This window comes from Pontibacter roseus DSM 17521 (assembly GCF_000373265.1).
Taxonomy (GTDB): domain Bacteria; phylum Bacteroidota; class Bacteroidia; order Cytophagales; family Hymenobacteraceae; genus Pontibacter; species Pontibacter roseus.
The window spans coordinates 1,316,373-1,400,409 of the sequence record NZ_KB890761.1 but is presented as its reverse complement, the minus strand read 5'-3'; the positions used below and the strand labels follow the sequence as shown (position 1 = coordinate 1,400,409).

At 51.7% G+C, this 84,037-nt stretch carries 60 protein-coding genes and 1 tRNA gene (1 of these 61 running past the window's edge); 22 read left to right on the top strand and 39 right to left on the bottom strand.

What is annotated here, in order from left to right; genetic code table 11:
* Nucleotides 1-475 (top strand): hypothetical protein (locus tag B051_RS22690; protein ID WP_211214309.1); only part of this gene is annotated, 475 nt, incomplete at its 5' end.
* 444 nt (nucleotides 476-919) lie between these two features.
* Here the strand turns inward: B051_RS22690 and B051_RS0106420 are convergent.
* Genes B051_RS0106420 through B051_RS0106405 form a run of 4 tightly spaced genes read right to left on the bottom strand, consistent with a single transcriptional unit; the run spans nucleotide 920 to nucleotide 5,265 of the window.
* Nucleotides 920-2,206, bottom strand: a complete 1,287-nt coding sequence (locus tag B051_RS0106420; protein ID WP_018477360.1) for an adenylosuccinate synthase — start codon at nucleotides 2,204-2,206, stop codon at nucleotides 920-922.
* Between the two features lie 7 nt (nucleotides 2,207-2,213).
* Nucleotides 2,214-2,564, bottom strand: coding sequence for an STAS domain-containing protein (locus B051_RS0106415; RefSeq protein WP_018477359.1), 351 nt, complete (start codon nucleotides 2,562-2,564; stop codon nucleotides 2,214-2,216).
* Nucleotides 2,536-3,036, bottom strand: a complete 501-nt coding sequence (locus B051_RS0106410; protein ID WP_018477358.1) for a Fur family transcriptional regulator — start codon at nucleotides 3,034-3,036, stop codon at nucleotides 2,536-2,538. The genes B051_RS0106415 and B051_RS0106410 overlap by 29 nt, the downstream gene beginning before the upstream one ends.
* Before the next feature lie 39 nt (nucleotides 3,037-3,075).
* On the bottom strand, nucleotides 3,076-5,265 hold the full coding sequence (locus B051_RS0106405; RefSeq protein WP_018477357.1) for a RelA/SpoT family protein: 2,190 nt from the start codon (nucleotides 5,263-5,265) through the stop codon (nucleotides 3,076-3,078).
* A gap of 303 nt (nucleotides 5,266-5,568) precedes the next feature.
* On the opposite strand from B051_RS0106405, the gene B051_RS0106400 reads away from it, so the two are divergent.
* The 5 genes from B051_RS0106400 (at nucleotide 5,569) to B051_RS22685 (ending at nucleotide 9,932) form a co-directional block, all read left to right on the top strand.
* A tRNA-Leu gene (locus B051_RS0106400) sits at nucleotides 5,569-5,650 on the top strand.
* A gap of 76 nt (nucleotides 5,651-5,726) precedes the next feature.
* Nucleotides 5,727-7,049, top strand: a complete 1,323-nt coding sequence (gene tig / locus B051_RS0106395; protein ID WP_018477356.1) for a trigger factor — start codon at nucleotides 5,727-5,729, stop codon at nucleotides 7,047-7,049.
* Nucleotides 7,050-7,136: 87 nt separating this feature from the next.
* Nucleotides 7,137-7,835: a ClpP family protease gene (locus B051_RS0106390; RefSeq protein WP_026236224.1), complete on the top strand. Its 699-nt coding sequence runs from the start codon at nucleotides 7,137-7,139 to the stop codon at nucleotides 7,833-7,835.
* A 370-nt stretch (nucleotides 7,836-8,205) separates the two neighbouring features.
* Nucleotides 8,206-9,429: an ATP-dependent Clp protease ATP-binding subunit ClpX gene (clpX, locus tag B051_RS0106380; RefSeq protein ID WP_018477353.1), complete on the top strand. Its 1,224-nt coding sequence runs from the start codon at nucleotides 8,206-8,208 to the stop codon at nucleotides 9,427-9,429.
* A gap of 323 nt (nucleotides 9,430-9,752) precedes the next feature.
* The gene (locus B051_RS22685; protein WP_157578546.1) at nucleotides 9,753-9,932 is read left to right on the top strand and encodes a hypothetical protein; all 180 of its coding nucleotides are present in this window, start codon (nucleotides 9,753-9,755) and stop codon (nucleotides 9,930-9,932) included.
* A 251-nt stretch (nucleotides 9,933-10,183) separates the two neighbouring features.
* Here the strand turns inward: B051_RS22685 and lpxB are convergent, their stop codons facing one another.
* From lpxB to B051_RS0106355, 4 genes are all read right to left on the bottom strand, one after another.
* Nucleotides 10,184-11,299, bottom strand: a complete 1,116-nt coding sequence (lpxB, locus tag B051_RS0106370; protein ID WP_018477352.1) for a lipid-A-disaccharide synthase — start codon at nucleotides 11,297-11,299, stop codon at nucleotides 10,184-10,186.
* Nucleotides 11,300-11,383: 84 nt separating this feature from the next.
* Nucleotides 11,384-11,800, bottom strand: a complete 417-nt coding sequence (locus B051_RS0106365; protein ID WP_018477351.1) for a 6-pyruvoyl trahydropterin synthase family protein — start codon at nucleotides 11,798-11,800, stop codon at nucleotides 11,384-11,386.
* Between the two features lies 1 nt (nucleotide 11,801).
* Nucleotides 11,802-12,809: a FecCD family ABC transporter permease gene (locus tag B051_RS0106360; RefSeq protein ID WP_018477350.1), complete on the bottom strand. Its 1,008-nt coding sequence runs from the start codon at nucleotides 12,807-12,809 to the stop codon at nucleotides 11,802-11,804.
* Nucleotides 12,806-13,702, bottom strand: coding sequence for an ABC transporter substrate-binding protein (locus B051_RS0106355; RefSeq protein ID WP_018477349.1), 897 nt, complete (start codon nucleotides 13,700-13,702; stop codon nucleotides 12,806-12,808). Before B051_RS0106355 ends, B051_RS0106360 begins: the two co-directional genes overlap by 4 nt.
* A gap of 110 nt (nucleotides 13,703-13,812) precedes the next feature.
* Here B051_RS0106355 and rfaD point away from each other — a divergent pair, with 110 nt between their 5' ends.
* Nucleotides 13,813-14,778, top strand: a complete 966-nt coding sequence (gene rfaD / locus B051_RS0106350) for an ADP-glyceromanno-heptose 6-epimerase (protein WP_018477348.1) — start codon at nucleotides 13,813-13,815, stop codon at nucleotides 14,776-14,778.
* A gap of 187 nt (nucleotides 14,779-14,965) precedes the next feature.
* Here rfaD and B051_RS0106345 read toward each other — a convergent pair whose 3' ends face one another.
* The 21 genes from B051_RS0106345 to B051_RS0106245 form a co-directional block, all read right to left on the bottom strand.
* Nucleotides 14,966-15,436 (bottom strand): YehS family protein, encoded by a 471-nt coding sequence (locus B051_RS0106345; protein WP_018477347.1) that lies wholly within the window; start codon nucleotides 15,434-15,436, stop codon nucleotides 14,966-14,968.
* 105 nt (nucleotides 15,437-15,541) lie between these two features.
* Nucleotides 15,542-16,024: a hypothetical protein gene (locus tag B051_RS0106340; RefSeq protein WP_157578544.1), complete on the bottom strand. Its 483-nt coding sequence runs from the start codon at nucleotides 16,022-16,024 to the stop codon at nucleotides 15,542-15,544.
* 179 nt (nucleotides 16,025-16,203) lie between these two features.
* Nucleotides 16,204-19,686 (bottom strand): hypothetical protein, encoded by a 3,483-nt coding sequence (locus B051_RS20990; protein ID WP_018477345.1) that lies wholly within the window; start codon nucleotides 19,684-19,686, stop codon nucleotides 16,204-16,206.
* The gene (locus B051_RS0106330) at nucleotides 19,683-23,318 is read right to left on the bottom strand and encodes an ATP-binding protein (protein ID WP_018477344.1); all 3,636 of its coding nucleotides are present in this window, start codon (nucleotides 23,316-23,318) and stop codon (nucleotides 19,683-19,685) included. Before B051_RS0106330 ends, B051_RS20990 begins: the two co-directional genes overlap by 4 nt.
* A 135-nt stretch (nucleotides 23,319-23,453) precedes the next feature.
* The gene (locus B051_RS20985; RefSeq protein WP_026236223.1) at nucleotides 23,454-23,840 is read right to left on the bottom strand and encodes a DUF983 domain-containing protein; all 387 of its coding nucleotides are present in this window, start codon (nucleotides 23,838-23,840) and stop codon (nucleotides 23,454-23,456) included.
* A complete protein-coding gene (locus B051_RS0106320) occupies nucleotides 23,824-24,093 on the bottom strand; it encodes a hypothetical protein (RefSeq protein ID WP_157578542.1) in 270 nt (89 codons plus the stop codon). The genes B051_RS20985 and B051_RS0106320 overlap by 17 nt, the downstream gene beginning before the upstream one ends.
* 33 nt (nucleotides 24,094-24,126) lie before the next feature.
* Nucleotides 24,127-24,681, bottom strand: a complete 555-nt coding sequence (locus tag B051_RS0106315; protein ID WP_018477341.1) for a DUF420 domain-containing protein — start codon at nucleotides 24,679-24,681, stop codon at nucleotides 24,127-24,129.
* Nucleotides 24,659-25,327, bottom strand: coding sequence for an SCO family protein (locus B051_RS0106310; RefSeq protein ID WP_026236222.1), 669 nt, complete (start codon nucleotides 25,325-25,327; stop codon nucleotides 24,659-24,661). Before B051_RS0106310 ends, B051_RS0106315 begins: the two co-directional genes overlap by 23 nt.
* A gap of 12 nt (nucleotides 25,328-25,339) precedes the next feature.
* Nucleotides 25,340-25,687 carry a cytochrome C oxidase subunit IV family protein gene (locus tag B051_RS0106305; RefSeq protein WP_018477339.1) on the bottom strand — a complete coding sequence of 116 codons (348 nt, stop codon included), beginning with the start codon at nucleotides 25,685-25,687 and terminating at the stop codon, nucleotides 25,340-25,342.
* 80 nt (nucleotides 25,688-25,767) lie between these two features.
* Entirely contained in the window at nucleotides 25,768-26,514 is a 747-nt protein-coding gene (locus B051_RS0106300; RefSeq protein WP_026236221.1) for a cytochrome c oxidase subunit 3, read from the bottom strand.
* 26 nt (nucleotides 26,515-26,540) lie between these two features.
* On the bottom strand, nucleotides 26,541-27,131 hold the full coding sequence (locus B051_RS0106295) for a cytochrome c oxidase subunit 3 (protein WP_018477337.1): 591 nt from the start codon (nucleotides 27,129-27,131) through the stop codon (nucleotides 26,541-26,543).
* Between the two features lie 3 nt (nucleotides 27,132-27,134).
* Nucleotides 27,135-28,031, bottom strand: a complete 897-nt coding sequence (cyoE, locus tag B051_RS0106290; protein ID WP_018477336.1) for a heme o synthase — start codon at nucleotides 28,029-28,031, stop codon at nucleotides 27,135-27,137.
* Nucleotides 28,031-29,107, bottom strand: coding sequence for a COX15/CtaA family protein (locus B051_RS0106285; RefSeq protein WP_018477335.1), 1,077 nt, complete (start codon nucleotides 29,105-29,107; stop codon nucleotides 28,031-28,033). Before B051_RS0106285 ends, cyoE begins: the two co-directional genes overlap by 1 nt.
* A 5-nt stretch (nucleotides 29,108-29,112) precedes the next feature.
* Complete coding sequence (locus tag B051_RS0106280) at nucleotides 29,113-30,939, bottom strand: cytochrome c oxidase subunit I (protein ID WP_018477334.1); 1,827 nt, start codon at nucleotides 30,937-30,939, stop codon at nucleotides 29,113-29,115.
* A gap of 18 nt (nucleotides 30,940-30,957) precedes the next feature.
* A complete protein-coding gene (locus tag B051_RS20980) occupies nucleotides 30,958-31,863 on the bottom strand; it encodes a cytochrome c oxidase subunit II (protein ID WP_018477333.1) in 906 nt (301 codons plus the stop codon).
* A 177-nt stretch (nucleotides 31,864-32,040) separates the two neighbouring features.
* Nucleotides 32,041-33,309 carry a hypothetical protein gene (locus B051_RS0106270; RefSeq protein WP_018477332.1) on the bottom strand — a complete coding sequence of 423 codons (1,269 nt, stop codon included), beginning with the start codon at nucleotides 33,307-33,309 and terminating at the stop codon, nucleotides 32,041-32,043.
* A 26-nt stretch (nucleotides 33,310-33,335) separates the two neighbouring features.
* Nucleotides 33,336-33,992, bottom strand: coding sequence for a c-type cytochrome (locus B051_RS0106265; RefSeq protein WP_026236220.1), 657 nt, complete (start codon nucleotides 33,990-33,992; stop codon nucleotides 33,336-33,338).
* Nucleotides 33,992-34,516, bottom strand: a complete 525-nt coding sequence (locus tag B051_RS0106260; protein ID WP_018477330.1) for a DUF3341 domain-containing protein — start codon at nucleotides 34,514-34,516, stop codon at nucleotides 33,992-33,994. The genes B051_RS0106265 and B051_RS0106260 overlap by 1 nt, the downstream gene beginning before the upstream one ends.
* Nucleotides 34,509-35,936, bottom strand: a complete 1,428-nt coding sequence (gene nrfD / locus B051_RS0106255; RefSeq protein WP_018477329.1) for an NrfD/PsrC family molybdoenzyme membrane anchor subunit — start codon at nucleotides 35,934-35,936, stop codon at nucleotides 34,509-34,511. Before nrfD ends, B051_RS0106260 begins: the two co-directional genes overlap by 8 nt.
* 20 nt (nucleotides 35,937-35,956) lie before the next feature.
* Nucleotides 35,957-38,959: a TAT-variant-translocated molybdopterin oxidoreductase gene (locus tag B051_RS0106250; protein WP_018477328.1), complete on the bottom strand. Its 3,003-nt coding sequence runs from the start codon at nucleotides 38,957-38,959 to the stop codon at nucleotides 35,957-35,959.
* A gap of 36 nt (nucleotides 38,960-38,995) precedes the next feature.
* Nucleotides 38,996-40,267 (bottom strand): c-type cytochrome, encoded by a 1,272-nt coding sequence (locus B051_RS0106245; protein WP_051080634.1) that lies wholly within the window; start codon nucleotides 40,265-40,267, stop codon nucleotides 38,996-38,998.
* A 527-nt stretch (nucleotides 40,268-40,794) separates the two neighbouring features.
* On the opposite strand from B051_RS0106245, the gene rpsF reads away from it, so the two are divergent.
* From rpsF to priA, 6 genes are all read left to right on the top strand, one after another.
* Nucleotides 40,795-41,163: a 30S ribosomal protein S6 gene (rpsF, locus tag B051_RS0106240; protein WP_018477326.1), complete on the top strand. Its 369-nt coding sequence runs from the start codon at nucleotides 40,795-40,797 to the stop codon at nucleotides 41,161-41,163.
* On the top strand, nucleotides 41,163-41,414 hold the full coding sequence (gene rpsR / locus B051_RS0106235; RefSeq protein WP_018477325.1) for a 30S ribosomal protein S18: 252 nt from the start codon (nucleotides 41,163-41,165) through the stop codon (nucleotides 41,412-41,414). The genes rpsF and rpsR overlap by 1 nt, the downstream gene beginning before the upstream one ends.
* A 13-nt stretch (nucleotides 41,415-41,427) precedes the next feature.
* A complete protein-coding gene (rplI, locus tag B051_RS0106230) occupies nucleotides 41,428-41,871 on the top strand; it encodes a 50S ribosomal protein L9 (protein WP_018477324.1) in 444 nt (147 codons plus the stop codon).
* 112 nt (nucleotides 41,872-41,983) lie between these two features.
* A complete protein-coding gene (locus B051_RS0106225; protein ID WP_018477323.1) occupies nucleotides 41,984-42,964 on the top strand; it encodes a GSCFA domain-containing protein in 981 nt (326 codons plus the stop codon).
* A gap of 104 nt (nucleotides 42,965-43,068) precedes the next feature.
* Nucleotides 43,069-45,132 carry a thioredoxin domain-containing protein gene (locus tag B051_RS0106220; protein ID WP_018477322.1) on the top strand — a complete coding sequence of 688 codons (2,064 nt, stop codon included), beginning with the start codon at nucleotides 43,069-43,071 and terminating at the stop codon, nucleotides 45,130-45,132.
* Between the two features lie 83 nt (nucleotides 45,133-45,215).
* Complete coding sequence (priA, locus tag B051_RS0106215) at nucleotides 45,216-47,747, top strand: replication restart helicase PriA (RefSeq protein ID WP_018477321.1); 2,532 nt, start codon at nucleotides 45,216-45,218, stop codon at nucleotides 47,745-47,747.
* A 175-nt stretch (nucleotides 47,748-47,922) separates the two neighbouring features.
* Here priA and B051_RS22395 read toward each other — a convergent pair whose 3' ends face one another.
* From B051_RS22395 to B051_RS0106195, 4 genes are all read right to left on the bottom strand, one after another.
* Nucleotides 47,923-48,105: a hypothetical protein gene (locus tag B051_RS22395; protein ID WP_157578540.1), complete on the bottom strand. Its 183-nt coding sequence runs from the start codon at nucleotides 48,103-48,105 to the stop codon at nucleotides 47,923-47,925.
* Nucleotides 48,106-48,179: 74 nt separating this feature from the next.
* Nucleotides 48,180-49,619, bottom strand: coding sequence for an SLC13 family permease (locus B051_RS0106205; RefSeq protein WP_018477319.1), 1,440 nt, complete (start codon nucleotides 49,617-49,619; stop codon nucleotides 48,180-48,182).
* A gap of 75 nt (nucleotides 49,620-49,694) precedes the next feature.
* Nucleotides 49,695-50,219, bottom strand: coding sequence for a DinB family protein (locus tag B051_RS0106200; protein ID WP_018477318.1), 525 nt, complete (start codon nucleotides 50,217-50,219; stop codon nucleotides 49,695-49,697).
* Between the two features lie 157 nt (nucleotides 50,220-50,376).
* Nucleotides 50,377-52,941 carry a M14 metallopeptidase family protein gene (locus tag B051_RS0106195; RefSeq protein WP_018477317.1) on the bottom strand — a complete coding sequence of 855 codons (2,565 nt, stop codon included), beginning with the start codon at nucleotides 52,939-52,941 and terminating at the stop codon, nucleotides 50,377-50,379.
* Between the two features lie 245 nt (nucleotides 52,942-53,186).
* Here B051_RS0106195 and B051_RS20975 point away from each other — a divergent pair, with 245 nt between their 5' ends.
* On the top strand, nucleotides 53,187-53,870 hold the full coding sequence (locus tag B051_RS20975) for a TIGR02117 family protein (protein ID WP_169336196.1): 684 nt from the start codon (nucleotides 53,187-53,189) through the stop codon (nucleotides 53,868-53,870).
* A gap of 294 nt (nucleotides 53,871-54,164) precedes the next feature.
* Here the strand turns inward: B051_RS20975 and B051_RS22285 are convergent, their stop codons facing one another.
* On the bottom strand, nucleotides 54,165-62,033 hold the full coding sequence (locus B051_RS22285; protein ID WP_083919423.1) for a PKD-like domain-containing protein: 7,869 nt from the start codon (nucleotides 62,031-62,033) through the stop codon (nucleotides 54,165-54,167).
* An 848-nt stretch (nucleotides 62,034-62,881) separates the two neighbouring features.
* Between B051_RS22285 and B051_RS0106165 the strand changes: the two genes are divergently transcribed.
* Nucleotides 62,882-63,679: a PepSY domain-containing protein gene (locus tag B051_RS0106165; protein WP_033316747.1), complete on the top strand. Its 798-nt coding sequence runs from the start codon at nucleotides 62,882-62,884 to the stop codon at nucleotides 63,677-63,679.
* Nucleotides 63,680-63,854: 175 nt separating this feature from the next.
* A complete protein-coding gene (locus tag B051_RS0106160; RefSeq protein WP_018477311.1) occupies nucleotides 63,855-66,449 on the top strand; it encodes a M14 family metallopeptidase in 2,595 nt (864 codons plus the stop codon).
* Between the two features lie 74 nt (nucleotides 66,450-66,523).
* Here the strand turns inward: B051_RS0106160 and B051_RS0106155 are convergent, their stop codons facing one another.
* Both B051_RS0106155 and B051_RS0106150 read right to left on the bottom strand, forming a co-directional pair.
* Entirely contained in the window at nucleotides 66,524-67,477 is a 954-nt protein-coding gene (locus B051_RS0106155) for a PorP/SprF family type IX secretion system membrane protein (protein ID WP_018477310.1), read from the bottom strand.
* A 25-nt stretch (nucleotides 67,478-67,502) separates the two neighbouring features.
* Complete coding sequence (locus tag B051_RS0106150) at nucleotides 67,503-75,032, bottom strand: T9SS type B sorting domain-containing protein (protein WP_083919422.1); 7,530 nt, start codon at nucleotides 75,030-75,032, stop codon at nucleotides 67,503-67,505.
* Between the two features lie 594 nt (nucleotides 75,033-75,626).
* Here B051_RS0106150 and B051_RS0106145 point away from each other — a divergent pair.
* From B051_RS0106145 to B051_RS0106135, 3 genes are all read left to right on the top strand, one after another.
* Nucleotides 75,627-76,166, top strand: a complete 540-nt coding sequence (locus tag B051_RS0106145; RefSeq protein WP_033316653.1) for a hypothetical protein — start codon at nucleotides 75,627-75,629, stop codon at nucleotides 76,164-76,166.
* A gap of 29 nt (nucleotides 76,167-76,195) precedes the next feature.
* A complete protein-coding gene (locus B051_RS0106140; protein ID WP_018477307.1) occupies nucleotides 76,196-76,597 on the top strand; it encodes a DUF2721 domain-containing protein in 402 nt (133 codons plus the stop codon).
* Nucleotides 76,598-76,689: 92 nt separating this feature from the next.
* On the top strand, nucleotides 76,690-77,904 hold the full coding sequence (locus B051_RS0106135) for an S-adenosylmethionine:tRNA ribosyltransferase-isomerase (RefSeq protein WP_018477306.1): 1,215 nt from the start codon (nucleotides 76,690-76,692) through the stop codon (nucleotides 77,902-77,904).
* Nucleotides 77,905-78,040: 136 nt separating this feature from the next.
* Here the strand turns inward: B051_RS0106135 and B051_RS0106130 are convergent, their stop codons facing one another.
* From B051_RS0106130 to B051_RS0106120, 3 genes are all read right to left on the bottom strand, one after another.
* The gene (locus tag B051_RS0106130) at nucleotides 78,041-79,465 is read right to left on the bottom strand and encodes a M20/M25/M40 family metallo-hydrolase (RefSeq protein ID WP_018477305.1); all 1,425 of its coding nucleotides are present in this window, start codon (nucleotides 79,463-79,465) and stop codon (nucleotides 78,041-78,043) included.
* Nucleotides 79,466-79,568: 103 nt separating this feature from the next.
* The gene (locus tag B051_RS0106125; RefSeq protein WP_018477304.1) at nucleotides 79,569-80,564 is read right to left on the bottom strand and encodes a DUF1028 domain-containing protein; all 996 of its coding nucleotides are present in this window, start codon (nucleotides 80,562-80,564) and stop codon (nucleotides 79,569-79,571) included.
* Between the two features lie 46 nt (nucleotides 80,565-80,610).
* Nucleotides 80,611-81,633: a hypothetical protein gene (locus tag B051_RS0106120; protein WP_157578531.1), complete on the bottom strand. Its 1,023-nt coding sequence runs from the start codon at nucleotides 81,631-81,633 to the stop codon at nucleotides 80,611-80,613.
* A 281-nt stretch (nucleotides 81,634-81,914) separates the two neighbouring features.
* Here B051_RS0106120 and B051_RS0106115 point away from each other — a divergent pair, with 281 nt between their 5' ends.
* The 3 genes from B051_RS0106115 to B051_RS0106105 form a co-directional block, all read left to right on the top strand.
* Complete coding sequence (locus B051_RS0106115) at nucleotides 81,915-82,715, top strand: NYN domain-containing protein (protein WP_018477302.1); 801 nt, start codon at nucleotides 81,915-81,917, stop codon at nucleotides 82,713-82,715.
* Between the two features lie 139 nt (nucleotides 82,716-82,854).
* Complete coding sequence (locus B051_RS0106110) at nucleotides 82,855-83,718, top strand: dienelactone hydrolase family protein (RefSeq protein ID WP_018477301.1); 864 nt, start codon at nucleotides 82,855-82,857, stop codon at nucleotides 83,716-83,718.
* 125 nt (nucleotides 83,719-83,843) lie between these two features.
* On the top strand, nucleotides 83,844-84,037 hold the beginning of the coding sequence (locus tag B051_RS0106105) for a GNAT family N-acetyltransferase (protein WP_033316745.1). 373 nt of this gene lie beyond the right edge of the window; 194 of the gene's 567 nt are visible here — the first part of the coding sequence; its start codon is at nucleotides 83,844-83,846; the stop codon falls past the right edge of the window.

Below are 84,037 nucleotides of genomic sequence, written 5' to 3'. Positions count from 1 at the left end.
CTTTCTATCTTCTATCTCACAGTCTCTCAAAGAACTTTCCGGAAGACTACCTCTCCCAGTTGCGCCCTGCTCTTCTGCAGGGCCGGCCCGCAGGCCACTCACTCGTGTTGTCGTTGTCTCCGAACCGGGCTGCCCTCGTTTGCGGAGTGCAAAGGTAGGAAACATTTTCCTCTTTGCAACAAAAACACTGACTTTTTTTTCTCTTTCTCCCCGGCCCGTCTGGCTGGGAGGCCCCTTCGAAACCTTCGTTTCAGAGCGGGTTGCAAAGGTAAGCAACCTTTTTGAACCTGCAAACAGCCAGGCGAAACTTTTTCTCTCTTTTTTCTCCGGCCGCCCCTGTCAGGAAGAGGCCTCCGAACGCCTCCTGCTGAAGCGGGCTGCAAAGGTAGGCAGAAGTTTCGTTTCCGCAAGCACCCGGCCAAAGTTTTTTTTCAGTAATCGTTCAGATGCCTTCGGTCTCGCTTTCATCCTCTGACGGCCGCCCTGCCGGCCGCCGCTTCGCTCCCTTCCCCCCGCCCCGTTGGACCGGGTTGGGAGTGCAAAGGTAGGAAACGTTTCCTCAACCGCAAGCGCCTGGGACGAACTCTCACCTCCGCCTGGGGGCGGTTCCCCCTAAGCCCCTCAGCCGCTGCGGGATTCTTTCAAAAGAAAGTTCGGGGTTTCTTTCTTCTCCGCCTGATGTTTACCTTTGTTTCGACGGCTTTGGTATAACAGCTACCAAGATGCTGTTAGTTCCAGGGTTATTAAGAATTATTTCTTATCCCTATACCTGAGCAGCTCCCCCTTGGGCGCTAGATGTTAACCTAAAATTAGCTACCTGAAGTTCCGTCTGAAATGAAAATTTTTCTCTTCTAATTATTGATAAATAAAAGGGCTCCGTCTTCAGCAGACGGAGCCCTTCCAATAAGTAAAAGTTAGCTTAAACTACCTTCACATTCTCTCTTCTAAGGGTACTCTTCCTATCTGGCCCTACAGATGCAATGGTTATCGGTACTTGCAGCTGTTCCTCTAAGAAACTCATATATTTATTGAATGCTTCAGGAAGCGCCTCCACAGCCTCTATCTGATTCAAGTCCACTCTCCAGCCTGGGAGTTCTTGGTATATTGGTTCTATACCTTCTTCCTCCAGTGAGTGCGGCAACTGGTCTGTTATTTCACCTGATGGCAACCTGTAATGTGTACATACCTTGATTACATCAAAGTCTGTAAGCACATCGGCTTTCATCATATTTAGCTGGGTTACGCCATTCAGCATAATGGAGTATTTCAGACTAGGTAAATCTACCCATCCGCAACGCCGTGGTCGGCCTGTAGTTGAGCCGAACTCTCTTCCGGCTTGTCTTATTTGTTCTCCTACCTCATCCAATAATTCAGTTGGGAAGGGACCACTGCCCACACGCGTACAATATGCTTTGAATATACCGTATACCTCACCTATGTGACGAGGCGCCACACCAAGACCAGTGCAAGCTCCGGCTACCAGAGTTGTAGAAGATGTTACATAAGGATATGTTCCAAAGTCTACATCCAATAAGGAGCCTTGCGCTCCCTCTGCCAATATCCGCTTGCCATTCTTGAGTGCATTGTTAATCATGTACTCGCTATCTACTAGCTTTAGGGTACGCAGATAGTCAACAGCGTCAAAGAAAGCCTGCTCCTGCTCTCCTAACTCTAAGGTATGACCATAGAATTCTACCGTCTTGCGGTGGCGGTCCAGCAACTTTTCGTACCGTTCTTTGAAGTCATCGGCTAGTATATCACCTACCCGTAAGCCTACTCTACCGATTTTATCCTGATAAGTAGGCCCTATACCTTTCAAAGTTGAGCCTATTTTCCCTTTGCCAAGGGCCTCTTCGGAGACTTTGTCTAATAGCTTGTGGGAGGGAAGTATAAGGGCCGCTTTCTTGGAGATGAACAGATTTTGTGTTGCGTCTACACCGCGGTCCTGCAGTTTCTGCATCTCGATGCGGAACACGATTGGGTCCAGCACAACGCCGTTGCCAATAATGTTCTGGATGCTGGGGTGGAAAATACCAGAGGGAATCTGGTGCAGTACGTGCTTGGTTCCTTCAAACTCTAGTGTGTGGCCCGCATTGGGGCCGCCCTGAAAACGGGCAACAATGTCATAGGTAGGTGCCAGTACGTCGACGATTTTGCCTTTGCCCTCGTCGCCCCACTGCAGACCTATTAATATGTCAACTGCCATTTATACTTTAGTAAATTGATTCCTTTAAGAATTGCGCTGCAAAGCTATCATTTTCTGCGATGGTAAAAATGGCGTTCAGCTTCGTAACAATCAAAAGTTTGCGGATGTGGTCAGATGGCTTGATGAGCACCAACTCGCCTCCCCTGTTGCGGAACTTTGTCAGCAACGATACCAACACGCCCATACCACTGCTGTCCATGAACCGGACATTGGAAAGGTCCACGGCGCAAAGCAACACCTTCTCCTCCACCTGCTCCTCTGCGGCGGCAATCATACGTTGCGTATCAGGCCCCGCTATAAGGTCTCCCTCCAGCCTGATGAAGAGCACCTCATCCTTCAGTTCTGTCTGATACTTCATGCTGTTTCTCTGTTGCTTTCTGGGCGCGGCAATCGCCGCAAACGCCGTATAGGTTTAGGGAATGGTGCAAGATATGAAAATTTAGAAGGTCGCCCACCATTGTCTGTATATTATGAATGCGCGGGTCGCAAAACTCCACCACCTTGTGGCACTCGGTACAGATGACGTGGTCGTGCTGCCGGTAACCGTACGATTTCTCGTACTGCGCCAGGTTGCGGCCAAACTGATGCTTGCTCACCAGGTCGTTCTCCACCAGCAGGTCCAGCGTGTTGTATACCGTGGCGCGGCTCACGCGGTAGTTCTTGTTTTTCATGCTGATGTAGAGCGACTCCACATCAAAGTGCCCGGAACGGGAATATATCTCCTCCAAGATGGCATAGCGCTCAGGCGTCTTCCTGAGACCCTTGCTTTCCAAGTAGGCCGTGAATATCTTCTTGACTTGTTCTATTCTATTTATCTGGTCTGGTAGCATGTCTTCTTTTCCTATTATATATAGTGTGTGAGCGGCAGACTAGTCGAAACGCTCTACCGTCAGCACGCCGTTTACCTTGCCCATCCGCTGAATCAGTTTGTCTAGGTGGCCGGTGTCATTTACAAAAACCATGATGTTGCCCTCAAAGATTCCATCATGCGAATCTATGGTGATGGAGCGCATGTTCACGCGCAAGCTGTTTGAGATGATGCGCGTCAGGTCATTAACAAGACCGACACGGTCCGTTCCCTTGATACGTATACCTGCCAGGAAAGCGAGCTCCTTCTGGTCGGTCCACTTGGCCTTGATGATGCGGTTGCCATAGTTGGACATCAGTTCTATACCTCGCTTGCAGTTGGTGCGGTGTATTTCGATACCATCTTCCTCCGTTTCAAAGCCAAACACCTCATCGCCAGGTATAGGATTGCAACAGGAAGCCACTTTATAGGCCATGTTGGAGGTATTCTCCCCTATGACCAACATGTCAGATGTTACGCCTCTTATTTTCTGCACCTCCCTATCAAAGGACTTCGGCTCCAGCATAGAAGAGCCCCGCTCGGCCTGCGCCGTGAAAATAACCTCCTTGATATTCTTGATGTCGATATGTCCGGTGGCGATGCGGTAATGCAGGTCCTGAACCGTTGGCACGTTGAAGAAGGCCATCAGTTTGTTCAGGTTCGCCTGGCTCTCAGGCACGTTCAATTGGGCAAGCCGCTTCTCCAGCATCGCCATACCTTGTTCTGACTTGTTCTTGCGCTCCTCCCGCAGGTATTCCTTTATGCGGGAACGGGCCTTAGACGTCACTACATAGTCCAGCCATTCCTCGTTCGGCTTCTGCTTCTGCGAAGTGAGTATCTCTACCTGGTCTCCGTTTCGTAGCCGGAAACTCAACGGCACCAGTTTCTGGTTCACCTTGGCGCCCAGGCACTGCAACCCAATCTGTGAGTGAATCTCAAAGGCGAAGTCCAGAGCAGTGGCTTTGTCTGGCAAAATGAGCAGTTCGCCTTTCGGTGTGAACACGAAGACCTCCTCCACGAACAGGTTCTTGCGGAACTCGTCCATGAACTCGAGGGCGTTGGCTGTGTTGTTCTCCAGCATATCGCGCACCTTGTTTATCCACATCTCCAAGCCAGACTCCCCGCCACTTCCATCACTCTTATACTTCCAGTGGGCGGCATATCCGCGCTCGGCAATCTCGTCCATGCGCTCGGTGCGGATTTGCACCTCCACCCACTGCCCGGATTTACTCATCACGGTGGTATGGAGCGACTCGTAGCCGTTAGCCTTGGGAGTGTTCACCCAGTCGCGCAGGCGGTCCGGGTTAGGCTGGTAGAAGTCCGTGATGATAGAGTATACCTGCCAGCAGGCGGCCTTCTCATACTCCAGTGGCACATCCAGGGTAATGCGTATAGCGAAGAGGTCGTAAATCTCCTCAAAGGTGATGTTCTGCTTCTTTATCTTCTTTAATATAGAGTAGATGGATTTTGGCCGGCCCTTGATATTGAACTTGAAACCGTGGCGCCTCAACTCCTCCTCAATAGGCGAGATGAAGTCTTTGATAAACTTGCTCCTGGCGGTGCGGGTCTGGCGGATTTTGGTGGAGATTTCCTTGTACGTCTCAGTATCGGTGTACTTCAGGTATAGGTCCTCCAACTCCGACTTGATGGCGTACAGCCCCAGGCGGTGGGCCAGCGGCGCGTACAGGTACATGGTCTCAGAAGCGATTTTGAGCTGCTTGTGGCGCGGCATGCTGTCCAGGGTACGCATGTTGTGCAGGCGGTCGGCCAGTTTGATGAGTATCACCCGTACGTCGTCGGAGAGGGTGAGCAGCATCTTGCGGAAGTTCTCGGCCTGCTGCGAGGTACCGTAATCAAATACGCCTGATATCTTGGTGAGCCCTTCGATGATGCGGGCCACGCTGGGGCCGAACTCACGCTCAATCTCGTCCACCTCCATGTCCGTGTCCTCCACCACGTCGTGCAGCAGTGCCGCCACAATGGAGGTCGTGCCTAAGCCTATCTCCTCTACTGCTATCTGGGCTACGGCGAGCGGGTGCAGGATGTAGGGCTCCCCTGACTTGCGGCGCATGTCCTTGTGCGCCTCTACAGAGGTATTGAAAGCTTTTTTGATAATCTTGGCATCGTTGTCCTTCAGGAAGGGCTTGGCATACCTTAATAATCGGCGGTAGTGTCTTAAGATCTCTTTGCGTTCTGCTTCCGGATCAATCATATTAGTGCTCAGGTAGAAAAGTATAGTGCGCTCCGGCTCTCCAAACCAGTAACTATGCTTATGCTGGTATCTATAAGTATAAATTAGGCAGCGGCATTTTAAGTTTCAAATATAAGTGAATATAAGCTTCCATACACACCGGGCCTGTGCAATCGTGCTATAAATTGATACTGAGGCGCTAAGGTCACGTAGCGGGCTTCTGCTACCCGCACATTAAAAAATATTAGCGTTTTTTTGGACAGGCCACTTGCATTTAAAAATAGCGTGTGTAAATTTGCACCATCATTACAAACAAGCACACATGCGGATGTGGCGAAATTGGTAGACGCACTAGACTTAGGATCTAGCGCTGCGAGGCATGGGGGTTCGAGTCCCTCCATCCGCACACAAACTGAACCCTCAACAGCCCATGTTGGGGGTTTGTTTTTACTAGATGTATCATCACTAAATTATTGTAAGCCTTGAATATTACATTAAATCAAACCGACGGCACTAACGCTCAACTGAAGGTAGTCCTGGAAGAGGCGGATTACGCTCCTAAGGTTGACCAGCAAGTAAAAGAATACAGCAAGAAAGCCCAGATTAAGGGTTTCAGACCTGGTAAAGTGCCTGCCGGCCTTATCAAGAAGATGTATGGCAAGAGCATACTGGTAGAGTCTATCAACAAGATTCTGCAGGAGGAAATCTCCAACTACATCAAGACAAACGATGTGAAGCTGCTGGGCGAGCCCCTTCCAGACCCTAACCAGGAGTCTATTGACTGGGATAACCAGAAGCAGTTTGAATTCAACTATGCAGTTGGACTGCTTCCTGAAATCAACCTCCCGTTGGATAAAAGCGTAGAGGGATACACCATTGAAGTAGACCAGGCTACGATTGACGAGGCTTACGAGAACCTGAAGCGCCAGTTCGGCAAAACTACCAACCCAGAGGCATCAGAGGAAGGCGACTTCATCTACGGTGACCTGAAGCAGGTGGAAGGCGATTTTGAATCCAAGACGCTTATACCTACCAACCGTGTGGTGGCAGGAAAAGAGCAGTTTGTAGGCGTAAAGGCCGGTGACACTATTCGTTTTGACATCCGTCAGGCATTTGGTGATGACAACAGCGCGCTGGCACACGTTACTGGTCTGAGCAAAGACGTGGTAGCTGACCTGAACGGCGAGTTTGAATTCACTGTGGAGAAAATCAACCGCACGGAGCCGGCCGAACTGAACCAAGAACTTTTTGACAAGCTTTTCGGTAAAGATGTCGTAACTACAGAAGATGAGTTCGACTCCAAAATCCGTGAGACCATCAAGGAGAACTATGACCGTGAGGCTGACAACCTACTGAGCCGCAACATCATCGATACACTGGTAGACAACGTGGACGTGGAACTCCCTACCGAGTTCTTCAAGCGCTGGTTGCAGGTGACTAACGAAGGCCGACTGACCACAGAGCAGATTGAGGAGAACTTTGACAAGTATCTTCGCGAGCTGAAGTGGTCTATGATTAAGAACAAGGTGGTTGAGGAGAACGAGCTGAAAGTGACCAACGAAGAGGTTGTGGATGCCACTAAGGAGAAGATGCTGGCGCAGTTCAACATGCCGGAAATACCAGAAGAACTGGTGGAGAGCATGAATAACTACGCAAACCAGTACCTAAGCCAGGACAATGGCCGTAACTACATCAATGAGTACGAGCAGCTGCTGGCCGAGAAGGTGCTCGCTAAACTGAAAGAGAAAATGACTGTTGTAGAGAAGACAATCTCTGCAGAGGACTTCAAGAACCTTTCCTTCTAGGGAAGTAGATTATATTTTACTTAAAAAGTCCTTTATTTTTTAAAGGACTTTTTTATTTTTGACCAAACCGTAAATCTAAACAAGATGATGTTTAACAAAGACGAGTTCCGGAAATTTGCCGTAAAGGGCCAAGGCATGAGTGGCCTGGGCGTAGACCAATATATTAGCCATGTAGAAGGCCGAGCCATGCATACCATCGAAAGCATGACACGCTCTGTGATTGAGGAACGTCCCACGAACTTCCGTGAGATTGACGTGTTCTCCCGCCTTATCATGGACCGCATTATTTTCCTGGGCACACAGGTAGATGATTTCATAGCCAACATCATCACGGCACAGCTGCTGTTCCTGGAGTCAGCCGACGCCAAGAAGGACATCCTGCTGTACATCAACAGCCCGGGTGGCTCGGTATACGCTGGCCTTGGCATTTATGACACCATGCAGTACGTGAACCCGGACGTGGCCACTATCTGTACAGGTTTGGCTGCCTCGATGGGTGCGGTACTACTGGCCGGAGGCGCCAAGAACAAACGCTCGGCCCTGCCGCACGCACGGGTGATGATTCACCAGCCAATGGGCGGCACACAAGGCCAGGCTTCTGATATCGAAATCACGGCACGTGAGATTCTGAAGCTGAAGAAGGAGCTGTATGAAATTCTGGCGGAGCATTCCGGCAAGTCGTATCAGGATATCTACGACAACTCTGACCGCGACTATTGGATGAAGGCAGAGGAAGCGAAAGAGTACGGCCTGATAGACGAAGTGCTACACCGCAAGAAAGAGTAGTGTCTGATTAACAGCACTTTAAATTGACCAAATCCAAGGTATGCGACACCCGCCCCAAGCAACTGAGGCGGGTGTCGTTGTTTTCTATGACAAGATAAAATTGCACCTATCCTGTGGCATCTGGCAAGTGGCGGAATTCGTACAAGAATTTATCAACAGGCAGATGTGGATTCCTTTTGTTTGTAATAAGCTGATTAACAACATTATAAATCAAGATATACGAATAGTTATTTTTGAATTTATGGGTACTTTTTATAATCATATCAACATTCCTGCACAATAATTTGTGCTCCAATAATATTTCAATTTTGTACCTTTGCCTTCGTGCAAGACCTGATGAAGGTCTAAAAATCTTCTGAACAAACTTTTTATGGCTGAAATAACTTGCTCCTTCTGCGGCAAAAACAAGAAAGACGTATCGGTGATGATATCCGGTATCAACGCTCACATCTGTGACCGTTGCATCGGCCAGGCCCAGCAAATCCTCAACGAAGAGAACAAGATACGCGCTAATAGCCGCACGCCTAAGTTCAACCTGATGAAGCCGAAGCAGATGAAGGAGTACCTGGACCAGTTTGTGGTAGGCCAGGACGAGGCGAAGAAGGTGATGTCAGTGGCGGTGTACAACCACTACAAGCGCCTGATGCAACGCACCAACGAGGACGATGTGGTGATTGAAAAGTCAAACATCATCATGGTAGGTGAGACAGGCACAGGCAAAACGTACTTAGCCCGCATGATGGCCGGTATCCTACAGGTTCCTTTCTGCATCGCTGACGCCACCGTACTGACAGAAGCAGGTTACGTAGGCGAAGACGTAGAAAGCATCCTGACGCGCCTGCTACAGGCCGCTGACTACAATGTAGAGTCTGCAGAGCGGGGCATCGTTTATATTGACGAGATTGACAAAATCGCCCGCAAGAGCGATAACCCTTCTATCACCCGCGACGTGAGCGGTGAAGGTGTGCAGCAGGCACTATTGAAACTGCTGGAAGGCACTGTGGTAAATGTACCACCGCAAGGCGGACGCAAGCACCCGGAGCAGAAGATGATTACCGTGAACACAGAGAACATCCTCTTCATTTGCGGCGGCGCTTTCGTAGGTATAGACAGGCTCATCAAGAACCGCCTGAACACGCGTCCTATCGGTTTCTCTAAGTCGAAGCAGGATGATGCAGAGGAGAAAGAGAACTTCCTGAAGTACCTGACAGCTCAGGATTTGAAAAACTTCGGTCTTATACCTGAGTTGATTGGCCGACTGCCTGTACTGACGCACCTCGACCCACTCGACAAAGAGACGCTGCGCCTAATTCTGCTGGAGCCGAAGAACTCTATCGTGAAGCAGTACAAACGCCTGTTCGAGATGGAAAACATCACGCTCTCATTTGACAGCGACGCGCTGGACTATATTGTAGAGAAAGCGGCTGAGTACAAATTGGGTGCCCGTGGCCTGCGCTCCATCTGTGAAGGCATCATGACGGATGCGATGTTTGAACTGCCGTCTGAAGAGGGAACAAAAGAACTAGTGATTACCGGTGACTACGCCCGCGAGAAATTTGACAAGTCTACGCTAAAGCAGCTTCGGGTTGCTTAAGTGTTGTGACACACACTAAAATAAAAGCCTCAGCTGCTAGCAGCTGAGGCTTTTTGCTTTTGATAGCGGTCAGTTTTTTTATGCTACTTCCCTGAGCTCACTCTCGCCCCTTCGAAGGGGATTCGGGAAAGAGTGTCTTCCCCCTACCCCTTTGAAGGGGAACAATCCTGCACGAGTCCCGCAGATACAAAATACTAATTTGTCATTTCGACGAAAGGAGAAATCTTATGCCTTTCTTGCCGCAAATCCAGCGCCAGTGTGGATGCGGCTTTTCTGAGGAAAGTGAGGAAGGATACCGAGGACAGCGCCAGGTATAAACGTACTTGCATGTCTCACCGCCCGTTCCCGCTGCGCTAGCACCGGCGGCGGGCAGCGTAACAGATTCCTCCTTTCGTCGGAATGACAGAAACGAGAGGGGGAATAACTTTAGCGTGAGCAGGTATGGCAGGCAAGGACCAGGTATAGGTATAGCCGCCAGGTATAGCAAGACATTCCTGCACTGATGCTACGAAGGTATAGACTGAGCCAAGTGCACCCAATGGCGCTCCGCTATTCGAGCGGTCAGCGAGTGGGGGTAGGGGCCCTCGAGAAGGGAGCGTCTTGATTTTTTTGCTTATTTTTTTCATCAAGGAGAAAAGTAAGCGCCCGCCGCACAGGCGAAGCTATACAAAAAGTCAGCGAGCAAATGGCTAAAACAGCAGCAACGAAGCAGAATTAGGTATAGGTATAGCTCGACTTCACTAGCTATACCTGTTTACCCCTGCCTCAAGTACCCTACCATTAACTCCGCGGCGCGCTCGGCGGTGCGGTGCTCGCCTATTTTCTGCTTCACCAGTGCATAGCCTTCTTTCTGCTTCTTAATGGCGTAATTGTCGAACAGGATGTTCTTGAGCTCCGCTACAATCTTCTTTGGCGTGAAATCGTCTTGAATGAGCTCTGTTACAATGGGTTTGTCAGCTATCAAGTTCACCAGCGAGATGTAGGGCACTTTGATGACCCGCTTGCCTATAGCGTAGGAGATGGAGCTCGTCTTGTAGCAGACCACCTGCGGCACGTCAAACAGCGCCGTCTCCAGCGTGGCCGTGCCGGAGGTAACCAGGGCGGCCTTCGCGTGGGCGAGTAGGTCGTATGTCTGGTCGTAGATGATTTTGATGTTGGAGTCCTTGTTGTACTGCTCGTAATATTCCTTGGAGAAGTTGGACACACCTGCCACTACGAACTGGTAGTCGCGGAAAGAGGGCAGCACGCTTAGCATCACATGCAACATGCTCTCAATTTCCTGCTTGCGGCTGCCGGGAAGTATGGCAATGATGGGTTTATTGTTGAGAAGCCTGTTGCGGTTCCGGAAGTCGGGCGTGACGACGTGGTCGTTCACGGAATCGGACACCGGGTTGCCGATGTAATCCACTTTGTAGTCGAATCGGGCGTAGAAATCCTCCTCAAACGGCATGATGACGAACATGCGGTCCACCAGTTTTTTGATTTTGTGCACGCGTCCCTGGTTCCAGGCCCACAGCTTCGGGGAAATGTAGTAGAACACCTTCAGGCCGCGCTCTTTGGCATAGCTGGCGACGCGCATGTTGAAACCAGCATAGTCCACCAGTATCACCACATCGGGTTTGAAGGCGGCGATGTCTGATTTGCACTCGCGCAGGAAGCCCAGAATCTTGAAGAAGTTGGCGGCAGCCTCCGCAAAGCCCATGAAGGCCATTTCCTGGTAATGCTTCACCAGGTGCATACCAGCCTCCTGCATCATATCGCCTCCCCACCCTCTAATCTCAGCCTCCGGGTCTTGCTTCCGAAGCTGTTTGATGAGGTTGGAAGCGTGCAGGTCTCCTGAGCGCTCACCGGCTATAATGTAATATCTCATGTAATGCGTATTCGTTTGGGGCTACCTGAAGAGGCAGGCAATGTGGAAAGCAACCAGAAGGTATAGCTTAATAGCTATAGTTGCTTATTCGCCAAAGTACTCCACGTAGTTACGCGGCGTCTCATATAATTTCAGGCTATGCAGCTTGGCGCTGGAAATTTCAGCGATTTTGGGCTCCAGGATTTTCCAGAACTCCACCACCAGGTTCTCGGTGCTGGCCAGTTTGTCTTCCATGAAAGCCACGTCGAGGTTGAGGTTTTTGTGGTCTACCTTCTCGATGATGTTCTTGCGGATGAGGGTACTCAGTTTCTTGAGGTCAATCACAAAGCCCGTGTCCGGGTCTGGATTGCCTTTTACGGTCACGATTAGCTCATAATTGTGCCCATGCCAGTTGGTATTCGCACATGGCCCGAACACCTCCTTATTCTTCGCCAACGACCAGTTCGGGTTGTGCAGCTTGTGGGCTGCATTGAAATGCTCTAACCTGCTTACGTAAATCATTCTAACTGCTAAACTTATAGTTCTTTCGAGACAGCAAATATACGAAGAAAGGAACACCAAAGAACGAAGTAATGATTCCAATTGGCAGCCCCGCCGGCGGATACAGCAAGCGGGAAAGCAAATCACAGAGCAGCATGAAAAAGCCGCCCACAAAGGCGCAGAAGAGCAGGTTGCTCCTACCCGTGGTGCCCAGCAGCCCGCGCGTGACGTGCGGTATAATCAGGCCTACAAAACCGATTGGGCCGGAGGTAGCCACGGCAAAGCCTGTGACGATGGAGACCGTGGCCAGAATGGCCCAGCGCGTCTGTACCACCTGCACGCCCAGCGCCTGCGCCCGATCGGCACCCAGCAATAGAATATTGAGCTGCTTCTGCAGGAAGGCGAACAGGAAAAGCGCGATAAGCAAAGCCGTAGTAGGGTATGGCAGCAGCGACCAGCTGGCCCGCTCAAAGCTCCCCATCGACCAGAAGATGACCGACTTGAGCTTTCCCTCCGAATCAGACAGAAAGGTGAGCAGCCCTACGATGGCTGTCACCAGCGAGCTGATGGCTATACCTGCCAGCAGCAGTTGCGCAGGTATAAGCTGCCGCTTGCGGTATCCGAGCATGACCACGACCAGCGTCACGACGAAAGCGCCCATGAGTGCGAACACCGGCGGCATATAGATGCCGGCCACCGTCATCTCCACAAAACCAAAGAAAACCACCACTGCCCCCAAAGAGGCACCCGAAGCCGTGCCCAACAGGTAGGGATCGGCCAGCCCGTTGTTGACCATGGCCTGCATGAGGTAACCGCAGAAGGCCAGCGACGCCCCTACCACCAGTGCCAGCAAGAGCCGGGGAAGCCGCAGGTGCACGATAGCATAATGTGTGGTGTTATCTGGGTCGTAATTCAGGAAGGCATTCGCGACCGTAGCCAAGTCAGCCTCAAAGGAGCCTACCTGCAGGCCCAGCACCAGCGTCGCCAGGATGAGCAGCAAGGCCACTACAAAATATAGTGCCCTACTCATGGGTATAGGAAGCCTTCGAGTTCAACGATTGACTCCACCACCCGGGGGCCGGGGCGCTCTATCAGGTTGCCGGTGGGCGCATAAATCCGCTTATTATGGTAGGCGGCAATCTTGCGCAGCTCCGGATACAGGCTGAAGAATTCCTTCTCCAGGCGTTCCGGGCTTCCGCCCAGGAGCACATCCGGGTTGAGTTTCAGCACATACTCGCGGGTGAGCGCCGGGTAAGGCTGGTCGAAGACTTCCTGCACGGCGTTCTCGGCGCCGAGTATGCGCAGCTGGTCGGTGAGGATGGTGTTCTGCCCGTAGACGTAGATGGGGTCGCTCCAGGTGATGGTCAGCACCCGCTGCTTCTGCGCCTGCTGGTTATACCTTTGTTCAATGGCCTTTACTTGCTTCCGGAGTGAATCAGCCAGGTGGTTGGCCTGCTGCTCCCGCCCCATGATGCGGCCGATGTCCTCAATGCCTTTGAAGATGTCTTCCACGCTGCGGTATTTCTGGTAGTAGACCGGTATGCCCAATTCCTCCAGCCGCGCCGCCACATCCAGCGGCGTTATACCTTCCACGGTGAAGACCAGGTCCGGCTTCAGGGCCAGTACCTGCTCGTAGTCCACGGGGTAGTTGTTCACGATGGGTTTGCTATACACGCCCGCCGGATAATCACATTGCGGAGTGCGACCCACGATGTTGGCCGTATCGCAGACGGCAAAGAGCATCTCCGTCATGGAGGAGGCGAAGGCCATCACGCGCCTGGGTTGCTGCGGCAGGCGCACCTCACGGCCTAGCCCATCCTGCCATACGCGCTCCTCCCCTGTCGGCTGCCGCTTGTCGGGGCTGCAGGCCAGGGCGATGAGCAGGAAAAAAGCAACAGAAAGCCGGTTCAGGAATGGGTGCAAGGTATAGCTTCGTTTCAGATTGGGGGAGCGGCGCGTCCGACGACGCAGCCTGCTCCATTAATTTTCGTAAATTTAACGCAATATTACATGACAGCCTATAAATCTGAATTATGATCGTCGTAACTGGTGCTGCCGGCTTTATTGCGAGCTGCCTCGTGAACAGCCTCAATGCAGCTAATTTCAATGATATCGTGGTGGTGGACAACTTCTCCGTCGCCAAAAAAGAAGACAATCTCAAAGGGAAGAAGATAAAGGAGTACGTAGACCGTACCGGTTTCATGGAGTGGCTGGAGGACAACTACGAGGAAGTGGAGTTCATCTTCCACCTGGGCGCGCGCACCGATACCACCGAGTTCAACAAGGATGTGTTCGACCTGCTCAACCTGAACTACTCTAAGCAGGTATGGAACGCCTGCTGCGAATACCAGATTCCGCTGGTATACGCCTCCTCGGCGGCTACCTACGGCTCCGGTATGCTTGGCTACGATGACAACGAAGCGACTATACCTTTGCTGAAGCCGCTCAACCCTTATGGCGACTCCAAGAACGACTTCGACAAGTGGGCGCTAGAGCAGACGGCGAAGCCCTTTTTCTGGGCCGGCCTCAAGTTCTTCAACGTGTATGGCCCCAACGAGTACCACAAAGGCCGTATGGCCTCGGTGATATTCCATGCCTACAACCAGATAAAGGAGAAAGGCAGCCTGACGCTGTTCCGCTCCCACAACCCGGATTATGCCGACGGCGAGCAGATGCGCGACTTCGTGTATGTGAAGGACGTGGTGGAGGTATGCATGTTCCTGATGCAGCACCGCAAGAATTCCGGCATCTACAACCTCGGCTCCGGCAAAGCCCGCACCTTCATGGCGCTGGCCCTGAACACGTTTGAGGCCATGGGCATTACTCCTGAAATTGATTTTGTGGACACTCCCGAAAGCATCCGTGACACCTACCAGTACTTCACCGAAGCCAACATGGACAAACTCCGCTCCATCGGCTACAACCGCGAATTCTATACCCTGGAGGAAGGCGTGCAGGATTATGTGCAGAATTACCTGATGGAGGGGAAGTATTACTAGGAAGGAATTACTTTGCTGAAGATTCAGCAAGTATAGCAACGCCCTGTCTATTTAAGTAGGCAGGGCGTTGCTGCTTTAGTGTTCTAAGGGTGTGGTGTAGCCAAAGCCTGAAGCGTAGCAAGGGTTACGGTTGAACAGGGTTAAGCTTCTACCAAGCTACGTGCAGTTTGCGGGTTTTAAAACAACCCTATTTTCCTGATTCGGGTTTATGCTTTAGTTGCAAGCCGTGCAGGAAGTTGCGCAGAATCTGGTCTTGAAGGGGGCGGTAATGCTGGTGGTCGGGTTTGCGAAAAAAGGCGCTGAGTTCGTGCTTGCTTAGCCGGAAATTTACCAGCTCCAGAATATCCAGGATGTCCTCGTCTATCAGGTTTAGGGCAATTTTGAGCTTACGAAGTATCATGTTGTTATTCAGTTTATTTTCGGGCTTCGGTTGCTGCCCTTCCTTCTTGCCGCGTTTTTCGTTAATAAAACCATTGAGAAAAGCAGCTAGGTGCAGGTCGCTCATTTCCTTAAACCCGGGCTCATCTTCCTTTTTCATCCACTCTATGATTCCTGCACGGGTTACCTGCTCCCCCCCAGACTTAAAAAGCTCCATCAGCTTAGAGTCGTTGAAATCGAAGGTATAGCGGAGCCGGCGTAAAATATCGTTGTTGTTCATGTTTATACTTTGAATAATTTCTTTATAAATACTGCCTTAACGGTACTCGTGTAAGCTTCGGAGAGGCCACTGTCCGAACTGGCGCTTACATCATGTTATCTGAAGTTATTTTTGCTGAATTAGGTATTCACGTTCTACAGCAAACACAGCATCCTTTTCTCCAGGGCGTGGTATGATTATCAAACCATGCCATTTCTTTTTAGTGACCTCTCCTTTTTTAAGATTCTCGTCATTTGCGACAAACTTAATGAATGCTGTGTCTTGGATTCCAGCGACAACTTTGTCACTATCATAAAGTCTTGACGAGGAGATAGAACCTCCTTCGTGGAATTTAAAAATCGGCTTTACACTATCTGAATTGTATAGCGCCTTATGATTTTCGATAAATAACTTCAATCTATAAATTCCCCCATTTTGCACAGTATTGTTCTCTACTACAGAATTTCCCATACTACCTAGCTCGGGGAAAGCTTTATAGTTTTCATCCTTAAAATTAAATTCTTTCGAAATACTGTTATTTTCTACAGAATCTGCGGAATTACAGGAAGTAAAAGCGACCATTAAAAATAGAGGGTAAACTATTCTCATATTTTTTAATATCAGGTAACTAATGATTATAAGGAGTTGATGCGGTTACTGGCATTACACGTGGAATCAAAATAGTACACTATTTGATGGTCTTTGCTACTCTTTTACAATTTACCAAAAAGCATACACTCATTGCTATATATACTCTTTAAGAATCTACTATGTAGTACAGCACCTCTCTAAAACAACACTGAAACCTGCGTCCTGCCGGTATGAACCGCTCCTACGCTATTCGCCTTACGGCCGTCGTAGTTGAGGGAGATGTTGAGGCCGTTGCTCAGGCGCTGCTGCACGTTGAAAGACCAGGTGAGGTTGTTGCCGGGGCGCAGGGCATTCAGGATTTCGTACCCGACGTACGAAGTTTCATCCCCCTTGAACTCGATGTTCACGTAGCGTATGATGCCGGACACGGTGCGCTTGCTCACCTGGCTTAGCTTCGTCTCTAGCCCCAGCTCATGGAAGGTGGCCTGCTGCTCCGCATCGGCGGGTGAGAGCTTGTCCTCACGCAGTGCCAATTGGTAGGTGCCCGTGAAGCGAAGCTTGGTGTTAGGCTGGTAGGCCAGCTCCGGCGTCAGCTCCTGCGACACGATGCTGAAATTTTTGGAGCTCAAGAAATTGGAGCGGTTGTCGCGGATGTTTTGGGCAATGCTCATTCGTGAACTCAGCACCTCGTTCAGGTTGAGCCGACCTATCAGCTGGTGACTGCCCACGCTGCGGGTCTCGGTGCCGTTGGCCAACAACGATTTCTGTTGGTTCTGTTGCACTGTGTACTCCAAGCCATACTTCGGGTTGCTCCGGTTAAAGTACACCGTATTGCGCAGCGACTTTATCAGCGATATCAGAAACTCATCCTCAAAATCCTCACTGAACGGGTTGAAGCGGCTCATGATATCATCTTCGGTGGTTTTTTTGTCGATGCTCACAAACGAGAGCGCTGAGAATTTAGCGGCAAAGCCTTTCCAGCCTTTGGCGCTGCGCCAGCTGCGGGGTGCGTTGCTGGTAAGCCGGTAGGTGAAGCGGTTGGTATAGGCGTTGATGTACTCGTCCGTCGGCAGGAACACCTTGATATACCTGCGCTGGTCCACAGTCTGCGCCTCCAGGTAGTCATTCAGGTCGTTGGGATTACCCTCGTCGCGGAGGTAGTGCGTGCCCTGCCCCGGCAGCGTCTCCCGGAACACGAAAATGCGCTTCAGCTCCCGGCCCGTGCCTACCGAGTAACTCATCTCAGAGCGGAAGCTGCCTTCCAGGAACGAGGTATTCCAGTCGATGCGCGACTGCACTGTCTCCTCGTCCAGCCCCTGTGCCAACTTCAGTTTGCGGTATGTCGCCTGCACGTTCAAGTCGCTATCGCGGCCATACCTTCGCTGCAGCATGGCGTTGTAGGTCTGCCCCACTTCCGGCGCGCCCAGTTCGCCGGCTACCGTCGGGCGCAAATCGGTGCGGTGGCTGTAGTCTACCCGGAAGCGGGTACTGGCGGTATCGCGGCTCTCCACAAATACCAGGTGCTCGTCAAAATACATGGCCGAGCCCGTCACGGAATCTGAACCCATGGCGGTGATTTTGTTCTTGTCGAAGCGGTACACATAGCCCGGCTCCAGCTTGCCCAGCTTGTACTTGGCCCCCACATCGCCCCTATACCACTCCGATTCCCGGTCTTCCTGGTCACTGTGGAGCATGAAGAAGTTGTTGCGCAGCTCCAGCTTGCCCACCTGCTTGAGCACATCCAGGTAATGCTGCACGCCATTCACCTGCTGCTCGCGGGAGCGGCGGCTGATGCGGTAGTTCACCAGGTTCTGCGCGTCCTGCATGGCCCCTACTGAGAAATTGAAGATGTGGTCTTCGGCTTTCTGCTCCGGGTTGTTCAGACTCCAGTCACGGTCAAATTCAATAGGGCGGTAGCGGTCTATCGGCTCAAAATTGACATCGGTATACTCGTAGTTGAGCGTGCTGTTAAGCTTATACTTGCCCAGGAAAGGCAGCTCCCGGTCCTGCACCACATAACCCACCCGCATGGCCGCGCCGTTATCATCCTGCGCGTCTAGTCTGGAGAATCGGTTGAGGTCGTTCTGTGAGGCGGCTCCTTCCACGAAGAAACTCACGCCCTTCTGCAGTTCATAGTTGCCACCCAGTGTTATCAGCTGCTTCTTGCGAGGAGTGGGCAGGATGCGCACAGGTGCATAATTGCCCTGTGGCACGCCATTGAGGGGCGCCACCCACTGGTATACCCGCCCATTCACAGCGTTATTAGAGACAATGTAGTTGCCCCGGTTCTGCCCTACTTCCGAGAAACGCACATTGTACACCACCGAATCCGGCTCACTGGCATAGACATAAATCCGCTCCGGCTGCTCGTTCACCAGCGTATCGCGTTGGTTATAGAGCACCTGCGTTGGGTCGAAGGTCACCTGTTCCGCGCCGGATGTCAGGGCCATGTTCAGGCTGTCGCCTATACCTGCCAACAGTTGCTTTTCCTCCTCCCGCAGGTCGAGGTGTAGCAGGTTGCTCGGGTTGTCGGACTCGTTGTAGTAATTGGCGTATACCTGCACCTTGCCCAGTTGCTGGTAATGGCTGGCGTGGTAAATGCTGCGGCTGTAGTTCAGGTCCGAGTACTCAAAATCGACCTTGATGCGGGAGTTCTTGGTGATGACATGGCGCGTTGTGAAGGTGATTTCCGCCTGGTTATAATCTATCACATAATCAAAGTCATAGCCACGGGTTAGTAGTCGTCCATCCAGAAACACTCTTTCCGAGTTGGCCAGCACGATGATGAAACGCTCGTTGTTGGGTCCGCGCAGGCGGTAAGGTCCTTGCACCCCTTCCAATGCCTCCACGTTCTGGGAGGCGAACTTGCCCTTCGATACGGAGGCAGCCACAGTGGTGGAACCCAGTCGTTCCGGCGACTTGCCAAAGGTGGTTTCAAAAGCTCCGCCCTGCACATTCTTGTAAAACTGCATGAAGTACGAGGGCTTGTTCCGCAGCACCACATCCCCCGCCGAGAGCTGCCATTGCCGGTGCTTGAGCGTGATGTACACCCGGTCGAACTCGTTCAGCTGCTGCGTGTTCCCTTCCGGCTGAAACGGGATGTTCTGGTCGGTGATGGCGGCGGTGATGCTGATGTCCTCGGTCAGCTTGCCGTCCAGCTGCAGGTTCAGGGCCGAGTTCACGAACACGTTCTGCGTGTTGCCAAATGAGATACCGCGCGAGATGCTGCCTGTCTTGTTCAGGCCGGGTGTTCTGAAAATCTCCTCCTTGGCAGCGAAATCCTCTTTGTAGACATCCTTCTGGAAAGACTTCATCTCCAGTTGGCCGATGTCCCGCCGGAAGGCAGGCTTGGTCAAATTGAGCGGCAGCACCCGGTAGCATACTTGTACCGAGTCCGGCAAGGGCACCAGCGTACCCAGCGTATCGACAATCTGGTAGAGCGGCTCGGGGAACTCCGTCAGCCGGAATTCGGACGTGGTGTAGTTGTAGTCAAACTTGAATTGGTCTTTGCGGGGGCCAACGAAGGTGATAGAGCCCACATCAAGGGACAGCGTATCGAGTTGCATAGGCTGGGCGGTCACCGGTATCCAACGGCAATGCCGGTTGCTGACAGGCGCCTGGGCAAGCAACGGCAGGCTCAGCAGCCACAACAGCATACCGATAAGCAGCGCCTTTGTCATGTCGTGGCCAGCGGTAAGGCAATATAAAACGTCGTCCCCTCTCCCTCCGCTGTCACAAACCAAATGCGACCACCTGCGTTTTCTATTCCTTTTTTGGCCACAGCCAGTCCTATACCGGACCCCGTGTACTTTGTACTGAAATTTGGGATGAACACTTTGTGTCGTATCTCGGCAGGTATGCCGCTGCCGTTGTCCGTGATGGAAACCAGCGCAGTGCCATCCTGCTCCACCTTCAGCTTCACTTTCAGTTCCGGTTTGCGGCTGGCCGGCACAGCCTGAATCGCGTTCAGCAGCAGGTTGTTGAAGGTGCGCACCATCAGGGCCTCGTCTGCCATCACCATCACCGGCTCCTCCGGTATCCGCACCAAGCTGCCTGTGGTGGCGGGGTTGTTGTGCAGGTCAGTGGCTTTGCGCAGCGCGGCTCCCAAATCCATCAGTTCCGCCTTCGGCTCCGGCATGGACGTGAAGTTGGAGAAGGAAGTGGCGATGTCGCTGAGGATGTTGATTTGGGTGATGAGCGTATGCGATATCTTGCTGATTAGCTGCTCGGTGTTCGGGTTCTTCTCGGCAATGGCCTTCTCCAGATACTGCAGCGAGAGCTTCATCGGCGTAAGCGGGTTCTTGATTTCGTGGGCCACCTGGCGTGCCATCTCACGCCAGGCCGCCTCTTTCTCACGCATGGCCAATTCCACCTTGTTCTGCTCCAGCGTCAGCAGCATGCGGTTGTACTCGTTCACCAGCATCCCTATCTCATCGGCCCCTTCGTAGGCCAGCATCTCGTTCTTGCCCGTGAGGGAGGTATGCTTCAGCTTCTCAGCCAACAGGCGCAGCGGCACGGTGAGGGCGCGGGACGCGAAGAATGTGAGGATGATAAACATGATGAACATCACCGTGAAGATGTTCATGGTGGTGGTAATCAGCTCAATCAGCTTGAGGTCCAGTTGCCGCTCTGAGTCAAAGAAAGGTATACCGATGAAACCCAACAGTTGGTCCGGGTCATTGTCCTGGCGAAGGGGCAGGTATAGCGCGTTGAAGTTGAGATTGCCGGCCTGCTCATCGAGCAGCACCCGCAGCGCCTGCCGCTCCGAAATGGCCGCAAAGGCATTTGGGTTCACCAGTTTGGAGAGCAGGCCCGCCTCAAAAATCAGCGGCTGACTTGTCACCAGCAGCCGTCCGTTCCGGTCATACAGACTCACATCCGCCTCTGAAAGGGCGGCAATGGACGTCACCCGACGCAGCAGCCGGTTCTTGTCATTCAACAGGTCCAGCGTACTCTGCCTGGTCAGGTTCTCCTGTATGGCCTCCCCTTTCTTCTCGTAGGAAGACAGCAAATCTTTTTTGTAGGAGGCCGTCACCAGGCCAGCCGTGGCAATGCTCACCAGCAGCAACGGCAGCAGGATGCCGAAGTTGAGGAACAGCTGAATCTTGGTGCTGAAATTGGGCTTGAACTCCCGCAGGCGCTGCCGCTGCACCAGAATGAACAGCAAGGCCATCAGAATCAATCCGCACGTGAATACCAGGAACAGAAAGGAGAAGTTAGACAGAACTTCGCGCCCGCCATACTTCATGGTCGTGATAATGACCGTCTGCCCTGTTTCTGTTTTCAGACCCAGGTGGTGGTAACCTGCTTTGGTGATACCATACCGGAACAGTTCGGCCCGCTGCATCTGGTCCGGCCTGAAGTTGGTGGCATAGTCGTACTCGCCCTCGCTGTAGCTGAGCTTTTGCTTGTCATAGATGGCAAAACTCAGAATGTCGGCCCGGAAAGGCTGGTGCTGCTGATCCGCCAGCAGCTCGGGTACTACACTGTTGGGCAGCAGCTCCTTTAGGCTCAGTTGCAGCACAATGGTGCCGTGCAGCCTACTACCAAGTGGCACGTCTATCAGTTTGAGGTAAAACCGGGCATGTGGCCGCAGCGGGTCGCTCACCAGGAACAGGTTCTCGTATTCTGTCCTGGTCTGGGGGGTATCGTATTTCAGGCGGAGTTCCTGCAAGGTGGCCGCCGTGGTATCGGCGCTCTCCAAGGTCCTGCCTTCCCCGTCGAAGAGCAGGATGTTGGTCTCATATTTGTCAAAGTAGTCGCCCAGAAACTGCCGGGATATTTTCCGTTTGATGAAGGCGGCATCCACATACGGTCCTTTCATCTTCGACTGAATCAGAATATCCTCCGAAATCCGCACCGCCACGTCCTCCTCCAGCAGATACTCCGCCAGCACATCCGTCTCCTGCATCAAATCGAAGGCGAACTTCTGTTTGTACTCCAGTAACTCGCTTTGGTAATGGGTATAAAGGGCCACGGCACCGGTGATGGCGCTAACCGCGATTATCAGAAAAACGAAGAGGTAGGTGCGATAAGGAAAACTGATGGCCTGCCTGTGCTGCGCCGTCACGATGATGATGAGCCAAAAGAGCGTGCCAATCAACACCACGCCTACGTACTGCAGACCAGCCACCAGTGACAGCACCAGCAACAACGCGGCTATACCTGCCAAGAACTTGTAAGGCCACAGCGTATGCTCCTGCTTCAGCAGTACCGTCACCACCGATGACAGAATATAACTAAACACCCCTAGCGCTGCCGTGTGCACGAACATGAGTCCATACATAACCAGCTTGTAGCGGCTTAACTCCAGCGACTGGCTGATGTCAAGGGCCAAGGGTGAGTTATGGTAAATGCCGTAGTAAAACCGGAAAAGGACGCCCAGTAGCACGAAGAACACCAGCATGGCTACAAGCTGCAGCAGCTGTGACCGTTGTTGCGGCAGGGACTTGAGTCTTGCCAGCACATGGTGCTTGTGGAACAGGTATAGTGCAGCCCAAGCAAGCGTGAGCAGCATGAGCATATTCAGCGCCAAATCCCCCACGGAAGGAGACCAGAAGGAGGCGGCGTACAGCCTCGGGTCAAACAGCTCCGTTTCGGCCAGGGTGAACGGGAGGTTGAGTAGCAGCAACATTAGTCTGAAACTCAAAAGAAGCGTGAGCAAAAGGATGATGCCCTGGCTATACCTGCCTTTGTTCAATAGGCGCCTGCTCAGCGAGATACTGAACCAAATGAAAAACACGGCACCCAGTATCAGCAACAGCAACTGCAGGTCATCTGACTCAGAATCAACACGGTCGCGGCTGAAGTCGAGTGCAAAAAGGAATCCATTGTCCACGGTTTTCACCTGCGGCAACCTACCTGGCCTTTCCAGCACCAGCTTGACAGAGGCCGTCCCGAAAATGTTTTTCTGAAGGCCAGAGGAGAGGTAGGTGTTGTTTATCCCGTAATCAATCTGCAGTGGGATATAGGTATAGATGTGGTAATCCCCTGCCTGATGCGGCAGCACGATGAAGGTGCCGTAGTTATTGCGGATAGCCGTAATGGCGGTGGCGGTTGGCGGCAGGTCCAGGTCAGGTATAACCGTATGGTCTGACCAGAAAGCCAGTCTTCCCCTGTTATAGACAAACGTGGGGTAGTGTGCTTGCTGCAGCAGCGCCGAGAAACTCACCTCGTCTTTCTGCAACTGCTCCCCTATGTGTTCCGCTGCCTGCCGTGCATCCACTATGGTTTCCTGTACATTCTCAGCTATCTGGCGCTGAGTGCGTCCATAGTCGGCGGTATACCAGCCAGAGGTCAGCCCATAATGCAAAAAAGCTGTCGCTAAAAAGCACAGCACAGCAGCAGCTAATAATAGTATTGGCGTAACCTTCCGATTCAATGCAGCATGGATTATCCACGAATTTAAACAAAACGTGGAACAAGCACTATAGATTCAGGGACTGATTTAGTCCCGCGAATAAGAAGGGTCAAATTTCACACCAGAAAATAAATGCAGCATCAGGACGCGGGCGTATCGGAAGAGCAGCGGTGTAGTCACAAGCACGACAGCGGTAACAGCGGCCAGGTATACCCAAATAGGCGGGTCGTTGGCAAGATAATAAAGCAGCACACCCACCAGCACCACGATTCCTACCGAGAAGCCATAGCTGATGTACATCGCTCCCCAAAAGAAGCCGACTTCCACTTCATAGTACAGGCCACATACCGGGCACTGCGCAGGCATGTGGTCAAACTTACTCAAGTTATAGGCGCTGTGCGAGAACACGTCTCCTTTGCGGCACCTCGGGCACTTGGAGGCAACAATAGCCTCCAGGCTAGACGTTCTTGGCATTCTTCATGCGGCTGCTCTTGTACCACAAGAAACCAACCGTCCCTACTAGCACATAAGGTATCAGCATCAGGTATAGAATACCTGTATTGAGCCCTGAGCCCACTTTAGACTCTGGTTCTTTGCTGCCTGTACCCACGTTGGACTCTACAGTGGCACGGCACATGGCACACTGGCTGTAAGCGCTGGTGGAGGCAAAGCTCAGTACCAGCACCATCAGGCCTGTGAATACTATCTTGAATAATCGCTGCTTCATCTCTTTCATAACAGGTTCCTCCCTCTCAAGGTTCTAGGTATAGTAAGGCGATATCATTATATAAACAAGCACGCCCGTCACGGCTACGTACAGCCAAATCGGAAACGTCCATCTGGATATACGGCGATGCTTGGTAAACTGCTCGCTAATGGCAAAGTACACGGACAACAACACCAGCGGCACAATCACGACTGCCAGCACGATATGGGTCAACAGGATAAAGTAATAAAACAGCTTCAGCATGCCGTCCCCACCATAAATGGTGCGCTCCCCCAGGAAATGGTAAGTCACATAGGAAACCAGGAAGATAGCTGACAGACCGAAGGCCGTTGCCATAGAAATGCGGTGTACCGCGATGTTGCCCCGTTTGATGTTGTAGTACCCTATTACAAGCACAACGGCCGTCATGGAATTAAGGATGGCATGCAGAGTAGGTAGAAACGAAACGTCAACTGAGCTGCTTCCCTCCTTCGGCATGAAAAATAGCATGGCCACTACTACCGGTATCACCACCGACAGAATAGCAATCAGCACCAGGTACTTCTTGTCTTTGCCCAGAACCGGGCTATTTTGATTTGCTGTACTCATCTAAAAGAACTCTAATCTCTAAAATCAGTCGGTCCACATCGGCTGCATCCGTCCCATCATATATACCGCGTACGCGTCTGTTCTTATCCACGAGCATGAATTTCTCACTGTGGATGAACTCCTGTTGCCCCGGCACCTGTTGCACCGGCAGGTAGAACCCGTTGCGAGCCAGGCTGTAGATTTGCTCCCTGTCCCCCGTCAACAGGTACCACTTGGATGGGTCTGCGCCATAACGCTCTCCATATTCGCGCAGCACCTCCACCGTATCGTACTCGGGATTCACAGTGAACGAGGCGATTTTCACCTGAGGTTCATCCTGGAAAGTCTCCTGCACCCGTACCAACTGCGACGACATTTCTTTACAGATGTCAGGGCAGGTGGCAAAGAAGAAATCCGCTACATAAATGTGATTGTCCAGCTGCTCCTGAGTGATGGTCTCGCCTTTCTGCGAAGTCAGTTTGAATGCCGGAATTCGATTAAAGAGCGTATCGCCTTTCGCGTCGAACAGCACCTCCCCAGTGTCATCCACCTTCGGGAAGTAGGTGCGAAGCGTGAAGTGGTGTTCACCGAAATTGCCGATGAATATAAAAACGAGAAGAGGCACTAATAGTAGGATTCCTAATATTAGTGCCTTTACATTACTCATATGCTAAATACTTTAATTGAAGTAATTCGTGATCGAATCGTAGTAATAACTTCCTTCCGATATAAGGGCCACCATCAGCCAGATTAACAGGGCTAGAGGAATTAGAATAGACCAGATAAGTGCTTTGGACTCGTGCTTCAAGTGCATGAACTCAGCCACGATGTAGAAAGCTTTGAATATCGTCAGGATGATAAAAATGGAATTACGCAAAGTGCCTGCATCCATGGTAAAGGCGAAAAGGAACTCGATTGCCGTGAGGGCTACCAGAATGAAAAACGTTTTCCAGATTACCTTGGTCTGCGCCTTTGGAATATCACCTGTCTGGTGGAAATCGCTTGAATGGTCCGAATGAGCTGCCATAGTATGTTTTATGTGTTAGAGGCAGCTTCCGGCCAGCAAAAGACCGGTCGCTGCAGCTGTATTTTATTTATCGTTTTGGTTTAGATGAGGTAGAAGAAGGTAAATACGAATACCCACACCAAGTCTACAAAGTGCCAGTAAAGGCCTATCTTCTCTACCATTTCATAATGGCCCCGCTTGTGGTATACGCCGTTTACGGTGCTGATGAAAGCAATCACCAAAAGCGTCCAGCCTATAAATACGTGCGTACCATGGAAACCTGTGATAAAGAAGAACAGGTCTGCAAACAACGGCGGGCCATATTGGTTTACCGTCAGGTTTGCCCCAAAGATACGCGTACCGTCTGCCAGCACCATGCCTTCCTCAGTACCTGCTATGAAGTGAGACCACTCCCACGCCTGGCATCCCAAGAAAGTCGCACCAAACAGGATAGTCCACAGCAACCACTTCTGCACATCGTTTTTGTCCATTCTATGTCCTGCTTCCACGGCGAGTACCATGGTCACAGAGCTCAGGATAAGAATCATGGTCATTAAAGCCACGAAGGCCAGTGGAAGGTCCATTCCATGTAGACCAGGGAAAGCGTTGAACACTTTCTCAGGTATAGGCCACCATTCGGTTGAGAAAGTGAAGGCCTCAGGCTCTCCTGTATAAGGCAGGTGACTGTGACGTGACAGACCATAAACAATCAGGAATGCACCGAAAGTAAATGCATCAGATAGCAGGAAAAACCACATCATGAGTTTTCCATAGCTCGCTTTCAATGGTTCGTTACCACCGTCCCATGTACCTGTATTAGGTGCTTCCAGCGTAGTTGATGTAGACATAGTTTATGTATTGAAAAGAAACGTGTTTAGTGATTTATTCTTAAAAATATATACAGGTATATCCAAAGACCACCCAAAAAGTGCCAGTAGATGGTGCATAGCTGTATGCGCAGCATCTTCTTGGAATGGACCTTGTATTTTAAACTAGCCACTATCACCGCAGCAAGGTATATCAGGCCCGTAATCAGGTGAAACCCGTGTACGCCAGTTAATACATACATAAATGAACCGGCAGGGTTACTTGTTTCCCCTCCAAAGAAGATGTTATTGTCTACCATCTCCCCCCACGCACTCCACTGTCCTACTAAAAAAGCCAGTCCCAAGCTAAAAGTCAGGAACAGCATCATGCGCAGCATGGAAAGGTTGTTCTTTGCCGCCGCATTATGAGCTAGTTGCATTGTCACGCTACTGAGCGCGATAAGGACGGTGTTTATCAGCAGGATGTTCGGCAAATCGTACTCCAGCCAGTTGCCTTCCGCACGCCGCACTATATAGGCGCTCGTGAAGGCTGCAAACATCATAATAATACTAATAATAATCAACCACAGCGAAAACTTTAATGGGTGTATTCCTACTGTGTTTTCATCCTCTCCAAATGATTTCGCAACCATATCCATTCCTTAAATTTTATCTAAAACGAAAGCTATCTGAACGATAGGCAGATACAAAAATGAACCAAACATGATGTTCATGGCAGCCTTTTTAGTGCAGGTGCGCATGAGGTGAAAAGTCTGTGCCAAGAACAGCACTCCGCATACCACGGCTATCAACGCCGATGTAGTGCCTGTCATGCCAAACTGCAGGGGAAGCAAGCTGAGCGGTATGAGCATCAGCGTATAAATCATAATCTGCACCGCCGTCTTCAGATTCTTGCCTCCTTCAAAGGGAAGCATCTTGAATCCAGCTCGCTTGTAATCATCATCCAGTACCCAAGCGATTGCCCAAAAATGTGGGAACTGCCAGATGAACTGTATGCCGAATAGTATCCACGCCTCCACACTCAAAACGCCAGTCGCAGCTACCCATCCAATCAATGGAGGCAAAGCGCCAGGTATAGCGCCGACGAACACATTGATAGGGCTTATCCTTTTGAGAGGCGTATAGATGAAACCATACAAAATGAGCGATACCAAAGAAATAGCCGCTGTCAGTACATTGAAGTAGGTACCTAACAGGAGCAAGCCTCCTATACCTAGTACAGCACAGTATATCGCCGCTTCCAGAGGACTCACCTGCCCTGTTGGCAGAGGTCGTCCGGCTGTTCGCTTCATCAGCTTATCCAGGTCTTTTTCCAGCAACTGGTTGATGATGTTTGCAGAGCCTGTCACCATTAATCCTCCCAACATCACTAATGCAATACCAATCCAACTCCCTCCCGGCTGCCCCAGTATATAGCCTATAGCACTAGAAAAAGCGACAGTGAAACTCAATCTGAACTTAAGAAGCTTGAAGTAAGCTGAAGCTTTTTGTGCCATAATTCCTATGGACAGCACCGATTCTAATCTATCTGTAATCATTAGTTTAGAACCACTACCGGTTTTTCAGTCGCCTTTTTAGAGGCGTAATAGTAAACAATCAACATCAGGAACTGCACTCCAAAGAGCAGCGTAGCAATGGTCAGGTGAAGCGGCTGCAGGAATGCAGGTATGGCAAAGTAGGCCATGACAATACCAAACACCACTTCGATAGCTAGCATGAACAGCATCCAACTCGTCAGTACTTTCAATTGGCGGTCTTTAAGCTTATACACCAGATAAGCCAGGTAAAGGTTTATCGCCAATAACAGGATGGAAAAAGAACGGTGGATGTAGAAGCTTAGGCCCAGCCTGTCAATCCATAAATCTCTGTTGCCTCCATTCATCTCCGAGGCTACAATGTCCACCTCTTCTCTTACCTGGGTGCCAATCAGGATTTGCACAAAAGTAGCGATGATGACTATTCCCATCATCGTAAACAGCCAATTCGAGCGGTCAAAACGTGTCTGAATCATTCCTGACTGTGAACGCATTACCGCATATTGTAACAAGGCCACTATCACCAGTGCCAGCGCCATATGTACTGTTATGGTAACAGGCAAGAGGTTGGTTGACACTACAATGGAACCTAGCCAACCTTGAAACCCTACTAACAGAAAACTGATGAACGTAAGCCAAAAGATGGCTTTATCAGTTTTAAGAAACGGAACAGCATACAAGACAGTTAAGAAAATCAGGATTCCTATCGCTACCCCTACCAGCCTGTTCAGATACTCTATCCAGGTTTTGGTGACGTTGAACTCCGTCTCAATGTACTGGTTTGGATGAGAGAAGATAGAGGCTGATACTTTTTCGAACCCCAATTTATCCAGGTATCCGGCAAGCTTTCGATTCTTATCTACCCTTTGCTGCTTATATACCTCCAAGTAATCATCTGGTAACTGGCTAACATCAGTTGGAGGAACCCAACTGCCAAAACACTTGGGCCAGTCAGGACAACCCATCCCTGACCCGGTGCTCCGCACGATTCCTCCAACCAATATTAGAAAGTATACAGCTACTACTGTAAGTACCCCAATATATCTAAACCTTTTGTATGGAAAAGATTTAACTGTCATTCAAGCTATTCTAAGTCTCTCTCATGCGGCAGGTTTGAAGACTGCGTCTGAGAGAATGGTACGTTCTGAGGGATATAATCCTCCACTGCACCTGGTTTGCTATAATCATATGGCCATCTGTATACCGTAGGTATCTCTCCTGGCCAGTTGCCGTGACCTGGGTTAACCGGTGTAGTCCACTCCAATGTGTTGGAATGCCATGGGTTAGCGGTAGCACGACGTCCTTTAAAAATACTGAAGATAAAGTTGAACAGGAAGATAAACTGTGCCGTGAAGCCAAGTATAGCGGCTATACTGATGAAGCTGTTCATGTCCGCGAACATATTGAAAGCTTCAAAGCCTGTCCAGGAGTAATATCTTCTAGGGAATCCTGCTATACCTAGGTAGTGCATTGGCATGAACACCAGGTAAACTGCCAAGAACGTTAACCAGAAGTGCACGAATCCGAGCTTCTCGTCCATCATTCTGCCAAACATCTTCGGGAACCAATGATAGATACCGCAGAACATGCCGAAGAAGGCCGCTGCACCCATCACGAGGTGGAAGTGGGCAATTACGAAATAGGTATCGTGCAGCTGGATATCAAGTGAAGAGTTACCCAGGATGATACCTGTCAGACCACCTGAAATGAACAGGGACACGAAAGCAATGGCGAACATCATGGCAGCTGTGAAGCGGATGTTGCCTCTCCAAAGCGTAGCTATCCAGTTGAATACTTTCACCGCAGATGGAACTGCAATGATGAGCGTCAGGAACATGAAGACGGAACCCAGGAACGGGTTCATACCTGTCACGAACATGTGGTGCGCCCATACCACGAAAGAAAGTATGGCTATACCTAGCATAGAGCCAATCATCGCTCTGTAACCAAAAATCGGCTTGCGCGAATTGGTTGCAATTACTTCAGAAACGATACCGAAAGTCGGCAGAATCACGATGTATACCTCTGGGTGACCCAGGAACCAGAACAAGTGCTGGAACAGGATAGCACTACCACCTGTGTTGGCAAGTGCCTCTCCGGCGATGTAGATGTCGGAAAGGAAGAAGCTCGTGCCGAAGCTACGGTCGAAAATCAACAGCAGTGCTGCGGATAACAATACTGGGAAAGAAAGCAGACCCAATATAGCAGTCAGGAAGAATGCCCAGATAGTCAGCGGAAGCTTCGTCATGGACATACCTCTTGTTCTCAGGTTTATTACAGTCGTGATATAGTTCACACCTCCCAGCAGCTGGGAAACAATGAACAATGCCATACTAATCAGCCATAGTGTCATACCTAGACCTGAGCCAAGTATCGCTTGTGGCAATGCACTCAATGGAGGATACACTGTCCAGCCACCGCCCGCAGGTCCTGTCTCTATAAACAGGGACATGAACATGATGATACTGGATAGGAAGAAAACCCAGAATGAAAGCATGTTCATAAAGCCAGAGGCCATATCCCGTGCACCAATCTGCAGTGGAATCAGGAAGTTACTGAAGGTACCGCTCAAGCCGGCTGTCAACACGAAGAACACCATGATGGTACCGTGCATGGTCACCAGAGCCAGGTAAAACTCTGAGTCCAGTTTACCGTTCACTATCCACTCACCCAGAATAGGCTCCAGAAAGGTGAATGTGGCCTCAGGCCAGCCCAACTGCAGACGGAAGATGACGGAGAGGAAACCACCCACAAAGCCCCAGAAGATACCTGCAAAAAGAAACTGCTTTGCGATTACCTTGTGGTCCTGGCTGAAGATGTACTTCTCGAAAAAGTTTTGGTCATGATGATGGTCATGCTCTTCGTGAGCATGATGCACATCCTTATTGATAGAGATATCTGTACTAGACATTGTTGATTGATTTTAATGCTACAACTCTGTTTTTACTTCTTCAGCACTCTTTTCAAGCACCATCTGATTATCAGACTCGCCAGTGAACTTTGACAGAAGCTGTGGGTTCTGCTCGATGAAAGGCTTCTGCGAAGCTACCCATTCCTCATAATCCTCTGGTTCATCAACAACAAGTATGAATCTCATGGCAAAGTGGCCTTTTCCACAAATCTCAGTACATGCAAGTTCGTAGGTGAAGTTCGGGTTACCTGTTTCGTTCTGCATTTCAGCAGTCGTCTTGGTTGGCACGAACCAGAACTTGGTTGGCATACCTGGCACTGCGTCCATCTTCAAGCGGAAGTGGGGCAGGAAAACACTGTGAATCACATCTCGTGACCTGATTTTCAGCAGTACCGGCTTTCCTTTAGGCACGTGGATTTCACGTGGCATGAAGTCGTCCATGGAGTTAGGATCGCTGAAATCCACTCCCATTTCGTTTACGGCATCAATGTACTGTACATTGGCTGTTCCCAGTTTGCCGTCACCTCCAGGGTAGCGCGCCATCCAGTTGAACTGCTTGCCCATCACCTCAATCACCACTGCGTCCTCAGGGGCTGCGCTTGTGATGTTTGTCCATGTCTTCCAACCTGCGAATACCAAAAGGGCCATCACAACAGCAGGAATCATTGTCCAGACAATCTCCAGTTTGTTATTGTGCGGGTAATAGTAAGCTCGCTTGTCATCTTGGTGCTGGTACTTGTAAGAATACCAGAACAACAGAATCTGTGTGATGACGAACACGATACCAATCACTACCATGGTAGTCCAGAACAGGCTGTCCGTCCATCCACCGTGAACAGAGGCCAGCGGCTGGTTCATCTCATCCCAGGAATCTGAGAAAGACCACGCGAAGGCTGCCCCTCCTACTATGAGGAAAAGCAGCATTAATATACCGTTTACTTTGTTACTGGTCCTGGTAGTTCCAACGGCACGCTGTGTTGAACCTCTGAAGATAGAGGCCAGTGTACCAATCCTGAACAACAGGAAAAGTATAACTAATAACAGTATTAAGGATAAACCTATGGCGAACGTAATCATTATATAACGCTTTTAGTATGATCTCTAAACATGATGGTGAACACTCTCCTCCACGAACGGGTGGTTTACTGGCACCAATGAGGCTTTGGCAAGTCCCTTTGTGAACGTCAGCAAGAATACACCTAAGAATACCAGTGTTGTACCTATCTCAATAAATCCTATACCAGCACCTGTGCGCAGGGTTCCTGGCATCATCATGAGGTAGAAGTCGAGCCAGTGTCCAGCCAGTATGGCGATGGTCACTATTTTCAGCATAATCATCTGACGTTTCGCATCTCTTGTCATCAACACCAGGAAAGGGAATGCAAAATTTACAATCAGATTCGTGAAGAAAATCCACTTATAGTGACCGTCATTGCCGCCAAGTCGCTCAATGTAGTAGATGGACTCTTCCGGAATGTTAGCATACCAAATCAGCATGAACTGGGAGAACCAAATGTAGGTCCAGAAGATGGAGAAGGCGAAAACGAACTTGCCCAAGTCGTGCAGGTGGTTCGCGTTAACCATTTTCAAGTATCCATTTTGCTTCAGGATGATGACGGTTAGCGTAATAGCTGCCAAACCGGATACCCACCAGCTAGCAAAAACGTACCAGCCAAACATGGTGGAGAACCAGTGTGTGTCAATAGACAATACCCAGTCCCAAGCCGAGAGTGAAGAAGTAACACCAAATACAACAAGGAACATGGCAGAAATGCGAATGCTCTTGTGGTAGTAGGAGGTGCCTCCGTGGAGGTCTTCGTTGATGGAGTTTCTTCTCAGCCAGTTGAAGAACAGAATCCACAGCACAAAGTAGGCTATCATTCTGATGAGGAAGAACCAGAAGTTCAGGAAAGGTGCCTTACCAGCAATGATAGGGTCATATCGCTCATCGTTCACATCGTACAGGTACTCGTGTGTCCAGTGGAATATGTCGTGGCCACCAAGCAGGAATACAATCAACATTACGGCGCCACCAATTGGCAGGTAGTAGCCTAATGCTTCAGGAATACGCTTAATCAATACGGACCATCCTGCGTAAGCCACATATTGTACGGCTACGAAGAACACGCCTACTAATGCTATACCTGTGAAGTACACGTTGTTCAACCACAGGTTCACGTACAGGCGCTTTGTCCATGATACCGCTTCATGTCCTGCCGCAGCAGCTTCGCCATGCCCTTCTGCATGCTCGGCTCCTCCGCCAAGGGCTGCTATTATTATACCAGCTATAAGCAGAACAACACCTATAGCAATCATTAAGAAAAACTTGTTATTCGTCTTTCTGGAAATGATGAGTCTTTCTTCTGTCATTACCCTTTTGATATTATTGCTTAGACTTAGTTATTAGGTGTAGTACCTGTTGCTGGGTTCTCCGTTCCGGGTTCAGCTGCTTCCTGCGCCTCTTCTGTTCCAGCGCCTGCCCCAGCCTCTCCTTTTTGCAATTGCTGCACATACATCACAATTTTCCAACGTTCCGTCGGGTTCACCTGTGAACCATGTGGCATCATCCTGCCTCTTCCGTTGGTGATGACATGGTAGATATGTCCTGCAGGCAATGTAGCTACTCTACCAGCACTGTAGGATGGAACACCTTTGAATTTCTGTCCAACCAGTCCTTGTCCGTCTCCCTCTGCACCATGGCATGAGGCACAGAAGCGCGAGTACAATACTTGTCCCTCAGCCAGGTTCTGCTCGTTGTACTCGAGAGGGTTTTTCATCTCCACTCCTGCTACTTCGGCTTCGTCCTTTGACAGGTACATGTTATACCCCATTTTTCCACGGGCCACAGAGCCAGGCGCAGGTTCGCGCATGTTCAGTCCGCCTGGGTTGTACAGGTTCTCTTTTACCTGAGAATATGGATCCAGCGCCACAGAATGGTACATATCAGGAGCATACTCCAATCCTGGGTCCTGATTGTTGCTACAGGCTACCAACATGGCGCCTGTGAATAATACGGCGGAGGCTTTTACGCCTAAATTTAGTAGACCTTTCATTATTTGCTTACCTCCTTCTCATTTACCTCAATGGCACCATTGGTACGGAGCAGGTTGTTAAGTGCTGACATGTCTGTTACACCTTCCTTCACTTCAATTGCCATCACAAACTTGTCATCTGTAGAGCGCTTATCAAAAACATTCACCTTGAAAGAAGGTTTCAGTTTAGTCACAATGAAGAAGGTAATCACCATACCGAAGGCTGCACACAGTACAGTCAATTCAAATGTTACCGGGATAAAGGCTGGTAGCGAAATGTGTGGCTTACCACCGATTATCATAGGCCAGTCAAATCCTAGCATCCAGATTTGCATCCACAAAGCGAAAGAAGTACCGAAAAGGCCACAGAAAAATGCCACGATGGGTAATCTGGATCGCTTTATACCTAATACATCATCTATGCCGTGTACCGGATATGGTGAGAATACTTCATATATGTTTGTACCGGCAGCCCGGACGTTCTCGATGGCCTGCAGCAGGACATCCTCATCATCGTAGATACCTAGAACGAATTTTTTAGTCATTGCTATGATGTGTATTAGTGTTCGAATCCTTATCAGTACCGTGCATAGTCTTTACTGGGTGATGCGTTACCTCTGAAGAAGACTTCAGTATGGCTTTCACCTCTGCCATGTTCACTACAGGGAAAAACTTGGCAAACAACAGGAAGAGCGTAAAGAAGAGTCCTATTGTTCCAACGTAAACGCCCACGTCTATGATAGTCGGAGAGAACATTGCCCAAGAAGATGGCAGGAAGTCTCTGTGCAGTGATGTTACGATGATTACGAATCGCTCGAACCACATACCGATGTTCACGAAGATAGAGATGATGAAGGTAGCTGTCAGGCTTCTTCTGATGCTTCTGAACCAGAAAAGCTGTGGGGTAATCACGTTACAAGTCATCATTGACCAGTAAGCCCACCAGTAAGGGCCAGTCGCACGGTTGATGAAGGCGTACTGCTCATACTCCACACCTGAGTACCAGGCAATGAAGAATTCAGTGATGTAAGCCACACCGACGATAGAACCAGTCAGGATGATTACCTTGTTCATAGACTCCACGTGCTCCAGTGTGATATAGTCTTCCAGTTTGAAGACCTTACGCGTGATAATCATCAGCGTCAGTACCATGGCGAAACCTGAGAAAATCGCACCTGCCACGAAATATGGAGGGAAGATTGTCGTGTGCCAGCCAGGTATAACAGACGTTGCAAAGTCCATGGATACAATGGTGTGTACAGAAAGTACCAGTGGTGTTGCAAGACCTGCCAAAATCAGCGACACTGTTTCATAGCGTGACCATGCCTTGGCAGAACCAGTCCAGCCGAAAGAAAGGAAGGCATAGGCTCTTCTGGCGATAGGGCCAGTCGCTCTGTCACNGATGGTAGCAAAGTCAGGTATAAGACCGATGTACCAGAATACCAGGGAAACAGAGAAGTAAGTTGAAATCGCGAATACGTCCCAAAGAAGAGGTGAGTTGAAGTTCACCCATAGCGAGCCAAAGGTGTTTGGCAGGGGAAGTACCCAGTAAGCCAGCCAAGGACGGCCCATGTGGAGTACCGGGAACATGGCGGCGCAGATTACGGCGAAAATCGTCATCGCTTCCGCTGCACGGTTAATGGACGTTCTCCACTTCTGACGGAATAGCAGGAGGATAGCTGATATAAGCGTACCGGCGTGACCGATACCTACCCACCAAACAAAGTTTGTGATGTCCCATGCCCAACCTACTGTTTTGTTTAGACCCCACTCACCAATACCAAACCAAAGGGTGCGGTATACGGACCAAAGAAAAATAGCCAGTCCCACAAGTGCCACAGCCAGGGCAGCGGCCCAACGTGCGTTGGGCTTCGCCTCCACCTGTCTGCAGACATCTTCGGTGATATCGTGGTATGTTTTACCCCCCGTTACCAGAGGCTCTCTTATCGGAGATACGTGCTGCATAGCGCTATCTAAGTTTTAAATTAAGCTAAGTTTCTAATTTTTGTCAGGTATGTCACGTTTGGCTGTACGTTCAGTTCCTCCAGTACGTGGAAAGCGCGCTCGCCATTCTCACGCACTAGAATCTGAGATATGCGGCTGTTCGGGTCCAGCATGTCGCCGAAGATAATGGCATCGGTAGGGCATGACTGCGCACAGGCACTCACTATCTCACCATCCACTGGTCTTCTGTTTTCACGCTTTGCCTCTAGCTTGCCAAGTTGAATACGCTGCACGCAGAAGGAGCATTTCTCCATCACACCTCTTGAACGAACAGTCACATCCGGGTTCAACACCATCTTGCCCAGGTCGTTGTTCATGTTGAAGTCGAACTTGTCGTTGTTGGCGTAAGCGAACCAGTTGAAACGGCGCACTTTATAAGGGCAGTTGTTAGCGCAATAGCGGGTACCTACGCAGCGGTTGTATACCATTTGGTTAACACCCTCTGAGCTGTGCATGGTGGCAGCAACTGGGCAAACCGTCTCACATGGAGCGTGGTTACAGTGCTGGCACATCATTGGCTGGAAGATTACGCTTGGATTCTCAGCAGGATCCTCCATGGTTTTGTAATCCTTCTCCTCGTGTTCCACAGAGCTGTAGTATCTATCGATACGCATCCAGTGCATCTCTCTGCGATTTAATACCTCTTGCTTGCCTACCACAGGAATGTTGTTCTCTGCCTGGCAGCTAATAGTACACGCACCGCAACCTATACAGGAGTTGAGGTCAATCACCATACCCCAGTGGTGGTTCTTGTACTCGTAATCCTCCCAAAGAGAGATAGCGGCTGGCTTCGCAGGCCCCTCGTGTGTAGCAAGGCGGATGTATTCGGTAACCTCTTTCGGGTTCTCCTGGTATTTTGCCAGTGTGTTCTCCTGCACTATCAGGCGGTCCATGATAGTGTGGTGCGTCTGCATCTGGGCAATCTCAATAGTAGAGTTTGTCTTCTCCAGTTGAACGGCACCTGTATATAGGATGGCGTCGTCTACCACAGTGGCAATAGGGAAAGCATTGGCGCCACGTCCTTTTGCCGTCGGCATGGAATCCAGCTGACGTCCATAGCCCATGGCTATACCTACTGTGCCCTGTGCCTGTCCTGGCTGAACGAGCACTGGCAGCTCTATGGATTTGCCGTTGCCAAACGACACCTTCATCACATTGCCCTGTACCACTCCCATTTCTTCTGCCATTCTGCGTGGCATCGTAATGTAGTTGTCCCAAGTAGCTTTGGTGATTGGATCCGCCATCTCCTGCAACCATGGGTTGTTGGCTTCTGAGCCAGTGCCTATCGCCACTTTCTCATACACAACAGCCTCAATCCCTTTTCCAGCGGCTTTTGCAGCTCTTCCGGCAGCCTCTGAAGCAGTCATGGTGCTGGCAGCTCCTGTATTCACAGCCAGCATGCTTGTTCCATTCTGCAACACACCATCGTGCACAGCTTTTTCCCAGAAGGCGTTGAAGTCTCCTGTCGCTGCTTTTCTCCAGTTGTTGCGGATATAATCGTAGTATGTGGTCTTGTTGCCGCTCCAGGCCAGCAGGCTGTCCTGCATCTGGCGCGTCATGAAAATCGGGCTGATTACCGGCTGAGCCAAAGAGATAAAGCCTCTTTTCGGCTCGTAGTCATTCCACGATTCCAGGTAGTGGTGGTCTGGCGTTACGTAATCTGCAAGAGAAGCTGTCTCTTCCACACGGTCAGCGAAAGACACCTTCAGTGGCACACGCTTCAAGCCGCTCACCACACGTTCCGCAAGCGGATGGTCGTATACCGGGTTTGCATTGTAGAAGAACACGGCAGCAACGCTACCATTGTTCATTTCTTCAATCAGGCGCAGCATCTGCGCATCACTGCCTTGCTTGGTATAGAAAGGAGCAGCCGTGTCAATGGTAGCACCTTCTGAACCTATTGTCTTATTGATGGCTGTCACCAGCGTCTGTACAGCAGGGTCGTTAGAACCAGACACTACCAAGGCGCGACCATTGTTGGCTCTCAAATCCTTGATAGCTGCATCAATAGCTTTCTTATCCACATTGGCAGGAGCGCTCGCGCCTTGCCCTGAGAGGCCATTGTAAATAGCTGTCACTACAGCCAGCTCTTCTGATGGCTTAATTGGAACTCGAACGTCAGCATTCGCACCAGTCAGCGACATAATGGCCTCAAACTGGTAGTGACGCGACATATTTCGCTTATCAGAAGATACCTTTCTGTTTTGGATGTACTGGTTAGCGAATGGAATTGGAGCAATCCAGGTGCCCAGGAAATCAGCGTTGATGCTTACGATAATGTTCGCTTTGCTGAAGTCATATCCTGGCACCGTGCCTCCGTTCGCACCGATTAGGGCAGATGCAGAGTTGGCATCATAGGTAACGTGCTCGAAATTGCCTAGCCCGGCACCGAACTCGTTAATCAGTTGTTTGGTTGATGGGCTGATAACGGTAGATGATACAAGAGCGACTTTGCCATTTGCTCCGGCGAGTGCTGCTCTTATTTCTTTGTCTACTTGGTCCCACTGCGCCTCTTTTCCTTTGATAAGCGGTGTGCGCAGTCTGTTGTTGTCATACAGGCTAAGCACAGAAGCCTGTGCCTTTGGGCTTGTACCTCTTGGTGTGAGTGAAGAGCCAGGGTTTGGCTCAATCTTTATAGGACGACCTTCGCGTGCCTTCACCAGGATGCTGTTGAAATCACCATCGTTGTAATAAGTAGAGGCATACCAGTTAGCTACACCTGGCTCTACATCTACCGGCTTGTTCAGGTAAGGTATGGCTTTTCTTACCGGGGCCTCACATGAAGCTAGCGTGGCTGCCGCCAAACCAAAGCCTAACAGTTTCAGGAAGTCTCTTCTAGGAGCAGTAACACCTGAAGACTCTCCTGCTCCATTAGTTTCGTTTATCGGCAGGAATTCTGGAAACTCATTATGAGCATGTTTTGCGAACTCAGGAGTATTTTCAAGCTCCTCTATTCCCTTCCAGTATTTTATTCTGTCTTGCATATTATATCTAGAAAACTCGAATCCTTTATTAATTGATTAATAGTGGCATTTGGAACATTCTGTACCACCATTAGAAGCCACTGTGAAGGCACCTTTAGAGCTCTGCTCATGCAGTTTCACCAGGTTGTCATAATATGCATTTCCTTCTGTGTTAAGCGGAGTTTCGCGGTGGCAATCAATACACCAGCCCATGGTGAGAGGGGAGTACTGGTAAACAACCTCCATCTCCTGGATTGGGCCGTGGCACGTCTGGCACTCCACACCGGCCACCTGCGTATGCTGTGCGTGGTTGAAGTAAGCCAGGTCAGGCAGGTTGTGGATACGAACCCACTCAATTGGCTTATTGCGCTCTATGGCCTTGTATATCTTCTGGATTTCAGGAGACTCTGCCTTGATTTGGCTGTGGCAGTTCATACAGATGTTTGCCGACGGTATGCTGGCGCTCTTGCCTTTGTACACGGTAGTGTGGCAGTAGTTACAGTCAATCTGGTGCTCACCTGCGTGCAGTTTATGCGAGAAAGCGATTGGCTGCTTAGGAGCGTATCCCTCCTGTATACCTATGCCCATCACCTTGTTAAGTCCCAAATCCAACAACACCACCACGAATATCAGCACAACCAGCGTGCGAACCGCTTTTGACTTGTACACCTTGGAGAAGTCGAAACGCTGGTTAACCACCTCTGCGTCATACTCATCCAGCTGCTTGTTCTTGTTCAAGTAGTTCTTCAGCAGGGAGGTAATCAGCAACAGGGTCACTACCAACACTATCAGCACCACAATCAGCACCACCAGAACAATGTCCAGATAGCCTCCAACTGCACCTACGGCATCTGTACCCACATTCTGACCTGGAGCAGTTTCCGCTCCGCTAGCCGGGCCAGCAGTCTCGGCAGCTACTGATTCAGCTGATTTAATGTAGGTAAGGATAGACACCACCTCTTCGTCAGAGAAGGCGAAAGAAGGCATCGCCTGCTTGTTGAACTGGTTGTAAACGGCTACTGCATCTTTGTCGCCGGACTGAATCAACGCCTGTGAGTTCTTAATCCAGCTAATCAGCCAAGGCTGCGCTCTACGCTCATTTATACCTTTTAAGCCAGGACCAACCACCACATCATCTCCAACAGAGTGACAGACAACGCAGTTGTTCTTGTACAAGGCCTCACCTGCGCTCACGATGGCAGGATCTTCTGGTTTCAGACCTACACCGCCCTGTGCCGCCCCTGGAGTCGACAACCCGAAAGTAGTCGCCAGAGAAAACAAAAAGGCAATCAGTAATTTGGTTTTTGCTCTTCGTATACAGCTAATCATAGCCAGGATCACTTGTGTGTTTAGTATGATGGTGAAATTACTTTACGGGCACAAACTTACTACCTGAAACCCATTAATCAAACATTATATGTTTATTTTTGGCCCTATACACAATATCACTGAAGGCACCACACCTTGTAGCGTATTTCCTTTGTTCTTTTCGTTTAAAGGGCATTTTATTTAAACTGATTCTAAATAAGCAGAGTGCTCACAGGCTTTTACTATCCTGTTTTGATACAATAATTTCCCTGCTACAGGCCATTCTGGACAACATCCTTGTTGAACTTAATTATTTCTGTTTTTGTTGTCAAAACCTTTTCATTTTCAGCTATTTAAGTAAATACCGCAGTAATTTTGGAATTTCCTCCTACTCCTTATTAATATATATCTTTTAAGAGGTATAGCAGCACCTGCTGTGTACGTGTCCTATCCGGTTGTACCCATACCTTAAAATTTGGCGCAAGTTTTTGTATTACAGAATCATTGATGTATATTTGCACCCTAAAACAAAAAATTCTCATAACCAAATGGAATTAAAAAATTACGAAACGGTCTTCATCCTGACTCCGTTGCTTAACGAGACTCAGATGCAGGAAACGGTCGAGAAGTTCAGACAGGTGCTTAAGGAAAATAGCGCCGACATTATCCACGAAGAGAACTGGGGTCTACGTAAGCTTGCTTACCCAATCCAGAAGAAATCCACTGGTTTCTATCACCTCATCGAGTTTAAGGCTCCATCTACTGTAATTGATGTGCTTGAGCTGGCTTATCGCCGCGACGAAAAAGTTGTTCGCTTCCTGACCACTGCCCTAGACAAGCACGCTGTGACTTACAATGAGCGCAGAAGAAAAGGTGAGTTCAAATCACAGGCTAAAAAAGAGGAGGTTAAAGCATAATGAGCTTAGTAAACGAAAGAGTACACAAACAAGATAACCGTCAGAAATACTGCCGCTTCAAGAAGAGCGGTATCAAGTACATTGACTACAAAGACGGCAACTTCCTGCTTAAGTTCGTGAACGAGCAGGGCAAAATCCTTCCAAGAAGGTTGACAGGCACTAGCCTTAAGTTCCAGCGCAAGGTGTCACAGGCTGTTGCCCGTGCACGCCACTTGGCTATTCTGCCTTACGTAACAGATTCTTTAAAATAAGGAGGGATTGATAATGGAAGTAATACTTAGAGATGACGTTAAGAACCTGGGCTACAAGAACGATATCGTTACTGTAAAGCCAGGATATGGCCGTAACTACCTTATCCCGCAAGGGCTGGCGGTTATCGCTGACAAGACGAACAAGAAAATCGTAGCTGAAAACGTACGTCAGGCCTCCCACAAACTGGAGAAAATCCAGAACGACGCGCAGGAACTGGCAAACAGCATCGGTGATATCACGCTGGAGATTCCAGCTAAAGTAGGTGAGACCGGAAAGATTTTCGGTTCAGTAACTACTAACCAGATTGCTGAGGCGCTTAAGGCTAAAGGTCACGATGTGGATCGCAAGCGTATTTCTTTTGACCAGGACGTGAAAACAGCCGGCGAATATACTGCCACGCTGAACCTGCACAAAGAAGTGAAGCACCAGGTACGTTTCAACGTAGTTGCTGAATAGCACTAAGCTGAAAATAATCTATACCAAAAGCGCCCTGCCCACAGCAGGGCGCTTTTTTTGTTACCTGCTCCGGCTTATCTTGTAACAGCAAGGCATACCTATACCTATACCTATGTTTCGGACAGAAGTAAACATCCCCTCCAGCGGACTCGACCTGACACTGCAGGATGGCATCGTGACCATGGGCTCCTGCTTTGCCGATGTGATAGGCAATAGGCTGCGGCAGAACAAGGCAAAGGTGCTTGTCAGCCCATTCGGCACTATCTTCAATCCTTTGTCTGTCTGCAAATTACTGGATGCGGCCACGGGTGAACAGCCTGATTGGGAACAGCACCTCGTGCAGCACCAAGGCATTTGGTACGCATATGACTTGCATTCCTCCCTCTCCTCCCCCGACAAAACCGAGCTGCTGCAGCTCATCTCGCATCGGCTTCAAACCACGCAACAGGCACTACAAGAGGCCAAGCTGCTCATCATCACCTTGGGCACAGCCGTTGGGTACCGTCTGCACAGCACCGGCCAAGTGGTTGCTAACTGCCATAGACTGCCCGCCCGCAACTTCACGCGCCAACTCCTCTCCACCGATGAGATGATGAATGCCTTTGGCTATACCTTGTACCAACTGCGCAGGCTGAACCCAGGCTTGAAGGTGCTGCTCACCGTCAGTCCCGTGCGGCACATTAAAGAAACCTTAGAGACCAACAGCGTCAGCAAGGCGTTGCTGCGCGTCATCTGCCACCTGTTGGTGGAGCGGCATGAGGAGGTGTCTTACTTTCCGGCCTACGAAATCATGCTGGACGATTTGCGCGATTACCGCTTCTACGGCCGCGACATGCTACACCCCACTGAAACCGCAGAGGATTATATCTGGGAGAAGTTCACAGCCGCTTACCTTCACCCGGATTTCATCGCCTTTCATAAAGAATGGGGAAAAATGCGGCGGGCGCTGGCACACCGGCCTTTCCATCCAAATACGGAGGCTCACCAGTCATTTCTCAGAAACACGCTCCAGCAGCTCCAGCAGCTCCAGCTAAGGTATGGCATTGCTATAGAACCAGAGGAGCAGCTGCTCCGCGAGCAACTGATTCCCTGATACAGCTTTGGGCTGAACTGTCTACCGCCACCGCCTTAGCATACTTTTGCCTGACTTGCCCGTAGGTATAGAGTGCCGCAGACTAGCACTAACCCTTGATGACTATGGCCGCAGACAGAAAATCCAACAGACTGATACACGAGAGCAGCCCTTATCTGCTGCAGCACGCCTATAACCCCGTAGATTGGCACCCATGGGGCGAGGAGGCGCTGCAGAAGGCAAAACAGGAGGACAAACCCATCCTGGTGAGCATCGGTTATGCTGCCTGCCATTGGTGCCACGTGATGGAGCATCAGTCGTTTGAGCATGAAAAGATTGCCCAGATCATGAACGAGCACTTCGTCTGCATCAAAGTGGACCGGGAGGAACGACCGGATGTGGACGCCATCTACATGGAAACGCTGCACGCCATGGGCGTTAATGGTGGCTGGCCACTAAATGTGTTCCTTACCCCAGAGAGCAAGCCCTTCTACGGCGGCACTTATTTCACGCCGCAGCAGTGGGTGAACCTGCTGCTGAGTATTGCGGATACCTATAAGAACAAGCGGGAAGAGCTGCATGACACAGCAGAGCAATTCATGCAACACCTCAACCAGAGCGAGTTGGAGAAGTTCGGGCTGCAGAAAGCGGATGCACAGACAAGCGAAGAGGAGTTCCAGCTCATGTTCACTAACCTCAGCCAGCGTTTCGACAAGAAACACGGGGGGCTAGGCGAAGCGCCCAAGTTCCCGATGCCAACCAATTATCTCTTCCTGCTCCGCTACTTCTACCACACCCAAGACGAGGCGGCACTGAAACACCTGAACCTGACCCTGCACGAGATGGCCTATGGCGGTATCTACGACCAGGTTGGCGGTGGCTTCGCCCGCTACTCTGTGGATGCGGAGTGGCTCGTGCCGCATTTCGAGAAGATGCTCTTTGACAACGGCCAACTCGTCAGCCTATACTCCGAGGCCTACCAGCTGACCAAAGACCCGCTCTACAAAGATGTGGTGTATGAAACAATCACTTTCATAGAACGCGAGCTGATGAGTGAGGAAGGCGGCTTCTACTCTTCCCTCGACGCGGACAGCGAGGGCGTGGAGGGCAAGTTCTATGTTTTCACCAAAGACGAGCTGCAAGACATCATCGGAGAAGAGGAACCCGTCTTCTCTAAATACTACCACGCCACGGCCACCGGCAACTTCGAGCACGGCCAGAACATCCTGCACCGCCGCATCAGCGATGCGCACTTTGCCAAGGAAAACGAGCTGGAGCTGGAGGTGCTGGAGGAGATGGTGAAGTCCTGGAAGGAGAAGCTGCTGGAGGCACGGGCCAAACGGGTAAGGCCTGGCTTGGATGACAAGATTCTCTGCTCCTGGAACGCGCTCATGCTCAAAGGGCTGGCCGACGCCTACTATACCTTTGGCAACAAGCATTTCCTGGAACTGGCCATCCAGAACGCCAACTTTCTGCTGCAGCACCTGAAGCAAGGCGACAGGCTGTACCATAATTATAAGGAAGGCAAAGCCACCATCACCGGTTTTCTGGAGGACTATGCCCTGCTTATCCGGGCGCTCATCCGGGTATACGAGATTACGTTCGACGAAAAGTGGCTGCAGGAGGCAAAACAGCTGACAGAGTACACCCTCTCCCACTTTTTCGACGAGGCCGAAGGTATGTTCTTCTTTACCGACGACAACGCCGAAAAGCTCATAGCCCGCAGAAAGGAGATTTTCGACAACGTCATACCTTCTTCCAACTCTGTGATGGCGACAAACCTGCATTTTCTGAGTCTCTACTTTGACGAGGAGCGCTACCGGCAGCTTTCTGATGCCATGCTGGCGCGGGTAAGGCCACTGGTGGTGAAGGAGCCATCGCACCTGAGCAATTGGGCTATGCTCTACTACCACAAACTCAAACCAACCGCCGAAGTCGCCATTGTGGGGCCTGAGACCCCGGAGATGCGCTCTGAAATCAGCTCTTTCTACATTCCGAACATGCTACTGGCGGGCACCGAGCAGACAAGCGAATTGCCACTCCTGCAGGACCGCGAAGCCATACAAGGCAAGACCACTCTATACGTCTGCTATAACCGGACCTGCCAATTGCCGGTGCACTCGCCGGCAGAGGCGCTGAAGCAGCTGCAGGGCGCGGGGCAGCAAAACACCAAGTTCCCGACACTGTAGCACACAGCCACAGCGCCCGAAATGCTTCGGGAATTACCGGCTTTTTTGCGACATTTGCAGAAGCACCTTCTATACCTGCGCTTTTGTCCGAACTGCTCAATTTCAATTATCCGCCGGAGCCGGCCGTGGACCGCGTCACGCTTTTCGCTGACGTGATACTGCCCCTGCCCCTGCCGAAGCTCTATACCTACCGCATCCCGTTCGAGATGAACGATGATGTGCTGGTGGGCGCGCGGGTGATTGTGCAGTTCGGTGCCAAGAAGGTGCTCAGCTGCATCGTGGCCGACATACATGAGAACGCGCCGGCCGATTACCAGGCCAAGTACATCCTGGACGTGCTGGATGACAAACCCATTGTCACGGTGCCGCAGCTCAAGCTATTCAAGTGGATTGCCGACTACTACATGTGTACGCTCGGTGAGGTCATTAACGCGGCACTCCCTTCTGCCCTGAAGCTGAGCAGCGAATCCCGTATACAGCTGCACCCGCACTTCAACCCCGAGGAGGACGATATCCCGCTGGCGGCGCAGGAGGCCAAAATCATCTATGCGCTGGAGCAGAACCAGGCGCTGACCTTTTCGGAGGTAGGCAACCTGCTGCAAATCAAGAGCTACCACAAGTTCATCAAGTCGCTGATACAGAAAGAGGCGATTATCATATTTGAGCAGGTCAGCGACAAGTTCTCGCCCAAGGTGGTGAAGAAAATCCGCCTGACGGAGCACTTTGTGCACGAGGAAGGCATGCTGGAAGAACTCTTCACACAGCTCACGCCCAAACCGAAGCAACTCGACGTGCTGCTCAACTATCTCCAGAAAGTGCCCGTGCACCAGGATGTGCATCTGAATTTTGCAGGTATAGAAAAAAGCGCCCTCACAAACAACACGCACCTTTCCAAGTCCTCCATTGATTCGCTCATCAAAAAGGGCGTGCTGGAACAGTTTGACCAGATTATCTCCCGTTTTCCGGTAGACAACTCGGTTCCGTTGAAGCCCATGAAGCTGTCAGAACACCAGGAGCAGGCCAAGGACGAGATACTGGGGCTGTTCAAGGAAAAAGACACCGTGCTGCTGCATGGCGTGACCGGCAGCGGCAAAACCGAGGTATACATCGACCTGATAAAGCACGCGCTCGAAGGCGGTGGCCAGGTGCTATACCTGCTACCCGAGATTGCACTCACCGCCCAGATTGTGACGCGCCTTATGAAGGTGTTCGGCGATAAGCTGGGCATCTACCATTCTAAGTTCTCTGACAACGAGCGGGCCGAGGTATGGCAAGGTGTGTTGTCCGGTCGCTTTCAGATAGTAGTAGGCGTGCGCTCAGCCGTCTTCCTGCCTTTCCATGCGTTGTCGCTCATCATCGTGGATGAGGAGCACGAGCCAAGTTACAAGCAGTACGACCCAGCCCCTAGGTATAACGCCCGCGAAACCGCCTTGATGATGGCGCATCTGCAGGGTGCCAAGACGCTGCTGGGCTCGGCCACGCCAGCCATTGAGACCTATTACAACTGCAGGACCGGCCGCTGGGGATTGGTGACCATGAGCAAGCGCTATGGCGAGGCCCAGCTCCCGGACATCGAGCTCATTAACATACGGGAGGAGCAGCACCGCAAGAACATGCACAGCCACTTCTCGGGCAAACTCATCACGGCCATCGAAGAACGTCTGGCACGGCACGAGCAGGTCATCCTGTTCCAGAACCGCCGGGGCTACGCGCCCTTCATCTCCTGCGACGAATGCTCCTGGATACCCAAGTGCCGCCATTGTGCCGTGAGCCTCTCCTACCACAAGTACAACAGCGAGCTCCGCTGCCACTACTGCGGCTACCACGAGCGCATGCCCAACGACTGCCCCGCCTGCGGCGCCACCACGCTCAAGAGCATGGGATTCGGCACCGAGAAGGTGGAGGACGACCTGAAGCTGATATTGCCCAACGCCGAGGTGCAGCGCATGGACCTGGACACGACCAAGAAGAAGAACAGCTATCAGCAGATTATCGCGGATTTTGAGAATGGCAAGACCAACGTCCTGATTGGCACTCAAATGGTGACCAAAGGCCTGGATTTTGAGAATGTGAGCCTGGTGGGTATACTCAACGCCGACAGCATCATCCACTTCCCCGATTTCCGGGCACATGAGCGGGCCTACCAGCTGTTTGTGCAGGTGAGCGGGCGCGCCGGGCGCAAAGGCAAGCCAGGCACCGTGCTGATACAGACCAGGGACCCGCTGCAGCCTATCTTCCGGAAGGTGCACAGCAACGACTATACCTCGCTTTACGAACATGAGATTGAGGAGCGCATGCGCTTCGGCTATCCGCCTTTTGCCCGCATGATACGCATCACGGTGAAGCATGCCGAGGAAAAGGTATCGGAGAACGCCGCCATCGTGCTGGCACAGGACCTGACGGACCGGCTGGGCAAACAACTGGTGCTAGGGCCCGAAGTACCGTACATCTTCAAAATCCGGAACCTGTTTTTGAACGAGATTCACATCAAGCTGCCGCGCGAGAACGTGAACCTGCGCGCTGCCAAGCAGGAGGTCGCCGCAGCCATCCGGCAGCTCCACCTCCTCCCCGACTTCAAAGGCATGCGGGTGGTAGCGGATGTGGACCCGGCGTAGACAGCCATGAACGAATTCATTTCAAAAATATTTCATTTTTGCCTAACCACCTGTAACCCTGGCCAAAACCAGGGCGTATAAAGAGTACCTTTGGCTAAAAGTTGAAAGCCTGAAAGTTGGGAATGTCTACCAAGATATTTGTTAACTTTCAGGTTTTTCTCTTTTATACCCTCTCCTACTGTCGGTCTTTGTTCTTGCTCAGCACCACCACGTACATGATACCAAACGCTAAGAAGGCCACTAAAATAAAGACATCCATCCATTCATACTCCCCCTGCATAATCTGGTATCCCTTGAACCCTGCCAGCACAAAGCAGGCGATGGCAAGCACAATTCTGAACATTCGTTGATTGGGCATACTTCCTTGTTTATCTTATTATTGGTGAATTGCCGTGCATGGCAACCATGACGGACAATGTGTATTGACTGTTTCTATAACGACATGTAAAAAATAACCCATGCCGTGATGACCACCGAGCCGACTAGGTTCAGCAGCAATCCTGCTCTGGCCATAGTGCTGATGGGCACAAGCCTGCTTCCGTAGACAATGGCATTGGGAGGTGTGGCCACAGGCAGCATGAAGGCCATGCTACAGGCGACCACCACACCCAGCACTGGGTACAGCTCCGGCAGTTGCAGTTGGTTCAGGACGCCAATCACGATGGGTACAAACGTGATGGCGATGGCGGTATTGGAACTCACCTCCGTCAGAAACAGGACGCCCGTCACCAGCACGAACACCAGCAGCAGCGGATGGTCTGGGCTTATCACCGAGGTAACACTGGCCCCTATGCTATCTGCCAGCCCTGAACTGACCACCAACTGCCCCAGCGCCATACCTCCTCCGAACAGCAGAATCGTATCCCAGTCGATGCGGATTAAGTCCACAGCCGTAAGTGTGCCTTCGCCTTCGTTCTCCTGCCCCGGCGGAATCAGGAACAGCAGCAGGGCAGCCAGCACCGCCACCGTACTCTCAGCAAAGTAAGTGCTCATAAAGGTATAGGCAGCTTCCATACCCAGCAGGTTGAACACACCCGGGCTCAGCCACAGCACAACCGCCAGCATAAACACGCCCATCGTCACCTGCTCCCCCTTCGAGATGGGTGGCTGCGTTTGGGTATGCTCCGCCACGTAGGCCTTTATACCTACTGAACTGAACTGGAACTTCTTGAGAAAGAAACGCATGTAGAGCAGCATGAAGCCGTACATCATCAGCGACATGGGCATAGCCAGCAGCATCCACTGCAGAAAATCAATCGTTATACCCTCCTTGGCCAGGTAATTTACGCCAATCAGGTTGGGAGGCGAACCAATAATCGTGCTCACACCGCCAATGGAGGCGCTGTAGGCTATACCCAACAAAAAGTAGGGCGCAGGGCCTTTGCGGGCCTCCGGCTCCTGCAACAGTTGCAGTACCCCCATCGTCAGGGGCAATAGCATAGCCACCGTCACCGAGTTGCTCACCCACATCGACAGCACATAAGACACCAGCGAAAAGCCCAGAAACATGCTGAACAGGCTCTTCTGGAAGACAGGCCTGGAAAGGATGAACAAGGCCATGCGTTTGTCGAGGCCGTGACGCGTCATGGAGCGAGCCAGCAGGAAACTACCAATGAAGAGTAGGATGATGGGGTGCCCTAGGTTTTGGAAAGCCGTATTGATGTCGGCTATACCTGTCATCACGGCCATGAGCACACCCAGAAAGGCCGTCATGGAAAGCGGAATCACCTCCGTCATCCAGAATACAAGGCAGAAGACCATGATGGTCGCCACCTTGCGGGCCTCGGGTTCCAGTCCGGCTGTGAGCCACCACATGGCCAGCGCCAGCAGCGGCGCCAACACCAAACCTATGTTCCTTCTCGACAGTGTCATTGATTTAAATATAGAAATAAATCAACAGACTAGAGAAGCCAGGCTATAAAAGATGGAATGGAGCGGCAGCTATACCTACACCAGGTACCGCTGCCTGAGGATGTTGAGGTGGTGGATTTCGTGCCCCAGTATGGCGAAGCCCATTGCCCGAACCGATACTTTGCGGCCACTCGCCGTGCCTACCTCAGCCAGCATCTCCTCATCAAAGTTTTTGAATAGCTCAATGGTAGCCTGGCGCACAGCGGCATATTCTGCCAGAATGGACGTGATAGCGCGCGTATCTCCCTTGCTCACATCGGCATAGGCATTCTCATCAAAGCCAGGGAACTCCGTTTTGTCTTTGCGGGCGAAGCACAGGGCTCGGTAAGCAAAGATGCGCTCCGTGTCCACCATGTGCACCAGCATCTCTTTGATAGACCATTTGCCTGGCTGGTAGCGGTGCTGCAGCTGCTGCTCTTTGAGCGAAAGCATCAGGTTCACAATGTATTCCTCACTTGCCGCCAGTGCCGTCAGCAAGTCATCCGTGTTGGCATTGCCGATGTAGCTGTTGAAAAACTCATCGTATTCTGTCGGAGATGGTGGGGTTATGATTTTATCCATAGTTCAAGTAGTAGGTATAGCGGGTTGATTTGTTCTAAAGTATAACGTGAAGGTACAAAATATAGGTGTATACCTGCTAGCGAAGGTATAAAAACAAGAAGCCCCGCCAGGTATGGCAGGGCCTATCGTCAGTTGTTAAGGGAATATCCTGTTGCTCCTACTGCCCCACCAGGAACACGGCGTTGCCGAAGAGCAGTTTGCCATTGTGCCAAAAGCCACGGAACAATGGGTTATCGGCCAGGTATACCACCTGCCCTCGGCCGAGCGGCTGCGTGCCGAGTATGAGTGCGTCCTGCAGCTTCTCCTTCGCCTTGGTGCCCACAAATCCGGTGGCGTAGTTATTCTTCTTCAGTACACCCACGTTCCAGCCATCTTTCATGAATTCGAAGGTATCGGCGGTGCGTACCAGGGCGTAGTAGGTGTCGCCGTAGCCGAAGGCCAGCGGGTGCGTCTTGTCCAGGTTCACGCGGAACACGCTGCCCTGCACATCCTCTGACAGCGCCTCGCGTCCCCGGTCACCGTAGGCTTTCAGGTTCACGTATGGATTTTCTTTCGCGGCCTTTTCTTTTTCCTTGGCTTCAGCGGCTTCGTCAGCTCCTTTCTGCTTCAGGTTGAAGTCTTTTTTGTCGGCCAGGAAGCCTGCTGCGGTTTCCAGTGCAATCAGCTTGCCGCCGCCCCGCACCCAGTTCTTCACCTGCTCCAGCGTCTGGTCATTGAGCACGCGGCCATAGGAGCCGGCTGGCAGGATGAGCACGTCAAACTCATGCAGCGGCACACTGCCGAAATAGTTGGTTCCCAGCACCGTCACCGGGTAGCCAATCTGCTGCTCAAAGTAGTGCCATATCTCGCCAAAGGCGTAAGGCGATACCCCCTCACCCGACATCACCGCCACGCGAGGCATCTTAAGGTAACGGACACTGCCGGAGCCAAAGTCGGAACCACTGCTCACAAAACCGGTGGCGGTGGCGCGCAGGTCCACGCCGTGCTTCTGGGCGAGCGCCCGTACGGTGGTATCCAGCTTGTCGGCTATACCTTCGTTGCCGGTGCGGGTGATGATGAGGGTGCCCGCATCATACTTTTGTCCTTCCGTCTCGAATGGCTTTTCGGACATACGCACCTTCACTTTCTGGCTCATCAACTCCGTCAGGAACTTCACGTCTTGCAGGCTGTTCCAGCGCGCCAGGTAAGCGTAAGGGCGTTCTAAGGCGATGGCGTTCGCTTCTTTCGCAGCAGGTTTCTGGTTAGATGGCTCCAGGCGGTTCTTCAAAGCATAGGCCTGCAGACCGAAGGCGTATGGCATGGCCCAGGAAGTGATGTCGTAGGTCAGTGAGTCCTCCAGGTTAGAGGTGGGTTCGAACAGCACTTTCACCAGCGTAGACTTGGGCTGATACATGCTCACCACCAGGTCGTTCTGCCCTACTCGCACGCTCTCCTCTTTGCCGGTTGCGTAATTGAAGCCTCTGGCCGAGCTGTTCTTGCCAGCATAGCCATACTGTATCTGCTGGCGGTCCAGGTAGTCGGTGAGGGCCTTGAGGTTGCCGGCGCTGCGGCTGTCCGCTTTAACCACAAAGGCTTTGTAGTCTCCGGCTGGCTTCTGGAGGTTGTTCTGGTAGTATTTCCGAAACTCCTGCGTCAGTTGGTCCGCTTTTTCCGAGGAGGCCTGTATAGTAGCCAAACTGGCGGCATGGTGGTGTGCGATGCGGTCCTTCAGCGTCAGCGTGTCACCGTCCTGCTTCTTGTAGGCCAGTCCGGCGCGTCCAGAACCGCCCTGTTCATAGGTCATCCCGATGGCCCCGTTGAAGGTAGGCCAGGTATCGCCGTAACTGGGGTAGAACAGGTCAAAATTCTCGCGTGTGAAATAGAGCCAGTTATTTTTGTCGAAGTACTGCCGGTTATAGTCGCCGATGGTGTACTGGAACTGCCGCTGCCAGGGTGTGATGCTCTCGTGCAACGGCTTGGCAGCCGGCGAGAAGTAGTAAGGAGATTCCGCTCCCATCTCATGGAAGTCGGCGTGCACCTGCGGCAGCCAGTTGTTATAGTGCGCCAACCGCTGCTTTGATTCAATCTGCGTTTGCCAGGCCCAGTCGCGATTCAGGTCAAAGTAGTAGTGGTTGGGCCTTCCGCCTGGCCATGGCTCGTGGTGCTCCCATGCGTAGGGCGAGGCGTTGCCGCCCTGGTTCTGCGTCTGTTTGTACCACTGCACATAGCGCTCGCGGCCATCGGGGTTCACGCAGGGGTCCAACAGCAGCACTGTGTTCTGCAGCCATTGCTTCGTCTGCTGGTTGTTTGGGTCCACCAGGTCATAGAGCACCTGCATCACCGACTCGGTACTCACCGACTCGTTGCCGTGTATATTGTAGCTCATCCAGACGATGGTGGGCTGCTTACCCTGTACCGTTCCGCTCATCACGCCTGCCTGTCGCAAGTTGTTCTCCCGGATTTGCTCCAGGCGTGGCAGGTTCTCGTCGTTGGCCACATAGGCGAGCAGCAGCGGCCTGCCTTCATACGTTTTGCCATACTCCTGCACCTTGATTCGGTTGGGGGCCTGCTGTGCTAAATAGTTTACATAGTCCACCACGCGGGCGTGCGTCGTGAACTGCTCTCCCAAGGTATAGCCCAGGAACTGCTCCGGCGTCTGCAGGGGCTGCTGTTGTGCCACAGCGGCCTGCACGCTCAGACAGACCAGGCAGAAAGCGAACAGTCGCTTCAGTGTGTTTTGCATCTTCAGTTGCTTAAAATATGTCGGGTTGTTGAAAGGGGAAATAATGGCACAATCTGCGCAAAAAAGCTGAAATTGGCAATTCTGAAACAAAGTAGTAACCGCTTGTACCGCTGAGGACTTAAACGTCGCCTGCACATTATGAGTCATGCCGGTGAGGGGGAATTTATGGAGCGCATTGGCCGTTTCTTTTCTATACCTTGCCCATAGATACTATGCCTGTTATGTGCGTACCTATAGCCATGTACTTGTATTGGAGAAAAGCCGGAAAAGGAGTGGCCGCTTTCCTGTTGGGGCTGGCCCTGATGACGGCGCTATACCTGGCAGCCGGCTTGGTGTTGGGCAGCATACCTGTCAACAGCAGTTATGCACAGGCTACACAAGGCGTAGAAATATGGGTGACGGACAACGGCGTGCACACCGACCTAGTGCTCCCCGTGAAGACTGCCTATATGGACTGGCGTGACAAACTGCACCTGCAGGACTACGCCGGCGCCGACAGCACGTTCACGCACGTGGGCTTTGGCTGGGGGGACCGGCAGTTCTACATGGAAACGCCCGAGTGGACGGACCTGACGTTCACTACCGCCATCACCTCGCTCTTCTTGCCCACCCGCACGGCTATGCACGTGGAGTACATCGCCCGGCCTCTCCGGCAGAACAAGTACCAGCAGCCGGTCATCATATCAGAGCAACAATATGAGGAGTTGGTGCAGTACATATTGAAGACGTTTCAGCAGCAGCCAAACGGTGAGTTCCTACTCATAGCAGGCAGTGGCTACCACAGCCGCGATAACTTTTATGAAGCGAACGGGAAGTTCCACCTCTTCAAGACCTGCAACAGCTGGGTGAACGGCGGACTCAAAGCCATGGGACACAAAGCGGCTTTCTGGGCACCGTTTTCATTTCTGGTGATGCGGCAGGTGCGTTGAAAGTCCCCTCTCTGGTATAGAAAGTGTAGTAAGGTGTCCATTTTAGGTAAAGCCCTCCTATTTATACTTCGTTAATGCCTTAACCTACGTTTTAAATCAGGTATTGTCTTATTCGAACATTCAGATTGCGAACATCTGACATTCCTCCTCCTTCCGTGCCAACTTTTTGAACTTCAATTTCCCGACAAGCAATTCACGCGCAGGTATAGCTGGCCATCTATTGAAGTCACAGCGGTATAAAAGCAAAAGGGCCGGGTAATGTACCCGGCCCTTTCAGCTTTAAACCCTAATAGTTTATTGTTTGAGTAATTTGAAATGATTGTTGAATTCGCCTATCTGCGTGGAGATGATGTAGATACCGCGCGGCAGGTTCGGGTCTAAGGTCAGCTTCTCGATGTTCGCTCCCTTCTCCACCTGAATCGTGCGCTGTAACAGTTGCTGGCCCGTGGCGTTGGTCACTGTCACCAGCACCTTACCGTCTACCTCCGCGTCAATGCTCAACTCAATTTCTGAGTGGAACGGATTCGGATAGGCTTTCACTTTGTTGGCCAGCACCGCTCCGAACTGTACCGCCTTGGTCGCAGAGTATTCGAAGCTGCCATCGAAGTCTTCTTGCTTCAGGCGGTAGTAGCGGGTGCCATACTTACCGTTCTCCTTATCCACAAAGGTATACAACTGCTTCATGCTGGTGGTACCCACGCTAGACGCTACAAAGCCCAGGCTTCTGAAGTTCTTTCCATCTGTAGAAAACTGCACATCGAAGCCTTTGTTATCCTGCTCCGAAGCTGTTGCCCAATCCAGAGCCACCTCGTTGCCACGCTTCATAGCGTTGAAGTAGATTAGTTCTACTGGGAGTGGAACAGGAATACCAGGCACGAACTGTATCTGTTGACACATACCATCTGTCAAAGCAACTCTAGCTACAATTTCAGTATCAGGCGGAAGATTCTCCACAACGATTGTTTCAGTAGCATTGCCGAGGTATAGCACGAAGTCATCATCAATCCCTGGCTTCTTCACATACCAGTTGTATTTCGTGCCTGCTGGAATCGCAACAAAAGGTTTAACAGTTTCAGGCACAGCTGTCAGTCTCCATTTGTTAGCTCCTGCCCACTCATGCGTCATATCACCTGCAGGGTCAGTTGTACTTCTCGTATCAGTTACCTTGACTAATCCTACTTCAGGGTTAATACAGCCAGCGTTGTTGCTGTTGTTGATACCTACAACTGTATAGTTTCCTGCGGGTCTGGTACCGAGGCTAAGCGTACCGCCAGTTCCAGTGAATGTACCAAGGGATTGGCTGCCACTTCGCAACTCATAAGTAACCCCGCTTTCAGGATTGCTCAGTAAGATTTCAGCCCCTTGGGGAGATGCTAGTGAACAGTAACTTGGTTCATTCAATGTCCTTGCTAATGGTAACGGATTCGCAGTCAACGTAATTGCATAGCTCGCTGCATTACACCCTGCTGCAGGATTCAATGCGTTTAAGGTCATGGTGGCTGTTCCTGTTCCGGTTGCTCTTACTATAGCTGTAGCCACACCATTAGCTACACTTTGACTTTCTATTACGAAAGGACTTCCGCTAGGGAGGACCCAATTAGCAACAGTACCTACGTAGATGCCTTTGACGGTGTAAGTAGTTGGGTTATCCGTATTGCTACACTGGGTAGCATTACCTTCTACAGATGCGGTTGCCGCAGGCTGAGGGAATACGGTAAGGCTTACTTCTCTAGTGGCAGGAGTACAACCTGTTGCTGACGGGTTTGCTGAGGTCAGTTGAACTCGCACAGTACCAGTGCCTGTTACCGTAACCACACCGGTAGAGTTAACCTCTCCAGGTCCAGATAGAACCCTCCAAGTTGGAGGATAATTTGTGGTTCCAGACAGACTGAAAGTAGTGGTAGCCCCCTCAGCACATTTGCTCGTAACTGGTGCAACAAGTTCAGCTGTAGGTTGCTGTTGTACTACCAGCGTCGCCTGATTGGATGTGACTGGTGGCGTACTGCAAGCAGAGGTAGTCGGATTACTTACCACTACATAATAATTTCCGGCATCAGCCATTGCTAAGTTAGCAATAGTGAGTGCATTGGTAGTAGCGCCGCTTATCTTACCAGTACTGTTCGTCAATGGTGTTGCGCGACCTGCTTTGTACCAAGCATACTGCACGTTAGTACCCGTTGCAGCTACCGTAAGGGTTACATTATTACCCACACACCTTGCCGTTGGGCTAGCCAGTTCTGCTGTAATGGCTGCAGGCTGTTGGACAGTGATGGTTATAGGGTTAGAAATCGGCGCATTGATACAATTGTTGGCTGGAAGCCAACTAATGATATCAGTTCTAAAATTGATGCTTACCCGATCGCCATTCTGGAACCCTCCTGCTGCTGCTGCATCAGTTGTAAAGGTCACCGTATTGGAACCAGCATATCCTGTTGAGTATAACACACGGTTGCCTCTTTCTAACACGAAGTCCATCTGCAACTTAGATGCGCTCCAAGGGAAGTTTGGCCCAAGAGTAGCCGTGAATGTAACTGTACCTCCCTGGCATATAGTGGTTGGAGTAGCCGAAAGTGTGATGGCATACCCATCCAAAGTCGCACTATATATCCTGTTAGACTGCAAATCAGTCACTGATGGGCAAACTCCGGTATTTTTAGAAGAGACTTTAACGGTATAGTAATCTTGTGATGATAAACTGGCATCGCTTACTGTGTAAGAATTCTCCTTGTTATCAACTTTGTCATTCTTATTCCATTGATAATCGAAAGAGGTAACCGGTACCAGTCTATCACTATTTTTAAGTGAAGCACTTACAATAGGCTGGAAGAACCTAAACGCCATTGCTTTGATAGACTCCGGAGTATTCGCAGGGAAAGGATATTCATCATTCGGAATAGGGTAGTTACCAGCCCCTACTGGAATTGGTTTACCACTTCTGTCCACAGGCTCCCCGCTTGCATTGGTCAGGTATGGATAAATAATCTCACCTGGTTGAACATCCCGATAGACAGCTGTTGTATAGGTTGTGCCACCGCCACCTCTGCAGAATGGGAAAGGGTCGGTTGTTATGATTGTGCGATAAGTGGATTGAGTTACTGTGACTGTTTTCTCAATCACACTTGTACAGGTTCCTGTAGTGCGGGTGTATCGGATAATATGTGTACCTACTCCTGCAGCACACGGATTGAAATAATACACACCGCCGCTAGCTGTTATGGCTCCACTAGTAGCCGAACTGAAAGCTCCCCCCGTTGGTGAACCTGACAATGCAACAGGCCCTTGCCCAGATAAGAACTCACTGCTGCTAGCAATTGTACCTGTAAAACTTATTGGTAGATTAGGATTCACCCGTACCACTACATTTTGAGGTGCGCCAGAACAACCATTTGCAGCTGTTGTGAATACATAAGTCACATCAATTGCATTAGCAGTTGTATTCACTAACGTCTCGCTCACGCCACCCGCTACAGGAATAGTCACTGCATCATTGCTGATACCAGGTACCGCAGCTCTGGTCCAAGAGAAAGTAGCACCGGCAGTAGCGCTTGTAGGGTTGTAGTTAAAAGGGGATTCACTACACACACTCGCAGAAGAAGGTATATTGCTAAGTCTTGGTGATGGATTCACTACCACTTTCACATCTTGTACACTTCCTGGGCATGAGCTGCCATTTGAAGCATAGGTAGTGGTATATTTATATGTGACAGTAACCGGAGCAGTGCCAGTGTTTATCAGCGTCTCGTTGATACCACCCGCAACTGGCTCAGTCACCGCGGCATTACTGATACCTGTCACGGCCGCCCTGGTCCAGGTAAAGGTAGCACCTGCTGTAGCGCTCTGTGGGGTGTAGGTGAAGGCGGTGCCGCTGCAGACTGCATCAGGCGTGAGCGTGCTGCTCAGTTGTGGCCGTGGGTTCACCGTCACCACTACGTCCTGAGGAGGTCCGGCGCAACCATTCGTCGTCAGAGTAAAAGTATATTTGACGTTAATTGGATTAGCCGTGTTGTTCGTCAACGTATGGGTAATATTGGCACCGGTCGAACTGGTGGTAGTTCCGCTGACCGCAGCTGTTGTAGTTATACCTGTTACGGCCTCTCGCACCCAATCATACCGTGTGCTACCAGCAACAGTGCTGGTTGCAGTATAGGCAAGAGGGCTGCCACTACATACAGTTGTAGTCATGGGGCTACTCAAAGCTGGCAGTGGATTGATCGTGACTACTAAATTCTGAGGTTCTCCCTCACAATCATTTGCACTTGCAGTAATTTCGTAGGTTACCGTGATAGGCAAATTGGTTGTATTGGTAAGCACTTCGCTTATTGCACCGTCCCCATTAGCTGCTGCATTGCCAGCAGAAGCGACCCTCCTCCAGGAGAAGGACGCGTCAGCCGTAGCACTGGTTGGGCTATAGTTGAAAGTGGCTCCACTGCAAACGCTGGCAGTAAGCGCAGAGTTAAGCACTGGGCTTGGGTTCACGGTCACCTGTACGCTCTCTGCTGTGTTAAAGCAGCTGTTCGCGGTTGAAGTAATGCGGTATGTCACAACTTTAGGAGTGGCAGTGGTGTTAATTAGCGTCTCATTGATACTGCCTTCCACAGCCGTGGGCGTGGTCACGGCTGTGTTGCTGATACCTGTCACGGCCGCCCTGGTCCAGGTAAAGGTGGCACCTGCTGTAGCGCTCTGTGGGGTGTAAGTGAAGGCGGTGCCGCTGCAGACTGCATCAGGCGTGAGCGTGCTGCTCAGTTGTGGCCGTGGGTTCACCGTCACCACTACGTCCTGAGGAGGTCCGGCACAACCATTCGTCGTCAGAGTAAAAGTATATTTGACGTTAATTGGATTAGCCGTCGTGTTGGTTAGGATATGGCTGATGCTGGCACCTGTGCTACTAGTTGCAGTACCGCTGGCTGGCGCCGTCGTGGTGATTCCTTCGGCCTCTGCACGGACCCAGTCATATTTTGTACTGCCAGCTACTGTGTTTCTTGCTGTGTAGGCAAATGTACCGCCGCTACAGATGGCATCCGGCGTGAGCATACTACTGAGTTGAGGTGTTGGGTTCACACGCACCACCAAATTCTGCGACTCACCTGTACAATTCACATTGCCACTTGTGGTATAGATGTAGGTTACATCAATTGGAGCGTTAGTAGTGTTTACTAAGGTTTCATTTATACCGCCTCCACCATTCGTTACTGGCGCATTGCTTATTCCTTCTACAGCAGCTCTAGCCCAAGTGAACGTAGCACCGTCTACACTTCCAACCGGGTCAAACTGGAACAGCGTGTTGGTACATACCGGAATAGGTGAGGTTGGAATGTTTGTCACTTTCAGTTCAGGCTTGACTGCAATGTGTATGGTATCGCTTATCACTGTGCAGCTACCTACAGTTGCTAGTCTTCTGTACCACCTGTCAGCTGTGTGGGCTGTAAGTTCCAAGTCTATACCTGTTTCATCTGTTATAGATGAGAAGCTGCCTGTTGCTGTTGTTCTTCGCTGCCACTGGTAGGTTACTGTTCCTAAAGTAGAAGTCGCGTTGCTGCCTTTAAGCGTCAAGGGAACTTCATTGTAACAAACCGTCTGATCCTGGCTATTGATGATGTTATTTCCTACAACAGTTTCCTGTACCAGAATGTTGGCCGAAGTAGACAAGCAGTTGTTAGAAGTTACCTCTACAAAGTATTCACCAGCCTCTTTTACAGACACAGTTCTAGCGTTACCGTTTTCTACCGGCAGCTTCTCGCCTGCCTCACCCACTTTAAACCACTCGTAGGTAGCGCCTGAAACGCTGGTAGCGGTCAAGGTTGCAGTGCCGGGAGGACAGAAGTATGTATTAGTGCCTTGTGTGATAGTGGCTACAGGACGTGCTGTAATTCTGACACTCACAGTATTACTTGTCTTGTCCAGACAGCTGCCAGATGATACTTTGCGTCTGTAATAGGTGGTTTTGGAAGTCGTTACTGTTTCAGTGGTAGGAGAATAGCTTGCTTCGTTATTGGGTCTACCTCCTTCAGAATCAGCGGGCACCCAAGGACCGCTGGTAGAAGCACTCTGCTCCCACAGGTAAGTAACGTCATTTAAATCACCGCCTGACAGCGTTCCAACCAACGGTTCAATGGCAACTCCGGAACAAACAACTGGCGTTGGTGCAGTGATTTCGTTATTGATAGTAGGTGTCACCTTTACCGCGATAGGAGCTGTTGGTGCGCTTTCGCAGCCACCAGCATACACTGTTCGCCTGTAGTACATGGTACCTGCTTCGGCTGTAGATGGCGTATAAGTGGCTGAGGTATTTGTGCCAATTGCGTCTACCCAAGGACCACTTGCTGAAGCGCTCTGTTCCCACTTGTATGTTTTGGTGCGTATAGTGGTGCCATTATCATCTATTCCACCTCCTACAGTTGCAGTCAGCGCATCTGCCGACGCGACAGTAGCAAGTTGGCAATAGGCAGTACCACCTGTTATTGCTCCCTGCGTTAGCGGCGAAGTGGTGGATACGGTTACAGGAGTAGAAGTGTTAGGGCAACCATTTTTCGCAGTAACAATAACTGAGTAGCTACCCGGCACTTCAGCTCTGTAAGTGGACGCCATTGCAACTTCACCTTCGATAGGCACACCTGCCAATCGCCACTGATACGTATAAGGAGTTTCACCTGCAGCTGCCTCTGGTGCTTTGAGTATTACCGAACCACCTTCGCAGAAGATAAGTGGTGTATCATTAGTAATTTGGTCGGGAGGGGTTTGCCTTATTTCAATTTCAAAACTACGAGTAAGCCTAACACCACATGGGTTTGTTGCTGCCACTTTAAAGGAAACTTTGCCTGAGGCAGGCGCCTCTATATCGAAGCTTACGTTTAGAATATTAGAATTTATATTTTCAGAAGGCACAGTAGCTCCTGTACCCACTGTCCATACATAGTCAGTAAAATCTGACGGAGCTGTAAAACTTCGTGTTGTCCCGCTGCATACTGAAACAGGTGCATCACCACTAAGACTCGGGGCGCCAGTGATTGAAGCAGTCTGGATAGTATGATGTACAACAACTATATGACTTGCAGAAACTGCAGTCGGATTAAGGTTTAGAACATTGATAGCCTTATTACCCGCAACCGCCATATCTGAAGCCAATAATATCATTCTTAGCTCATTGGGACTTACATATATGGTAGGTCTGTTACTGTTGCCAACGCGGCCTACAGAGTTTCGTGCAAAGTTAGAGCCCCGCAAGGTAATTGTCTGTTCAGGTGCCCCTATTGTGTAGCAGCCAGTAGTAACTACCTCATCCAGTACTGGTGTTGTACTGGTGATGCTGAAAGCAGAACTTGTAGCTGGAGTTAGTGTACCGCTAGAGGCTACTAAAGTGTAGTTACTTCCAAATGCGTCAATGCTTAAATTAGAGAAGGTGGCCAAGCCGTTGTTGCCTGCCACCGTCCTGCTACCTGCTAATACACCTCCTCCTGGATTGGCGCCGATGGCAAGTGTAATATCAGAAGAGGCGGAAGCACCACCTGTGACAGTGTGCCCAAAAAAGTCCTGCACCAGAACAGTTACTGCAGGGGAAATCGTGTTATACACCCCTGTAGTAGAAGGTTGCTGGCCAAATGCTAACTTACGAGCACTACCATGTACCTGGCTTAACCTTGCAACCGGAGCGGGCAGTCCTATACCACTTAAACTAGAACTGAGAATCACCTCTGAGTTACTAGACAACACATTTCCATTAAGCGCCTGTACCTCTACTCCCCTAATGGTAATTTGGTCAAACCCACCTTGATTAGGGTTGACGATAGTGAAGTTTACCACTATTGATGTAGCATTCCTGGTAATAGTCCCGATAGTGACATTCGAGTTATTGGGGATGGCAGTTATAGTACCGGCTGGATTGAACTGCCACCCTGACGGAGCAGTTAATGTAAAAGAACCACTTCTGAAGTCCTTAGCATCACCTTCCGTTATAACAATATCGTTAAGTGCTGTGAAGCCCCTATCAGTAGCAGGTCCATTCGCAGCCATATCAGCTGAAATGATGATAGGCTGTACTGTAATTGGCTGAACAGCTGCCCATATAACGGCAGTTGTGGCCAATATTAATAACAAGCTTGATAGGACATACATCCTCTTTTTTGCCAAGCTTATATTACTAATCAATCGTGTAAAGTTCTTTTGCATAAACTATGGGTTTGGGGTTGGGGGCGCACGCTATTCGGGTCTGTGTGCTTGTTCTCCGGTTCAAAAAGGCAAAAACAGTCATGCGAAGTCTCAATATGAGCTTCGGGGCGCGTGATAGTCCCATGTTATAGGGACCTTTTAAGAAGAGCAGCTAGTAAATCCCAGCAGGCACTAGCTGCCAGGTTGAATCAGTCTGGGGGAAAGAAAGGGGAACCATGGTAACAGCGTGTGACCGAAGGCCTTGTACCTGTAATCATATTCCTATTTTTATTTAGTGAGAAGACGGCTAAAAGTTTATTTAATGCTTTTCTATATATGACTATATATTTCAAGCTATATCTACCTTATTTTAGTATAAAGGTTTCAAATCAGGAGATAATTTATGGATAATTTATAAATTAATATAAAGGTCATACAAAAGTTTTCTAAGCAACAATCGCAATAATTGTATCTTTTTTACAATATTATTTTACTATGTCATTCCCAGCTACCCTCTATATTAGATTCTAAAGCAATACAAAATGGCCTTTCGGAAAATAATACCCTTTATTAATTGCACTATTTATTTTTAAAATATAGCTATATAAAAATGAAAATTATTTCTACAGTCAGCTAGTACAGGTACTCTAACCCTCTGAGCTTTGCTGCCTGCTCAGCATGGCACCAAAGTGAGAAACAATTGAAGTTTTAACTGGAATGTATAAGCTTCCCCTCTATCCGACACACCTGCTGTTAGCAAAAGCGAGAAGAGAATCCTCATGGCAAAGTATTCGCTGCTCATACAAAAAAAATCCTTTGTTGCAGCAGCGCCCTCCCTTCCCTATATTGAATACTTTATTCCCTGCCTTATGAACAGAAAAACGCACCTCCGGGTCCGAAGGACGCACCGCTACCTGGGCCTGCTGACAGGTATACAGTTTGTCCTATGGACGATTGGTGGCCTCTACTTCAGTTGGAGCGACCTGGATGAGATACACGGCGACCACCAGCGCAAGCATCCCTCTACCTTCAGCGCTCAGATGGAGCTGGTATCGCCGGCGCAGGTGCTGGCACAGTTGCCAGAGGCACAGGAAGTCGCTTCGGTAAAGCTGGTTGACATACTGGGCGAGCCGCACTACCAGGTGGTGTACCAGTCTGCCTCAGGCCAGCAAGGCCAGGAGCATGCTGTTAGCCACACCCAACTTGCCAAAGCCTCCACTGGTGAATTACGACCTGCCCTTACGGAAGGGGAAGCGGTGCAGATGGCGCTCAACAGCTTTGTGGATTCGGTGCAGGTGGCTCGGGTGGAATACCTGACGCAGGAGAACATCAACGGGCATCATGAGTACCGGGAGAGTCCGCTGCCTGCCTGGGCTATTACCATGGAGCACCCTACCCACACGACCGTGTATGTGGCCGCTGAGCAGGGCGTGGTGACAAAGTTCCGCAACGACAAGTGGCGCATCTTTGATTTCCTCTGGATGCTGCACACCATGGACTACCAGGGCCGCGACAACTTCGGAAACCTGCTGCTCCGCATCTTCTCCATCGCCGGCATGGTGACTATCGCATCTGGCTTCGCGCTGTATTTCGTTAGCAAAGGGCAATCCGGTAAGAGCAACTCCAGGCGCAACTCCGCCAAGAAACCGTTAGTACCTACCAACTAGCCTATACCTGATTTTCCCTATACCTGAGCACTGCCGTATTAGTGGGACTTTCTGCTATGACTTCTCTTCAAAAGAACCTGCCAGTAACACAAATCTATATTTGGAAAAAGCGGCGCAAAGCGTCAAATTGCAAGACTAACCTTATTTTCTTATCACCCTTAAAACCAAAGCACTAATGAGAAACATTTATGCACTCGCTGTAGCGGCACTGGTACTCATCAGCCAATGGGCCACAGCGCAGGCAGACCTCTCCTACTACCTCCCCAAGGACGCAACTTACAACAAAGAAATCCCCACCCCGAAGGACATATTGGGCTACAACGTGGGTGAATGGCACATCAGCCATGACCAGCTGGTGATGTATGTTCGCCAGATGGCAGAGGTGTCAGACCGCATCTCCATTGAAGAGTATGGTCGCACCCACGAGAACCGTCCGCTATACCTGCTCACGGTCACCTCTCCGGCTAACCACCAGAACATCCAGAGCATCAAGGAGCAGCACAGAAAACTGACGGACCCGAAGGCCTCTAGCAACCTCGACATCAAGAAAATGCCAGGAGTGGTCTGGATGGGTTTCAGTGTGCACGGCAACGAGCCGAGCGGGACCAACGCCTCTTTGCTGACGCTCTACCACCTGGCAGCCGCCCAGGGCCCGGAGATAGACAAGCTGCTCAATGAGACCATCATCCTGATAGACCCTTCCATCAACCCTGACGGACTCAACCGCTTTGCCAGCTGGGTGAACACGCACCGCAGCAAGAACCTGGTGACGGACCCCAACAGCGAGGAGTTTGCAGAGGCATGGCCACGTGGCCGCACCAACCACTACTGGTTCGACCTGAACCGCGACTGGCTGCCACTGCAGCATCCGGAGTCTCGGGGACGGCTGGCGAAGTTCCATGAGTGGAAGCCAAACGTGCTGACCGACCACCATGAGATGGGCACCAACTCTACCTTCTTCTTCCAGCCAGGTATACCGAGCCGCAACCACCCGCTCACCCCAGCCAAGAACTACGAATTGACCAAGAAAATTGCCGGTTTCCATGCCAAGGCGTTGGATAAAATCGGATCGTTCTACTATACCGAAGAGAGCTTCGACGACTTCTATTATGGCAAGGGATCCACTTACCCAGATGTTAATGGTGCCATTGGTATTCTGTTTGAGCAGGCCAGTTCCAGAGGTCATGCGCAGGAGAGCGTGAATGGGGTGCTTTCTTTCCCCTTCACCATCCGCAACCAGTTCACCACTACACTATCTACGCTGGAGGCAGTGCAGAACATGCGGGAAGAGCTATTGTCTCACCAGCGCGATTTCTACCAAGGTGCAGCCAAGGAAGCGGCCAAGGCCAAAGTGAGCGCCTATGTGTTCGGCTCGGAAAAAGACAAGGTACGGGCTTACCACTTGGCTGAAATCATCGAACAGCACCAGATTGATATTTACCGCCCGAAGGAGAAGTTCACGGTAAACAACATCACCTATACCCCAGAGAACAGCTACATTGTGCCAACCAACCAGCCGCAGTACAAGCTGATTGAAGGGATGTTTGAGCGCCGCACCTCTTTCCAGGACAGCCTCTTCTACGACGTGTCCGCCTGGACGCTGCCGCTGGCCTTCAACCTGGAGCACGCTGACTTGGCGGGCAGAAGTTTCAAGAACAACATGCTGGGCCAGAAACTTGACTCCGTGGACTTCCCGCAGGGGCAGTTGGTAGGCGGCAACAGCGCCTACGCCTATGCCTTTGAGTGGCACGGCTACTATGCGCCACGCGCGCTGAACACCCTCTTCAACCACGGTTTGCAAGCCAGGGTGGCAACTGATAAATTCAAAGGCGCCGATGGCAAGCAATTCGACTATGGCACTATCCTCGTGCCGGTGAGCGGACAGCCGCTGGCAGCGGAACGCTTACACGAGCTGATGGCGCAGGTAGCGAAAGATAATGGCATCACGGTATACGCCATGAGCACCGGCTTCACGGATGGCATCAACCTGGGTAGCCCGGGCATCTACAGCCTGACGCAACCCAAGGTGGCCATGCTGATTGGCGACGGCGTGAACAGCAACGATGCTGGCGAAGCCTGGCACCTGCTCGACCACCGCTTCAACATCAACACCAGCCTGGTGAGCGCTGAGGCTGTCAACCGCATCGACCTGAGCCGCTATACCGTGCTGGTGATGGCGGACGGCTCGTATGGTACCATCTCGGATTTTGGCAAGAACAGGCTGCGTACCTGGGTGCAGCAGGGCGGCACGCTGATAGGTATGGGCAATGCCACCCGCTGGCTCGCCGACAACAAAATCGGAAACTTCAATTTCAAGAAGGCAGAGGAGGGAAAGGACGTGCCTGTTCGTAAGCCTTACGCCGACATGAGCAACACCAACGGCGCGCAGGTGATTGGCGGGGCCATCTTTGAGGCAGATTTGGACCTGACGCACCCACTGGGCTACGGATACTACAATGGTAAACTCCCGACTTTCCGGGACAACACGCTGTTCATGGAGCCTTCCCAGAGCCCATACGCCAACCCGATGCTGTACACAGCCAAGCCTTTGTTGAGCGGCTACATCTCGAAGCCGAACCTGAAGCAACTGAGCGGCAGCGCGGCCATCAACGTGTCAGCACTTGGCAGCGGCAAGGTGATTGCCATGACGGATAATCCGAACTTCCGCGCCTTCTGGTATGGCACCAACAAGCTGTTCCTCAACAGCATCTTCTTCGGTCAGATTATCAGCGGCAGCTCTGCCCGCGCTGATGAGGAAGCAAACGACTAGGTATAGCATTTCCCTATAACAAAAAAGGGCCAGCGCTTATGCGCTGGCCCTTTTTTGTTATAGGGATGGATTAATCACTTCAACCTATACCCTAACACGATTTCGTGGGAGCCGGAGCTTTGGTGGCGCATGGGTGAGATGGTGATGTCGTAGGTATAGCCGAGTTGGAACTGCTCTTTGAACTGCACGCCTACCAGCCCTACGATGGCATCTTGGGTGCGGTACGAAATGCCCGCCCATACCTGGTCGTCGTACACTGATTTCTGTCGTCTCTTTGAGAAATGGTAGGCGCCTTTCACATTGAAGTCAGCCTGTATGGGAGCGGCGTGTACGTACTTCAGCAACACCGATGGCATAAGGGTGATTTTGTCGTGCACATCCCAGTTATAGCCGCCGGACACGAACAGGTGGCGGGAAAGGCGACTGACCTCCTCTGTTCCATCTGCTTCATGGATTTTATTGCCCAGCACCTGGAACAAGGACGCCCCCACGTAGAACTCCTCCGAGTGCAGGAACACGCCTACTGTCAGGTCGGGCATGAAGGCATCGATGCGGCCGTGGTTGGTCACCGGGTCGCGCTCGTTGGAGCCGTCGGCCAGGCGCACCTTGTTCGGGTCGAAACGAAACTGCTGAAATCCCGCGAAGATACCAGAGGACAGGAAAATCTGCTTGTTCAGCGGCACATGGTAGGCATACGATGCCAATGCCCCGGTACGGGTGGTGGGTCCGGTCTGGTCGGTATAGACGTAGCCGCCCACCCCCTGGAAGGGCTGGGCTCTTTTACTGCGCTTCAGGTCCTGGTTGAACAGCGCCCCTTCCCCGCTCAGGTAAAAGGTCTTGGGAGCGCCTTCAAAACCCACCCACTGGTTACGGTAGCCTACCTTGAAATTCACATCCTTCTCAAACCCAGCGACTGCCGGGTTGAGAATGAAGTAATTGATCATGTACTGGCTGTACAGGGCCTTCTGCTGGGCCACGGCTCCCGTAGCCAGCAGAAGAAAACATATGAGAAGTAAGTTCTTTTTCATAAAAACAATGTGTTAAGGGCGAAACTTAGCGCATGATGGTCACCGATGATTTGAGAGCAGGTTTGCCGTCCCCGAACTCAATGATGCAGTAGTAAGTGCCATCTGGCAGGCGCTTGCCATTGTGCGTGCCGTCCCATTCCTTGGCATAGCCTTTCGACTCGAACACGGGGCTTCCCCAGCGGTTGTACACCGTCACTCTGCAGTCAGGGTATAACACCGGCAGGTTGCGGAGCACCCAGCGGTCGTTGATGCCGTCGCCGTTCGGCGTGAAGCCATTCGGGATGTCCAACTCGCCCAGGTTCTCCACTGTAAAGCGCACCTCTACAGTACAGCCGTTGGCGTCTTTTACCACCAGGGTATGCTCGCCTCCTTTCAGACCAGTGAAGACAGAATCGGCGGAGAACTGGCCGTTGTCCAGTTGGTAAGTGTAAGGGGCCGTGCCGCCGCTGATGGCCGTCACGGCCGCGCCCGCTGAATTTGGCTTCCCGATGTCTCCGGCAGTTGGCGTGACAGCCACTTGCAGCTGCTGCGGCTCCTTTATCTCTACCGTTCCCACTGTGATGGTGCAGGCGGCAGAGAATCTGGTGATGACCGTGTAGGTGCCCTTCGGAAGATTGGTGAACACGGAGTCTTTCTGGAAGGAAGCCCCATTGTCGATGCTGTACTCGGTATCATCATCCTTGCCTGTAGCTGAGATGGCGATGGCACCGTTAGCCTCACCGTAACAGCTGATGTGCTGCACGAAAGCCAGCTGGCTATCGAACTTCTTCACCGTCACTGGCACCGAGAAGGTACAGCCTTTGACATCTTTCACTACCAAGGCATAGGAACCAGGTGCCACATTGCGCAGCGTGGAAGAAGTGGAGAAGTTGGTGCCATCGAGCGAGTAAGCATAAGGAGCCGTGCCGCCAGTCACCTCTTCAATCACCATCTCACCGCTTGCCTGGCCGCAGCTTGCCATGGAAACCCTGAACTTCACGTCGGTCAGCATCGGGCTGTTCTTCAGGGTAACCGACTGGATGTTGCTGCAGCCGCTACCGTCTTTCACCGTCACCTGGTAATCGCCTTCAGGCAGACCGGTGAAGGTTGGCTCAGCGGTGAAGGTCTTACCGTCGATGCTGTAGGTATAGGGAGCAGCGCCGCCTGTCACCTGGCTGATGGCGATGCGGCCGTTCTGTTCACCGCAGCTGGCATCGGTTCCTGTCACCGTGAAGCGCTCCACGCCGCCGCTGTTCACCACGTTGTGGTTCAGCTCGAGTATGCAGCCCTCGGCATCTTTGATGGTCACATTGTAGGAGCCCACTGCCAGGTTTGTGAAGGTAGCAGCCGCCTGGAAAGAAGTGCCGTTGAGGCTGTAGGTATAGGGTTTCACCCCGCCTGTCACGGAAGCCACGGTGATAGCACCGTTGCTCGCACCACAGGTAGCTTTGGTGGAGGTGATGGCCGCTTCTTTCGGTCCTTTCGCGCCTACCGTGATGGTGGTCTTGGTGCTGCAACCCTTGGCGTCCCTGGCGAACACCTGGTAATCGCCTGCCGCCAGTTTGGTGAAGGTGTTGGAGGCCTGGAAGGTTTTCCCGCCGAGCGAGTAGGTATAAGGGGCCGTGCCGCCGGTGACTTTGCTGATGGTGATAGTGCCATCATGGGTGGTGCAGGAGGCAGGTGTTGTGCTGGCGGTGAGACTGGCAGGACCAGCCACATTGTCCACCACTACTTTCTTACTCACTGTACAGCCATTAGCGTCTTTGACAGTTACTGTGTGCTCCCCGGGCAGAACAGAGGCAAACGTACCGCTGCTTTGGAAGGTGCCACCATTCAGGCTGTAGGTATAGGGGGCTGTTCCGCCTGTTACACCAGTTGCGTTAATACTCCCGTTAGCCTCGCCGCAGGTAGAAGAAACGGCCGCCAACTCAAATCCGGATGGACCCGCTATGTTTTCAATCACTACTGATTTAGCAAAAGTACACCCGTTGGCATCTTTCACGGTGATTATGTGCGTACCGGCCGCCAGACCAGTTAGGTTGGCGGAAGGTTGGAATGTTTTCCCATCCTTGCTGTAGGTATACGGCGCGATGCCTCCAGTTACCTGGCCTACTGCCACGCTGCCGTTGCTCGCGCCGCAAGTAGCGGTTTTGGCTGTCATGGTGAAGTTCTCCGGTCCGTTGGTGTTCGTCACGGCTACTGCCTTGCTGAAGATACAACCGTTGGCGTCTTTCACCGTCACCTGGTACTCACCCGCCGCCAGCGAACCGAACGAGGTGGAAGCTTGGAAGCTGGTGCCGTTGAGGCTGTAGGTATAGGGAGCCTTTCCGCCAGAGACAGTACCGATACTGAGGCTACCGTTGGCGCTCCCGCAGGTGGAGGACCTGGCGGAAGCGACGAAGTCAGCTGGACCGGCTACATCGTTCACCTGGAATGCTTCGGTGTGCGTGCAGCCCTTGGCGTCTTTCACGGTCACGGTATACGCTCCGGCAAGCAGCCCTATGAAGGAAGCAGCGCTTTGGAAGCTGCCGCCGTTCAGGCTATAGGTATAGGGAGCCGCGCCACCGTTAACGGAGTTGATTCGGATGCTGCCGTTCTGCAGGCCACAGCTGGTGTTGGTCACCGTGCTGGCAAAACTGCCCGGACCATCCTTGTTCACTTTCACAATGGCCGTTGCGATACAGCCATTGGCATCCTTCACCGTTAGGGTGTACTCTCCAGAAGCCAGGGCGCTGAAAGCAGTGCCGGTCTGGAAGGTGGTGCCGTTGATGGAGTAGGTATAAGGTGCTTTTCCGCCGGTCACCGCACCCACGGTGATGGTGCCGTCGTTATCGGCGCAGCTGGCCGCTTTCGTGGTAGCCGCCACTGCCGTCGGCCCGCCTGTGTTCGTTACCGTAAAGGCTTTGGCGAAAGTACAACCGTTGGCATCTTTGACGGTGATGGTATAGGAGCCTGCAGCCAGTCCTTTGAAAGTCGCCGAGGCCTGGAAGTTCACACCGTCTTTGCTGTAGGTATAGCCGGAGGTTCCACCTGTCACGGCGGACACCGTCAGTTCCCCGTTGCTCGCGCCGCACGTAGCAGCCTTTGTGGTGGCAGTCAGGTTGGTGGGTCCGGCAATGTTGCCTACTGTCACTTTCTTGGCGAAGGTACAGCCGTTGGCATCCTTCACTATTACCATATGCTCCCCGGCCAGCACCGCCTCGAAGCGGGTGGCGGCCTGGAAGCTAGTGCCGTTGGTGGAATAGGTATAAGGAGCCGTTCCGCCGGTCACTCCTGTCACGCTGATGCTGCCGTTGGCGCTTCCGCAGGTCGAGGCGGTGCTGGTCAGCGTCATGGCGCTCGGACCAGCCACATCTTCCACCTTTATCGCTTTGCTGAAAATACAGCCGTTGGCGTCTTTCACCACAATGGTGTGTTCGCCGGCTAGCATGCCCGTCAGGGTGGCGGAGGTTTGGAAGGTTTTTCCGTCTTGGCTGTAGGTATACGGCGCAGTACCTCCGGTTACCTCGCTGACGCTCACGGAGGCGTTGCTCCTGCCGCAGGTAGAGGCGGTGGCCGTCAGCTTCAGGTCACTTGGACCAGCAACGTCTTTCACCTCCACGGATACCGAACCGATACAGCCTTGCGCATCCTTAACCTGGATGGTGTAGTTGCCCGCTGCTAAGCCTGTGAAAGAAGTGGCGGTTTGGAAGTTCGTTCCGTCTTTACTGTAGGTATAGGGGCCGACGCCACCGGTGACGCCACTCACGGCAATCCGGCCATTGCTGCCGCTGCAGGTGGCTGCCTGTGCGGAAGCTGAGAAAGCAGGACCTGCCACATTGCTGATGGAAACCGCCCGGGCGAAAGTGCATCCTTTGGCGTCTTTCACGGTGATGGTGTGCGAGCCAGCTGCCAATCCGGTGAAGGAGGCCATTGTCTGGAACGTGTTGCCGTTGAGGCTGTAGGTATAGGGAGCCGTACCACCTGTCACTTCCCCTACCCTGATACTGCTATCGTTGCGACCGCAGGAAGAAGGCACCGTTGTGCTAGCGAAGTTAGAAGGCACGTTTTTACCTACCGTCACGGAGGTGGTTGTAGTACAGCCGTTGGCGTCTTTGGCCGTCACGGTGTACGCCCCGGATGCTAGTCCAGTAAAGCTGGTCGAGGCTTGGAAGGTGGTGCCGTTGATAGAATAGGTATAGCCAGCGGTTCCGCCTGTTACCGCTCCCACGGTGATGCGGCCATCGTTATTGGCGCAGGTAGCCGGTTGCGAAGAAGCCGCCACCGCTGTAGGTCCGCCGGTGTTCGTCACCGTGAAAGCCTTGGTGAAGGTACAGCCGTTGGCATCCTTGACCGTGATGGAATGAGAGCCCGCAGCCAAAGCCGTGAAAGTGGCCGATGCCTGGAAGTTCACACCATCCTTGCTGTAGGTATAGGGAGCTTTGCCGCCCGTTACGAGCGACACAGTAAGCTCGCCATTGCTGGCGCCGCAGGTGGAGGCTTTCGCCGTGGCAGTCAGATTTGTTGGCCCGGCGATGTCTTCCACCGTCACCTCTTTGCTGAAAGTACAGCCATTGGCATCTTTCACTGTCACGGTATGCTTGCCTGCCCGCAACGCCCCGAAGGTCGACGCGCTCTGGAAGGTGGTGCCATCTAAGGTATAGGTATAAGGAGCTACGCCACCCGCTACCGCACCCACTGTGATGCTGCCATTCCTGCCGCCGCAGGTGGAGGAAGCACTGGATAAGGTCAATCCCTTTGGACCGGCCATGTCTGTCACTTCCACTGTTCTGGTAGCCACGCAACCCTTGCCATCTTTCACCGAAACCGTGTAGGTGCCAATCGCTATACCTGTGAAGGTTGCCGAGGCCTGGAAATTGGTGCCGTTGATGCTGTAGGTATAAGGTGTGCTCCCGCCCGTCACGCCACTCACGGTGATGCGCCCATTGCGGGCCCCACAGGTGGTGGGTTGGACAGTAGCCGTGAACTCAGGCCCAGCTACGTTGCTGATGGTAGCTTCCTTGGAGAAGGTACAGCCGTTCGCGTCCTTCACGGTGAGCGTGTGCTTTCCGGCGGCCAGGTTAGTAAACGTGGCGGATGACTGGAAAGCAGCGCCATCTATACTATAGGTATAAGGTGATGCACCTCCCGTCACGCGCGTGATGGTCAGGGCTCCATTGGGGTTACCGCAGGAAGCGGAAGAGCCAGAGGCCAGCAAGTCGGACGGACCGGCCACATTGCTTACCTGCACCTGTCGCGAGAAAATACATCCCTTGGCATCCTTGACAGTGATATTGTACGTGCCTGCGGCAAAGCCAGTCAGTGTAGCTGCCGTCTGGAAGGTCATGCCATTCCTGGAGTAGGTATAGGGGGCTATGCCACCCGTCACCGCGCCCACAGTGATGGTGCCGTTGCTGGCGCCGCAGGTAGCAGCTGCCGTCGAGCTGGCAAAGTTGGTCATCACGTTTTTGCCTACCGACACAGACTTGGTTACCGTACAGCCACTCGCGTCTTTGGCAGTAACAGCATAGGTACCCGAGGCGAGACTGGCGAAACTGGTGGAAGCTTGGAAGGTGGTACCGTTGATGCTGTAGGTATAGGGAGCCGTACCACCGGAGACTGTGCCCATCGTGATGCTTCCATCGTTGTTCGAACAGCTAGCCGCCTGAGAAGTAGCCGCTACCGCTGTCGGCCCAACTATGTTTGCAATCGAGAAGGCCTTGGCGAACGTACACCCGTTGGCATCTTTCACGGTGATGGTATATGGTCCGGCCGGCAAACCAGTGAAAGTGGCTGAGGTTTGGAAGTTCACGCCGTCTTTGCTGTAGGTATAGCCGGAGGTTCCACCCGTCACGCCGCTTATGGTGATGCTGCCGTTGCTGCCACCGCAGGTAGAGGATTTCAAGCTGGCTGTCATGTTAGTAGGCCCAGCGATGTTCGTCAACGCCACCTGTTTTGCCAAGGTACAGCCTTTCGCATCCTTCACGGTGATGGTATGGGAACCTGGCGCCAGATTGGAGAAAGAAGTGCCGCTCTGGAAATTCACCCCATCTTTGCTATAGGTATAGGGAGCTGTTCCACCCGTAGCGCCGCCCACTGTGATGGTGCCGTTGCTGGCCCCGCATGTCGGATTCTTGACGTTGGCCATGAAGTCCGTTGGCCCGGTCACTTGGGTTATCGTGAACGATTTCGACACAGCGCATCCTTTTCCATCGCTCACCGTCACGGTATAGGTTCCGGCAGGTTTGCCTGAGATGGCTGCGGTGGTTTCTCCTGTGTTCCAGCGGTAGGTCAAAGGACTTTGCGCTCCCGTCACGCTGGCCGTCACGGTTCCTAGTGTACCGTTGCAGATGACGGGCGTGCCTGTCAGACTCACGTTTAGGACGTAGAAGGAAACCACTAGCTCGTCCTTCACGGGGCTACAAGAGCCGTTACCGGTAGAGGTCAGCGTCAACCTGACAGAGCCGGCACTGATGTCGGCTGCAGAGGGGGTATAGATAGGATTGAGAGCGGTGCTGCTGGAGAATGTTCCGCTGCCACCGCTCCAAACACCTCCGGTAGCGGCTGTTACGGCACCGGCCAGCTGCACTTTGGCCTGAGCGCAAACGAGTTGGTCCGGTCCTGCATTCACCGTCAGGTTGTTCACCACGTTGATTGTCGCGGAGAACTCGCGGCAGTCCGGGTAGTTCTCGTTCCGCACTTCCAGTTTGTAGGTGCCCACGGCCGTGGCGCGGTAGTTTCTGTTGTTACCCACCACGGTGCCGGCACTGTTGGTCCAGATATACCTGAAATTGCCGCTGCCGCCGGTCACGGTCCCCACCAAGTCTACGCCGGAGCCGCCGGGGCAGATGATGGCTGGCGCAGGACCAATGGTGACCACCGGAGGCGGGTAGAAATACACGCGCACCACATCGCAGTACGGCAGCGTGGAGCAAGGCGACGCCACGGAACGGCCGCATACCTCATAGTCCACATAGGCCGGTGCATTTGCGTCAGGCGTCACAACGGCTTCAGATTTGCCGTTCGGGAAACTCAGGTATTTGTCGTAGGCGCCGTTGCCGGAGATGTCCCGCCACACGATGGAAGCCTCCTCAAAGGCGATGGGTGCCTTGAGTATGGCCCGGCATCCGGCCGTCACCGCTATATCCGGCTGCGGCTCAAAGGCCGCGATGGACTTGATGACGAACTTGCCTTTGGCATTGCCAGGCATGCACAGCGTCAGGATGTGGGGGCCTTTACCCTTTACGCAAATCGGCTGCCCTACCGGCACCTGCGGACCACAGTCTATTTGGTAACCCATGGAGCCCGAAGGCACCGGGCCATCCACAATCTCAAACTCCAGGCCTGCCGCATTCTTGTCCAGTAGGATGCTAAACTGGACACAGTTCTCGTTGCTGGGCGCTCCGCAGAGCTGTCCGTTTCTTGTAACAGCCCCCGACTCCCAAACCCCATTGGGTTTGCCCGTCAAATCGACAGTGAAAGTCGGCACCACCGCATTCTTTTGCGCAAACAGACTGTGAGAGGCTACGAGTTGTAGCATCCCTAATAGGCAAAGCGCAAACGAGAAGGTGATTTTTCGAGTAAAGTTTATTTCCATATGGTATAGGGTATGTGTGCGGCTAGTTGTTTCTGTTGATTCTGTTGGTTGCCCTTAGCTGGGCACTTCGTGTTACGGCCGGTTTCTCTATGGCCTGAGCTTGAGGGTTTGTTTTCATCCTAATTGTATTTATCTAATCATTATTTAAACATTCATTCTTAACTTCGTCTTGTTATAGTCTATTCTTGTTATTTTCATATCCTTTTATAAAGTGCAATTCAACAGGAATTTTATCAGAATATCAAATCTATTTCTCGCTTTATATCAACTACTTATAGCAAATACTAAAAAGTTCACGGCTAAATTAAACATTAATAGAGTTCACAAACAATACAAAAATAGATTTTATTGAATATAACTATATATTAAAAACCTAATTATAACTATTTACATAAATATTCCAAAATCACTATGCTAACCATACCTCCTCCCGCCGCTGCTGGCAAGCCGTGGAACAGAGGGAATAGTTGAGATGGCTAGACAAGGAAAAGACATGGGGGCAGGAGCTCGATACCGAGGTATGGGTCAACATGCCTTGGTGAAAGAAAGTATAAAATAGTACCTTTGCAGCATGCCACCTTTGCACGATACATTATGAGCGCCAGAAGCTTTGAGTTATTGCTTGAGACAGCCTTCGCCCCCGAAAAGCCACACGTTTTCGAGGTGCCAGCAGCCGTCGTTTACCAGAAGCTGGAGCAGGCACTGAAAGCTGCTCGTCCACAGCAAGACAAGCCCTCAGAGGAGCTTGGTTTCCGGTTCGAGATGCTGCGGCTCGGCGTCGCCATCGCCTTTATCAAGGCATATTCGCGGCTAGCCGACAACGAAGGAGCCAAGGAGGTGCTGCAACTGCTGCAGGAGGCTGTCAGGGCCAAGAGCACGCGCGAAATAGACAAGATAATCCAGAAGAAGATAGCGCTTTTCGACACACTCTACCACGAGATATTCGTGAATGAGCAGCGCGAGCATATCCTGGCCCTGTTTGAGCAGACGCTGGACGCCACCTCGAAGGGGGAACTGGACGAGCTGATGCTGGAAGGATTGGAGCTGTTGCAGGAAGTGGACTTTGACGCGCCTCAGGCAGATGAAGACGATGATGAGCCGCTCGACGAGGATTTCCTGAAAAGCATCCAGTAGGGGCTATACCTGCCTACTCCCAGACACATATGGAAATCACGCTGACGACACCAGCCCTGCTCTTCCCGGCTATCTCGCTCTTGCTGCTGGCCTACACCAACCGGTTCATGGCGCTGGCCAACCTCATCCGGAGCCTGAAAAGCCGCTACGCTTCCGCGCCCAACCAACGGGTGTATGGCCAGATTGAGAACCTGCGCATCCGCCTGGTGCTGATTCGCAACATGCAGGGCTTCGGCATCTCCAGCATGTTTGGCTGCGTGTTCTGCATGTTCATCCTATTTGCGGGCTACAACGAGGTGGGGAAGTATGTCTTCGGCCTTAGCCTGCTGCTCCTGATGGTCTCCCTGGCGCTCGCCCTGCGCGAGATACAGATTTCGGTGAAGGCGCTGGAACTGGAACTGAATGACCTGGAAGAGCAAACCGCTGCCTAAGTTGAAAGTTATAAGTTAAGAGTTTATAGTTGTCAAAGGCCCTCTTAACTCACAACTCTCAACACATCACTTTCAACTTTTAACTCACCCAAATGAGTCCCAACCCGAAAAATCTGGCCATAAAGGATTTTGTGTACGAGCTGCCAGATGACCGCATCGCCAAATTCCCGCTGCCGGAACGCGACCAGTCCAAACTGCTGTACTACCACCGCGAAAACATAACCAACTATACCTTCACGGACCTGCCGCAACTGCTGCCACCAGGCTCGTTGCTGGTTTTCAACAATACCAAAGTGGTACAGGCACGCCTGCTCTTTCAGAAAGAGACAGGCGGCATTGTGGAGATTTTCTGCCTGGAGCCGGTGGCCCCTCACCGCGAGGTGCAGTTGGCCATGCAACAGACCGGGGGCTGCACCTGGAAATGCCTGGTGGGCAACAACAAGCGTTGGAAGTCAGGGCCGCTGCAGCTATACTTTGAAGGAGGAGTGGCGACAGCCGAGCGCGAGGCGCAGCAGGATGGGCACTTTCTCATCCGTTTCACGTGGACGCCTGCAGAACTGACTTTTGCCGAAGTGCTGGAACGCTGCGGACGGCTCCCCCTGCCCCCCTACCTGAACCGGGACCTCACCCCCGAAGACCGCACCCGTTACCAGACCATCTATGCCCACCACCAGGGCGCTGTGGCTGCCCCTACCGCTGGGTTGCATTTTACAGACCGGGTAATGGAGCAGCTGCGCGCTAGGGGTACAGACAGCACCTACCTGACCCTGCACGTGGGCGCCGGCACGTTTAAACCTGTGAAGGCCGACACCATGGAGGCACACGAGATGCATGCCGAGCAACTGATGGTTTCAAAAGAGGTGGTGGAGCTGCTGCTGCAGCATTTGGGTAAGCCTGTCATACCTGTGGGCACTACTTCTATGCGAAGCTTGGAGAGCCTGTACTGGCTGGGTACGCTGCTGCTACGGCAACCGGACCTGAAGCCGGAGGAACTGCACGTGACGCAATGGATACCGTATGAAACGGCGACGCCTCCGGCGGCGGCTGAGGCGCTGCAGGCGTTGCTTCATTACATGGACCGACACCACACCGACCACCTGCACGCGAGCACCCAAATCATCATCGCACCAGGCTATACCTTCCGGGTATGCAGTGGCTTGGTCACGAACTTCCACCAGCCTGAAAGCACGCTGCTGCTGTTGGTGGCCGCCTTGATTGGGGAAAACTGGAAACAGGTATACCGCCATGCCATGGACAATGATTACCGCTTCTTGAGCTACGGCGACAGCTCGCTGTTGCTGCCGTAGGTATGGCAACGAACTTCGCAGGAGCTGCGCACGCTGCGAGATTTTGAAAACCTCCCTAGGCTACTTTCTAATCAAAAACAAAAAAGCCTGCCTGGGTATTAACCCGGGCAGGCTTTTTCGTTTAAAGATTTACAAATTACTTCACTGCCTTAGCAGGGCCACCGTCTAGGCCATATTCTGAAATCAGGTATACCAAGGCAGCCATGGAAGCTGCGCCCAGCTGCATTTCGCGGCGGTTGACAGTTTCAAAGGTATCAATGGCGGTATGGTGGTAGTCGAAGTAGCGCTGCGAGTCGGGTCGGAAGCCGATGAGGGCCACAGTGCCCTGCCCCTTCAGTGGGCCAATGTCAGCACCGCCGCCACCACGGGTCAGGTCGTGCAGACCGTAAGGCGTCAGCAGCGATTTCCAGGTGAGCACTTTGGCATACTGGGCATCGTTGCCGTCTATCCCGAAGCCGCGTGGGGTGAAGCCACCTGAATCAGACTCCAGTGCCGCTACGTGCTTCTCTCCTTTGGATTTGGCCACTTCAGCGTACTTGCGGCCACCGCGCAAGCCGTTCTCTTCGTTCATGAACATCACAGCACGGATGGTGCGCTTCGGGCGTATACCCTGCTCCTTGAAAAGGCGCAGCACTTCAATAGACTGCACACAGCCGGTGCCATCGTCATGGGCGCCTTCGCCTACATCCCAGGAGTCCAGGTGACCGCCCACCACAATGATTTCATCAGGCTTCTCAGAGCCTTTTATCTCGCCAATCACGTTGTAGGACAGCACATCCGGACGCGTCTCGCAAGTCATGCGCATGTAGAATTTCAGGTCAGCGTCTTCCTTCAGCAGGGCGCTCAGTTGGTCGGCTCCTTTGGTGCTGATGGCGGCTGCCGGAATTTTCTCCACATCGTCGGCATAGCGGGTGTTGCCGGTGTGGGCTACGTCCTGTATTTCGTTGGCCATGGAGCGCACCAGCACGCCCACCGCACCGAGTTTGGCGGCTGCCACCGGGCCTCCGCCACGCTGGTCTACGGCCCCGCTGTAGGCTGCCATGGTGTGCACATGCCGGTTATCGAAAGCGCGGTTGAAGAAAACGATTTTGCCTTTCACCTTTTTCTTGCCGAGCTTCTCGAGTTCCTCCAGGCTCTGCACTTCCACAACCTGTGCGCTCAGCCCTTGCAGACCAGTGCCTACGGAGCTGCCGAGCGCCAGTATATTCACTTCCTGGCTGCCGTTCCGGCCGCTCAGGATGCGCCCGATTTCCTTGTCGCCGCGCACCCAATAGGGCACCATCACCTCCTGCAGGTATACCCGGTCGAGGCCCATTTTCTCCATCACCTGCCGGCTCCACTCCACAGCAGCGGCGGCCTGCGGCGAACCGCTCAGGCGGGCTCCGATGTTCTTGGTGAGGTAGCGCAGGTTCTCGTAGCTCTCGTGGCTGGTGAGGGCGCTGTCATAGAATTTGCGGATGGTGGTGGAGTCAGCGGTGTAGTTTTCCTGCGCCATGGCCGGAACGGAAGCCAGGAAGGCGGCACCGGCTGCGAAGGCGCGTAGTCTGTGTTTGAATGACATGGTAAGGTGTGATAGCTTGTAAGGGTGAGTAGATTCGTTTGTGACCTTTAATTTAAGAAATCATTTTGAGGTATAGACAACAATTGCCTCAATTCCCGATTACCTACTTCACTTGCAGCACCTTCTGCAAATCCTGCGGCGACAGGGTGAGCATGCCCACTTCCGGCAAGCGCTCGGTCAGCTCTTTCCAGTTCTTGTCTTTCTGGTATACCTCTTTCAGGAGTTTTGTAGCGCCGTTAATGTCGCCATTATTGGCCAGCGTGATGGCGTGCCAATACTTCATTTCGAGGTTGTCGGGAAACATGGCTTCGGCTTTGCCATACTCTTCCATGGCCTTCTCCATCTGCCCCTTCTCTATGGCCAGGTCGCCGTTGTTCATGTGCTCGTAGGCGCGGTATACCTTGAGCAGACGCTCCAATTCATCCAGCGGTTTCGCGTGGTCATCCACCCGCAGGTCGATGGTCTTGTCGTCCCAGGGCTGACCGGAGGCTTTGCCGCGCACCACCACCAACGCCGCCGACTGCTTACCGCGTATGTCGCCTCCCTCCCGCTCGGCGGCCTGCATGGCCAGCAAAACTCTTTCTGCCAATGGCTTGCCCGCGCTGGTCTCAAATGCCTTCGCCATGGCCGGCCATACCTTGTCAGAGAGCATCATGTTGGCCTGTACAGAGAAATCTTTGCCCGTGATGTGGCCGGCGTAGCGGATGCATTGTTTGCCGGTATGCGTCGCCACGCGGCCCTGCGCATCCAGAATGGACACCTGCCGCACCTCGCGGGCCTCGTCATCGGACAGCAGGATATCCAGCGCCTCCTGCGGCGACTTGCCTTCTTTCAACAAAGCAAGCCCGCGCAAGCCAAACGATTTGTTGGTGAAAGACTGCGTCGCCACCACGCCCACGCCCGCCTCTACCCAAGGCACGGCGGTGCCCACCGAGAACCAGTGGCTCTGCACGCCAACGGCCATCTCGCCGGTTTTCGCGTCGCGGGCTACGATTGAATAGGTATGGGCCAGGGGTTCTTCACTTTTGAACACCTGCGCCTGTGCTGAAAAATGTGTCACGGTGAGAAGGAGGGTTAGGATGGAGAATACTTTTTTCATGGGGCGTACTGGGGTTTAAAACATGGAGTTTTAGCTGAAGCTGTTGTTACCTTGAAATTGCCCTTAGTATATCTTCTAAGGCCAGATTATGTTGTTTGAAAAGTTGATTTTTATACCGCACACCCAGCTTATCAAGGATTCTTGTCATGTTGAAGCCAGTAGCGTAAAAGTAACTAGGCGTCTTTGTTGTTAGGTATAGCCATTCATCCTTCTCCAATTTATAATCCTTGAAAGACTTGTAAGCTTGATAAGCTGAATCTGACTTTTGCAATGTAACGTTAGGACGCTTATGAGGAAATCTTTCGTAGAGCTTCTGTTCTACATACCTTGCTGTACCCTCTAGTGTCTCATACGTCTTTTCAGACGCATCAATATCTAGATTTAGTTTCTGAGAAGTTTCATGTCTACGTTTTTTCCTTTCTTCGAAGAAAGCGGAAATCAACCTTTTGGTTTCTTCCCGGTTTTTAGCCTCTAAGGCATGTAGCAATAAGCTATTTTCTCTGTCTATACTTGCTTTGAACCAAGCATGGTCGTTGTAAAGTCCTTTCAGTTTATGTTTCTGAAATGTCGCAACGCTATCCACAAAATAGTCAAGGTAGCCCTTATGCTGGAATTGAAACCCATGAAAATACTCATGGACTACCATCGTTACCCATACCTCTGTTGAAGTCACATCTTTCACGACCTTACGTGTTTCTTCCAGACTGCTGCAATGCATAAAGGGCGCATAATTATCGTAGGCGCTTGAATCGCCAAACGTAAAGTTCACGGCCATATGAAAAGGAATACTATCGAGGCGAGTGCTAGTTTTGTATACCTTTAAATCGCCGTTCTGGAAAACGAGCGCGGGTTTATGTGTCTCTAAAAACCTGCTAGAGGGGTTGGCTATGAAGGAAGAAGAGTCGGTATAGTAAATTAATGGAACATCATATTGCTTTTCATCAAAGCCTGGCCAAATATCCTTTGCTATGGGCGGCTTGAGGCCGTATACGTACGCAATCCTGTCAAACACCAATTGATTTGGGTTATCTAATTTTTTGGTACAGGAGAACACGATGACTGCCAGCAAAGTTAGAATTAGTCTGTGCATTGGTTTCTCAATTCCATTAAGGTGACAATTAATTGGGACTTTTATTGTAAAAGAATCCAAGGTCATTGGCTTACCTCCAGCCAAATAACTCGCCCTTGCCTATCCTTATAAAATTAAAAGCGTTAAATTACACACCAATATACTCAATCTCCTCTTATATAGGGAATTCCCTAGCTTGTTACAACCCATCTTTATTTCCCAAGTATAACATACCAAATTCGGCGCTTAGCATGGTAAAATAACCCGGCGCAAACTGATTTATGAGCAAACCCCTCCACGAGAAAAAACAACAGCGCATGGCCATGCTGATAGATGGCGACAATGCGCAACCAACCCTTATCGTCAAAATACTGGCCGAGGCCGGCAAATACGGACAAACCACCATCCGCCGCATTTACGGCGACTGGACCACCCCACAGATGAACGGCTGGAAAGACTGCCTGAACAACCACGCCATACAGCCCATCCAACAGTTCCGCTATACCGTAGGCAAAAACGCCACCGACAGCGCCATGATTATCGATGCGATGGACCTGCTGCACAGCCACCTGGTAGACGGCTTCTGTATTGTGTCGTCGGACAGTGACTATACCCGATTGGCCACCCGCATCCGGGAGGCGGGCATTTTTGTGATGGGCATCGGCCAGCGCAAAACGCCCAAGCCGTTCGTGAATGCCTGTAACATCTTTATCTACACAGAGAACCTGACTGACGACATTGGCGAGAAGCAAATAGCGGCGGCAGACAAATCCACGCCTAACGGCAAGGAAAATCCAAGGCCTAACCCCGTGCCGATGCTGAAGGAGGCCTTTACGATGGCCGCTGGCGAGGACGGCTGGGCGCACCTGGGGGGCATCGGTACAAGCCTTCGCACCCTGGACCCAGCCTTCGACCCGCGCACGTTCGGGTATAGTCAACTCATACAACTTATCAAGGCGCACAAAGACCTGTTCACTATCCGGAAAGAGGACGACAAAGGCTCATCGGCGGTGTATGTGAAGAGGCGCAGCACCAGCAGGCGTCGCAACAGTACCAAGGAGGCCGGTGCAGCCAAAGAATAGATTCTACGCAAACCAGTAACAAAACGGCCCTTCTTCTGTACTAGCAGAGGAAGGGCCGTTTGATTTTTACAGATGCCGCTTTTAGGTCATTCAGAAAACCCATAACTTACAGTATACTAACCCACTAAACCTTTACACTATGAAAAAAATAACCGTATTGATGGGCCTGCTCTGCCTGTTCATGATGCAGCGCGCCGTGGCGCAGGAGAAGATGCCGTGCTGCGTAAAACCGGCTTCCGCTGAAGCGACTACCCAATTCGCCATGCTGGCCAACGACAAATCCTTTGCGGAGAAACACGAGAACCCGCTCCCCTTCACGCTGCAGAACAAGGCCGGTAAGAAAATAACCTACAAAACCCCAGACGGCAAAACCGCCTCGGCCTACGAAATAAAGGCAGCCAAAAAAACGGATAACTACCTGCTGGTGATACACGAGTGGTGGGGCCTCAACGACTACATCATGCAGGAGGCGGAGCGGTTGCACCGCGAGGTGGGCGATGTGAACGTCATCGCGCTGGACCTGTACGATGGCAAAGTGGCCAAAGAGCGCGAGCAGGCCATGCAGTACGTGCAGGCCGTGGACAATGAGCGGGCCAAAGCCATCATAAACGGTGCTATCGGCTACGCCGGCAGAGACGCAGACATTGCCACCATAGGCTGGTGCTTTGGCGGAGGCTGGTCGCTGCAGGCCGCTTTGCTGGCCGGCGAAGAGGCAAAGGCCGCCGTGATTTACTACGGTATGCCGGAGCGGGACGTGGAGAAACTTAAAAAGCTGGAGGCACCCGTTCTGGGTATTTTCGCCGAACAGGATGGCTCCATCACCCCAGCGATTGTCCAAGAGTTCGAAGCGAAGATGAAGGAGGCTGATAATGATGTCACCATCAAGATGTACGACGCCGTGCACGCGTTCGCCAACCCCAGCAACCCCAAGTATGACAAAGTAGCCGCTGAAAACGCCCATAAGCTGGCTGTGGAGTTCCTGCAGAAACACCTCCTGGACTAGCAGCATCCAAGGCTATACCTGTTTGCCTGCAACACTGATTCGTTCTGTAATTTCTTGACCTATACCTCCATGGCATACCTACCGCAATGGATTTGCCTGGGGTGTGGGTGCTATACCTGAAGACTATGAAGACCATAAATCACCCGCCACCCATTGCCATCACGCCAGACCTGGCGCTGCACGAGGCGCAGGAGTCAGACGCCCCCGCCATGTACCAACTCATTGACGAGCACCGTGCCTACATGCGGGAGTGGCTGCCTTTCATCGACTTCAGTCAGTCTGTAGCAGATACGGAGCTATTTCTGCGCACGGTCACGGC

Bases quoted from the DNA above. Each gene is read 5' to 3' on its own strand.
- B051_RS0106420 (WP_018477360.1), bottom strand. From the start codon at position 2,206: ATGGCAGTTGACATATTAATAGGTCTGCAGTGGGGCGACGAGGGCAAA.
- B051_RS0106415 (WP_018477359.1), bottom strand. From the start codon at position 2,564: ATGAAGTATCAGACAGAACTGAAGGATGAGGTGCTCTTCATCAGGCTG.
- B051_RS0106410 (WP_018477358.1), bottom strand. From the start codon at position 3,036: ATGCTACCAGACCAGATAAATAGAATAGAACAAGTCAAGAAGATATTC.
- B051_RS0106405 (WP_018477357.1), bottom strand. From the start codon at position 5,265: ATGATTGATCCGGAAGCAGAACGCAAAGAGATCTTAAGACACTACCGC.
- B051_RS0106390 (WP_026236224.1), top strand. From the start codon at position 7,137: ATGTTTAACAAAGACGAGTTCCGGAAATTTGCCGTAAAGGGCCAAGGC.
- clpX (WP_018477353.1), top strand. From the start codon at position 8,206: ATGGCTGAAATAACTTGCTCCTTCTGCGGCAAAAACAAGAAAGACGTA.
- lpxB (WP_018477352.1), bottom strand. From the start codon at position 11,299: ATGAGATATTACATTATAGCCGGTGAGCGCTCAGGAGACCTGCACGCT.
- B051_RS0106365 (WP_018477351.1), bottom strand. From the start codon at position 11,800: ATGATTTACGTAAGCAGGTTAGAGCATTTCAATGCAGCCCACAAGCTG.
- B051_RS0106360 (WP_018477350.1), bottom strand. From the start codon at position 12,809: ATGAGTAGGGCACTATATTTTGTAGTGGCCTTGCTGCTCATCCTGGCG.
- rfaD (WP_018477348.1), top strand. From the start codon at position 13,813: ATGATCGTCGTAACTGGTGCTGCCGGCTTTATTGCGAGCTGCCTCGTG.
- B051_RS0106345 (WP_018477347.1), bottom strand. From the start codon at position 15,436: ATGAACAACAACGATATTTTACGCCGGCTCCGCTATACCTTCGATTTC.
- B051_RS0106340 (WP_157578544.1), bottom strand. From the start codon at position 16,024: ATGAGAATAGTTTACCCTCTATTTTTAATGGTCGCTTTTACTTCCTGT.
- B051_RS20990 (WP_018477345.1), bottom strand. From the start codon at position 19,686: ATGACAAAGGCGCTGCTTATCGGTATGCTGTTGTGGCTGCTGAGCCTG.
- B051_RS20985 (WP_026236223.1), bottom strand. From the start codon at position 23,840: ATGCCAAGAACGTCTAGCCTGGAGGCTATTGTTGCCTCCAAGTGCCCG.
- B051_RS0106320 (WP_157578542.1), bottom strand. From the start codon at position 24,093: ATGAAGCAGCGATTATTCAAGATAGTATTCACAGGCCTGATGGTGCTG.
- B051_RS0106315 (WP_018477341.1), bottom strand. From the start codon at position 24,681: ATGAGTACAGCAAATCAAAATAGCCCGGTTCTGGGCAAAGACAAGAAG.
- B051_RS0106310 (WP_026236222.1), bottom strand. From the start codon at position 25,327: ATGAGTAATGTAAAGGCACTAATATTAGGAATCCTACTATTAGTGCCT.
- B051_RS0106305 (WP_018477339.1), bottom strand. From the start codon at position 25,687: ATGGCAGCTCATTCGGACCATTCAAGCGATTTCCACCAGACAGGTGAT.
- B051_RS0106300 (WP_026236221.1), bottom strand. From the start codon at position 26,514: ATGTCTACATCAACTACGCTGGAAGCACCTAATACAGGTACATGGGAC.
- B051_RS0106295 (WP_018477337.1), bottom strand. From the start codon at position 27,131: ATGGATATGGTTGCGAAATCATTTGGAGAGGATGAAAACACAGTAGGA.
- cyoE (WP_018477336.1), bottom strand. From the start codon at position 28,031: ATGATTACAGATAGATTAGAATCGGTGCTGTCCATAGGAATTATGGCA.
- B051_RS0106285 (WP_018477335.1), bottom strand. From the start codon at position 29,107: ATGACAGTTAAATCTTTTCCATACAAAAGGTTTAGATATATTGGGGTA.
- B051_RS0106280 (WP_018477334.1), bottom strand. From the start codon at position 30,939: ATGTCTAGTACAGATATCTCTATCAATAAGGATGTGCATCATGCTCAC.
- B051_RS20980 (WP_018477333.1), bottom strand. From the start codon at position 31,863: ATGCTGCTTTTCCTCATAGTAGGAGGGGCAGCCTTCGCGTGGTCTTTC.
- B051_RS0106270 (WP_018477332.1), bottom strand. From the start codon at position 33,309: ATGACAGAAGAAAGACTCATCATTTCCAGAAAGACGAATAACAAGTTT.
- B051_RS0106265 (WP_026236220.1), bottom strand. From the start codon at position 33,992: ATGAAAGGTCTACTAAATTTAGGCGTAAAAGCCTCCGCCGTATTATTC.
- B051_RS0106260 (WP_018477330.1), bottom strand. From the start codon at position 34,516: ATGACTAAAAAATTCGTTCTAGGTATCTACGATGATGAGGATGTCCTG.
- B051_RS0106250 (WP_018477328.1), bottom strand. From the start codon at position 38,959: ATGCAAGACAGAATAAAATACTGGAAGGGAATAGAGGAGCTTGAAAAT.
- B051_RS0106245 (WP_051080634.1), bottom strand. From the start codon at position 40,267: ATGATTAGCTGTATACGAAGAGCAAAAACCAAATTACTGATTGCCTTT.
- rpsF (WP_018477326.1), top strand. From the start codon at position 40,795: ATGGAATTAAAAAATTACGAAACGGTCTTCATCCTGACTCCGTTGCTT.
- rpsR (WP_018477325.1), top strand. From the start codon at position 41,163: ATGAGCTTAGTAAACGAAAGAGTACACAAACAAGATAACCGTCAGAAA.
- rplI (WP_018477324.1), top strand. From the start codon at position 41,428: ATGGAAGTAATACTTAGAGATGACGTTAAGAACCTGGGCTACAAGAAC.
- B051_RS0106225 (WP_018477323.1), top strand. From the start codon at position 41,984: ATGTTTCGGACAGAAGTAAACATCCCCTCCAGCGGACTCGACCTGACA.
- B051_RS0106220 (WP_018477322.1), top strand. From the start codon at position 43,069: ATGGCCGCAGACAGAAAATCCAACAGACTGATACACGAGAGCAGCCCT.
- B051_RS22395 (WP_157578540.1), bottom strand. From the start codon at position 48,105: ATGCCCAATCAACGAATGTTCAGAATTGTGCTTGCCATCGCCTGCTTT.
- B051_RS0106205 (WP_018477319.1), bottom strand. From the start codon at position 49,619: ATGACACTGTCGAGAAGGAACATAGGTTTGGTGTTGGCGCCGCTGCTG.
- B051_RS0106200 (WP_018477318.1), bottom strand. From the start codon at position 50,219: ATGGATAAAATCATAACCCCACCATCTCCGACAGAATACGATGAGTTT.
- B051_RS0106195 (WP_018477317.1), bottom strand. From the start codon at position 52,941: ATGCAAAACACACTGAAGCGACTGTTCGCTTTCTGCCTGGTCTGTCTG.
- B051_RS22285 (WP_083919423.1), bottom strand. From the start codon at position 62,033: ATGCAAAAGAACTTTACACGATTGATTAGTAATATAAGCTTGGCAAAA.
- B051_RS0106165 (WP_033316747.1), top strand. From the start codon at position 62,882: ATGAACAGAAAAACGCACCTCCGGGTCCGAAGGACGCACCGCTACCTG.
- B051_RS0106160 (WP_018477311.1), top strand. From the start codon at position 63,855: ATGAGAAACATTTATGCACTCGCTGTAGCGGCACTGGTACTCATCAGC.
- B051_RS0106155 (WP_018477310.1), bottom strand. From the start codon at position 67,477: ATGAAAAAGAACTTACTTCTCATATGTTTTCTTCTGCTGGCTACGGGA.
- B051_RS0106150 (WP_083919422.1), bottom strand. From the start codon at position 75,032: ATGGAAATAAACTTTACTCGAAAAATCACCTTCTCGTTTGCGCTTTGC.
- B051_RS0106145 (WP_033316653.1), top strand. From the start codon at position 75,627: ATGAGCGCCAGAAGCTTTGAGTTATTGCTTGAGACAGCCTTCGCCCCC.
- B051_RS0106140 (WP_018477307.1), top strand. From the start codon at position 76,196: ATGGAAATCACGCTGACGACACCAGCCCTGCTCTTCCCGGCTATCTCG.
- B051_RS0106135 (WP_018477306.1), top strand. From the start codon at position 76,690: ATGAGTCCCAACCCGAAAAATCTGGCCATAAAGGATTTTGTGTACGAG.
- B051_RS0106130 (WP_018477305.1), bottom strand. From the start codon at position 79,465: ATGTCATTCAAACACAGACTACGCGCCTTCGCAGCCGGTGCCGCCTTC.
- B051_RS0106125 (WP_018477304.1), bottom strand. From the start codon at position 80,564: ATGAAAAAAGTATTCTCCATCCTAACCCTCCTTCTCACCGTGACACAT.
- B051_RS0106115 (WP_018477302.1), top strand. From the start codon at position 81,915: ATGAGCAAACCCCTCCACGAGAAAAAACAACAGCGCATGGCCATGCTG.
- B051_RS0106110 (WP_018477301.1), top strand. From the start codon at position 82,855: ATGAAAAAAATAACCGTATTGATGGGCCTGCTCTGCCTGTTCATGATG.